General features: G+C 36.8%; 63 protein-coding genes and 15 pseudogenes (1 of these 78 only partly in view). 19 read left to right on the forward strand and 59 right to left on the reverse strand.

Annotated elements, in window-relative coordinates; genetic code table 11:
* From glaH to ACQKKK_RS16400, 5 genes and pseudogenes are all read right to left on the reverse strand, one after another.
* Nucleotides 1-157 carry the start of a glutarate dioxygenase GlaH gene (gene glaH, locus ACQKKK_RS16380; protein ID WP_427617330.1) on the reverse strand. 782 nt of this gene lie to the left of the window's left edge, so the window shows 157 of its 939 coding nt (coding positions 1-157); its start codon is at nucleotides 155-157; the stop codon falls past the left edge of the window.
* Nucleotides 158-485: 328 nt separating this feature from the next.
* Nucleotides 486-827, reverse strand: a complete 342-nt coding sequence (locus tag ACQKKK_RS16385; RefSeq protein ID WP_427617332.1) for a DUF3870 domain-containing protein — start codon at nucleotides 825-827, stop codon at nucleotides 486-488.
* 29 nt (nucleotides 828-856) lie between these two features.
* Nucleotides 857-2074 carry an L-2-hydroxyglutarate oxidase gene (gene lhgO / locus ACQKKK_RS16390; protein WP_427617334.1) on the reverse strand — a complete coding sequence of 406 codons (1218 nt, stop codon included), beginning with the start codon at nucleotides 2072-2074 and terminating at the stop codon, nucleotides 857-859.
* 14 nt (nucleotides 2075-2088) lie between these two features.
* On the reverse strand, nucleotides 2089-2763 hold the full coding sequence (locus ACQKKK_RS16395; protein WP_427617336.1) for a GntR family transcriptional regulator: 675 nt from the start codon (nucleotides 2761-2763) through the stop codon (nucleotides 2089-2091).
* A gap of 289 nt (nucleotides 2764-3052) precedes the next feature.
* Nucleotides 3053-3253: pseudogene (locus tag ACQKKK_RS16400) on the reverse strand (IS4 family transposase); the annotation flags it as partial.
* A 200-nt stretch (nucleotides 3254-3453) separates the two neighbouring features.
* On the opposite strand from ACQKKK_RS16400, the gene ACQKKK_RS16405 reads away from it, so the two are divergent.
* From ACQKKK_RS16405 to ACQKKK_RS16415, 3 genes are read left to right on the forward strand one after another with little or no spacing between them, the layout of a single operon-like run.
* Entirely contained in the window at nucleotides 3454-3837 is a 384-nt protein-coding gene (locus ACQKKK_RS16405; protein WP_427617338.1) for a GntR family transcriptional regulator, read from the forward strand.
* Complete coding sequence (locus ACQKKK_RS16410) at nucleotides 3834-4700, forward strand: ABC transporter ATP-binding protein (RefSeq protein ID WP_427617340.1); 867 nt, start codon at nucleotides 3834-3836, stop codon at nucleotides 4698-4700. The genes ACQKKK_RS16405 and ACQKKK_RS16410 overlap by 4 nt, the downstream gene beginning before the upstream one ends.
* Nucleotides 4690-5337: an ABC-2 transporter permease gene (locus ACQKKK_RS16415; protein WP_427617341.1), complete on the forward strand. Its 648-nt coding sequence runs from the start codon at nucleotides 4690-4692 to the stop codon at nucleotides 5335-5337. The genes ACQKKK_RS16410 and ACQKKK_RS16415 overlap by 11 nt, the downstream gene beginning before the upstream one ends.
* A 240-nt stretch (nucleotides 5338-5577) precedes the next feature.
* Here the strand turns inward: ACQKKK_RS16415 and ACQKKK_RS16420 are convergent, their stop codons facing one another.
* The 6 genes from ACQKKK_RS16420 to ytaF form a co-directional block, all read right to left on the reverse strand.
* The gene (locus ACQKKK_RS16420; RefSeq protein ID WP_427617343.1) at nucleotides 5578-5850 is read right to left on the reverse strand and encodes an FmdB family zinc ribbon protein; all 273 of its coding nucleotides are present in this window, start codon (nucleotides 5848-5850) and stop codon (nucleotides 5578-5580) included.
* Between the two features lie 28 nt (nucleotides 5851-5878).
* Complete coding sequence (gene fmdA, locus ACQKKK_RS16425; protein ID WP_427617344.1) at nucleotides 5879-7057, reverse strand: formamidase; 1179 nt, start codon at nucleotides 7055-7057, stop codon at nucleotides 5879-5881.
* A gap of 510 nt (nucleotides 7058-7567) precedes the next feature.
* On the reverse strand, nucleotides 7568-8173 hold the full coding sequence (locus ACQKKK_RS16430; RefSeq protein ID WP_427617346.1) for an undecaprenyl-diphosphatase: 606 nt from the start codon (nucleotides 8171-8173) through the stop codon (nucleotides 7568-7570).
* Between the two features lie 171 nt (nucleotides 8174-8344).
* Complete coding sequence (locus tag ACQKKK_RS16435; protein ID WP_427617348.1) at nucleotides 8345-9304, reverse strand: LCP family protein; 960 nt, start codon at nucleotides 9302-9304, stop codon at nucleotides 8345-8347.
* 39 nt (nucleotides 9305-9343) lie between these two features.
* Nucleotides 9344-9994 (reverse strand): helix-turn-helix domain-containing protein, encoded by a 651-nt coding sequence (locus ACQKKK_RS16440; protein ID WP_427617350.1) that lies wholly within the window; start codon nucleotides 9992-9994, stop codon nucleotides 9344-9346.
* A gap of 157 nt (nucleotides 9995-10151) precedes the next feature.
* The gene (gene ytaF / locus ACQKKK_RS16445) at nucleotides 10152-10781 is read right to left on the reverse strand and encodes a sporulation membrane protein YtaF (RefSeq protein WP_427617352.1); all 630 of its coding nucleotides are present in this window, start codon (nucleotides 10779-10781) and stop codon (nucleotides 10152-10154) included.
* A gap of 136 nt (nucleotides 10782-10917) precedes the next feature.
* Here ytaF and ACQKKK_RS16450 point away from each other — a divergent pair, with 136 nt between their 5' ends.
* A complete protein-coding gene (locus tag ACQKKK_RS16450) occupies nucleotides 10918-11136 on the forward strand; it encodes a hypothetical protein (RefSeq protein ID WP_427617354.1) in 219 nt (72 codons plus the stop codon).
* Between the two features lie 904 nt (nucleotides 11137-12040).
* Here ACQKKK_RS16450 and ACQKKK_RS16455 read toward each other — a convergent pair.
* Nucleotides 12041-12124: pseudogene (locus ACQKKK_RS16455) on the reverse strand (TetR/AcrR family transcriptional regulator); the annotation flags it as partial.
* A 598-nt stretch (nucleotides 12125-12722) separates the two neighbouring features.
* Nucleotides 12723-13019: pseudogene (locus ACQKKK_RS16460) on the reverse strand (recombinase family protein); the annotation flags it as partial.
* Between the two features lie 1073 nt (nucleotides 13020-14092).
* On the opposite strand from ACQKKK_RS16460, the gene ACQKKK_RS16465 reads away from it, so the two are divergent.
* Entirely contained in the window at nucleotides 14093-14530 is a 438-nt protein-coding gene (locus ACQKKK_RS16465; RefSeq protein ID WP_427617356.1) for an HIT family protein, read from the forward strand.
* 861 nt (nucleotides 14531-15391) lie between these two features.
* Here the strand turns inward: ACQKKK_RS16465 and ACQKKK_RS16470 are convergent.
* From ACQKKK_RS16470 to ACQKKK_RS16490, 5 genes and pseudogenes are all read right to left on the reverse strand, one after another.
* On the reverse strand, nucleotides 15392-15964 hold the full coding sequence (locus ACQKKK_RS16470) for a site-specific integrase (RefSeq protein WP_427617358.1): 573 nt from the start codon (nucleotides 15962-15964) through the stop codon (nucleotides 15392-15394).
* 488 nt (nucleotides 15965-16452) lie between these two features.
* Complete coding sequence (uvsE, locus tag ACQKKK_RS16475; RefSeq protein ID WP_427617359.1) at nucleotides 16453-17424, reverse strand: UV DNA damage repair endonuclease UvsE; 972 nt, start codon at nucleotides 17422-17424, stop codon at nucleotides 16453-16455.
* A gap of 1006 nt (nucleotides 17425-18430) precedes the next feature.
* Nucleotides 18431-18934 (reverse strand): PCYCGC motif-containing (lipo)protein, encoded by a 504-nt coding sequence (locus ACQKKK_RS16480; RefSeq protein WP_427617361.1) that lies wholly within the window; start codon nucleotides 18932-18934, stop codon nucleotides 18431-18433.
* 513 nt (nucleotides 18935-19447) lie between these two features.
* Nucleotides 19448-21439: pseudogene (pulA, locus tag ACQKKK_RS16485) on the reverse strand (type I pullulanase); the annotation flags it as partial.
* A 313-nt stretch (nucleotides 21440-21752) separates the two neighbouring features.
* Nucleotides 21753-23882, reverse strand: a complete 2130-nt coding sequence (locus tag ACQKKK_RS16490) for an ATP-dependent Clp protease ATP-binding subunit (protein ID WP_427617363.1) — start codon at nucleotides 23880-23882, stop codon at nucleotides 21753-21755.
* A gap of 613 nt (nucleotides 23883-24495) precedes the next feature.
* Between ACQKKK_RS16490 and ACQKKK_RS16495 the strand changes: the two are divergent.
* From ACQKKK_RS16495 to ACQKKK_RS16515, 5 genes and pseudogenes are all read left to right on the forward strand, one after another.
* Nucleotides 24496-24642, forward strand: a pseudogene (locus ACQKKK_RS16495) (transposase); the annotation flags it as partial.
* A 225-nt stretch (nucleotides 24643-24867) separates the two neighbouring features.
* On the forward strand, nucleotides 24868-25245 hold the full coding sequence (locus ACQKKK_RS16500) for a GntR family transcriptional regulator (protein WP_427617462.1): 378 nt from the start codon (nucleotides 24868-24870) through the stop codon (nucleotides 25243-25245).
* Complete coding sequence (locus ACQKKK_RS16505) at nucleotides 25242-26144, forward strand: ATP-binding cassette domain-containing protein (protein ID WP_427617365.1); 903 nt, start codon at nucleotides 25242-25244, stop codon at nucleotides 26142-26144. The genes ACQKKK_RS16500 and ACQKKK_RS16505 overlap by 4 nt, the downstream gene beginning before the upstream one ends.
* Nucleotides 26122-26865: a hypothetical protein gene (locus ACQKKK_RS16510; protein ID WP_427617367.1), complete on the forward strand. Its 744-nt coding sequence runs from the start codon at nucleotides 26122-26124 to the stop codon at nucleotides 26863-26865. Before ACQKKK_RS16505 ends, ACQKKK_RS16510 begins: the two co-directional genes overlap by 23 nt.
* Nucleotides 26862-27554 carry a hypothetical protein gene (locus ACQKKK_RS16515; protein WP_427617369.1) on the forward strand — a complete coding sequence of 231 codons (693 nt, stop codon included), beginning with the start codon at nucleotides 26862-26864 and terminating at the stop codon, nucleotides 27552-27554. The genes ACQKKK_RS16510 and ACQKKK_RS16515 overlap by 4 nt, the downstream gene beginning before the upstream one ends.
* Nucleotides 27555-27731: 177 nt before the next feature.
* On the opposite strand, the pseudogene ACQKKK_RS16520 reads toward ACQKKK_RS16515, so the two are convergent.
* From ACQKKK_RS16520 to ACQKKK_RS16535, 4 genes and pseudogenes are all read right to left on the reverse strand, one after another.
* Nucleotides 27732-28133: pseudogene (locus tag ACQKKK_RS16520) on the reverse strand (C40 family peptidase).
* A gap of 292 nt (nucleotides 28134-28425) precedes the next feature.
* A complete protein-coding gene (locus ACQKKK_RS16525; RefSeq protein WP_427617371.1) occupies nucleotides 28426-29052 on the reverse strand; it encodes a metal-dependent hydrolase in 627 nt (208 codons plus the stop codon).
* A gap of 554 nt (nucleotides 29053-29606) precedes the next feature.
* Entirely contained in the window at nucleotides 29607-30512 is a 906-nt protein-coding gene (locus ACQKKK_RS16530) for a hypothetical protein (protein ID WP_427617373.1), read from the reverse strand.
* A 244-nt stretch (nucleotides 30513-30756) separates the two neighbouring features.
* Complete coding sequence (locus ACQKKK_RS16535; RefSeq protein ID WP_427617375.1) at nucleotides 30757-31650, reverse strand: selenium metabolism-associated LysR family transcriptional regulator; 894 nt, start codon at nucleotides 31648-31650, stop codon at nucleotides 30757-30759.
* A gap of 133 nt (nucleotides 31651-31783) precedes the next feature.
* Between ACQKKK_RS16535 and ACQKKK_RS16540 the strand changes: the two genes are divergently transcribed.
* Entirely contained in the window at nucleotides 31784-32809 is a 1026-nt protein-coding gene (locus ACQKKK_RS16540) for a YeiH family protein (RefSeq protein ID WP_427617377.1), read from the forward strand.
* A gap of 659 nt (nucleotides 32810-33468) precedes the next feature.
* On the opposite strand, the gene ACQKKK_RS16545 is transcribed toward ACQKKK_RS16540, so the two are convergent.
* From ACQKKK_RS16545 to ACQKKK_RS16600, 12 genes and pseudogenes are all read right to left on the reverse strand, one after another.
* Nucleotides 33469-33597: a hypothetical protein gene (locus tag ACQKKK_RS16545; protein ID WP_427617379.1), complete on the reverse strand. Its 129-nt coding sequence runs from the start codon at nucleotides 33595-33597 to the stop codon at nucleotides 33469-33471.
* Between the two features lie 176 nt (nucleotides 33598-33773).
* Complete coding sequence (speD, locus tag ACQKKK_RS16550; RefSeq protein WP_427617381.1) at nucleotides 33774-34604, reverse strand: adenosylmethionine decarboxylase; 831 nt, start codon at nucleotides 34602-34604, stop codon at nucleotides 33774-33776.
* Nucleotides 34605-34787: 183 nt separating this feature from the next.
* Nucleotides 34788-35450, reverse strand: a complete 663-nt coding sequence (locus tag ACQKKK_RS16555; RefSeq protein WP_427617383.1) for an ABC transporter permease — start codon at nucleotides 35448-35450, stop codon at nucleotides 34788-34790.
* 17 nt (nucleotides 35451-35467) lie between these two features.
* Nucleotides 35468-36385, reverse strand: a complete 918-nt coding sequence (locus ACQKKK_RS16560; RefSeq protein WP_427617385.1) for an osmoprotectant ABC transporter substrate-binding protein — start codon at nucleotides 36383-36385, stop codon at nucleotides 35468-35470.
* A gap of 11 nt (nucleotides 36386-36396) precedes the next feature.
* Complete coding sequence (locus tag ACQKKK_RS16565; RefSeq protein WP_427617387.1) at nucleotides 36397-37050, reverse strand: ABC transporter permease; 654 nt, start codon at nucleotides 37048-37050, stop codon at nucleotides 36397-36399.
* A gap of 12 nt (nucleotides 37051-37062) precedes the next feature.
* Nucleotides 37063-38217, reverse strand: a complete 1155-nt coding sequence (locus tag ACQKKK_RS16570) for a betaine/proline/choline family ABC transporter ATP-binding protein (RefSeq protein WP_427617389.1) — start codon at nucleotides 38215-38217, stop codon at nucleotides 37063-37065.
* Between the two features lie 202 nt (nucleotides 38218-38419).
* Nucleotides 38420-39570: pseudogene (locus ACQKKK_RS16575) on the reverse strand (acyl-CoA dehydrogenase family protein).
* A 566-nt stretch (nucleotides 39571-40136) separates the two neighbouring features.
* Nucleotides 40137-41208: pseudogene (locus tag ACQKKK_RS16580) on the reverse strand (IS4 family transposase); the annotation flags it as partial.
* A gap of 216 nt (nucleotides 41209-41424) precedes the next feature.
* Nucleotides 41425-42855 (reverse strand): IS4 family transposase, encoded by a 1431-nt coding sequence (locus ACQKKK_RS16585; protein WP_427617391.1) that lies wholly within the window; start codon nucleotides 42853-42855, stop codon nucleotides 41425-41427.
* Nucleotides 42856-42962: 107 nt separating this feature from the next.
* The gene (locus ACQKKK_RS16590; protein WP_427617393.1) at nucleotides 42963-44330 is read right to left on the reverse strand and encodes an MFS transporter; all 1368 of its coding nucleotides are present in this window, start codon (nucleotides 44328-44330) and stop codon (nucleotides 42963-42965) included.
* 76 nt (nucleotides 44331-44406) lie between these two features.
* Nucleotides 44407-45303 carry a 3-hydroxyacyl-CoA dehydrogenase gene (locus ACQKKK_RS16595; protein ID WP_427617395.1) on the reverse strand — a complete coding sequence of 299 codons (897 nt, stop codon included), beginning with the start codon at nucleotides 45301-45303 and terminating at the stop codon, nucleotides 44407-44409.
* A 357-nt stretch (nucleotides 45304-45660) separates the two neighbouring features.
* Nucleotides 45661-46125, reverse strand: coding sequence for a 2,4'-dihydroxyacetophenone dioxygenase family protein (locus tag ACQKKK_RS16600; protein ID WP_427617397.1), 465 nt, complete (start codon nucleotides 46123-46125; stop codon nucleotides 45661-45663).
* Between the two features lie 523 nt (nucleotides 46126-46648).
* Here ACQKKK_RS16600 and ACQKKK_RS16605 point away from each other — a divergent pair.
* Nucleotides 46649-48064 carry a sigma-54 interaction domain-containing protein gene (locus ACQKKK_RS16605; protein ID WP_427617399.1) on the forward strand — a complete coding sequence of 472 codons (1416 nt, stop codon included), beginning with the start codon at nucleotides 46649-46651 and terminating at the stop codon, nucleotides 48062-48064.
* Nucleotides 48065-48439: 375 nt separating this feature from the next.
* On the opposite strand, the gene ACQKKK_RS16610 is transcribed toward ACQKKK_RS16605, so the two are convergent.
* The 6 genes from ACQKKK_RS16610 to ACQKKK_RS16635 form a co-directional block, all read right to left on the reverse strand.
* Nucleotides 48440-51610 (reverse strand): ATP-binding cassette domain-containing protein, encoded by a 3171-nt coding sequence (locus tag ACQKKK_RS16610; RefSeq protein WP_427617401.1) that lies wholly within the window; start codon nucleotides 51608-51610, stop codon nucleotides 48440-48442.
* 306 nt (nucleotides 51611-51916) lie between these two features.
* Nucleotides 51917-52315 (reverse strand): SRPBCC family protein, encoded by a 399-nt coding sequence (locus ACQKKK_RS16615; protein WP_427617464.1) that lies wholly within the window; start codon nucleotides 52313-52315, stop codon nucleotides 51917-51919.
* The gene (locus ACQKKK_RS16620; protein ID WP_427617403.1) at nucleotides 52316-52639 is read right to left on the reverse strand and encodes an ArsR/SmtB family transcription factor; all 324 of its coding nucleotides are present in this window, start codon (nucleotides 52637-52639) and stop codon (nucleotides 52316-52318) included.
* Nucleotides 52640-53168: 529 nt separating this feature from the next.
* Entirely contained in the window at nucleotides 53169-53942 is a 774-nt protein-coding gene (locus tag ACQKKK_RS16625; protein ID WP_427617405.1) for an SDR family oxidoreductase, read from the reverse strand.
* 497 nt (nucleotides 53943-54439) lie between these two features.
* Entirely contained in the window at nucleotides 54440-54994 is a 555-nt protein-coding gene (locus ACQKKK_RS16630) for a GNAT family N-acetyltransferase (protein ID WP_427617407.1), read from the reverse strand.
* A gap of 560 nt (nucleotides 54995-55554) precedes the next feature.
* Nucleotides 55555-56100 carry a helix-turn-helix domain-containing protein gene (locus ACQKKK_RS16635; protein WP_427617409.1) on the reverse strand — a complete coding sequence of 182 codons (546 nt, stop codon included), beginning with the start codon at nucleotides 56098-56100 and terminating at the stop codon, nucleotides 55555-55557.
* A 151-nt stretch (nucleotides 56101-56251) separates the two neighbouring features.
* Here ACQKKK_RS16635 and ACQKKK_RS16640 point away from each other — a divergent pair, with 151 nt between their 5' ends.
* Nucleotides 56252-57613: a D-serine ammonia-lyase gene (locus ACQKKK_RS16640; protein ID WP_427617411.1), complete on the forward strand. Its 1362-nt coding sequence runs from the start codon at nucleotides 56252-56254 to the stop codon at nucleotides 57611-57613.
* Nucleotides 57614-57750: 137 nt separating this feature from the next.
* Here ACQKKK_RS16640 and ACQKKK_RS16645 read toward each other — a convergent pair.
* The 7 genes and pseudogenes from ACQKKK_RS16645 to ACQKKK_RS16675 all read right to left on the reverse strand — a co-directional run.
* Nucleotides 57751-58332, reverse strand: a pseudogene (locus ACQKKK_RS16645) (transposase); the annotation flags it as partial.
* A 98-nt stretch (nucleotides 58333-58430) separates the two neighbouring features.
* Nucleotides 58431-58899 (reverse strand): annotated as a pseudogene (locus tag ACQKKK_RS16650) (Tn3 family transposase); the annotation flags it as partial.
* Nucleotides 58900-58920: 21 nt separating this feature from the next.
* Nucleotides 58921-59688 (reverse strand): ABC transporter permease, encoded by a 768-nt coding sequence (locus tag ACQKKK_RS16655; RefSeq protein ID WP_427617413.1) that lies wholly within the window; start codon nucleotides 59686-59688, stop codon nucleotides 58921-58923.
* A 5-nt stretch (nucleotides 59689-59693) separates the two neighbouring features.
* Nucleotides 59694-60611 carry an ATP-binding cassette domain-containing protein gene (locus tag ACQKKK_RS16660; RefSeq protein ID WP_427617415.1) on the reverse strand — a complete coding sequence of 306 codons (918 nt, stop codon included), beginning with the start codon at nucleotides 60609-60611 and terminating at the stop codon, nucleotides 59694-59696.
* A 13-nt stretch (nucleotides 60612-60624) separates the two neighbouring features.
* Nucleotides 60625-60939 carry a DUF1048 domain-containing protein gene (locus tag ACQKKK_RS16665; RefSeq protein ID WP_427617417.1) on the reverse strand — a complete coding sequence of 105 codons (315 nt, stop codon included), beginning with the start codon at nucleotides 60937-60939 and terminating at the stop codon, nucleotides 60625-60627.
* Nucleotides 60932-61261, reverse strand: a complete 330-nt coding sequence (locus ACQKKK_RS16670) for a PadR family transcriptional regulator (RefSeq protein WP_427617418.1) — start codon at nucleotides 61259-61261, stop codon at nucleotides 60932-60934. The genes ACQKKK_RS16665 and ACQKKK_RS16670 overlap by 8 nt, the downstream gene beginning before the upstream one ends.
* A gap of 729 nt (nucleotides 61262-61990) precedes the next feature.
* Nucleotides 61991-62166, reverse strand: a pseudogene (locus tag ACQKKK_RS16675) (hypothetical protein); the annotation flags it as partial.
* Here ACQKKK_RS16675 and ACQKKK_RS16680 point away from each other — a divergent pair.
* The 3 genes and pseudogenes from ACQKKK_RS16680 to ACQKKK_RS16690 form a co-directional block, all read left to right on the forward strand.
* Nucleotides 62123-62302 (forward strand): annotated as a pseudogene (locus tag ACQKKK_RS16680) (hypothetical protein); the annotation flags it as partial. The pseudogenes ACQKKK_RS16675 and ACQKKK_RS16680 sit on opposite strands and share 44 nt — an antisense overlap.
* A gap of 354 nt (nucleotides 62303-62656) precedes the next feature.
* A pseudogene (locus ACQKKK_RS16685) lies at nucleotides 62657-62979 on the forward strand (MFS transporter); the annotation flags it as partial.
* Between the two features lie 44 nt (nucleotides 62980-63023).
* The gene (locus tag ACQKKK_RS16690; protein WP_427617466.1) at nucleotides 63024-64256 is read left to right on the forward strand and encodes a cytochrome P450; all 1233 of its coding nucleotides are present in this window, start codon (nucleotides 63024-63026) and stop codon (nucleotides 64254-64256) included.
* 594 nt (nucleotides 64257-64850) lie between these two features.
* Here ACQKKK_RS16690 and meaB read toward each other — a convergent pair.
* From meaB to ACQKKK_RS16710, 4 genes are all read right to left on the reverse strand, one after another.
* A complete protein-coding gene (gene meaB, locus ACQKKK_RS16695) occupies nucleotides 64851-65978 on the reverse strand; it encodes a methylmalonyl Co-A mutase-associated GTPase MeaB (RefSeq protein ID WP_427617420.1) in 1128 nt (375 codons plus the stop codon).
* Complete coding sequence (scpA, locus tag ACQKKK_RS16700; protein ID WP_427617422.1) at nucleotides 65971-68163, reverse strand: methylmalonyl-CoA mutase; 2193 nt, start codon at nucleotides 68161-68163, stop codon at nucleotides 65971-65973. Before scpA ends, meaB begins: the two co-directional genes overlap by 8 nt.
* Nucleotides 68160-70289, reverse strand: a complete 2130-nt coding sequence (locus ACQKKK_RS16705; RefSeq protein ID WP_427617424.1) for a methylmalonyl-CoA mutase family protein — start codon at nucleotides 70287-70289, stop codon at nucleotides 68160-68162. The genes scpA and ACQKKK_RS16705 overlap by 4 nt, the downstream gene beginning before the upstream one ends.
* 324 nt (nucleotides 70290-70613) lie before the next feature.
* Nucleotides 70614-71267, reverse strand: a complete 654-nt coding sequence (locus ACQKKK_RS16710; protein ID WP_427617426.1) for a GntR family transcriptional regulator — start codon at nucleotides 71265-71267, stop codon at nucleotides 70614-70616.
* A gap of 369 nt (nucleotides 71268-71636) precedes the next feature.
* Between ACQKKK_RS16710 and ACQKKK_RS16715 the strand changes: the two genes are divergently transcribed.
* The 3 genes and pseudogenes from ACQKKK_RS16715 to ACQKKK_RS16725 all read left to right on the forward strand — a co-directional run bounded on the left by ACQKKK_RS16715 (nucleotide 71637) and on the right by ACQKKK_RS16725 (nucleotide 75003).
* Nucleotides 71637-72851, forward strand: a complete 1215-nt coding sequence (locus ACQKKK_RS16715; RefSeq protein WP_427617428.1) for a CaiB/BaiF CoA transferase family protein — start codon at nucleotides 71637-71639, stop codon at nucleotides 72849-72851.
* 272 nt (nucleotides 72852-73123) lie between these two features.
* Nucleotides 73124-73271 (forward strand): annotated as a pseudogene (locus ACQKKK_RS16720) (ketol-acid reductoisomerase); the annotation flags it as partial.
* A gap of 427 nt (nucleotides 73272-73698) precedes the next feature.
* Nucleotides 73699-75003, forward strand: a complete 1305-nt coding sequence (locus ACQKKK_RS16725; RefSeq protein ID WP_427617430.1) for an SLC13 family permease — start codon at nucleotides 73699-73701, stop codon at nucleotides 75001-75003.
* 433 nt (nucleotides 75004-75436) lie between these two features.
* Here the strand turns inward: ACQKKK_RS16725 and ACQKKK_RS16730 are convergent, their stop codons facing one another.
* From ACQKKK_RS16730 to ACQKKK_RS16765, 8 genes and pseudogenes are all read right to left on the reverse strand, one after another.
* Nucleotides 75437-75790: a DUF3147 family protein gene (locus ACQKKK_RS16730; protein ID WP_427617432.1), complete on the reverse strand. Its 354-nt coding sequence runs from the start codon at nucleotides 75788-75790 to the stop codon at nucleotides 75437-75439.
* Nucleotides 75781-76197: pseudogene (locus tag ACQKKK_RS16735) on the reverse strand (MarR family winged helix-turn-helix transcriptional regulator). The gene ACQKKK_RS16730 and the pseudogene ACQKKK_RS16735 overlap by 10 nt, the downstream one beginning before the upstream one ends.
* Before the next feature lie 698 nt (nucleotides 76198-76895).
* The gene (locus tag ACQKKK_RS16740; RefSeq protein ID WP_427617434.1) at nucleotides 76896-77360 is read right to left on the reverse strand and encodes a phage tail protein; all 465 of its coding nucleotides are present in this window, start codon (nucleotides 77358-77360) and stop codon (nucleotides 76896-76898) included.
* Nucleotides 77361-78018: 658 nt separating this feature from the next.
* Complete coding sequence (locus ACQKKK_RS16745) at nucleotides 78019-78150, reverse strand: DUF6254 family protein (RefSeq protein WP_427617436.1); 132 nt, start codon at nucleotides 78148-78150, stop codon at nucleotides 78019-78021.
* Between the two features lie 112 nt (nucleotides 78151-78262).
* Complete coding sequence (locus ACQKKK_RS16750; RefSeq protein ID WP_034310968.1) at nucleotides 78263-78445, reverse strand: hypothetical protein; 183 nt, start codon at nucleotides 78443-78445, stop codon at nucleotides 78263-78265.
* 309 nt (nucleotides 78446-78754) lie between these two features.
* The gene (locus tag ACQKKK_RS16755) at nucleotides 78755-79546 is read right to left on the reverse strand and encodes a phosphotransferase (RefSeq protein ID WP_427617437.1); all 792 of its coding nucleotides are present in this window, start codon (nucleotides 79544-79546) and stop codon (nucleotides 78755-78757) included.
* A gap of 267 nt (nucleotides 79547-79813) precedes the next feature.
* The gene (locus tag ACQKKK_RS16760) at nucleotides 79814-80743 is read right to left on the reverse strand and encodes an ornithine cyclodeaminase family protein (protein WP_427617439.1); all 930 of its coding nucleotides are present in this window, start codon (nucleotides 80741-80743) and stop codon (nucleotides 79814-79816) included.
* 229 nt (nucleotides 80744-80972) lie between these two features.
* Nucleotides 80973-81371 carry a DUF3888 domain-containing protein gene (locus tag ACQKKK_RS16765; RefSeq protein ID WP_427617441.1) on the reverse strand — a complete coding sequence of 133 codons (399 nt, stop codon included), beginning with the start codon at nucleotides 81369-81371 and terminating at the stop codon, nucleotides 80973-80975.
* Nucleotides 81372-81523: the final 152 nt, after the last annotated feature.

The following is an 81523-nucleotide window of genomic DNA, read 5'->3' on the forward strand; positions in this document are numbered from 1 at the left end:
CAGATTGATTATCCTTCAATGCCGTTTCTAATAAAGCTGCAATTGCCTCTTTAGAAATTTCAATATGATATAGTCGGCTGGTTTGAGGGTGGACTTTCACCTCATATTTTTCTGTTTTCCTTTCAAACTTAGCTCTCTTTTTTTCTGCAATGCTCATGAATAATTCCTCCTGTTATTTGTTATAGGGGTGAAAAAGTTAACTGGAAATATAAAAAGCCAGTCGCACATGATCCCTAAATAAAATAGGAATCCAACTGTACAACTGGCTTATATTCACTTCACTGCTCTATGCGAATAGAGTCACAGCGAATATGCAGTTTATGTATGATTTATTTTTCCTGCTACCAATCATTAAGATCTTTACACGATTCTGAAATGGTATTTTTCAAAAGGTGTTAATGTCATAATATTGGCTTAATTCCATTTAAACGTTTTTTAGTGAAATTGTCAACGCTTTTTACAAATTATTCTGATAAATCATATTGCTAACTTGGTAGTTTCGTTTTTTCTCCTGCTTTAATTTGCTGAAAATGGAGATCCAGGTCCTTTAAGGCAGCAATCAATGCATTAGCCGCTTTCCCCCGATAATAAGTTTGAATCGATTCTACCGCGTCATCAACACCATCATTTAGACTGATCCCTTTTAACAAACGCCCAATGAATTCCCGGCCATGCTCTGTTGCCAGTGTACAAGAAGCTTCCAGGACAACCCCGTATTTAGCATCGACTTCTGCAGTGATGGTCAATGTTTCAAAGACACTTTTCGCTGCCATTCCTTGAGGTAAACGTGCATGACCAGCAATGAAAATTGTTTTACCATTGAACATGAGACTTCTTCCTCTCTCTTTAACGAATTTTATTTTGTCAATACAGCTTCCAATAAGTGTGATTGTTCCGGAATACGATTAACAACCTCTTTTCCAATTTCAATGGAAGCTGTTGCAGCAGGTGACGGTGCATTACATACATGAATGGTGCGTTTTCCCATGATTATATGAAAATCATCCACCATATTACCATCATCCTGTAACGCCTGGGCCCTGACTCCAGCAGGTGCAGGGATTAAATCATCTTCTTGAATCTCAGGAATTAACTCCTGAAGACTTTTCGTGAATTGCTTCTTACTAAAAGAACGGACATATTCTTCCATCCCTTCCTTCATGAATTTACTAGCCAGCTTCCAAAAACCTTTATAGCGTAAAACTTCAGTTAAATCTTTCGCATTGAAGTCGGTTTTTTTATAACCTTCCCGTTTGAAACTTAGTACAGCATTTGGTCCAGCATCTACTTCCCCGCTAATCATCCGTGTGAAATGAACCCCTAAAAATGGGAATTTCGGGTTAGGTACCGGATAAATTAAATGATTGACAAGGAAGCGCTTTTCGGGCTTTAGTTTAAAATACTCACCCCGAAACGGGACTATTTTCATATCAGTTTTATACCCTGCAGCTGCTGCGATACGGTCACTGTGTAACCCTGCGCAATTAATGACCATCCTTGCCTTTATGGTACCATTGTTCGTTTCGATGATGACATCATCAAAATTCTCTTCAATCTTCTCCACCTTTGTATTCAGCTCGATTTCACCGCCGTTATCCCGGATGATATCCGCCATCTTTTCACTTACCTGACGATAATTGACGATGCCTGCTTGCGGGACGCGAATTGCACCAAGCCCATTGACATGTGGTTCGATTTCCTTTAACTCCTCCACACCGATTCTTTGTATAGCTAGCTCATTTTGCAAACCGCGTGAATATAAATCATCTAAAAGGGGCAATTCTTCTGGCTTTGTTGCAACAATGACCTTTCCGCAAATATCATGTTCAATTCCATGCATCCGGCAGAATTCCGTCATTGATTTGCTTCCTTGACGGGCAAACCGTGCCTTGAAACTGCCTGGTTTATAATATATTCCTGAATGGATGACGCCGCTGTTATGCCCCGTTTGATGATCTGCAACGACGGCCTCTTTTTCAATGACTACCACTTTAGCATTAGGAAAACGCTGATAAAGTGCCATTCCCGTCGATAATCCTACTATTCCCCCACCAACAATTGCGAAATCATACACAAATAACACTCCTTTTATTGATGATTTTTAGTATTCAGCAACTCCATATACGTAATTAAATTATTCTTAGTTCGTAAAATGTGAAATTCTACTGCTGCCCTTAGTTCTGCAGGATCCCCTCTTAGTGCCGCTTCATATATCATCCGGTGTTCCCTTTGCGTTTCTGGGTAATAATCAATCAGCAAATTCGGCGCAATGGGTGAGATACCCAGTGTTTCTACCATTTTTTGAACCCTTGGCCATGGGCACCCTTTGCGGAGGGTTTCATGGAAAGTCGCATTTAAAAGGATATAATGCTCATTGGTTTCATCAGATAACTGAATTCCTTCCATTTCAATCAAAATACCTTTTAATTTTTCCTTATCCACCTTTGTTAAATAAGGAAGCGATTTTTCCACGGCAAGGCCTTCAAGCAGGGACCTGGTATGATAAATTTCTTCAATATCATCCCGGGTAATAGGTGTGACGACTGCTCCTTTATGAGGAACCATTTCCACCAACCCTTCCATTTGAAGCTGTGTAAGGGCTTCACGAATGGGCATTCTGCTTACTTCCAGGCGATCGGCCCACTCCTCTTGGATGAGTCGCTCCCCCTTTTTCAACGTCCCATTCAAAATCGCATTCCTAAGGCTTTTTGTTACATTTTTAACGATAGTTGATTTATCTCGATCGGAATTAACATTATCCAATTAAGCGTCCACCTTTCAATATTGGATACAATTTCAACTATAACAACTATATAAAACGATTACAATACTGAAAATTAAATATATTGTATCCAATTTAAAAAACTCTGGATACAATACAATAGGTAAACATCTAATTCACATCTGAGTATTATTTGTGGCACCGTTTATATTTAACTATTTAAACAATTTTGCATGACCATTAAATTCACAAATTTCAAACAAGGAACTTATGACAAAACCAACTCCAAAATTACCCTTGCAGCAAAAGAAGCTGGTCATCTTTTTTGGGAGAAAGATTTTTAAAATACACGTTGATTCCACTCAACCATTTACTCCGTTCTTTGTAGGTTATACCTTTCTCTTTTTCTCTTTTGGTTTGTTCTTTCAACCGTTTCTCTGTTTGCTCCTTTTTTAATCGATGGACAATGACACGAGATGGTAATTTTTGATATTGGGCAATGTATGCTCCTGAAATCTCTATTGTTTGACCATCCTTTCTGTATATTTCCACAAAAGAATAGCGTTTTTTCGTTTTATGGATGTAAATTTATATGAGCTTGATAGCGATGTGGTGATTTTTGTAACAATATATCTTGTTTATCCATTTTTTATAATTTATAATATTCACTGTGTATAGTGTGTATACTGTGTATCATCTAACGTAACACTTATCGATTGAGAGGTTGTTTAATGAAAATAATCTTAAGTAATGTATCAAATCAGCCTTTATATCAGCAGATAAAGGAACAGGTTAAAGAATCAATATTTAACAATGAGTTGAAAGAAGGCGAACAATTGCCATCAATCCGCTTATTAGCTAACGATTTACATGTAAGTGTACTTACCATAAAAAGAGTCTATACAGAACTAGAAGCAGAAGGTTTTATTATTACTAGGATTGGCAAAGGTACCTATGTAGCACCTACAAACCTAGAATTGTTAATGGAATCTAAGCGCCGGATGGTGGAAGTCAAGCTCGCAGAAGTTTGTCAAATGGCTCGAAGTATTGGAATTCATGCAGATGATCTCCATTCGATACTGGACTTAATTTTAGAGGAGGAGAATGAAAAATGAATGCTGTGTTAGAAGTGAATAATTTAAATAAAACATACGACAATTTTTCATTAAAAGATGTTACTTTTTCACTTAACAAAGACTGTATAACAGGTTTTATTGGTACTAATGGTTCTGGGAAAACCACTACAATTAAAGCAATCCTTGGCCTCATCTTAAAAGATTCCGGAAAAATAAATTTTTTAGGAAAAGATATGGATAAAAATGAAAGAAAGTCCAAAAACAAAATTGGCATCGTGCTGGATGAGGGATATTTCTATGATGAATTAACCTTAAAAGAAATGAAAAATGTGATTGCCCCTTCCTATACTGATTGGGATGAACCGGTTTTCTTAGCTTATATTAAACAGTTTAGTTTAAATCTAGAACAGAAAATCTCTACCCTATCCAAAGGTATGCGGATGAAATTTGCAGTTGCATTGGCTCTATCCCACCACGCGGACCTATTAATAATGGATGAACCAACAAGTGGTTTGGATCCATTGGTACGGAGTGAATTGATGAATATTCTTCTGGATTTTATGAAGGAACCAGGGAAAAGTGTCTTTTTTTCTACTCATATTACCTCTGATTTAGATAAAGTTGCCGATATGATTATTTTAATCGATGATGGAAAAATTTTAGTTAATGAGGAAAAAGATGTGTTAGTGGAGACACATGCATTGGTAAAAGGAGACAATCAATTAATTAATGAACAAACCAAAAAACTTTTTTTAAATTTGTATCAATCTCCATACGGATTTGAGGGGATTACTCATAAAAAAGATGATGTGCGTCGACTCATGCCTGATGTATTGATGGAAAGACCAACGATAGAGAATATTATGCTTTCATATATCGGAGGTAATAATCATGTTAATTAACCTTGTAATGAAAGACTTTATGCTAGTTAGAAAATACTTCTTAATTCTACTCGTTTTTGCAGCTATCGCTCCTATTTATGTTTCTACACAAATACAGTTTAACGATGGCGGTCTTGTTGGCTTTCTTTTAACAGTGATATTGATGGAGCATATTTTGTTTGGTACGATATCCAAATTTGAGGATCAGTACAATGGAGCCGCTTTACTTTGTGCCACTCCATACACACGAAATGCATTTGTAAAAGCAAAGTATCTCTTTCTCTTTGTAATTTTCATTTGTGTCTCCATCATCCGTATTATTACATCAATTATCCTACCATCGGGTATAGAAAAACTCAGCGTAAACGCTCTTGGAATAACATTTTTAATTCTTAGTATATTATTTGGTATACTGCTTCCTATTCAATTTAAATTCGGGTATGACAAAACAAAAATTATATCATTTTTCACTGTCTTTTTAATACCTTTTGTCGCTCCTACTCTCATAAAGGAAGTTCAATCGAGTCACATTGATTTTACAATCACATTTCCATTTCCACAAATAATTCAAGAATGGATGCCTTGTTTCATTTCACTATTCATTAGTCTTATCTCAATGATTATATCTCTAAAGATATATGCAAAAAAGGATATATAAGTAAATCCAGAAGAGCTGCCAGAACTATTAGATAAGAGTAGGGAACAATAGAATACTCTTGTAGGGTTCAATCCCCATTGCTACCAATATATTGGTCTAGAAAATCACGACTATTTAACAAATCGCGGTAAAATCTTAGATGTTACCTTTTATCACTTTAAATAAAAACCAAAAGCACGAAAAGGAATTTGATCTTCCTTTTTGTGCTTTTTTAGTGTTTATAGGAGAAATTGTCTTTGCTTACTGCCCTACTTGCCATGGACGATTGACTTGTGGTTTCCTTTTACTTTGTTTTGGTCCTAATTCTTCTTTTGTCATTCTACGAGGCTCCATCCCCCGTTCAATGCGAGTGCGTATTTCCTTTGAATTAGAAAACAAATTGGGTGGTTGATAGACACGGGAAGCCCCTTGATGGCAGCCCGGACATTGCGCTGTTCCTTTATAGCCTGCCATTGACTTAAAGAATAGTGTGAACTCACCGCATTGACTGCAGTTAAAGGTGTAACTAGGCAAGGAAAGTCCCCCTTTATCGGTCTATTTATTACTTCGGATTAATATCTTTATCAAATATTTGGGTCGGAATGGCCACGGTACAACATGCATTTGGGATGTCGACGATTCCATTTATCCGGCCTTCAATAGGCGCTGTACTTAATATCATATATGCCTGCTCTCCTGTATAACCGAGTGTTTTCAAATATTCGATTGCATTCAGGCAAGCCCGGCGGTAAGCAATATGTGCATCCAAATAATGTTGATTTCCTGTAAACTCATCTATTGAAATGCCTTCAAACACTAAATAATCGGAATAATTTGGTTCAACCGGACCAGGTTTGAAGACAGGATTGTCTTTAATTTTATATTTCTCCATACCTCCCTTAATCACGTCGACACGAAGATCAATCCATCCCGCCATTTCAATCCCACCGCAGAATGTAATTTCGCCATCCCCTTGTGAAAAATGAAGGTCACCTACCGAAAGTTTTGCCCCGTCCACAAATACTGGGAAGAAAATTCTTGAACCTTTTGATAAATTTTTAATGTCACAGTTTCCTCCATTTTCCCTTGGAGGCACGGTCCTCGCTCCCTCTTTGACCACCCGATCAAATTCTGCCCCTTTTAACGTGCCTAGCACTGCATGCTCTGCTTGAGGAGAAGTTGCTAGTTCAGGTACACGGTCGGGATCAGTCATCTTCAATTCATTTTCTCGTTTATTCCACTCTTGCAGAAGCTCCATTGAAGGCGCCACACCAATTAACCCAGGATGGATAAGCCCGGCAAACTTAACACCTGGCACATGCCTTGAAGTCGTATAAATTCCTTCAAAGTCCCAGATAGATTTCGCTGCTTCCGGATAATGTTCCGTTAAAAAACTTCCTCCATTTTCCTTGGCGAAAATCCCATTAAAACCCCATTCAGACTCAGCAAACGCACCGATATCCAAAATATCAACAACTAATAAATCACCCGGTTCCACTCCATTTACATAAACCGGCCCGCTTAATACATGAACTCGCGGCAAAATAATATCCCTAATGTCACGAGGATCGTCATTGTTGCTAATTTGTCCATCCGTCCAATCTTTACACTCCATACGAAACGATTGGCCCAGCTCTACTGAAAAAGCAGCTGGAATATCCGGATGCCAACGATTATGCCCCGGGTGTGCTTGTTGCTCCATCGGTTTACTAAGATCCAGTTTAAACAAAGTTTTAGGCATGTTGCTCCTCCTTCAATCTATTAATCTATGAAGTTAAACTATGTATGCGTTCTCATATTAATGTTTTTAACAAATATAGTCAAATTATTAATATTATAACAGATGGGTGAGATGAACTTAATCTTAATGAAGTAAGTAAAGTAATTAGAACAACTCCCTCTTTTTTATATTTAGTTGAGTTGATAGTTTTTAGCTTTTAAAGGTGCACGCTCCATTTTGTTCTTTGTAGGGGTAGCACCATGGTAGGACCCCTTAATGGATGGTAAAGTCTTGATTTATGAGATTAATATTGTGTTAGGTACGGTTTTTGATGAGTCGGATGTCGACATATGTATAAAAATAGACCTTAGATCATCTTACTTTAAATATTTTTAATAAGTATATTTTCTTTGTTACATATATACTTTGTTTGAAACCAACAAACTAACGGACAATTCCTTTATATGCATATAAAGGAATTGTCCGTTAATAAACTATTTTAGTTTTGTTTCTTCACCATGTATGTTTCTATTATTTTGCTTTCCGTTTCAAAGGATTAATATTTTTTTCACTTTGACCATTTTTGGGAACTAACGGAATTTTATTATATATATGGATGACCATCCTAGGAATCGACTGCAAAAAGGGGCTGATCTTATAAATAAATATACTTACAACTGTCGCTACAACAATGCTGCCGAGTACATCAACTGGATAATGGTGACCCACATATACACGAGAGATACCGGTTAATAACGCAAGCAAGACCATTCCAAATCCGATTTTACGGTGGCGTAATAAGACCGCTAAAGACAATGCAAATGCACCTGTAGTATGGTCACTTGGAAAAGAGGCATCAGCGGCATGTGAAAGTAATAAATGAACATTATGTGTTACAAATGGACGGGGTTCAAAGTAAATAAGACCAATAACAAAGTTAAGAAATAAGCTCAATGCCCCCGTCATAGTAGCAAAGACGACTGTATGTTTATGGTTTTCTTTCCCAAAAACCCACATCGCAATTAACAATACCGCATAAATCAGTAATGCGTTTTGTGTAGCAAAGACCATTAGCTCGTCCAATAAAGGATGATGACCCGCAAGTTGATTAATTGATTGAAATAATTCGTAATTCATGAAAAATCCTCATTTCTGTAAAAATTACCTAGTTGTTTAATACTTTAACATCATTCTCATACTCTCGAAGAAAATGATGTTCAAATTAGTAAACATGCAAATAAGACCACGTACAAATAAGTCGTTTATATCATGAATAACTGCCCCATTGTAGTGGTCAGTGGCCCTGCCTCATTGCCTGATATTACTTTCATCTTCAGTTGATGCTAAAAAGGCTTTTAAAACTTGCTTGTTTTTATTGATATCAATTTTAAGCACAGCTCCCACGTTAACCGTTTCATTCTCATATGAATCTTTAACTGGTATCCGAATACTTTCAATGCTTTTTGATTTCCCAGCAATTAACCCTTTGCCAATTGAAAGAATGGTTGGAGTATCTACATTTGTATCAATGTAAGGGTCAGCCACTCCAAGGATCTTTGGTAGATTTACCAAACTATGAACACTGACTGCTTGTTCTTTGATCTTTGAGACTACTTCCTGCTGTCTTTCCACCCGGCCAAAATCACTTAGACGATCGTGGCGAAATCGAACATAGCCTAACAATTTATCACCATGTAATATTTGTTTACCTGGATGCAGTGTCATCCCAATTCCATAGGACATTTCGTATGGAATATCGACCTCGACTCCGTTAGGGGCAACGATGTCAACTATTTTTGAAAACCCTTCAAAATCGACAACGGCATAGTAATTAATATCAACATCAAAATTTTCCTTAATCGTTTTCCTTACTAATTCAGGCCCGCCAAATGCAAAAGCGGCATTTATTTTTTGCATACCATGACCAGGAATATCCACATACGTATCCCTCATAATCGAAGCGATTTTCATACTATGAGTGTTTTGGTTATAATGAGCGATCATTAACGTATCAGAACGTGCATGCTCCTCACCCCGTGAATCATTTCCAAATAATAAAATATTAATCTCTCCAAATTGAGGCTCAGTGCCTTGGAAGTCATCAAACGTTTTTTGATCGCTCTTATACTTACCATTACTCGCTTCAGACAATCCATTTTTATATTGATAAATACCATAAATGACTACCGTTACAAATAATAAAAGAACTGTGAAAAGGAGGTTTCTAAGCCATTTTCGTTTTTTGTTTATTCTAGCATTTTTTTTCATTTGTGATATCACCTGTCAGAATCGTTTTTATGTTTAGTTTCATGCTTTTGTTGATAATGAATTTAAAACAAGTTTTACTGCGATTGCATCGTCTAAATACCCAATTGGAAAAATGTAATCAGGGATAACATCTACCGAAATAATAAAATAAATGAGCGCACTGCCAATGATGGCAAGCTCAGCAGAAGTACCGTTTCTTAAGCGAAACCGCTCAAACATATCCTTAAACTGGCTAATAAACGGACCTATGCTGCCAACTTTCATAAGCTTTTTCTCAAAGCCATTTAGAATAGTCTCTTTTCCCTCTTCGGTGTATGAATATAGTTCATATTTTGTCAATTGCTGTTCAACACTCTCAATTGTGAACGTTTTATTATATAATTCAGAGGATTCGAGGATACTTTGAATACTGTCTATAGACGAATGAATATCTGAATACTGCTGTTCCTTTCTTTGGTCAATGGAGTAACCAGCTGCTATAAATAAATCAGCAATAGGAATATCAAGACAGTCGGCAAATTTTTGTAAATGTTCAGGATTTGCTCTTCGTTTACCATTAATAATCCGTGAAATGGTTGCTGTATCAATATTAGTTAACTCACTAAGTTTTCTCATTGATAATGACCGTTCCTTCAGTAATTCTTTTAACAGCAAACCAAGTTTACTAGTTTTTGGTTGATCATCTGGCATACTCTTCCCTCCCATATCGGACTTCGAAATTTATCTAGTTTTACAAATGAGATACGATTCTATTTAAACATTTTTAGAGAGTAATAAAGTAAGTGTACTTGTGGAATATACCTGAGTGTTGACGTTTTGTCAATGAAATGTGGTTATTTGGTAATTATTAAAAGAATGCTCTAATAGCAATTATTAAAATAATGATTCCGCTAATGATTGTTCCGAATTCACCTAGTGTAAAAGAGCCAATACGAACGGAAGCTAATTTATGGCCTAACTTAACTCCTGCCCAAACACTGATAATACTACCAATGGCAGCGGTTAGTGAAATAGCAAGTGGTGAAAACCCAAGTAAACCGGCACCTAAGCCATTAGTAAGGGCATTCGCTGATAAGGCTACCCCAAGAATCACAGCTTCCCCCCAGCCAATTTCTCCAGAGTTATCGACATCAGCAGCTTCAGGATCCTTAAGAACCCCTTTCATGCTTGGAGATGGGTTGCTATGCTCATGGCTTACGGCTAAAACCTTTTTACGTGGTGTAGCTAATAAAATAATTCTTATACCGATAATAATTAGAAAGAACGCTCCAATAATCACTGGGAACATACCTGGCAAAATCCTGGAAAGCCAAACTCCAAAGGAAATTCCCGCTATACTCATAAGAAAACAAATAAACCCAATCAATAAGTTGGCCCCTAAACCAATCCGTATTTTGCGGATTCCATAAGAAATACTTACTCCTAAATTATCGACACTGGATGAAACAGCAAAAGCCAAGATGATTAGCCAAGACACTGTAGATCACTCCTAATTTTTTTTACATTATATTGATCAAATTGACTAAAAGTGCTTATTTATTTCTAAAGTGTTGATAAAAAGTCAACAAACCCTGCCAGTTTAACTAGTAAACTAGGCGGGAGTATGTTAATTAATGAATGCCTTAGATGCTCTTGGGAAAAGAAAATTATCTAAAGATGCCCCACTGGATTTTTTACCGAAACGCTGGCGAAAACACGTTTATGATGATGAAGGCAATATTAATCGCTCTTATTACGAAATTACTGCTCTAAATGAGCTTAGAAATTATATCCGTTCAGGGGATGTATACGTTAGAGGGAGTCGTTTACATATGATTTTGATGAGTATTTAGCTTCGAGTGAAGAATGGAAAAAAGCGAAAGTGAATGGTCACCGTTTATCGATAAGTTTATCTGCAAAGGATTATTTAGATGAGAGATTGGAAGCTTTATAATAGCGTCTTACATGGGTTTAAAATAATTTGGATTCACTTGAGGGCATTAATATTAATAAATCTAAATTACATGTTGATCGGTTAGAAAAAGATACCCTGAAGATGCACGCTCATATAGCTTATCGCTTTATAATAGGTTACCTCGCATCAAACTTTCAGATTTACTGATAGAAGTGGCTAGATGGATAGGGTTTGATGAAGTTTTTGTTCATGCATCTACAAATCGTGCTCCATAAGGAATTGAAAAGTCCATTTCTTCTTAAAATGCTAAATCAACGACTATAGAAACATTCTAAAATCGATAGTTAATATGAAAATTGTTTTTGCTGAATAGAATCATGTTTAGAAAGAATCCTCATCACCTCAAGTTTTAATACTGCCATTCGGAAAGCGAGTGTCCTACGTTCTAATCAACGTTCCAATTGTACAAGCCATAAAAAAATGTAGGATAAATCAGGCATAGTAGTTACCATAATTATATTATGGTAACTACTTAATAAGTCCCTTTTATTCATATCTAAGATCAGCTGATTCATTAGTAGTTTAAAAAGGCTTAATGACATGGTTCTTGCTCTTAACCGCAAAGTAAATATGGAGAAATAATAAAATACTCTTTATTCGTTATTTCTCTCAGTTTTCTTTGATTTTTTGCCGGTGATTTACCGGCACCACGGCCATCAAAAGTAATCATCAATGGCACCATTGACTATATGTTTAAGTTGCTCATTTGGTGTCTCCAAGATAACTGCTTCTGCGATCACGTCAACCACTTCCTTGATTCTGGACTCGACCATTTCAGAAAGTAGCTCTTGTTTTCCTTTGTAATAATTATAGAGTAAGCCTTTCGAAATCCCTGCTTGTTTGGCTATATCGCTTATAGAAGTAGCGTAATATCCCTGTACGGACTATCGATAACGACTTGATATATTGGTGAATGAAGGGCAAGCTCTAGCATCTTCTGCACTTGCAAACTCAGCCAGAGTCTGATGAAGAGTTGATTAAATACAGTCATCTCCTTATCGAGGAAAACACTAAACAGTTTGAGTTGCAATTCAAAATATTTGAAATAATGGAAGAAAAGGAGCCGGGGAAACGATCGTTATATTTTTCATCTGTGCTCCAAGGTATTATGTTGATGATATCTACCTATCCACAGAAGTTTCCAATAGAAGAAATAAAGAAGCAAATTATAAGGGAGTTTTGTAACTAGTCCATCGTTTAATCGGGGCTTATCTTGAATAAAGTTTAAACAAGGTTCTTCAACAATCGAGCGCTTTTCTGGAGTGAAAAATGCGCTCTTTTCGGGGTAGTACCAGCGAAGCTGTCACTACCCGCAATAAGGAAGAAAATTAGAAATGTAAAGGATTTTCTATTTCTGGTTGCCTTTCCTCTATTGGAATTCGTTCCATCATATTCAATTTAAAGATGCCATAAGGATTTACATGACTTTTATATTAGCGGACTCAATGCCCTCAAGTCTTCAGGTGTCATCATATCCAGCCAAGACTCCTTTAAACTCTTTAAATTCGCCCCTTTTTGTGAAATGAGGTCTGTAATCTCAATCAGATCTTTCCTAGATCGAGATAAGCGAGTTAAATCCGTTACAACAACGGTGTCTTCTGAACGAAGAAACTCCAGCATACGGTTCAGTTCCGGACGATCCCCTTTAGTTCCTGTTACTTTCTCAAAAAAGATACGTTCACATCCAAATTCTTCAAGCTGCTTTTTTTGGCGATCCAAATTTTGATCAATGGTCGAAACGCGCATGTAACCATATTTCATTTACGTCCTCACCTTTCAGCATAATTGTACCAAAACTTTCAAATAATTAATATTGTTACAAAATATTTTGTTACATATTTTTGTTACACCCATTTATGCTAGATTGATAGTTAAAGTATTCCTTTTCACGATAGGTAACAGAAATGACCGTTTTTGTTACGATAATTGCAAAGAAAAGTCTACTTTATAAAAAGTAGCGATAACCTTTTGATATTAACTTTTATGATAATAAAATTTAAAAACTCCAGTCATCCTATTCAACAATCGGACCATATAATTAAATAACTCAGAAAGAAACTGGAAATTTATGTTATTCCTAGATGAGATTGTGAAGAAAAGGTACTTAAACTATAGGAGTTTAGTTGTGCGAAATGTTTCTTTCTTAAATTGAGAATGGTTACATTACTCAGGTAAATGCTAGACAGTTCCTTTCGGAACTGAAGGGATAATATCTAAGAATCAAATGATGGGGTAACGCTCTGAAGAGTTCACTCTTAGCATTCTTGGAGATCGTTATTTTTCGACTTTTTAGAAGATGGGGATTATTTGATGCTTACCCTGCACAATAGAAAATTCCATAAATTTATATTAAAGGTAAGAGCAACTAATTACATTCTTCTATCATTAGTAACTCCAATTTACACCCCGACATAAATTGCATCTCCGAATTCTCAGCCCTACCATTAATCCCAAATATGTTTTATATGTTTTTACCTTGCTTTTGGGCTTATCCATCCTAACCGCATTAGATAGTATTACCTACCTTTCAGGACTGTTACTTTCATAAAAATCATTTTATTATTTCTAATTGTACTTATCATTTTGTGGGAAAAAATTTAAGAGAAAATGGAGGCATTAACGATAATAATATATGTACACTGTATGTAAAAACTCCATATAAAGACTTGATTTACCAGTTGAATGATATAATTTATACTATGTATGATTTTTTACCCAAAATTTTAGGAGGATTTATAAATGAGTAAAACTGTTTTAGTAACAGGTGGAGCCGGGTTTATCAATTTAGAGTATTTTGTTAGTGTAATATATCATTATTTGAAAGGTATTTTTATATGAACGAGAATATCGAATGTTTAGGATGCAGATTAGCAAATAAAAAGGAACCAATATATTTGGTGTATGAAGATGATTTTGTTTGTTGCTTTTTAGACCATGAACCTTTTAATGATGGTCATGTTCTAATATTGCCAAAGCGACATTTCAAAGATGTAGACGAACTGGATATATATACTGCTAATGCAATTATGAAAACATCTATACTAATTACCAGGTCTCTTAAGAAATTATTTAAACCTGATGGTATTACTATATGTCAAAATGGTGGGGTATTTAATGAACTATCTCATTATCACATGCACGTTGTACCTAGATATAAAAATCAATCGTTTGCAGAGTTTTATTTAGAACAACCTTTTGATAAAAAAGATGAAAAAAATAAACTATTAGAGACAAAGATCAAGCTAATAGAAATCATTAAGACAATAATATAAATTTATATTTATAAAAGTATAAAAGCTTTTAGTTTAGCACCTTTTGTTTTTGCTAACTGCATTTTGAGCCACTCCAATCATCAAAAAGTAAGCCACTTGTCCTTTTGATACTGAAAAATCTGGGATGTCTTGACAAAGAGCCTCCATAGGTATGATTTTGCTCTATTCGAATGAGCAAATACAATGGCTTCTACAAAGATAGAAAACTACCATTTTTGATATCATAAAATACGTTGAATACGGTAGATATACAACTGTAGATAAGAGCCCGATTGTGGAATAAAACTTAGATTTTTAAACGACTTTATTGCTAAAGTATCCTTTAATATAAAATTTAACAACTTTATTTGCCCCCATCTAAAAAAGGACGGGGGTATGCATGTTTGAAGTATTAAAATTAAATAACTTATTGTAATCTTGACATTTCCTTATTGCGGGTGGTGACAGCTTCGCTGGTACTACCCCCATTCGGCATGGTATGATAAAATAATTTATCTTCAAAGTCCTTTCCAAATACGTACAAAATCTTTCATTTGTACGAAAAACACCGTCCAATTTATTACTTGATCAAAATTCTTGTAATTTTCAAAACTTTCAGTGAAGTCTTTTTTTCCTTGTAAAAGGCGTACCTCCATTTTACATCAACTAAATGGAAAAGTGTTTGTATTATACTCCCCACTCCGCTAGTTCTGGAACGGAGAAGCTCTTCCTCCTTCACCTCTCCGCATCAACGATACCAGTCTTCTCTAACCATCCAGTTATACCGAAATAATTTTTTGCGCTGAAAACCTCCCTATTATAGGAATGTGGTAACAATAAAAAACTGAGTAATACTGGTCGGCTATAAATCGTCCCGGTCAGTTAATAATAGAAATCCATCAATGTTTCGTCCATTAAATCCTGTGTGAGACCTATGTAAATCATCGTATCTTTTGGATTGGAGTGATTTAAGATTTGCTGCAGTAATGCGATATCCTTGAATTTTTGGTAATGTAAATAGCCGAAAGTTTTTCGAAGGGTATGTGTACCTACATCTGGAATGTCTGCCATTTCAGCTGCTTTGTTCAAGACCCGGTAGGCTTGTACCCTTGTGATCGGTCCATTCCCTTTTCGACTTGGAAATAAATATTGTTCATTATTCAGGCCCGTTTTCCGGACATACTTCTTCACTTCCTTACGAAGTTGAGGATTGACGATGAACCGTTTAATTTTATCTGTCTTTTGCTCCACAATGACTATATGCGTGCCTTCTAGGATATCTTTCACTCGCAATTGTAAAAGATCCCCTATACGCAAACCGATGTTTATCCCAATTGAAAACATCATATAATCCCTGTAGCTGCAATATTTTAATAGTGACTTTTTCATCTTTTCTATGTGATCGAGCCGGCGTATCGGCTGGACATTCTTGATTCTTTGAGAGGTCGCTTGCATGAATGACTCATTCCCCTTTCCCCTTCTTTCATTGTACGTGAACAGGCGAAAAAAAGGCAAGTTTTTTTAATTTTAATACCCTTATAAACCTTGATTTAACGCGATTTCGAATGTATCAATAGAGGTCCTTTGTTACATTCGGAATATTCTTGCGAAATCACCCGAGAAGCCCTTAAAATCTATCAATGCCCTTTATACGTCTGTATAGACCCATATAGCCTATTTAAGTCAGTTTGGATCAATGACTCTATGGATTTAAAACAACGGCTTTAAAAACTAAATATGAAGCTCGTTTTTTTGTCTTTTTTAATATTTTTGTAAGTTAATGTATACTTTTGAATATCTCTATCATTTAATCATATTTTTCATTTTTATAAAATCAATTAAATTTACCATAACTATGTTATGTAAACATTGATATAAATTATTATTTATTACATTTGATAAAGAGAGTCTTATGTACCTCTTTATGAAATCACCTCAATCGATTAATGAATATAAAAACTGGCATCATCAATAATCTCTATATCTTTGTAAACTTGCAGCTGATCCATCAACTGGAAAAGTGCTCCATCCTTTTGTTTTGCTTCAATCATGCAATCCAATTGTGGTAAACTTCCCTTAATTTGTTGCAAAAAATCCATGAAGATTCCTATATCCACAAAGTCTGCATGTGCTCGCAATTCTTTGTCGGACCTTGGACTTGAAATATGCATTTTAGGAGGTAGTTTGGAATTACTCCAGGTATTTAATATTCGATTCCAATGATCTTTCCAATTTTCACCTGGTAACTGATGTGCAAGGTAATGGTGATAATCAAAAACTATGGGAATCCCCAATTTCTCACATAAGTAAAGGGTTTCCGTCAAAGTAAAGGTAGTATCATCATTCTCGAGAATGACCATTCTTTGAATCGATTCAGGAATCAACCCCCAATTATGAATAAACTGCTCCAAAGCCTGTACATTTTCGCCATAACCGCCGCCAACATGCAGAACACAACGATGCTCGGGGTTTACCCCTATTTTTTCTAATAAAGTATAATGCATCCTTAATGTCCTTAATGATGTCTTCAGTATATCTATATTTGAACTATTCAAGATGACGTAATGATCTGGGTGAAAATCTATCCTTATTTTTGGGTGATTTATAATGAATGATTTTAATTTAGCAAGTTCCTCTGAAATAGGATCTATGTAATCCCACTCTGGGATTTCTGGATGATTGGCTAAAGGGATGAGTTTAGAAGAAAGCCTAAAGAACTGAATATTATTAGCTTCGTTATGTATCAGTAAACGCCAACAATTATGAAGATTGGAAATTGAAATGCGTTCAAGTTTCCTTATCGCCGCATCTTTGTCCTTAATTTTCGAAAACTGAGCAAAAGTCATTGTTTGCGATGGTGAACAATTTGGCACATGAGTACTCATGGCTACATAACCTAGACGGATTAATGTCAAATTGATATCTCCTTTAATTTTTTTTGTTTATTGGAAGTATCCCATTAAATCAATTAATAAATACATATGGGGAAAAATCCATCTCTACACGCAATAATACTCAAAATAAGTAATTCCAATTTCTTCAAAACCCGTGTCACGAGGATGATGTCCTTTCAGATTATCCTGCAAACAGAGATCTAATAAATCTAGTGCTTGTTCAAGATCTGCGATTAATTTTTCTGTTGGTAGGTGTGAGTTGCAAATGAATATCTTTTAGCGGTATTGGTTTTACACGTTTATTAGGAATAAAACAAATCTCTCCTGTCAAACTCCATCCGTATATCCAATAACTCTCATCTGAGCTATTAAAGTATGTCCTATCCTAAAAATTTATCCGAACTTAATTTTGAAAAAAGGTATACGATTCACAACCACTCTATTTTTTCATATACCCACCCACTCGTTCATAATATAAGAACATTTCCTTTCCGCTTTAAAACCTTTACTATTAAGGTCGTTTCTCTGCTCTTTCTTACTAATATCACAAATACCATCTTTTAAATAGAAAATGCCCTGGTGACTTAACCCAGAGCATTATTATAAATATATATTAAATTTTACTGTTAAAGGCTTTTTACACGAACGTTCGTAAAGTGATCTGTTCCTTTATCATTATAACTTGCATATCTGTATGGATTAGATGATTCCCATTATACCCGTTTGAGAAATCTCCCTAATCTTATTGATAATCAGCTACAACAACTCTGTTTTTATCTATTAGGGTTATTACATATCACTGCCATCGTTATGATAATAATAGAGAACTTCCTGTTTTATCTTTTGTTTCCAGTTGATTACGTTATAACTGTAGGTTTTTTCCTCGTCACATGTCAGGTTGCCGTCCAGAACATACGTATTTGCCTGACTTTTGAACTGAAATGCACCACTTTTTGTTAAGATGTCTGTCTGGTTCTGGAACCACTTCTATTCTAGAAAACCCTTAATTTTTTTACTTTTCATTTCCTTAAACCTCAGGGGTTGGTGTCGGTTTGGCATATCCACTTTTGTATTTTTCATCCACTTTATTCCGAATATCTTTGATGTTCATACCTTCATTCCAATCCAATATGGATTGTGCAGCTATTTCTAAGCAAACTCCACATCTTGTACCGTGGTCATCCCAAACCACTTCCCCATTTTTCTTATTCTCATGGATAAAACAATCGTAATTGTTTTTATGGTTAGCTGATTCCCCGCAACCACAGTAACAGGGTATTTTTTCTAGTAAATCTTTATTTTGAGCAACAGCTAAATAGATCGTTTTCATCTCTTCTGGTTTTTCTGATAAGAAATCCGGTGCTATGTCCTTGCTTCCTGTCTCTTCCTGAAGGTCACCGGATACTGTATGTGCTGAATGTCCTTCATGACTGCTTTCTTTTTGTACAACACTTTCTCCTTCACTCGAACAGCCTGAAAGTATTAAAGTACCACAGATCCCCAATGTCATGGTCATTATTTTAATCTTCATTTATTCACTCCTTGATTAATTTTGATACCCCCATTTTATGTCATGGGATGCACTTTCTACAAGATAATTCACAAAAGGTACATAAACCTCCTTTTATTAAAATGAAAAAGGGTCTTAGTATCATGATATGGTCTCATTAAAATAATAAAAGAGTTTTCAATTTATTTGCTTCTGTTTATTCCCTTTCGACAAAGTAAGCGGAATAAACTAGGATGATAACAAACATTCGGAATATCAATGGAGCTTTCTGTTGCATTTGTAAAACCGTTCGATTACCGTCCAGCCTGGCCTTCGGCACTATTGATTTTTATATGTACTTTATCTGGAAAAATAATCACTCCCCTCATAAAAAAACGATATAATTCAGTTTATTACTTTCTACCCCGACATTTTTTCTCAAACGTGAGAGTACATAATGGAAGATTTAATTCCACCAATCGATTTCCTATCGAATACTGAACTAAAGTCGAAGTGAGAAACAGCATTCACTCACTTCGACTTTAGTTCAGTTAATTACAAGTTTATTTTCAATACAAGCGAACTTAAAGGGGCAACGGTTGCCTGACTCCCTTTAATCCTTTCTATTCCTTCCAGGCCCGCCCGCTGTCCATTCACTAAAACGGTCCATTCCCCTTCATAGGGAAGTGTAATACTAATCGCGTCCCAATTTGCGTTATGAATCACTGCAATTTTGTAATCCTTATGTTTTAGAGTGAAGGCAACCGCATTTGGTGGAGCATCGATGAATTGTAAATGCTCCTCAATTTCTTCCTGTGTGCTTAACCTAAAAACAGAATGGTTTTTCCTGAGCAAAATCAGCCCTTTCAAATACTCCACTTCGCGATCTAATTCCGCTCTCCTTTTCCAATCCAACCTATTAATCCAATCAGAAGATTGATAGCTATTTTCATCCCCATCTTTTGTACGCATAAATTCTTGTCCAGCATGGATCATTGGAATTCCTTGTGCCAGTAAGATAATTGCTGAAGCCAGTTTATGCATCTGTTTACGTGTTTGTTCTGTCGCATCAGGATTAGTGATGAGAAGCTTATCCCATAAAGTATAATTATCATGTGCTTCAACATAATTGATCACTTGATCTGTTTTTTTGTATGTGGCGATATTCTCATCATATTTCAAACCACCAGCGATGCCCTTTTTTATAATATCTTCCATACCTGGTTTGCCATTAATGAATCCTTTATCATGTTCATTCATCACAAATCCTTTTAAACCATCGCGGATAGCATCATTAAAATGAGCGATGCCAGGCATTTTAAAAGCATTTTTTTGATTTGCTTTCTGCTCTTGGGCCAAGGGGGTGTTCATATCCCAGCCTTCGCCCAAAACAAAAAGGGTCGGATCAATTTCTGACAGCGCCTTTTTCACTTCATTCATCGTTTCCACATCATGGATTCCCATTAAGTCGAAACGAAAACCATCAAGGTTAAATTCTTTCGCCCAATAGGTTACGGATTCAACGATGAATTTCCGCATCATTTTATGTTCAGACGCGGTATCATTTCCTACACCAGTACCATTTGATAAGGTACCGTCGCCGTTATACCGAAAAAAGTAGGTGGGAACCAGTTTATTGAAGTTTGAATCATCCACGGAATAAACGTGATTATATACAACATCCATGATTACTCGTAATCCGTGATCATGTAAGCCTTGGATCATTTCCTTTAACTCCCGGATCCTGACTTTTGGTTGATACGGGTCAGTCGAATAAGAACCCTCGGGAGCATTATAATTTTTTGGGTCATATCCCCAATTATATTGTGGTTCATTCAATTTCATTTCATTGACAGTAGCAAAATCGAATATGGGGATAAATTGCACATGGGTTACACCTAAATCTTTTATATGATCAAGACCCGTTTTCACATCCTCTGGACCTTTTGTTCCGGTTTCAATTACTCCTAAAAATTTACCTTTATGATGGATTCCACTTTCAGGGTGAATCGACAAATCCCGTGTATGCAATTCATAAATGATTATGTCCTCAGCTTTGTTGAGCGGTGGTTTATCCCGTTTCCACTTTTCAGGGTTCGTGTCCGTTAAATCTATCACGACTCCTTTATTACCATTTACCGTGACTGCACGAACATAGGGATCCACGGCTTCACTCCAGATTTCTCCCACTTTCACTTTATATGTATAAATCAATTCATCCTGATCACCGGTAAGTTCAATAGTCCAGGTTCCCTTTTCCGAACGATCCATCTGAATCTCCACTCCATCTGAATCATCCCAATGATTATAAGTAACTAGTTTAGCTTCAGATGCAAGAGGTGCCCATAACCGGAATGCCGTTTTATCCTTAAGATAGGAATTCCCCAAATCTTTTCCGTCATAGTAATAAAATTCATCCAGTTCTGCCGGATTTACTGGATTAATATTTGCAATCGGTAGGGATTCCGACTGGTTTTCGGTTTCTATATCCGCGGGTTTTCGATTATTGGTATTTTCCTCTTCAAAATAAGAAAGCGAATCTTTAATAGGTCATTCCTCCATTGAAATCCCCATATTAGAACAGGAATTTGTAATATTTATAATCAAGGTGAATCTTCCCGTATGCTATTATTCCGCAGTTTTACCCCTCAAAACATCCGCACTGCAGATTACGTTGAAAATTCAGAAATCAATCAGCGGATTTTACAGTTTTAACAACCAAATGTTCCAAGTAATTCAAGTTTTTCGGACTGGGCTATTGCTATTCTTTTTAATGTCCATAATAAAAAGTAAAATCTAAAAAAGATAAAAAAATGCCTCCATAACAGTTTTACGGTCTTGGAGGCATTTCTAGTACTCTTTATGGTGTTTTAATAATTTTCACAGAAGTACCTTCCACAATTGCAGTGAAGTTCTTAACTTCAGGCTGCTCAAAGATAAAGTCAGTGATGCTGTCTTCAAGTTGTTCTTGAAGAACTCGGCGGAGTGGTCTCGCTCCGAAAGTTGGATGATAACCGAGTTCAATTAGCCTTTGTTTCGCTTCATGAGTTACATCTAAAGACAAACCATTTGCTGCAAGTGTTTCATCAAGCTCTTGAATCATGATATCAACGATTTGAAGAAGATCTTCTTTCTTCAAATCTGAGAATTCAATGATATTATCAAAACGGTTCAAGAATTCCGGTTTGAAGAAACTGCCTAATGATTGGAGGATTGAAGCTTCTTCTACAGCTGTACTTGTACCGAATCCCATTACTTTTTGTTTTTCACCGACTCCAGCGTTACTCGTCATGATAATCACGGTATCTTTAAAAGATACGGTCCTGCCTTGACTGTCCGTTAACCGGCCATCTTCCATGATTTGAAGGAACATATGCATTACATCTGGATGAGCCTTTTCTATTTCATCCAATAAGATAATACTGTAAGGTTTGCGGCGAACTTTTTCAGTCAATTGTCCCGCTTCTTCGTGACCAACGTATCCAGGAGGCGAACCGATTAATTTAGAAACACTATGTTTCTCCATGAATTCACTCATATCAAGACGGATCATCGCTTCCTTGTCCCCGAATAATTCCTCAGCAAGAGTTTTTGCCAATTCGGTTTTACCGACACCGGTTGGACCAACAAAAAGGAAAGAGCCGGTTGGACGTTTTTTGGATTTTAGCCCGGCACGACTTCTTCGGACGGCCTTAGAAACCTTTTTGACAGCCTCTTCCTGCCCAATAACTTTTTTCATAAGTTCCTCTTGAAGATTGACCATTCTTTCTTGCTCATCTTCTTGTAGCTTACCTACAGGGATACCAGTCTTTAGTTCGATGATATTTTGAATATCTTCAATGTTAACGGTTGGCTTAACTGCATTTTCTCCAGCCTGCAAAGATTTTTCCAGTTTTTCTTCTTCATCACGAAGAACGGCAGCTTTTTCGTAGGCTTCTTCTTTTAAGGCCTTTTCTTTTTCTTTAAAGATTTGCGCCAAGCGCTCTTTCGTATTTTCTACCTGGCCGTCTTCAATAGTCAAGTTCAACTTTGAACCTGCTTCATCCATCAAGTCAATTGCCTTGTCCGGCAAGAATCGATCTTGAATGTATCGGTTAGAGAGTTCCACAGCCGCTTTTAGCGCTTTCTCACTATATGTGACTCCATGGTAAGATTCATAACTTTCTTTTAAACCTTGTAAGATGACCAATGCCTCAGCTGTTGTCGGCTCATTAACCTGTACAGGCTGGAAGCGTCTCTCAAGGGCACCATCTTTTTCAATTTTCCTATATTCGGATAAAGTGGTGGCTCCGACAAGCTGAAGTTCTCCGCGTGCAAGTGCCGGTTTTAAGATATTTCCTGCATCCATGGATCCTTCGGCTGACCCCGCCCCCACAAGTTGGTGAATTTCATCAATGAATAATATGACATTTTTTCTTCCCTGTAATTCACTGATCAATTGCTTCATTCGTTCTTCGAATTGACCTCTAATTCCAGTATTCGAAACAAGTGACGCGACATCAAGCATATATACCAGCTTATTACGTAATTTACTAGGCACTGATCCTTCAACAATGGCTAAAGCCAGACCTTCAGCAATCGCTGTTTTACCTACTCCGGGTTCACCAATTAAAACTGGATTATTTTTATTGCGTCTATTAAGGACTTCGATGACACGTTTTATTTCTTCATTTCTTCCGATAACCGGATCAATCAGTCCTGCTCTAGCAACATCGGTCAGATTGCGGCCATACTCTTCAAGTAATCCTCCGCCATCATTGTGTTCAACGGAATCTGATTTAGGAACTTCATTATAATTAAATGGATTGAATGAATTTAGGGGTCCATTAAATTGGAAATTCGCTGTATCCATTCCCCCCATCGCTGCACCAAGTTTACTTCGCTCTTCTTTATAACAAGTGGAGCACAGTTCAACTTCATGCTCCTGACCATTCATATTAAGATGTACTTGAATATTAGCTTGGTTTACATGGCATTTTTCACAAAGCATGTAGTACTCCTCCTTTAATATTGGTAATTTCACAAAAAACTTTGACCTTCTTTGACTTTCTGTCTTTATTATACATTGACCTTCTTTGACTTTCAATAATTTTGTCTGGGAATTTTTTTGAAATAAATGAGAAACTCCCTCGAATTGGTTTGCTAAGCATATTAAACTATCCATTTCCAGTCAAATAAAAAGATTCTATGCCCCTAACAAATTCAATTAATTATTGATTCCCCACTTTAGGAAGCACCATATCTTAAACCTTAACAAAACCCTTTTTGCAGGAAAAACTTACGCTAAACAACCGATAATAATCATCTATCCCTTCCACTATTTAAAAAACAAAAAAGAGACTTCGTTAAGTTCTCTTGCAGACTGAAGACAAACTTGATAAATAATTGAGTTTGTCTCCAGTTTTTTTGAGGGGTTGTAAAATTTGAACGTTGAGCACTCGCTTTGCGCCTGCGGGGTGTCCCTGGGACGTGCTTTTCCAGCAGGAGTCTCGCACAGCCGTTCCAATCAACTTTGAGTATTATAACTTAAACATGATTCTATTCAGCGAGATCAACAGGTGCCAGCGAACCATTTAGTTCGTAAAACGCAGTACGACATTGAAGAGTTAGATAAGAACATGGCCTATCATTGGTTCTTAGGTTACGGCTTTCATGATAAAGTACCTCACTTCTCTACCTTTGGAAAAAACTACGACCGTCGCTTTAAAGATACAGACCTGTTTGAACAGATTTTCTACCGCATACTTAAACCTTCTACTTTAAAAACCTGAGTGGGCGTAGGGATTGGATAGAGTTTGAAGTCTTGGGCTTAAATGAATATTCACCTAAGAAATTAACGTGTTCCCATCCCAAAGGAGATATATGAGGAAGTAATTCCTCTTTAATACAAGGAAAAACAGGTATTGTAATATACCCCAAATTAATATATACTACATTACAACAGTAATGCACTATATCTGAAGGAGGCGGAAACAATTCTAAATACGGATAGTACTAAGCCTATTTATGTGCAAATTGCAGATTGGATTGAATCGGAAATTTTAAATGGACATTTTGAAAGTGACGAAAAGGTGTACTCACAATACCAAATAGCTGAAATGTATACGATCAATCCTGCAACTGCAGCAAAGGGCCTCAATCTTCTGGTGGACGAAAATATCCTGTATAAAAAGCGAGGACTTGGTATGTTTGTCGCTGGTGATGCAAAGGAAATCATCATCTATAAACGAAAAAACCAAACATTGAAGCGATTAGTACGGGAGTTGGTTTTAGAAGCTAATCGGTTACAAATAAGTGAAGTAGAATTAATCAAAATGATAAAAGTGGCAAATAATCAGGAGGCTGAACAATGAGGGTGATTGAATGTACGGATTTAACGAAAACTTATTTAAGGAAAAATATTTTAGATGAGCTCTCTTTTTCAATTGAAGAAAATAAAATAACGGGATTAATCGGTCGAAATGGAGTTGGAAAAACGACCTTGCTTAAAATTATTGCGGGGTTCATCAAAGAAACGTCAGGGCAGGTCAAGGTTTTTTCTGAAAGACCATATAACAGCCTGAACGTCTCTATAAACTCCATCTTTGTGGACGATCAAATGAGTTTTCCATCAGCCATACCACTTGGTGAAATATTAACAGTGGCGGGGAACTTCTATCCAAATTGGGATAGTAAATTAGCTAAGCGCTTGCTTGACTATTTTTCTTTTGATCCAAAATCTTATCACAATCGGCTTTCGAAAGGAAAAACAAGTACCTTTAATATGGTTATCGGCTTAGCATCCCGTTGTCCATTAACAATTTTTGATGAACCCACTACAGGAATGGATGCGGCAGTAAGAAAGGACTTTTATCGAGCAATGCTTAAGGATTATATCGCTTATCCCCGTACTATTATTCTATCTAGCCATCACTTGGATGAAATTGAGGATTTACTGGAAGATGTGTTACTCATTAAAGATGGGAAGAAACATTTCCGAATGTCAATCTCTGAGTTAAAGGAATGGGCAATCGGATTAAAAGGAACAACGGAAGAAGTACTTAATTTAACGAATGGAAAGGAAATCCTTTTTAAGGAATACTTAGGTGTGAATACGATGTATGCAGTTGTAAAAAATGATTTTTCTGAGTCCTTACTTAAAAAAGCTCGCATTGTAGGAGTGGAAATCTTAGCCGTTAAACCAAGTGATTTATGTGTTTACTTAACCAGTGAAACGAAAGGAGGAATTGATGATGTCTTTAACAAAAGTTAATTTGAAGGAAACAGTAAAAAAACAATACTTTTTTAAGCTAAAAGCAAATATAGATGCTTTTAGTTCACTCATAGGAATCCAGTTATTAGCGCTTCTCTTTTCAATTGGTGGTGTTGGCTCAGTTGGAATGGGAGGAAGCAACATTAATGTTAATATAAAATACTATTCTGCAGATTTAGTCATTGGTTTCACAATGATATGGGCTTTCGTTACAGCGATTACAATAACTACGAAACCATATAGAAATCATGATTTTACTTTCGTAACCAATCGCCTTAGTAGTAGTCTATCGAATATTCTCTTTTTATTAACGGCAAGTATCGTTGGGAGTATCACTGCCATTCTGGCTGGGGATTTGTTGAAAGTCTTAGCTTATATTTTGCTTGATGAGCAGATTTATAGCATTCATGCTGGACTACAAGAACTTGTTATGGGTATAGGTGTAACAATTTTTTATGTTTTCTTTGTTACCTCCATTGGCTACTTTATTGGGACACTAGTCCAAGTAAGTAAATTGTTTATCATTCTTATTTCTGTTTTGTTTTTTGGAACACTATTTCTTGAGGCCTCAATGCAAAAAGAGCCTTTTCTCGTAAATGTATTTACATTTTATACGATGGAATCGACGCTTTCTCTATTTATTATCAAAGTGATTGTAACGGTTGCTGTATTTTTTTCAGCTGCTATAAGCATCTTGAATCGAATGGAGGTAAGACGATGAACGTTATGACAGCAATATTGCCGATAGTCATTCTGATTCTTATATTTGGTGTTTTCATTTTTATGGTTAGGTTTGCCGGAAAATTTGCCACTCCCAAAGTAACTCACTGGCTTCTCTTCATCTATATAGGCGTACTACTTCTAAGCACGGCTTTTGTCCCTTTCATCATTGATGGTCCGATGAGTCAGAAAGGAATGGAAAAAGTGGTGGATACAGACCGAGAATTAAGTGATTTATATTCGAAACTTAATAAGGGAGAGATCGACCAGATTGATGCTAAGTATTTAATGAAAGAAAGTAACTTTAGTAATCACGAAAATCAAACAATAAAGGTCGAGTCTAGCAACGATGACGGTTCACAGATTTTTGTAGAAAGAAAAACAAATAACGATGACACGATTGAAGCTTTCATTTTTGGCAATGGATTAATAATAGACGGTTACGATTTTTCTAGCATATTGAAGCCTTATCATCTCGAGTTAATGGATGATACCCTTACCATTAATCTTCCTCAACAACAAGATATTAATCTTATAATAACTAAAGCTGATTTTCCAATACGACAATTTACAGGTGAATCGATCATAAATCCATCTTTCAGTACCGACCAAGGCGTTTATTTACGAATACCCAATAATCTTGAGTTAATAGCTGATGATCATGTTTTTCTTGAATTTATTGAGAAGTAAACGAATGATTGAAAAGACCTAAATAATGACCTCGTAAAGGTCAACTATTCTCTATTACGGCTTCAAATCCAATAAAAAAACAAAAAGGTTTCGGAATGAGAACATTCCGAAACCTTTTTGTTTACAAGAGACTTCATTAAGTCTCTTGGTATTTTATAAAAAGTTGATTTTCTTCTATTATATACGTTTGGCACCAATATACTTTGGCTTCCAATAACTATTATTGGTTTTAGCGTATGACACTCCTTTAGATGATGAAGAGTGAATGAATTCATTGTCTCCTATGTATATAGCTACATGTGTAGGTTTTCCGCTTTATTTGGAGCAAAAAACATTAAATCACCTTTTTGTAGGTTTTTAACTGTCTTTCCTTATATATATATCCGCGGCAGTCCTAGGTAAATTCTTACCAGCCTTTTGATATGAATATTTTACTAAGCCGGAGCAATCAAACCCCGATGTAGAAATACCACCCGTTTTATATTTTGTACCTAATTCACTTTTTGCCACTTTAATCGCTTTTGTATGATATGAAGCAGCTTCCACTTGGTCCTCAGCAAAGGATACTGTTCCAAGCATAATAGCCAATGAAAATCCTACGACAATTTTCTTAAACAATTAAATCCCCCCTGAGGTGATTTGCTAAACCTAATATACTTGAATAGGTATAACATTCGCATCAAAGGATCTTTACAATATTGTTACATTTAGTAGATATAGGAAGAATGACCATATAAAAGATAAAAATAAGTCGAATCAGGAATCCAACATTCACTCTTAGCGAAGTTTCATGCAATCTTTCACGAATGATTAACCTTTTTAATAGTTTAGCATTCTTATAAAAAAAGACAGTGGTACTAGAAAACCACTGTCAAAATTCTTTTGTTGAAAATGGAAGAAATAACTTTACCCCACGTTTATTAAAAGGTAAAAATTTCATATCTGCAATTAAATGACTTATGTATCCTAATATACAAGTAGTGAAAATTCCGTCAATCCCAATGGATGCTTCGAATTGAAAGGCAATAATGCAAAAGAAAGCGATCCCGGTAATCGAATGAGTGTAACTTCTATGTGGTGTAAAGGATGCTAGGATAATATAGGCGCCTAACAGCCACAACCAGTTTTCCTGCAAAGATAATCCCCCGCCTAAAACCGCTAATCCGGTAAGTGTCAGCATATGCCTTTGTGTAATGAATGATGAAATAATGATGATTCCGATTCCTGCCCCCACACCCAGCCACTTTTCCGTTTCAATGCCCTCCAAAACACTATAAATGATCATTAAAATCCCAATCGTTTGTGCTAGCGTTCGGATAAACTTATGTGAGAAGGTAATCCTATTACTTAACTTCCCATCAATATCCATATCGGGCATAAGGCCTGAAATCCCCCCGATGCCAACCAAGAATAAAGTGGTGGTTGGATCTGTTTGAAGTGTGTTTGCCGTTAAAAATCCAACTGTTGCCCCTATTGCCATGTGTGCTGTTCCGTTCACTGTCTCTCTCCTGTCCATCTAAGAAGTAATTTAGTTCCCGAGAAACGAATGTTTGTTCGAATCCCTACATACTAACTATACAATAATTTTGGTGAGATTTCTTTAATTCTTTTAAAAAAAACAGGAGTAGTCATTATTTACAACATAAAAAAAACTTATGCTTCTTAAGTTTCATAGGGCTCGTTTATTTTTAGATTGCTTTTATTTACTTTTTTCCTGAATTGAAATCATTTCTTCAATAATGTCTATAGTTGCATTGTTTAAGGAAATTTTCATCCTAAGTCCGCAAAATATTTTTCTTTAAATTAAGGTTTTCCGTGAAATTTTATCCATAATATGAATATACTAATCTATAAGGGGAGTGATTCAGATAGCTTTTTTAAATGCCTTCGATAATTTTAAAAAAGGGAAAAAGTCTAAGAAAATAAAGAACATGGATTTTCGGGAACAGAACGTAAATAAATCGTCTGAGCTCATTGGAAATAATGTAATTGTACAAAATATTATTAACAATCACCTTTCCAAAAAAAATAACCACTTGTAGGGTGGTTTTTTTATTTTTTATTGGAAGCGCCTACATTTTTCTCGCTCTCGCCATAAATATAGTTATACTGCAAATAGTAATCATATATGACATTTTGCAGAATCTTAAGTAGTGATTTATCAAATGTATCGAATTCAGTTTGATAACTATTTAAGACAGTGACAAATTTCCCGTCCATGTTTTCAAAATAATGGAGAAGAAAATTCTTGTAATATTCACTATCACTATTGCTTTTATTCGTTATGCACGGATCACCGGTTTGGATGGACTTATCAAGCATCGATTTGATGGATTTAGGCAGCTTCGCTTTCTTGAACTGGTTCAAGCTATAGATATCATAGGTAAAGGAAAGTCCTAACTGATTGGAATAAAAGTCCATAGCACTGTCCAATGTATAGATTAAGGGGGTTTTAAAGTCCTTGCTGTTGGCAATTTCCTCTGATATTTCCAATTGATATTCCTCAGATGTTAAATACGCAGCAAATTTCATTTTCGAACTGCTCACGCTGAATACCTCATATACAGCTGCATCTTGTTTTTCAATTTCAATTTCGATATTAAAAAACTTAAAGTGCTTTAAACGGTAAAAAGCAATCGGTGCTAATAGGAAAAGCAGTATCCAGACAAGGTAAAGAAATAACGTGTTAAAGATAATTTGATAAAATTCTGACGTTACTATCGGCTCGATGATTAATGTAATCAATGTATTTTCAAAGCCCTCAGAAATAGGGGGATTCTGTGTAATTACCGGATCAACAGCTTCCTGTGGCTTATTCCATGTTTGGATACCTAAATGAGACATCGCAACAAGCGTATAAACAAAAATTAAAATAGTTCCAATCACATATAATTTTGGCATGAACCCTATAATTCTGTCGAAAACAGAAATCCGCTTATCTTTCTGCTCTATAGCCAATGTGGTTGCTCCTTTTAAGATTAATAAATGCAGGAAAAGTCCTACAGGGACTGAGAAGTTCCTGGAGACTACCTATTTAATTTATATGTTTGTAATTATGTGAAAATACGTAAAAATTGTTTATTGATTGACATATGCCAAAATACTTTCGACGTTTTCATTAAAATCAAAAAAATTTCGTCATTCAATAAAAACCCATCCTCTTCATTCGTGGAATGTAAAGGATGGGCTAAAAGTTTAAGGTTTATTTAGGATGACCCTTTATCGCAAAGTCTTCTACCTTCCTTAAAAATAGATCCATGGCTTTTGATGCTTCAAAGTCTAACTTTTTCACGATTGAAAAAGGTCTTATAATAGGTTCATTTTTCAAATGGAAAGTTTTCAATTCATTGGATTTCAATTCTTTTTGTACAGTCAAACGGGATAACAAGGCAATGCCAAGTCCAGCCATCACCGCTTCTTTCACTCCTTGGATACTGGTGAAAATAAAGCTTTTCTTTATGGTTAGTTCCAGACCGCTCAGAAGTTTATCCGAATATGTACGGGTCCCCGATCCTTGCTCCCTAAGTACCCATGTTTGGTTTTGGAGCAATGTACCCTCTATGATATCCATCTGTGAAAGTGGATGAACGGGGGGGACGACGACAATCATCTCATCATTCATGAAGGGGCAGACATCTATATCCCTATATTCCGTTTCCCCTTCAATTAAACCTATATCAAGCTTATTCGAGCGTATTCCTTGAATGACTTCATTAGAATTCGATATGATGATTTGAATGTCCACCATCGGATATTGAGCAGAATATTCCGCCAAAACTTTTGGAAGGTAGTATTCCCCTATGGTGAAACTTGCACCTATTTTCATCGTCCCGCTAACCACGTTATTAAAATCATTTATTTCTCTTTTTGCTGTCTCATAATGATTAAGCATTTGCTTTGCATGTCTATATAAAATTTTTCCAGGCTCTGTTATTTGAACTTGTTTGGGAGAACGATAAATTAATTTTGTTCCTAACTCATTTTCCAGATTCCTTATATGGAGACTGACTCCTGGCTGTGACAGGTTTAGAATATCCCCAGCTCTAGAAAAGTTTTTCTGTTCTATCACGGTTACGAATACTTTTAAAGGATCCATGGTTACCTCCTTATTTACCTATGCATTTTATTTTATCATAAGTAGAAGTAATCATTGAAATAGCAAAAATATATTTCACTTATTTTTAATTAAGCTTTAAAGTAAAGGCATCAACAAAGATGGAGTGATCACATTGGAACGAACAAAGGTTGAAACTAGAAAACTTGGCTTTACAAAAGGAATAGCTTTAACTTTGCTAATTGCCATTGCAGCTAAATACTTAGCAGAACTTCCATTCCTTCATATAATGGGACAGCTAGTCATTGCGATATTGATTGGTGTTGTCTGGAAATCAATTATTGGCGTACCCGCTTACGCCGTCGCTGGGACAAATTATTCAAGTAAAGTCCTTTTGAGAATGGGCATTATCTTATTGGGGATGCGCTTGAACCTGAAGGATATTTTTAATGCCGGCCCGAAAACGTTTGCTGTTGGAGCCATTAGTTTAGTATTTGCTATATTGGTAGTTTATGGATTGGCCCGTCTATTTAAAGTTGAGAAAAAGCTAAGTTTACTAACAGCTTGTGGTACAGGAATTTGTGGAGCTGCTGCCGTCCTGGCAATTTCCACACAAGTTAAAGCAAAAGAAAAAGATACAGCAATCGCTGTAGCGACGGTTGCTGTTTTAGGTACAACCTTCACTTTCGGTTACACGATCCTTTACCCCTTATTGGGGTTATCAGATCCAGGTTACGGTATATTTTCGGGTGCGACACTACATGAAATTGCTCACGTCATCGCTGCTGCAGCACCAGGGGGAAATGAGGCAGTCGACTTGGCAGTCATGGTCAAATTGACTAGGGTGGCCCTGCTCATTCCCGTTGCCCTTTTAATTGGATTCATCATGAATTGGAAAGAGCGATCAACAGATAAGGGAAAGAGATTTTCCTGGAAGTCCATTCAGGTACCGTGGTTTATTTTGGGATTTCTATTAATGAGTTCCCTCTATTCTACAGGTGTAGTTCCTGACCTTATAGCCGATAAACTTGTTATGCTTTCCTATATCCTCATGGCCATGTCGATGGCAGGGCTTGGCTTGAACATAGACCTTTTGACCTTTAAAAGATATGGCGGGAAACCATTCGCGGCCGGCCTGATAGGCTCCATTTTATTATCGGTCCTCGGATTCGCATTAGTTCACCTTTTTCATTTGAATTAACAGGAACTAAACAAGCATCCCTTGAATGGGTACTTCGGCTTTTAACAAACTCATTGAGCTTGTCTACAATCCGAGCCGGATTCCACATTGGAATCCGGATTTTTTACATTAATTTTCTTCACGTTGCATGACCTGTTCCAGCCTCTATCCTAAAAGAAGTAATTTTTACTTCTATTTTTGATTTCATTTACTTAAAAAGCGAATATTTAATTATAGTCCGCAAATGAAACAAACGCATTAATTAGCCCTAACACGATATTTAAAATATTAAAAATTAAAATTATTGTACTGATACGATGCACTGTAAGAACCTCTACTTCTTTATCTTTATAGCGATCAAAACAATCCATAAAACAATTGCTCCTATAGATTAAATTAAAAGTTAAATATACAATTTTAAAAATAGCCAACTTTTCAAAATACCTTCCCTTCAATGCAGCTTTTTTTCATTATTTCTATTACTCTACAAATCCTTGCATTTGTTTCAAAAGCAAAGATTTCCAAAAATTAAATCAACGCAAATAGTGTTGCGAATATATTGCAGCAACACTATTTATCGCATGCTTCTTTAATTTCTGCCAAGCGTCTGTATATCCACTGTTAATCATTAATCACCATTCGCTATATCTCAATGTAATACTACCAGAAATACTAAGTTGTCAGGAACGAAAGGCATAAACTCCTGCATAGGATAGACGCCGAGAAAGATCCTGGACCGCCTCTGGATAAGCAAGTGCCAGCAGTGGAATGAAATCTTTAACGTACAAATCCTCCAATACTGTTGGCAATCCGAACCTTCATGCAGAGTGAAGTGAAATGAAACGGCGAAGTCCAAACCTCCAAAACCGAGAGGAATTGAAAAATTCCAGCTTCGTTTTAATGCTACGTGGAGTGTAGGAATAATAATACTAAAAAAATGTAGACAAACTCCATTATAGCGAGTTTGTCTACATTCAAGCATTCTTTAGACGCGATTTTTCTCTTTTGGATGGGGAACATTGGCACCATAAAAAATTTCGTCCATCTCCGTTTGAAGCCTTTCTATTATTACCTGCCTTTCTTCTGTATTCAGCTTTTCCTCTGTATAACCGAATAAGTAATTATTAATATCGAATCTTTTCAGCTTACATTTTGTATGGAATATATTTTCCTGGTATACATTCACATCAATCATGTCATATAAACCCTTTACTTCATCAGGAATATAGTTTTGAATGGAATTAATATCGTGATCAATGAACAATTTTCGTCCATCTTTATCTCTCGTAAACCCTCTTACACGGTAATCAATCGTGATAATATCGGTATCGAAGGAATGTATCAGATAATTAAGGGCTTTAAGCGGTGATATTTCTCCACAAGTAGAGACATCGATATCGGCCCTGAATGTGCTAATGCCTTCATTTGGATGGAATTCAGGGTATGTATGAACGGTGATATGGCTCTTATCCAGTTGCATGACCAAATTATCGGGTAAAGGCCCTGGTGATTCCTCATAAGTTCCAGTAGGTACTTCGACAACAGGACCTTCTGAAACAAGAATGGTTACACTGGCGCCTTGAGGGACATAATCCTGTTTGGCCGTATTTAAAACGTGTGCACCTATTAAATCAGAAACGTTGTGCAAGATTTTCGAAAGCCTTTCTGCATTATATTGTTCATCGATATAATCCAGGTAGGCCTCTCTCTCTTCCCTGGTTTTTGTGTAGCAAATATCATACATATTAAAACTTAGAGATTTCGTAAGATTATTAAAGCCGTGAAGTTCAATCCGCTGCTCTGGTGTAAGTTTCATGATTGATTCCCCTTATATTTTTTTACAACTATCCTTATAGTTACCCTTTTTCTGAAATAAAAAACTAAGCCGGTCAGTCTCTGCTTGCACCTTTTAATCGGCAATGGTTATGTTCTGGCTAAGAAACCTAAGAAAGAGCCATTGCAATAACATGCAATGGCTCTTTCTTTGTCCTGATTTGTTTTAGGCAGCATGAATTTTTTTCTTTTTTATCGGTGAAAGAATTCGTTCTAGCCATCCGAGTAAAAGATCTGAGAGAATGGCCATCAATGCCGTCGGGATTGCTCCTGCAAGTATAATGGCAGTTCCATTTGAAGCATTCGTTCCCCTGACAATGATATCCCCCAGTCCGCCTGCGCCTACGAATGTACCGACCGCGGTTACTCCAATTGCAACGACAAGCGCTGTACGTAAGCCAGCCATGATGACAGACAGAGATAATGGCAGTTCGACCATTCTTAGTAACTGGAGCTTCGTCATCCCCATTGCCTTGCCCGATTCTAAATAAGCATGATCGATACTTGTAATTCCGACATAAGTGTTCCTCAGGATTGGCAGTAAGGAATATAAAAACAATGATAAGATAACTGTATTTGTTCCTAACCCCATCACTAACATAAGGAGAGCAAGCATAGCCAATGCTGGTGTGGTTTGTATAACATTAGTTATGGAAAATACCCAATTACTCAATTTCTTATGTTTTGCGATGAAAATCCCCATCGGGATGGCTACAATTGCAGCAAATAAAACTCCATAAGCGGACATTAAAAAGTGGCGATAAAACTCAGTAAGTACATACATCCAATTTTGGGAATAATAAGTTCCCAGCTGTTGCAAGGTTTCCATTAGTGTGCACCTCCCATTTATTCAAAGTATTTATGTGCTTTAAGGAATTCCGATGCTACGACCGATGGTTCCTTCAAGTTCCCATCCACTTCATAGTTCAGTTCCTGCATGGTTTCAGTAGTGATTTCACCAATTAACTTGTTAAGCTCTTCTTCAATTTCAGGATATCGTTCCAATAATTCTTCGGTAACGACCGGTGAACAGTCATATGGAGGGAAATATTGTTTATCATCTTCCAAAAGCTTCAAATCATTAACCTTAATCCGTCCATCTGAGGAGTATGCAAGGACAATATCCATCTGACCATTTTTGACTGCATCGTATACCAAGCCAATCTGCATCGGATAAGTTTCCCCAAATTCCAATCCATATGTATCGACGAACCCTTTATAACCATCGCCTTTTCTTTTCAGCCAAGCACTGTCTACACCTAACCTTAAATTATCTGCATCCTTTTCCAAATCCGATATTTTCTGATACCCCTTTTCCTCTGCCAATTCATTTGAAATCGTAAAGGCATAGGTGTTATCGAATCCGTATGAATCAAAAAATTTGAAACCATATTGTTCTTTGAATTCCCTTTGAACAACTTCCATTGCCTTTACTGGATCCTTTTCAATTTCCTGTCCCAGGACACTCGTTAAATCCGTCCCTGTATATCGAGTTGCGGCTATATCTATATCACCGCTCTCCATCGCTTTTTGCTGAACGAAATTGGAACCTAGATTTTTAATGATTTTCGTATCAACTTCCGTATTCCTTTCAAGGAGTTGAGCAATCATGTTCGCCAAAATCTCGGATTCGGTCATACTTTGGGCACCGATCTTTACAGTAGTTTCAGAAGATGACCCCAATCCAGGTAAAGAACAGCCACTAATGAATAATGAACAAACTAAAAGGGTCATGAAAATTGTACGTCTCATTTTTTTATACATGGTATTCCTCCTCAAGCAACTTCCTTCATACCTTTTAATCCTTTTGGTACGACTTTTCGTTCAATGATCGAGAATACATAATCCACCAGGATAGCCATAATAATTACAGGAACTGCACCTGCGACGATATATTCTGTTTGGTATAAATTCAATCCGATAAAAATGTAATCTCCAAGACCTCCTCCTCCAATAAAGGAAGCTAAGGTTGCCCAACCAATTAAATAAACGGAAGCTGTACGGATACCAGCCATAATGACGGAAAGTGCAAGCGGGAATTCAACCAGACGAATCCTCTCCCAGCTTGTCATCCCGATGCCGCGACCGGATTCCAGCAGATTTTCATTTACGCCTTTAATACCTGTGTATGTATTCCTAAGTATAGGTAAAACAGAATAGAAAAATAACGCAATAATTGCGGGTGTTTTCCCTACGCCGAGGAAAGGAATGAAAAAGGCTAGGACTGCCAGGCTCGGCAATGTCTGCATAATGTTTGCAATTCCGATTATTATGGATGCGCTCCTTTTCATTCGGGTCAACAAAATGCCTAGTGGTACGGCGACTATTATTCCAAGGAAAACAGCGATCATGGATATATATAAGTGCTCCCATGCCTTATAAATAAATTCTTGCCAGTTCGTTTGTAAAAAATCGAGCAATGTTGCCATCACATACACCTCCTAAAACATTTCTGCCATTTCTGCCACTTGATTTTCTTCCTCTCCCCATATACTGTCATATACGATGTCTACCAATGTCGCCCTAGTGACAATTCCGACCAAATGTTTATTCTGGTCAACAACAGGCACATATTTGAATCCCCGTTTTAATATCTTCTGAACGGAATCACGGATTAAAGAATCCTGCTTCACTGAATAGACTTCGGTATTGATGACTTCGCTGATAAATTTTGCTTTTTTTCGGTATTCACTGATCGTTTCAATATCTACGTACCCTTTCAAAACATTTTGCTCATCGACCACAAGTAAAGAATCGACCCTTTTCTTGCGCATTATCGTAATAGCATCCGTAAGGGATTTTTCCTCAGTAATGGATATGGGATTACGGCTCATGATTTGTTCTACCAACTCAACATTAGGTCTTGTTTGAAGCAATCGATCTTTACCGATGAATTCTTCCACGAACTCATTGGCTGGGTATCTGAGGATTTCATCCGGTGTTCCCACTTGGACGATTTCACCAGCCTTTAAGATGACGATCCTGTCGGCTAGCTTAATGGCTTCATCCATATCATGGGTAACAAAAACGATTGTTTTATCAAGGGTGCGCTGCAGATTTTTAAATTCCTCCTGAAGGGCATCGCGTGTAATTGGATCTAGTGCTCCAAAAGGTTCATCCATTAAAATGAGTGGGGGATTTGAAGCAAGAGCTCTGAGAACGCCTATCCTTTGTTGCTGCCCGCCGCTCAATTCGTATGGATACCTTTCTAAATACTCGGGTCCCATATCGACAAGCTGAAGCAATTCCAGTGCACGTTCTTTTTTCTCCTGGTCATTCCACTTAAGAAGTTTTGGAACGAGGGTGATATTTTCAAGAATCGTCATGTGAGGGAAAAGTCCGATTTGCTGGATTACGTAACCGATCTGTCTTCTTAACTCGACTGGATCTTTATCCATTATATTTTCCCCATTAATAAGTATTTTACCTTCAGATGGTTCGATTAGGCGGTTAATCATTTTCATTGTCGTTGTTTTACCACATCCACTTGGACCAATGAAGCAAATGAACTCTCCTTTTTTTATATCCAATGATATATTCTTTACAGCTTTCTTTCCTCCCTTATAGATTTTCGATACATTTTCAATTTTTAACACAATAAAGCACCTCCATCATTCGCATGCAATTACAAATTTTACAAATATGTTACTTTTTTATATGCACAGTCTCTTATACCCAAAAATAAACTGCATAAACCATTTTAACAAAAAAAACTGGTGCATTGTAATTATATTGAATAAATAGAAAAAAACTACCTCGTTTTAAGGTAGTTAATAGATTTAAGTTATTAAAAATGAATTAAAACCCAATATTTCTAGCAATAAGGTTTTTCAGGTTTTCATCTGACCCTGTATAGAATGTTGTCACAGGAATGTCCCGATGACGCCGGGCAATTTTATAGTCACCCATATTTCCGTATCCATCATGTAACTGCATGCACTTTTCAGATATTCGCTTAGACATCTCCGTGATCCAATATTTAGCCATCGATACTTCCGTTATGATCTTCTCCCCTTTCATATGTTTACAGATCAGACCATCAACAAACGTTCTTCCCATCTGAATATCGGTCGCTATTTCAACGATAGTAAACTGTGCATTTTTAAATTCACTTATTTTCTTACCAAATGCTTTTCGTTCTTTAATAAAATTCACAGTTAAGTCGAGCATGTCTTTAGCTGCCATTAAAGACCCAATCGCACACATAAGCCTTTCCTGCTGCAGTTTTTGCATTATATATGAAAGACCTTTACCTTCCTCCCCAAGGAGGTTCCTAACAGGAACAGATACATCATCAAAAAATAGTTCGGCTGTTTCTGAACTTTCCTGGCCTTCTTTTTCAAGTTTTCTTCCTCGTGAAAACCCTGGAGTATCTTTATCAATGAGCAACAAACTGATTCCGTCATGGGAAGGAACAGCATCTAGATCAGTTTTGCATGCTACTATAAAGAAGTCAGCTTTAAAGCCATTTGTAATAAACGATTTGGCTCCATTGACAATATAATATCCATCTTTCTTGATGGCTGTGGTTAGAATATTCGCTAATTCCGTACCCAGCCCTGCCTCTGTTACTGCAAAGGCAGAAATCATTTCTCCTGTAATGAACTTGGGTAAATATCTATGTTTTTGATCTATTGTGCCGAATGAAGCAATATAAGGGGCCACAATATCAGAGTGAATTGATATTCCTCCTAAGGATGATCCAACCGTTTCCAGTTCCTCTGCCAGTACAACTGAATATCCAAAATCTACTCCTGCCCCACCGAATTCCACATCAAGCCATGGACATAAAAAACCGTTATCCCCAATCTTTTTCCAAAATGAGCGAGGTATCCCCCCTCTTTTTCCCACTGATCATAATAGGGGACAGCCTCCTTGTTAAGAAATTCACGAATTGATTGTTTAAATAATAAGTGTTTTTCAGTGAGGAAGGAACGTGAGTCATCCATATTGATCGCCATCGAGCTAACCATGGGTTAACCTCCATTCGCTAATGATTTTGTTGATACAATCCATTACCATGAACTAGATAAATATGTCAATTACCCCGATGTGATCGATTACAATAAAAAATTATCAAACCGTTAAAATGGCCTACAATATTCATGTTCAACAAAAATAATGAATTCCCTTTTAAAAATCTATTATTAACAAGTGGAATTATTTTTTTGATTATTGATTATGGATGCTTAACTGCTAAAGTATGGGTTTATCTTATATTCTGACGAGGTTATTTTTGAAATATCACTTGTCTTAATTTAAGATTTTATAGTTGTAGCGTCACATCACCATCAAGTTAAGAAATTGGTTGTTCCTCAAAACGAAAAAAATGAGCTGAATTCTTATAAATAACTGTAAAATAAGAAAATTTTTGTTTTGGGGACACTTCAAAATACTAGATTGATGACAATGTGGCGGGACTCCTAAAATAAGATTACAATCAGCATTGCTTTTAATAATGTGACAATGGTTATTGTCACATTGCCATTTCGGGTGCGATTTAGTTTGTTATTTAGAATGACTTCCATGTTTTAAATAAACTCTTAATCTGCCAACGCAGGGAATAGAGGGAATCGACATAATCAGTGGGAACTTCTTCTGGCGATGAATTCGTGAAATAGACATTCATCCCCATCAAGTGCTTACTTTTCTCCTTCATGACAATGCCTTTCTTCTTTTCTCGTATTACTTGGTTTATAAGGCGTGTTTGCGTTTGATCATCGGTTAAACGATGGATAATAACACGTGCTGGAAGCTTCTGATTTTGGCCAATGTATGCTTCGGGGATTCCATCGTTTCACCTGAAGTTAGACCGGACATTATTTGTGCCATATCAAGCTTGATGTATTCTGTTTGCTTTTTTATCGTGCCATTGTTGAAGAATTCCGGCTTAGGGTTCTTGATATAAATACGTGTATTAAGCTTTAATCTCGAGATATAGTAAGCATCTTTATCATGAATGGCTTGTAAGTCTCCTAAATCAAAGTAGCCAAGATCACGTAAGCATAAATCGCCTTTCTCAACAGTTTCAAGGCAAATTGTATCGCATGTTTTATCATTGTTCTTTCCAGGTCCTGTTTTACGTTTAAAAATTGGCCACTTAATAAATTGTATTCCAATTTGATTTTCACCCCTGCAGTATTACTACTCCCTCCAGAGCCTTGATAATTTGTAGCAAAGGAATCAGGTAGCTGAAATACAGTCGCATCTAAAATCCGAATACGTTTGAAAGTAGAAATCATGTCTGAAGAAAGTGATTGATTTAAACAGAGTTTTTGTGTTAACAGCGAAGTAAAGACTTCTCGAAGGAATGTGACAACTGCTGGATTAAAGCGTAGATTCAGCCCTTCTGGGCTCATTAGTACAACCGTCGAAGCCTCTAAACGACTACATAATTGTGTAAGTGATGTACTAGCGACTTCTTGGCTGAGCCAAACGCAAAGGGCGATGAGTTCAGCTGCATGATACTTACTAGATCGCTGTACAAAGCCCAACTGTTTGGCAGTTTCTTGTAGGACTAATGGAGATAGAAAGCGTTGTAATTCTTTCGCAAAAAGTGTCAGTTCACTATAGGTGATAGGATTCATAAAAAAACCATCCTTTCTCGTAAACTTCTTACGATAAGCATAGCGTTTTTTCGTTATTGAAGGTATTGTTTTTACTAGCTTGATGGGCATGTGGTAGGACCCATGCCCATCAAGCTAAGAACGGAAATTACTAGATATAAATGTTCCTTGTTTCAAAATTAGACAGAAATGGAAAGGTAGGCATGGCAAAGAAACCTATTAAAATGCAATTTTTTGCTATGCAGCTTGTCTATCCTTCACCGCCGTTTCATACACAACCCCAAGAATATCAAAGACAGTCATCTTCTTATACCGATGACATTTACGACCGTTCTTTTTGAGCAACTGATAAAGGCGATGCAAAATTTTCAAAAGTTTTTCTGTACCAACTGCTATCGCTTGAAACAGTAACGGAAAGTAATCTTTAATCATGTAAATCGCTTTGTATTCACTCAATTCCTTCTTTTTCTTCTCTAGAAGTAACTGTCGCATTTGAAACATGGTAGAAGAACAGAAGAGAATGCTGATGAGCTGGCCATATAAATGGCACTCAAGGCGTTCCTTTTTAATTGTTTTGCACTCATCGATTTCAAAGAATGACTTCCATGTTTTAAATAAAATCTCAATTTGCCACCGCAGGGAGTAGAGGGAGTGGACATAATTAGTGGGAACTTCTTCTGGCGATGTATTCGTGATATAGACATTCATGCCCATCAAGTGCTTACTTTTCTCCTTCATAACAACGCCTTTCTTCTTTTCTCGTATCGTTTGGTTTTTAAGGCGTGTTTGCGTTTGATCGTCGGTTAAACGATGGATAATGACACGTGCTGGAAGCTTCTGATTTTGTCCTATGTATGCCTCTGGAATGTCCATCGTTTTACCGGGAGTTAGACCAGACATTATTTGTACCATATCAAGCTGGGTGTATTCTGTCTGCTTTTTTAACGTGCCATTGTTGAAGAATTCTGGCTCAGGATTCTTGATATAGATGCGGGTATTTAGCTTCAACCGCGAGATATAATAAGCCTCTTTATCATGAATGGTTTGTAAGTCTCCTAAATCGAAGTAACCAAGATCACGCAAACATAAATCACCTGCCTCTACAGTTTCAAGGCAGATAGTACCGTATGTTTTATCATTATTCTTTCCTGGTCCAAGTTGCACGTTTAAAAATTGTCCACTCAGTAAATCGTATTCCAATTGGATTTTCACTCCTGCAGTATTACTACTCCCTCCAGAGCCTTGATAATCAGTGGCAAAATGATCAGGTAGCTGAAACACAGTTGCATCTAAAATCCGAATACGTTCGAAAGCAGAAATCATGTGTGAAGAAAGCGATTGATTTAAACAGAGTTTTTTTGTTAGGAGTGAGGTAAAGACTTCTCGGAGGAATGCGGCAGCTGCAGGATTAAAGCGTTGATTGAGCCCCTCTTGGCTCATTAATACACCCGTCGAAGCCTCCAAACAACTACATAGTTGCGTAAGTGATGTACTAGCGACTTCTTGGCTGAGCCAAACACAAAGGGCGATGAGTTCATCTGCTTGATACTTACTAGATCGCTGTACAAAACCCACTTGTTTGGCGATTTCTTGTAGGATTATAGGAGATAGAAAACGTTGTAATTCTTGTGCAAAAAGTGTCAGTTCACTAGAGATAATAGGATTCATAAAAAAACACCATCTTTTCTCGTAAACTTCTTACGATAAGCATAGCTTATTTTCATTTTCAGAGGTAATGTTTTAACTTAGCTTGATGGGCATGCGGCTTTACCCCTTTATAAAGATTTGGATTTTCTTTTATGAAGTTCCGCTAATATCGTTGAATATTGTTTATCAAGATTAAATAATAGCAGAAGCAGGATCGTAATAATGGCTAATCCTATTGGAACATATATGTTTAGGGCTATTATCATTTGAAGTGCTAATGACGTCTGTACACTTGCCCCTCCAACATATCCTCCATATCCCAATAACCAACCAATTAATGCAAGACCAAGTCCTGATCCGACTTTTATTCCAAAACTTAAACCACTGTTTACTAAACCAATTGTTCTTTGCCCCGATTTATATTCTCCGTATTCAACTGTGTCGTTAGTCATTGCGAATAATAACGCAGAGGTTGGCGCGAAACCAAGACCTGTGACGATATTACCGATTAAAAATGTTGTTAGATCGTATGGGTTAATCATTTTAACCAACAAACTAATAATTAAAAGAATATTACCAATCAGAACTGTATTCCTCTTCCCTAATCTAGATACTAACCTACCAACTATGAAAACACCCAATAGCATTGGTCCCATCAAAGAAAAGGCAAGGAGTGGAAAAAGGTCACCATCCTTTAAAATCCAAGTCGCATAATATAAAGCAACACCAATAATAACTCCATGCATGGCATAGTAAGTAAAACCATATGCGGTGATAATAACCCAATACTTATTTTTAAATAATGATTTCACTCCTGCTGATATCGATACCTTTTCTTCTTGAGATGTAGTCGATCCTACCCTTTCCTTTGTTGAACGGAAAGTACCATAGATGGTAACCATTGATAATAATGCATAAATGGAAACAAGAGCTGGCCAACCTATGGCTTTTGATATTGGTTGGGTTAAAATAACTACGAAGAGTGTTCCAGCTAGAGTTAGAATGGATGAATAAACGTTTGATAAAGAACGACTATGTTGGTGTTGAGTCATCAGTCCTAATAATGTTTTATATGGGATGGAAACAGCAGTATAAGCAATTACAAACAACATATAAGTTACATAGGCATAAATGATCTTTCCTTCCATCCCGATATCAGGAACACTAAACAAAAATACGGTCGAAATCCCAAATGGAAAGGCCATCCAAAGTAACCAAGGACGGGCTTTTCCATGTTTTGAATTCGTTTTATCAACAATTACGCCCATTCCTATATCGGTTACCCCATCAAAAATTCGCGTGACTAACATGAGTGTTCCTACTACAACCCCGGTCAATCCAACAATTTCTGTGTAGTAAAATGTTAAAAATGTACCAATTAGCGTCCAGATAGAAAAAATACCATAGGCAGCCAGGCCATACGCCCACATTTCTTTTATTCTTGGTTTTTCTAATTCTAAATTCAATGGTTGCTCTCTTTCTTCTTGTGTTAACATAACCATCTCTCCTTATAAAAATTTTATCATTCTATCCAAGAAGACTGGCTAGTCAGTATACAAATGACTTTCCTATTTAATTTTTTAAAAAATCTGGTTCCATGTAATGAGGATGGGGATATTTGTAGAATCCTTCTCCTGATTCTCTTCCAAGTTTTCCTTTATCGATAAACTCTGTTTTTAACCACTTAGCAACTTTAACAGTTTCTTTATCACCAGTCTTTGCTTTTTCAATAAGGGCATTGTATGGAGTCGTAAAACCAATAACATCATAAGCGCCAAACGGACCTATCGGAGCCCCAGTCGCTGCCATCCAAGTCTTATCAACTGTTTCTGGATCAGAAATCCCTTTCATTACCAAATAAGTAGCAGCGGCCAAAAACGGACCTAATAAAGTATTTAGAATATATCCTGGTTGTTCTTTATATAGAGGAATGGCCACCATCCCAATCGCTTTTGCAAATTCAATCACTTCATTAAACACTTTCATGTCGGTTTGCTGGTGTTTCATGATTTCTGCTGTATTGTTTTTCCGAATTTCATTTGCAAAATGTAAAGCTAAAAATTTTTCTGGACGGCCTGTCGCTTCCGCAAATTGGCTTGGTAATAATGTAGAAGAGTTTGTCGCAAAAATAGTTTTTTCAGGTGCTACTTTCCCTAACTCCTTATAAAAATCAGTTTTAATTTGAACGACTTCAGGAATGGCTTCAATCAATAGGTCAGCATGGGACACTGCTTTTGATAAATCATAGAAAAAAGAAATGCGATTATAGGCTGAATTGACTTCTTCCTCTGAAGCTCCTAAATCTTCTTGATAACGCTGCGTTAAATTTATAATTCTATCCTGTGCACGCTCTAAAGCTTCTTCATTAATGTCGTATACGGTTACATTGAATCCCTTAAACGCCGTTTGATAGGCAATCTGACTTCCTAAAACACCACTACCAGCAACTGTTATATTCGTATATTTCATTTTTTTCAATCTCCTTTTCATCTCCTACTTATGTTCTTTCACTTGTTCTGAAAGATTTTGAAGATTTACAGGTGGAACCTATTAACCAAATGACTAAAGTAGTGTATTCTCATCCATATGCATGGTTGTATTTTGTCACGATTTTTGAAGGCACGATATTTATGCCTTCAAAAATCTGTATTGTTGTGTGGTTTAAATTTAATATAAATCTTGCAGATAAAATGATCAGTCTTCCCGAATAGAGAACTTAAGGAGACCAACCTTTGCTCTTTTTGATTTAGAGAGAAATACCCCTTCTAAAGCGATTGTCCCATGAGATGAAGACTCTAGTATCATAAGTAATGAAAATGGATTGAATTAAAATCTTGTTACATCGACCGGTTCGATACCTTTTTTCGCACAATATTCGTGATATTTCTCTAATGTAGTTTGCCAATTGCTAGTAAATAAGGTGTTGCCGTCTTCATCTTTGAATTCAAGTGCACCATCAATGATAGTGAATGTTATTACCTCTTCATCTTGAGATATAGCCACTGGTCTATGCAGTGAACCAGATGGTTCAAATACCACGTCCCCTGGTCCTGATACCCATTCATCTTCAACATACTTCCATTTACCTTGAATAGTATAGACAATAACAGTGCCATGATGAAGGTGGGCAGGTACGTTTTGGTCACCTCCAGGGCTTTTGGTGAGCACAATATATTGACCTGTTATGGGATTTACCTTACATAATTTTGTTTCCATACCACCTAATCCAGTAGGAACCCAAGGCAACTTCTTCGAGTCAATATAATTAGACGCTAGTACGTGGTTTGTCATTCTCATGATTATTCCCCTCTTTCCATTTATATTTGGCTATCTCTCTCAAGATTGATTTGCCTTCAGCTACTGCCAATAATTGCGTATGGCAAGAGCGTAGCCTCAATTATCAAAGCCCCGTATTAGACGAACCCTTCACAATTGTTTTACTCCACTCCAATGTTTACTTTATTAAAGTCTATCCACTGTCCGTTTTTTTCAGATTCCCAGCAAGAATAACTTCTTAGCATGATTTTCTTGTTTCTTGTTTCTTGTTTTCTTATGCATCTTATTTCCTCCTTTACCGTTTGTACAAATTTGTTAATGCAAGTTTTATGCCAAGAAAAAGATCTTTTTACAATGAACAAAAGGCCGGAATGAGTTGTTTTTAGTGTGAATTTTCTGAATTACTAGGGTATAATTTTTATAAATTCGATTCAAATGAATCGTTTTTGAATCAGCTTTGCTCAAGTAATGATGGACCTTGAATCATTTTCGATGCAAAAAAATTGGATCCATACGCCATCTAAAGGAGAGATAAGTAATGAAGCAAGATATATTGACCATCGAACCGGAATATTTCTGCAAAATCATGAACTATCTGAATAAACCTATTTACATAACCGATAAGAACGGAACGACTCTTTTTGTCAGCGATATGAGCTGCAAGCTGTTTGGGAAAAAGAAAGGGGAGTTAATCGGAAGAAGCGTCTTTGAATTGGAAAAAGAGGGGGTCTTCAAGCCGTCTGTGACAAAAATGGTGTTGGATAAGAAACAAAATGTAAACGTTATCCAAGATGTCGGAGACGGAAAAGGAGTGGCAGCAGGACATCTTATTTTGGATGAGAATGGTGAACTAAAATATGCAATCGCATTTGGTTATGACATTCCGGATTTCGACTATTACAGTTCCAAAATTAAAATTGAAGAATTGGAATCTACTCTCCGGTTTTATTTACACGAATTGCAAAAGCTCAAAACAAAACTTGTAAGAACCAAAGAAGTCCCTTCTTTTATCGGACAAAGTAAGGTCCATGACATACTCAAGGAAACGATTGAAAAAGTGGCAGGCGTGAAAACGACCGTTATCATTACAGGTGAGACAGGCGTTGGAAAAACACTTATAGCTGAACGTATTCATGATTTAAGTGAACAGAAAGACCGTCCGTTTATCCATCTTAATTGTGCGGCGATTCCGGAATCACTTCTAGAATCCGAACTATTCGGCTACAAAAAAGGGGCGTTTACAGGAGCAAATGCAAACGGAAAAGCTGGACTTGTCAAGCTTGCGGAGAATGGCACCCTTTTCTTGGACGAGATCGGCGACCTCCCCCTTCATTTACAACCAAAACTCCTTCAATTGCTACAAAATAAAACGTACATGCCCATTGGAGCTTCCGATATGGTAAAAGCCGATGTGCGTATCATCACCGCTACTAATTGCAATTTGGAGAATATGGTCAAAGAAGGGAAATTCCGGGCTGATTTATATTATCGACTCCATATTTTACCGATTCATGTTCCCCCGCTTCGCGAGCGAAAGGAAGACATCTTTTATCTCCTTCAACATAATTTGGAGAGATTTAATTTCTTACATAACCATAAACGAACATTTTCCACGAAATTGGTTGAAATGCTGCAAAATTATCATTTGCCCGGGAATGTACGTGAATTGGAAAACATAGTTGAGCAGCTTGTCATTATGGCCAAAGGGGATGTGATTTCCATTGATGATTTACCAAAACGCTTGGTCGTTTCAGCCTTTGAACAAGAGATTCCCATCTCTCCAAATGAAGGAAATTCTTTACATGAGGTTTTGGAAAGAGTCGAAACAAGAATGATCACACATGCATTCCATCATTATAAAACAACCCGTGATGCAGCAAAAGCACTAGGCGTTTCCCAGTCATTATTCATGCGCAGGCTGGCGAAATATGCGATCAAGAAAGAAGGGAACTAGGCGGGGACGAAAATTGAGCAGGGGTGCCCTGCCCCATCGCCATCAAGTTAAAAAAATAATTATTTTTTTCCAAAACAAAAAATTGAGCTGAATTCACATAAATAACTGTAGAAAGATAAAAATTTCGTTTTGGGGGTACTTCAAAATATTAGCTTGATGGGCATGGGGTAGTGTCAGGAAAATGCGGATTTACAACGTAAAGGAAATTACACTATTAAAAAGCCCAATTTCTCAGTATTAAAATTGAGAAATTGGACTTTTTTCGTTACTCCAGAAAAGCGCCGATAGTTGAAGATCTTAATATTTAATGATTGTTCAAATTCTTTTATACCCAATCCCGGAATTTACGCCGCAGAACTATAATGCCAGTATATTTTAATCATTATGCTCAAGATATTGATAAACCGCCATCATATCTCGTTTGTTCAATTCACGAATCCGTGCGAAAATCCGAATATCGGCAACGGCCTCGGTATGTTCACTTTCAGCCACGGCATCTTTTACTTCCCCTGTTAACCAGGTTTGCACGTCGATGCCCTCGACGATTGCTTTACGCCCTTCACCATCGATGCCACTGGCATGACAACTTACACAGGGTATCGTTAATTTATACACACCGTCATGGATGTTATCTTCTGAAATGACTTTCTTCCCATTACAGAATGGGCATTTATGACTTGCTTTAATTTTATTGATTTGGGTAACAATTTTTTTGTAGCCAAATGCTTCATAGACATAGGTTAGTTTTTTGTATTTGCCATTGGTGAAATATTTATCAATAATGGTTTCTCTTGTTTCGTTAATATTGGCAAAGTCACAGATGGTGATCTGATTTTTGCTGCTGATTGCTTCGATATTGCCTTTAATGCTGTCCCAGAATGGTAAGGTGTTTTGTAAAACCACTTCATAGCCAACGAAGCTAGCTAGTTCCAGTTCGAGCATTTTCAACGCTGCTTTTGTTTCCCGAGGAAGGAATGAGACATCATCAGTGAGTGCGATATCGCCGCCCACAATCGCTTTTAGTTTTTCCAGCTCTGGCAGCTTCCCTACTATTTCGATAACTTGATCAATTGGCTTTTGAATGATCTCACGAATATCTGTGTCACCAAATGTTAGTTTTTTATGATGGTGTAGGACAGTTCCTTGACAGACTGGACAGGTAATCATCTCTTTTGATGCTTTCATCTGCTCTTTAATGATCGATTTTGATATGGACATATAACGCCCGATGATGAAATTGAATCCTTCCCATGTTCTTGATGCCTTGCCTGCTTTATCATAAAAGGACTTTTCCCAATACCCATATAAGAAGGTCTGCTTTTCGGCATCTGTCATCTCATTATAGCTTTTACTAATGTCGTGACCGAGTTCATTCTTGATCTCATCAAACAGGAATTGCAGTTTTGGGTATTGATAATATTTTAATACTTCCATCACGTCTGGATGTAATAAGCCATCCCAGAATGGCACGTTTTTGTCTTGAATGACGACATCAAAGTCAAATTTTTCAATGACCCGGCGGCCTGAACAGCTTGGACAATGATTTTCTGCAGAATAGAAATCAAAGCTTCTTGTATCTTTATTGGTCGGATGTGCTGCCACAAGATGGTTGATCATTCCGCCCACTTCATAAAGAAATGTATATTGACTGTACAAGTGCCGTTCAAGATCGATGGCGATCACAGGTGCAATCGTGTCTGACTCGTATTCACCATAAATCACACGGGCAATTGGTGATAAGCTTTTTAAAATGCCGCCTTTATAGACATTCTCTGCCTTTTTAAAGTAATCCAGATGATTTTCATCTAAGTAATTGATGCCATTTTTTGACCGGAGTGTGGAAGAGATATGCAATGGTTCCACTCGATCCTCATTGTTTTTGTGGCGATAGTGATCATCATGACTGACAACGTCAAGATGTTTGACAGGTGCAAGCTGTCTTTTACCAAAATCAACGATAAAATCCGAGCTTTCCAGCATATAACCATTATGTTCAATCATGATGATTGAGACCGATTCATCCTCAAGAATGACTCTAATACTATCGATGAATTGGTTTAAAATATTTTGCGATAATCCTTTTGAAGGCTCGTCAAAAATAAACAGCGTGTGCGGGTTTCTTGTCTTCGCGAACAGCTCAGAAACTAAATGGACACATTGAAATTCACCTGTCGATAGTGTTTGTGTTTTTCTTTCTAACGTCAAATAACCAAGCCCAAGTTTGACCAATAAGCTCAAGCGTTTATGAGCGATGTCTTCAGTTGGCATTTCTTCGATGATATCTTCTATCGAACGCTGAAAAATATCATCAATTTCATCACTATATTTGGTGAGTTTCTTTTTAATATCAAGAAACGTCGCAACAGTTGATCGACTGGTAATCGATTTGTTTCGGTCCTGCCCAACCATGACCAGCTTATCCTTTGGATATCGCTCCTGAAAATCCTTGGAAATACATTCATTGACAAGTGTAGATTTACCGCAACCTGACTCACCCGTAAAGGTAACGAGTCTATTCTTTGGAATCCGGATTTCCTCCATTTGAATATTACGACAGTAAAGATCATGAAATTGATAGTATTCCGTAGGCGTTGCTTCATTTCGTTCCCAGCTGATTGGCTTGGGACGTGGTGATTCCTCAACAATTTCCCCGCCATATTTCCCGCTGCCAGGTCCAAAGAATAATTGTTCATTTGTGCTATCTAACACCGTGTCTGAGTGATCAATGAGCCAAATTTGATTTTTATAGCCTAATTGTTTAATCTGTTCCAAAATTTTTAAAAGTGTTTGATGATCAAGACCGACGGAGATTTCATCAATGATGATCACGGTATTTTCACTCGTTGCCATAAATTCGGCCAAGTAAAGCCGTGTTAATTCTCCCCCTGATACCGTCCCCATAATACGGTTTATACTTAAATAACCAATATTCATATTGAGTATATTTTGAAGAATATGTTGTTTCGCTTCACTAATATGTAATGTGTTCGCAAGTGAAAGAATCGTTTCGATGCTTAAGTTGTTGATATCGGAAATACTATGTGGTTTATCCAATAATTCTATCTTATATTGCTCAACTTCTGGGTTATAGCGCCTGCCTTCACACTTTTCACATTCGACATTTTTGGTAGTACCGCGCCCTTTACACTTAGGACACCAGCCTAATGCATTATTAAATGAAAAAACTTCTGGAGAAAGATTGAATTTTTCAGCAAGTCTCTCACGAATCTCTTTAAAAACACCCGTATGGGTGCCAATCGTTGAACGCGGATTGGAAGAAATCGATGATTTCCCTAGAAAAAGAACTAAAGGCATTTCTTCCATCTTGATGGCACTAAAATTCGTTTCCATTATATTAGAAAACAAATACTGATATTCAGCCTTAGGCAATAAGGAAACGAGACGCTTCTTGGATTCTTCACCAATGGTTTGACAAAACGTGGTTTTACCAGATCCGGACAAGCCAGCAATTCCTAACGATTGATCTTCCGGCAAGACGGCATCTAAACGCTTAATATTGTTGGCCATTAATTGATTTATTTTCATCGGATATCCTCTCCATTCTCTAAATTTAGTATGGCCTTGTTAGTACAGCTTCAAATGAATTTGTTGTGTTTTTTTCGAATCGACAAATTCATTCCTTGTAGACGAAATCTTAATAGGTGTAGCCTTTTTCATTATGAAACAACTCCTTATTTCGGTATATTTCATTAATCAAAATTGGACCTGAATTGTAATGTGTTTTATATACTAATTGTACTAAAAAAGCAAACGGCTCAGTCCTATACCGAGCCGTTTGCTTTTTCCTATTCGTTAGCTTAATACTAAAAAAACAGGTTCAGAGGTTTGGTCTTACATTTCCTCTAACACTTTTTCGAACTCGCCGAACCAGTTAGTCCAGCCATACTTAGCGCCTTCGGCTGCCTGAGCATTTGAGATTCCGGTTTGTTCGAGATGAAGGTTAACTTTTCCGTCCCCTAAATCCTGTAGCGTCCAGGTGACGGTATGCTCCTCTCCGCTGATCCAAGTATAGGACAACCGGTTTGGTGCGTCCACGATAAGCACTTCGCCGTCAATAATTCCACTCCACCATTCGGTCGGCTGAGTGCGAAACTGGAAACGGTGCCCTACGACTGGTTTAAAATCATTTTCCATTATCCATTTTGCAAGAGTATCCGAATCTGTTAATGCGTTCCACACCTTATTGATTGAACTTGTAAACTGAAAATCCAATGACAATTCTGCCATTATTTATTCCTCCTCTAATAATTTTTTTAAAAGCACCACTTTTTCCTTCCAAAATTTCTCGTAAAAGGCTACCCAATCCTTAATTTCTCTTAATGGAGCCGCATTTAGCCGATACCTTGTTTCTCTACCAACCTTTCGGTCAGCAACTAGACCAACTTCTTTAAGAATGGCCAAATGTTTAGAAACAGCGGTACGACCCATTTGAAATTGAACAGTTAATTCGTGAAGAGGTAACTCTTCTGCATCTGCCAACAAGCGTAGCAATTTACGTCTGGTTGGGTCAGCAATGGCTACATAAACATCACGCTCTTGATTTTTCTCGTTCAAAATCACCCTCCCTTATAAATTGGACACCAATTGGTGTCTTTATTATAAGACACCAATTGGTGTCCAGTCAATTTTTATTTTTGACATAATGACATTAGGCGCTCTATACAGACGGACAGCCGAGCGAAAAGGAAGAAAAAGAGCTGGAATTGTCGTTGCCCACGTCATGTTAAGAATTTCTTATTATCTTTAAACTAGAAAAGAAATGTATGTAGACTTAGGTGAAGATTATTTTGATAAACAAAAACAGACTTCCATTGTACGAAATTCGGTCCGAAGGTTAGAAAACTTAGGATATACCGTAAATATATCAGAAGCATCCTAACCACCGATTTATTTGGAGAACTTTAATAGGGCGCTGCTCTTTTTCAAAAAATTGAAGTTTGCGTTTTATTTAATATGGTCTTTTTACTGATTATTAGTGTTTAATTTTCATGTTAGTTTAAGTACATTTTTTCACAAATTGATATTTATCCTAGAATTCAATACAACAAAAAGGTTCTAGAACTAAAGCCTTTTTTCGTTTAATTTACCTTTTAAATCCACCTTCTGAATGAATAATCTGACCTGTAATCCAATCTGCTTCATCGCTCACTAGAAATTTAATAGTTTTTGCAACATCTCTCGGTTTTCCTATTCTACCGAAAGGAAACATCGGTTTTAATTCATTTTTTATTTCCTCTGTCATCCACCCTGTATCAGTTGGACCTGGATTTAATGCATTAACCGTTATTCCCAAAGGGGCTAGCTCAGCCGACAATGTAATAGTTAGAGCATCAACTGCTCCTTTTGTTGTTGCATATGCTAATTCGCCAGGCATTGGTCCCTGAAACTGACCTGAAGTAATATTGACTATTCTTCCACCTGATTTCTTATCAAAGCTTTGAGCAAATTTACTACTTAATAGTGTCGTTGCACGAACATTTACCATGTAATGTTTATCTAATTCTTCGGCAGTTAAATTAGAAAAATCGTTGTTAGTTGAGTATGCTGCGTTATTAATCAAGATATCAGGATAACCAAGTTGTTCAGAAACTCTATTTATAAGTTGTTCAGGTGCATCATATTGAGTTAAATCCAACTCCATACATGATACCTTGATACCCTTTTTTATTAATTCTTCTTTTAATTTCATGGGCTCATCTAATTCAATGCTCCAAGGCATTTTTTTATCATATTCCGTCCAATAAGTAAAAAATATATGATAACCCGATTCAGCTAACTCCTTACAAATAGCAGCTCCAATCCCTTTAAGACGGCTTACACCCGTAATAATTGCAATTTTCCCTTTTAATTGGTCCATTTTAAATTCCTCCATTTCAAAAGTAAATTTAAGTCTTAATGCTTCACTAACCTGCTCCGAAAGTTGCATAAAGAAAGAGCTACCTTAAAGACAGCTCCGATCTTAAACTAACGAACCCGTTAGCCATTCATGAAGGGCACAAATCAGTGCTTCACCACAGAGAATGAAAATTGGCCTCTATGTCGATAATGTTTTAATGGCTGGCGAAGAAGGTCGTTGAACTATGGTGCCTTTGAATCATCCGTAAGTCTGACTCCGACGACCACTGTGTACCACCGACTGTCGCGCTAGCCTCTACTTAATTTGCTAAGGTTTTTGTTTAGCGATTTACCAAACTCAATCAGATCACTCATAATGCTCAGCCTTTTAAAAAAAAGCGTTTTTACTGGGTCTATCTAGATATTGTGCTTTTTTAATTTTCATGGGAGTTCATTAAGCAAAAAGGCCACTAAATCAGCCCCGGATCTCAACTACCGAAACTGGTAGTGAAGAATTTTCTATTTCGAATTTATGTAATAAACCAGATTATCAGTCCATTCTCCAAATTCAAAAATAAATCCTTTTCTTATGCATTCATATTCCATTCCTACATTCTCTGCTAAATTATAAGAAGGTGTGTTGTCTATGTTTATATGAGCCTCAATTCGGTGGAAATTCAAGTCTTTAAAGGCGATATTTAGGGCTTCTTTTACTGCCTCTTTACAATAACCATTTCTCCAATATTGATTATGAATAGTGTAACCTATCCTACCCCATTGAAAGTCATTTCTCGCTAAGGTGGAGAAATCTATCGTTCCAAGATGTGTACCGTCTTCTTTCCTAAAGACACCAAAAACATATGCTATATCATTCACTGCTAATTCTTGATGTTTTTCCACTAAGTTGGTAAACCATTCCACTGTACATTCACTCATATCAATCTTCCCTTGATCATATCTGTGTTGAGATGGAAGTCTATTTAAAAATTCGCTAAGCCAATTTTTAAAATCATCTTCTTTTAATGGTCTTATTACTAATCTTTCCGTTTCTGAAATACAGTCAAATTTGTTCAAATAGAACAACCTTTCTAATTACGTCTTTTCTTAACTCTTAAAATCTCTTCCTTTCAAAACAAATCCAATTATTTAACTATTCGCCTTAACAGTAATAATCCCTTTTTGCAACTTATTCCTTCTTCAACTAAATCGCCCCGTTAGCCATTCATGAAGGGCACAAATCAGTGCTTCACCACAGAGAATGAAAATTGGCCTCTATGTCGTTAATGTTTTAATGGCTGGCGAAGAAGGTCATTGAACTATGGTGCCTTTGAATCATCCGTAAGTCTGACTCCGACGACCACTGTGTACCACCGACTGTCACGCCCCTTATGGGTAGTATTTTGGTCATGGCGCTAGCCTCTACTTAATTTGCTATAATTGAAGTTTTTTGTTTAGCGATTTACCAAACTCAATCAGATCACTCATAATGCTCAGTTTTTTTTAAAAAAGCGTTTTTACTGGGTCTATCTAGATATTGTGCTTTTTTAATTTTCATGGGAGTTCATTAAGAAAAGCGATCCTTCATCAAGAATCGCTCCCGTTTGTAGAAAAATATTACATTTAACATTTTTACATTAAAACGCAGGTGGAGTTACTGAAAATAATACAACTGCATTTTGACTAAAATTATTTTCCCATTTATGTTTCAAATTTGCTGGTATTTTCACACTATCACCAGCTTCTAAAAGAAATTCTTCTTCGCCTAAATACAGCTTAATTTTCCCATCCAAAATAAATGCTACTTCCTCTCCTTTATGTTCTAGAAGCTTTTCTGACGAAGAAATATTCGAAGGAACTTTCATAATCGCTGTTGCTAAATTACCCGTAAAATCAGGTGACAATAACTCATAAGATAAATTATCAATGATCATTTTCTTACGTTTACTGGACCTAACGATCAAATCCTCCGTAATTATTTCTTCAAGTAAAAAACTAAAAGTTGGAACATTCAGGGTTTTAGCTAAAACCTTTAGGGTTTGAATAGAAGGATTCGCCAAACCTCGTTCAATTTGGCTTAACATTGAAGGTGTAATTTCAGCTAGTTTTGCTAACTCTCTACTACTCAAGCCTTTAGCTTTTCTATATTTTTCAACTTTCTTACCAATATCTATATTTTCCATAATCGATACTCCTTAACAAGTTGTTAAATTTCATTTCAAAAAAGTAAATATAAATTAACACAGAGATGATTGTGTGTTAAACTGTATTAAATTTTATTTAATTATAATTTATAAAACAACGTGTTACAAGAAAATTAGGAGGATCAAACAAATGAAAGAGATTGAAAGCAAAGAAATACAAACATGGAAAGACCAATATCCTTTACTAAACAAGCTCATTTCGATGGATGAAGTATTTTGGCTGAATCCAAATGTCGAAAAATTTCAAACGGGAATTAAAAAATCCCCCCTTACTCAAGAAGATGTAAAAGATGCAGAGGATAGGTTGGAACGTTTTGCTCCCTATATCGCAAAGGTTTTCCCTGAAACAAAAGAAACGAATGGTATCATAGAATCTCCTTTAGTGAGAGTTCCTTCTATGAAACAATCCTTGGAACAGCATTATCAACAACCTATATTAGGAGAATTATTACTGAAATGCGATAGTCACCTTCCTATATCAGGATCCATTAAAGCAAGAGGCGGGATTTATGAAATTCTCAAACATGCGGAAGAACTAGCTTTCCAACATCAATTGTTAACCATTCAAGATGATTATTCGATTTTAGATAGTGATAGGTTCCGAACCCTTTTCTCAAAATATTCAATCGCAGTAGGCTCGACTGGAAATTTAGGACTTAGTATTGGCATCATCAGTGCAAAGTTAGGTTTTAATGTTTCTGTTCATATGTCAGCTGATGCAAAGCAGTGGAAAAAAGATTTGCTTAGAAGCAAAAATGTCACTGTCATTGAATATGAAGCTGATTATAGTAAAGCTGTAGAGGAAGGCCGAACCCAAGCAGATAGTGACCCAACATGTTATTTTGTGGATGATGAAAATTCCCACGACCTATTTTTAGGATATGCAGTGGCTGCATCTCGTTTGAAGAAACAATTAGAAGAGCTAGAGATAATTGTAGATGAAAATCATCCTTTGTTTGTTTACCTTCCATGTGGAGTAGGTGGTGGTCCTGGAGGCGTAGCTTTTGGTTTGAAATTATTGTATCAAGACCATATTCACTGTTTCTTTGCAGAACCTACCCACTCACCATGCATGCTACTCGGTTTAATGACTGGACTACATGATAAAGTTTCTGTACAAGATGTTGGTATCGATAATGTAACAGACGCGGATGGACTTGCTGTAGGAAAGCCATCAGGGTTTGTGGGTAAAACTATTGAACCTTTTTTAAGTGGTAATTATACGGTTAGCGATGAACAGTTGTATAAGTTGCTAAAAGAACTAGTCGATACAGAGGGGATCCATTTAGAACCTTCTGCACTAGCAGGCATGATAGGACCAAGTAAATTATGTAAAGAAGGCATCGATTATTTACAGAAGCATAGTTTAACAGACAAGATGAGTGAAGCTACACATATTATTTGGGGGACTGGTGGAAGCATGGTTCCTGAAGAAATGATGACGCAATATTATCAAAAAGGGTTGAAATTAGCGTTAGAGAAACAGAAGTAATTTAACATGGGGTTGTTTAACCCAGTGCCTTTTTGATTTTTCATTTGGATTTGAAGCTGTTATAAGAATAGTTGACCTCTCCAGGTCATTATTTAGACCTTTTCTGGCCCTTGCCAAGTCCAGTTGGCCATCTTCTTTTAATTCATGGCAGCGAAACTAAGCATCACCTGCATCGACAATTTTTTAAGTCCCCTTACCGTTGTCCAACGCATGCCATGCATTTCATTTGCCCGGCAAAGATAACAGTCAAAGGATTCTTTCGTAAACATATTCATGTTTGAAAGAATCCTTCTTTTTTCATGGTCGTGTATATGGTAAAGCAGGTGTAACCTCCTGTTCAAATAATTAATCGCAGGTGTTTTATAAGCTGCATCTGCGGCAACCGCTTCGGGTTTTCCAACTCTTCTAATCACGTTTCCCACTATTGGCTCTAAGATATTACTATCATGTGTGTTACCTGGTGTTACAATCGTGCCGACTACAAAACCGTTTCGATCTGAGGCAGCATGGAATGAATAGGTAAACTGTTTGGTGCGTTCGTCCTTGACGTAGTATTCACTCTCTGGATCGGTTGTATGTTCTTTCATTTCTTTCTCTTCTTCCTTATCTAACTTTTCTGGAGAGAATGGTTTTTTTCGTGACGGTCATGGTAAATCTCATTTTGAAGACGTTCTCGATAAGCACGTAGTTTCTTTCCGAACGATTTTCTTTTCAAATTTGGGGGCCCGCCAACCAAATGCCATAAAACCTACGCTATGACATTTTTCGGAAGAAAAAAGCCGATTTTCCCACGTTAAGGGATTTCGGCTTTTATATTTTACTTTCGGAGTGGTCTTAACGATTCTATAGTAGTGGATTGCTTAAATTTAAATTTGTATTCACCAAGGAAGTTAATATGTTCCCATCCTAATGGAGAAATATGATGTAATAATTTTTATATTCTATTGCTTTGGTCAAATATACGGTATTCCATATACTAATGGCATTAATAATAATAATATTTAATGAACTAGCTCTTTGAAGTTGATCCTGCAGCGCACGTTCACGCAACTCTCCACGTTTGCCGAAAAAGATAGATCTAGCCAAAGAGTTAATTGCTTCACCTTTATTTTATCCACGATGAATTTTTCTCCTTAATGTTTCACTTGAATGTAATCTAGGATGAAAATTATTTTTTCAATCCCTCCCATCTCGCGAAGTGCTGTAGCCAAACTATTTTGCCCAGCGTAAGAACCAAGCTTTCCCATAATAAGAGAAGCAGATACAATACCCTTCCAAATAGAATACTTTTTCACATCAACAACTATTTAAACTCTTCTATAAACCTTCAATCCAAAAATATATGAAATTAATATTATTAACACCATCCAACCGAACGACACCCACAGATCATTTCCAACAGGCTGCGAGTCTAACAGGTTTCTAATAGTTTGAATAATCGGTGTCATTGGCTGATTTTCCGCAAAGATTCGGATGATCTTCGGCATTCCTTCGACAGAAACAAATGCAGAACTGACAAAAAGCAGCATTATTAAGATATATGAAAAAGAACTTGCTCCTTCAATACCTTTAGCAGCCAATCCAAATGGCACTGAAATCCACGTTAATGTTAGCGAAAAGAGAGTGATCAATAGTGCCACAAGTAGCCATTCAGCAAATGTTGCATCACTTCTAAATCCAGCTATAAATCCTACTATTAATACGACCATTATTGAAACTAACATAAAAATAACTGAAGCTATTACCTGACCCCCTAGTACAGATGATTTGGCTATGGGCATTGACTTAAATCTGTCAAACATCCCTGAAGTTTTGTCTAAATTTATCCGTAACGAGGTGTAAGCAGATCCTGTAGCAATCGTCATTAACAGAATTCCGGGAAGAATATAATTAATATACTCATCTTCAGACACCCCAGCAATTTGAATGGCACCACCAAATATGAAAACCATACCCAATAACATCATAACCGGCATCGCAACAACCGTAAGAAGCGTGTCGATACTACGTATATTATGTTTAATGATCCGATTTGCAAGCGTTAATGTATCACTTATATCTTGAAAAACATTCATAATTTTCATCCTTTCGAAAGTGTCATAAATACATCATCAAGGGTTGGGGTAGTCATTTTGAAGGTTTTGAGGTCAATTTTTTCAGTTGTGAGGGCATTCAACACGTTTAAAGTCGTTGTGATGTCCTCTATTAAATCAATAGAAATCTCACAATCGTCATTTTTTTCAGGAGAATAGGATTCTAAGAGTTTTAAAGCTATCTCGGTGTCTTCATTACGATTAAATACAAGAAGTAATTTATCAGCTCCAGCAATCCGTTTCATTTCATCAGGGGTTCCACTGGCAACAATTTTTCCTTCACGTAAAAAGCCTATCTGATCAGCTAAATAATCTGCTTCTTCTAAATATTGAGTCGTTAAAAAGATGGTTTTCCCTTGGGACTTCATTTCTTTAATCGTATTCCAAAGCCCCTGCCTGCTATTCGGATCCAATCCAGTAGTAGGTTCATCCAGAAAAATGATTTCTGGATTCCCAACTAAACTCATGGCTAAGTCGAGACGACGACGCATTCCTCCTGAATAATTTGAAACAGCTTTATCTTTGGCATCAGTCAGATCAAACTTTTCTAACAAACTTTCGGCAACTTTTCTCGAGTTGCGTTCGTGTCGTAATTTAGCAATTAAATAAAGGTTTTCGTATCCAGTGAGTACTCCGTCAACAGTGGTATTCTGGGAACTAAAACTAAAAAGCTTTTGTGCTGCCACAGGATTGTCAGCAATATTAATATCTTGAATTGTTACCTTTCCACCATCGCTATTAAGTAACCCTGTAACAATTTTTAATAGGGTACTTTTCCCAGCCCCGTTCGCCCCTAATAAGGCATAAACGGAACCTTGCTTCAAAGTGATATTGACATCTTTTAAAACCTCATTCCCTTTAAAGCTCTTTTTCACATTTTTGATATTAAGGACCGTTGAATTCATGGCTCTCTCTCCTTTACTCAATTGAATCCCTAAGTTTTTTCTTCATTTTATCCATCCATGTTTCTTCTGGAAATTCAGCTAATAATGAGTCGGCAAATTCTGCAATATCATCTCCTACTACATCTCGTACGCATATGCCATCCGTAGCACTATTCTCAAACATCTCTAAAATATTTTTCAAAATCTCAAACATGCCTGATCCCTTTGCAAAATTCCACATGTATTTTTCAATTGCTTTCATCGCCTTTCTGTATTCTTCTGGTAATTGATTCACGCGTTTTTTATAGGCACGATATTCTCTTTTTTCTTGCATCATTTTTTTAAACATTTATTTGCCCCTTTATTTCATTCATTTTTTCTTCTAAGAATGTCCAACGCTCCCAAAATTCCTTTAACTCTTGTTCTCCTTTAGCGTTTAGCGTGTAAAATTTTCTCGCAGGTCCAAGCTCTGACTTTTTCTTCTCAATCTCGACGAGCCCTTTTTTCTCGATTCGAACAAGAATGGTATAGACAGTTCCTTCCACAATATCGCCAAAGCCTAAATCGTTTAGGTACTTAGTTATTTCATAGCCGTAAGTTTCTCCAGCATGAATCTTTTGAAGCACCACCCCTTCAAGAACACCTTTAAGCATTTCAGTTAAATCTTTCATATATCCTCCTAACAAACTACTTAGTATTACCGAGTACTACTATATAGTATTACAAAGTAGCTGTTGTGTGCAACTCATTTTTTATTTTTATTTACTTCTTTTATAGTTATGTAGTAAAACCGAACATTCTTCCCTCACGAAAGAGGAGGGAAAAAACATCTGACTGATTTCAAAGATGTGGCGGTAAAAACAGGAAATTACATGAACAAATCTTTATCAAAAGTCCCAGCCCATATACTATGTCCCCACAAAAAAATTCCGTTCCACACTGGAAAGAAACAAAACGAAAACGGAGAGTCCACCTGGGTCGAAGTGAGGAAAAGCACTGAAATGGATACGATTTAATGGCATGAGGGAACCAACTGGAAAAAACAATGAACCGTCAGAACCCTAACGGGGCAAGAGTTGGAGGAGAACAGCCTTTAGAAAAACGATTGGATCAAGATTGAATTTGATTGGACTTATATTAATTTACGTTTGGATTTTTTCCGATATTCTAAGGAAGGGAACTTTTTTATATAGAGACAAAACATCGCGACTTTATTTCAAATCTACAAAAATACATCAGATTGAGTAAATTTATAAAATGAAAAAAACAAGATTACTCATTTAATCAAATTTAAAGAGAAAATGGGAATGAAAATTGGCAAATGAACAATTAAGTAATAGCACAATTTTCCGTTGGGACAAAAAGTTGAAGCAAACTTTATCGGTGATGCATACTTACAAATGATATTTACTGAAATTCGGCGGAATATTCACCACATCAATCGTTTTAAGTAATTGAGCTGATTTTCCTTCTTCCTGATATCAACCTTCTCCACCAGTACTAATAAAACTTGCCCATCTTTGTGTGAATGCCAGCTATTGCGAGCTTCTGGAGCAAAGGTTACATTTCCAACTGATGTGTTGATTGGGGTTGGAATGAAACATTGGCATGGTGCCACCAAAGACAGTTGGATTGTACACTTAGCAATGGCACCGGGTGAAACGGATTGGTTAGAACCCGTAACTGATGAGGAATATAATGATCTAAAATAACAGAACGATAAAAAGCAGGATGACTAGCAGTCGGACTGTCATTCAGCTTTTGCTTTAATAAGTGTAACAAAATTGAATTATTATAATTAATTAAACACTTACCTTTATCTTATAAAGGGAATCAATGAAAACGTGTTCTGCACTATTGGACTGTCATATCTAATCACCTTTCCCATTAATTGGAGATTTACAATTATCTAAGTACTGTCTATTATCTTCGGTTTTATCAACATAAATCGAAAGAAGCGATAACTAATATACAGTTATTAGGGAATTGTCTGTTGTCAAAAAACCTTTAATAATGTAATTTATATAGTGTGAATTATTCAACACTTTGCAAAAAAGGACATATTAATGTTCATTATGATTTTAGGTACTTTTCATGCAACATTAAACCAAACAATCATGAATGTCGCTACTCCTGAACTTATGGTTGAATTTTAAGACCTCGGCTAAACAGCCCAGTGGTTAACATCCGGTTACATACTAAAAACAGCGTCTTGATTACTATTACCTCCTATTTGATGCAACGGTTTACCACACGTGAACTCTTTCAAGCTTCCATGTTTATATTTCTAGCTGTAACCATTGTTTCAGCTGTCGCAACAGAATTTCCTGTCTTGTTAACCGGACGTATGATTCAGGCAGCCAGTGCAGGAATCATCATGCCTTTGCTTATTATAGAGTGATTTATACAATTTTTATTTTAGGAGGAATATCAGTGAATAAAGAAGTCATTGCAATTACAGAAATCCCTAATTTCCAGACACGTACTGAAGAGTTTTTCCCTTTAAAGTGGTATAAAGAAATGCTTCACAATCATCCTGTTTATTTTCACGAAGAAACGAATACATGGAATGTGTTTAAGTATGAAGATGTTAAACAGGTGTTAACCAATTATGAAGTCTTTTCAAGTCAAGGGCCTAGAAGCGGTCTTTTTGTGGGCGATAATAAAAAGCAAAAAAACACTTCACCAATAACCACGATTACGTTTCTTGATCCTCCTGATCATCGAAAAGTGCGTTCCTTATTGGCAGCAGCTTTCTCTCCCCGCAGTTTAAAAGAGTGGGAACCTCGTATTCAACAGATTGCAACGGAGCTTGTAGAAAATATACAAGAAAATTCTACGATTAATATTGTGGAAGCTTTGGCTTCCCCTTTACCTGCTCTAGTAATAGCCGATTTATTTGGCGTACCTACACAAGGTCAAGGGCAGTTTAAAGAATGGGTTGATATTTTGTTCCACCCATACGACAAAGAAAGGTTAGAAGACATTGAACAACAAAAACAAAAGGCAGCGAAAGAATATTTTGATTACCTTTATCCTATTGTAGTTCAAAAACGTTCGAACCTTTGTGATGATATTATCTCTGATTTGATTCAAGCTGAAGTAGATGGGGAAAAATTTACGGATGAGGAAATTGTTCAGGCAACCATGTTACTTTTAGGGGCAGGTCTTGAAACAACTAGTCACGCGATAGCCAATACGTTCTATTCATTGCTATATGATGACAAGTCATTATATGGAACACTAAGAAATGATATAGGCTTAGTCCCAAAAGCCGTTGAAGAAATGCTTCGATATCGTTTTCATATTTCAAAAAGAGATCGTACGGTCAAACAAGATAATAATCTATTAGGGGTTGAGTTAAAAAAAGGTGACGTAGTCATTGCTTGGATGAGTGCATCCAATATGGATGAAAACATGTATAGCGATCCTTTCTCGATAGACATTCATCGTTCAAACAATAAAAAGCACCTGACTTTCGGAAGTGGTCCACATTTTTGTTTAGGTGCACCTCTTGCACGATTAGAAATGAAAATTGCATTAGAGGCATTCTTACAAAAGTTTTCTTGTATCGAATCAGTAGATGGGTTTAAATTAGAAAAAAACTTAACCGCTTCCGCTACGGGACAGTCCTTGACTTATCTACCAATGAAAGTTTATAAATAAGAACCGAAAAAAGAATTCACATCAGCTTGGGCTACCAAACCCAATTTTTATCAATATACAATTTAAATAATAATACAGAAAAATAATGATAAAAAATGAGAATTATAAATCAAAAAGTAAAAAAAGATGCGAAGAATAAAAATACTCTTCGTCCATCGGCTCGTTCGGTATGGCGGCGTTAGCTGTTTAGAAAGTGGTTATCAGTCCTTTTAGTGCAGAAGTGACACATACGGAATGACAGAAAGAAGTTTTTTCTTTCTGATCATTCCGAAGTGCTACCACCCGATCAGGAACATAATATAGTAGCTAGACGGACAGATTTTGGTTATCGGGTCATTTAGACACTTACTAAATAAACAGGAAAGCCCTTTCCCCTCCTAAAAAGTAAACGAAGCCTTAATACAGATTAAGAAGCACATACTATCACTAAGTGGAAAAAAAGGCTTGTCATTAACCCTTTAGAAGTTCCTGTATTTCTAATTGCTTGACTTCATTAAATCTGGACCAATAATTATGACCTTTCCCACTCCTATTACAGTAATTTGTATACCGTCATAATGACTAAAACGTTTAGATTGCCTTTCAAGAGTCCATTTAATATTCAACATTTTTTAACAATTCCTTCGCTGCCATCGTGGCAGATAACGTCCCCTCAACAACTGCCTGTTCAATCTGCGGTAGGTCCTTAGTTATTTTTGGATGAATATAGAATTTCACTCGCAGATACTCTTCAACCATATAATGTAGCCAATCTAAGGTTTGTTTTTGACGTCTTTTATTAAAGATTCCTGATTCGTTCGTTTTTTTATGGAATAATTCAATGATTGACCATATTTCATCCAGACCTGCTCCCGTTAAAGCAGATACAGCAAACGCCTTTGTTTCCCATCCTTCCGTTGCAGGCTGTAAGAAATGGAGGAGTCGGTTGTATTCCACCTTTACATTCAAAGCAGCCTGCCTGTTTTCACCATCTGCTTTATTGATGAAAATGGCATCGGCTAATTCCATTACACCTTTTTTCATTCCTTGCAATTCATCACCAGCACCAGTCAGCATAATAACAAGGAAAAAATCGACCATAGAACGAACAGCTATTTCACTTTGACCGACTCCTATGGTTTCAACTACAATCACGTCATAACCAGCTGCCTCAAAAATAAGAAGGGTTTCACGACTTTTTCTAGTGACTCCACCCAGCGTCCCACTTGAAGGGGATGGACGAACATATGCGTGGGGGTGGCGAGAAAGCTGTTCCATTCTAGTTTTGTCACCTAAGATGCTTCCTTTCGAAACACTGCTCGAAGGATCAACGGCTAGTACAGCTACACGGTGATTTTTTTCACAGAGGATCATACCAAATGATTCAATGAGTGTACTCTTACCAGCCCCAGGAACTCCTGTGAATCCAACCCGAATTGAATTTCCTGTATATGGAATGAGTTGTTTCAGCACTTGTTGTGCCATTTCTATATGTTTTGGTAAATTGCTTTCCACTAATGTTATCGCTTGAGCAATAATTGCACGATCTCCATTTATCACACCTTGCACATAATCATCAATAGCAAGCTGTTTTCTTCTAAGAATAGGATTCTGTTTATTCGATTGTACATTTTCGCTCACAATCATCCCATCATGCTCTTTTTTCATGTTGTGTGTAAAGTATGGGCTAACTGACAAGTTACCGGACCATTCTGGACGTATTTTATCTTTACCGTTACTCATTTTCTTCCTCGTCGTACCCTAGTCGACGCTTTACTTCCTCTAACACTTTTTGTGCAGCAACTGGGATAACCGTTCCTGGTCCGAATATTGCAGCTGCCCCATTTTCTTTTAAGTAATCGTAATCTTGAGCTGGAATAACACCGCCAATCACGACGGAAATATCTTCACGACCTAAGCGCTTCAGCTCTTCCACGACTTGAGGAAGTAACGTTTTGTGTCCAGCAGCAAGCGAGCTCATCCCTAGTACGTGTACATCATTTTCAACAGCTTGTAATGCTGCTTCCAAAGGGGTCTGGAATAAAGGACCAATATCAACATCAAAACCAAGGTCTGCAAATGCCGTCGCAATCACCTTGGCACCACGGTCATGTCCGTCCTGGCCCATTTTCGCGACCATAATTCGAGGGCGGCGTCCTTCAACTTCTTCAAATTGATCTGCCATTTCGCGGACAGCCTTCACTTGCTCCACTTCACCGAACTCTGCACTGTACACTCCACTAATTGAACGAATGCTTGCTTTATGTCTCCCTACTACTTTTTCGTATGCTTCCGAAATTTCCCCTAAGCTTGCTCTGGCACGAGCTGCGTGAATTGCTAGCTCTAAAAGGTTTCCTTCTCCAGTTTCAGCTGCTTTTGTGATCTCTTGTAGTGCAGCTTCTACCTTTGCATCATCTCTTTCGGCACGAAGTTTCTCTAAACGTCGAATTTGTGCATCACGTACTGCAGTATTATCGATATCCAAAATCTCAAGCGGATCCTCTTTTTCTAAACGGTATTTATTCACACCAATAATTGATTCTTTACCAGAATCAATATGTGCTTGTCTTCTGGCAGCCGCTTCTTCAATTCTCATCTTTGGCAGACCCGTTTCAATGGCTTTTGCCATTCCACCAAGTGCCTCAATTTCTTCAATATGTGCCCAAGCTTTTTCAAGTAGTTTAGCAGTTAATGACTCCACATAATAAGAGCCACCCCAAGGGTCTAATACATTGGTTATACCTGTTTCATCTTGAAGGTATAATTGTGTATTCCGAGCAATTCGAGCAGAGAAATCAGTCGGTAAAGCAATTGCCTCATCCAAAGCGTTTGTATGAAGGGATTGCGTATGACCTAAGGCAGCGGCCATAGCTTCAATACACGTGCGTGTCACATTATTAAATGGGTCTTGCTCTGTTAAGCTCCATCCAGATGTTTGTGAATGTGTTCGAAGTGCTAGCGACTTTTCATTTTTAGGATTAAATCTCTTCATTAATTTCGCCCAAATTAATCGACCAGCACGCATTTTAGCAACTTCCATGTAGTAATTCATTCCGATTGCCCAGAAAAAAGAAAGGCGTGGAGCAAATCGATCAACATCAATACCTGATTTCAAGCCCGTTTTGACATATTCTAACCCATCTGCCAGTGTATAGCCCAACTCTATATCAGCTGTAGCACCAGCTTCTTGCATATGATAACCGGAGATACTAATAGAGTTAAATTTCGGCATATGTTGGGACGTATATTCAAAGATATCTGCGATTATTTTCATTGACGGTGCCGGTGGATAAATGTACGTATTTCGTACCATATATTCTTTTAAAATATCATTTTGAATTGTTCCAGAAAGTTTCTCTTGGGGTACTCCTTGTTCTTCAGCTGCTACGATGTAAAATGCCATAATCGGCAAAACGGCTCCGTTCATCGTCATTGAAACAGACATTTGGTCTAATGGGATTTCATCAAATAACACCTTCATGTCAAAGATGGAATCAACTGCAACACCAGCTTTCCCCACATCCCCAACGACTCTAGGGTGATCCGAATCATACCCACGATGTGTAGCCAAGTCAAACGCTATAGAAAGGCCCTTTTGTCCTGCAGCTAAGTTTCGACGGTAAAACGCATTACTTTCTTCCGCTGTTGAAAAGCCTGCATATTGACGAACTGTCCAAGGTTGTGTTTTATACATAGCCGGGTATGGACCTCGAAAGAATGGTGCAATGCCTGCCACATAATCTAAATGCTTCATTTCTTTTGTATCGTTATTTGTGTAGAGAGGCTTTACATCAATTTTTTCATACGTCGGAACTGTTAATTCTTCAAAGGACTTTCCAGAAAGTTTTTCTGCTTGTTTTCGCCACTCTCTAAATTTTGCTATTCTTTCATCCTTATATTCTACTTGGCTGAAATCTGGTTTTGTCATAATGCAGCAACTCCTTTCTTATCTAGAAGTTGACTTAACACGTCATAGCAATTTGAGCCAACGTGAATAAACTCAGATATTCCAGCCTCTTTAAAGCTGACTTCGTACTCTTCGCTAGGCTTTCCTACTAATAAAACAATTGCTTGTTCTGCTGCATTTTTAATCGTCTTTGCAAGAGGAATCGCTGTTTGTTGATAGTCTTCATCTTTTCCACAAATGATGACAATACCGGCGTTTGAAGCAATAGCTGCATCTGCTGCTTCTTTTGCAAAAGCAAATCCATTGTTTTGAATAACATCGAAGCCACCAACTCCAAAAAATCCAGTCGCAAAATCAGCTCGCGCTTTATAAGCTGAAATAGGTCCTAAGTTTGCTAGAAAAACTTTCGGACGATTACCTGCCTTTTCTGCATTTTCATTGATGGTTTGACGGAGTTCTTCAAACTGAATGGTACCTCTCGTAGGACGGATTGCTTTAACGCTAACTACAGCTTCCAACCTTCTACCTGTTGCCTGTGCAATTTCACCTAACGATGCTCCTTGTTTCGCTGCCTGAATCGATGCTTCTGTTTTATTGGGAATTGCAGCTAAGCTTTCAACCGGTCTATGTGCTCGACCTTTAACCTTATTGATATGATCATCAATTTGAACCGTCTCATCAACAGCTAACCAATCTATGCCTTTTTCTTCAATATTCACATACATATTTGTCCCAACAAATATATCCTTTCGACTCGCAATGTTCCCTATTCGCTTTGAAGCCGTTTGTTCAACCACTTTTTGTGGAAATTCTTCTTTTAAAGCTTCCACAATACCACCTTTAGCTTCTGTTTCTTGGAAAAGCTCCCATGCCTTTTTCGCCACCTCATCTGTCAGTACTTCCACGTACCAAGAACCACCTGCAGGATCATTTGTCCTCGCAATATAAGCTTCTTCTTTTAAGATAATCGAGGTATTTCGTGCAATTCGTCTTGAAAAAGCGGAGGACTTTTGAATCGCTTCATCAAAGCAACTAACATGAATGCTGTCTGCCCCACCTACTGCAGCTGAAAATGCTTCAGTTGTTGCACGTAACATATTTACATAAGGATCAAAAATCGTTTTTGTCCATGCAGATGTTCGCGCTTGCATCGTCATCTTCTGAGCTTCTTCATTCCCCCCAAACGTTTCCACAATTCTAGCCCATATTGTTCTTGCTGCCCGTAGTTTTGCAATCTCTATAAAATAATCAGAGCCTACCGAGAACGAAAAAAGAATTTTACCTGCGGCTTTATTTATATCCACTCCATGAGTGGTTAGCGCATGTAAATATTCAACTCCTGTTGATAATGCAAATACCAATTCTTCAACCGCACTGCTTCCGCCATCATGATAGACGTTTCCATGAATGAGAACAGTTTGTAAATTAGGGGTATTCTCAATCGCCCAATTTGTAACATCCGCCATCAGTGTATAACATTCTTCCAATTCGTAAACTAATGTTCCATTTGTAATCAATTCCGCAATAGGATCCATGCCTATACATCCATGTAATTCTTGCACTGGTCGTTTTTCCTGCTCTAAATGGGCAATAAATAAAGCAAGTAGCGGAATTGAATTTGCCCCCGTGTTAACATGAATTGGGACATTTGCAAGGTCAATATCTTTTAGAACATCAGTTACATCGGTTACCCCTGAAATCGATAGTCCTGTTTTTCCGACCTCTGAAGTAGCATCACTCGCATTTATTCCACGTTTAGTTGGTGTGTCAATGACGATATTTAACGAGGTTTGCCCTCGGCCAAGGTCAACCCGTGCAACTTCATTAAAAGCAGAAGGCGTCCCTAGATCTAATTCCTGATTGATTTCCCATCCATCTGAAAGCGTTTGAGTTCCTCGAGTAAAAGGAGCCTTACCTGGCAAAGAATTATGATAAGGAAGATTATCCGCATCCTCCTTTCTATACATCGGCTGAAGTGAAATTCCTTCATATGTCTCTGTGACAAGCTTTTTTTCAAATGAAGCTCCTTTCAAAGACTCCTCTACCATTTGTTTCCACTGCTGATATTTTGGAATAGGAAACTCATTGAATAAACCAGTTTGCTTGTCTATTATTTTTTGACCTTCTTTTTGAAGTTCATATACCATTGTGATTTTCTCCTTCCCGATATCTTTCACTGAAGTTCAATTAATCTAACAGTTATTTGTCTAAGCAGTCGAAAATATACTTGTTTTTCACTTGTTTGCATATCAGTTCTCCTTTTGATTTTAAGGAAAATTCAAAATATAATCATCAAATTTAGTCGATTGTCGACATTATACACATACATAAATGCTAAATATTTCTTCTGAAATCTAAATCTCAAACATGTTCTGATATAAATTTATATTATAAACCAAGAGATATCACCTCCTTGTAGAATAAAATTATGTTAGCAACGTCGATTGTCGACTACTCATTAAAACTAAAAGTCAATCCTTGAGTGATCCTTCAATTCGTGGAAATACAGCCTCATTATGGGAATTCAATATTGATTTCGCTTTCTCTATCTCACCTAAAGAAAGATAGTTTACAAATTCCTTGTGTTCCCTTAATGAATTTTTCACCACATCATCTTCTCCCCTTAAAGAGAATGTTTGTAATGAGATTAACGGAGATCCTAATCTAGAATAAATATTCCGAAAAGTCTCACTCCCGCTTGCTAAGATTAACTGAAAATGAAATTCATAATTCAGTTGTGCATACTCCCTTATTTCAATTTCTTTTTTTTCCATCTCTAAAATGATTTCACTCATCTCATGAGTACAATTTTCTCTTGCCTTTAAAGTTAATTTATCAATGGCTAATTGCTCTAAGAAGTTTCTGATTTTTAATATATCTGACATCTCTTCTCGTGAAAAGCCTTTAACTATTGTTCCCTTTCTTGGGATCTTTTTCACAATTCCTTCTATTGTTAAAAGATAGAATGCTTCTCGTACAGGAGCTCTACTAGTACCAAAAAGCTGAGAATACTCTGCTTCTACCAATTTATCTCCAGCTACAATTTTCCCACTCATGATATCTTCTATTATACTTTCTTTTATTATTTTGGGAAGAGCATTATCAACCGTTCTCTTTTCAACCATACAATCGACTCCTTTGAAAAATTTGGTTTATTTAATGATTTTCTTATTTATTATTATTTTACTGTTTATTATAACTCACTTGTATGAGTCTCCGAAACCTTAAAAGTTTGTTTAGAAGAAAAAATGCAATAAAAAAGAACTAAATTAGGAGTACTTTTTTTAAAAAGTTATTGACAGAAAATTCTTATTCATTTAGAATTCACCTTATGTCGACAATCGACATTTTAAAGTTTTTTCTATGCAGCTCTTTTTCAAATCATTTGACGAATATGTTGTATAAAAAACAAAGATTAAACGGTCAAGTATTAGAATATTATGTGACTCTCTGTATGAATTTAGGATTACTATTAAATCAAGGAGGTTAAAGTAATGAAACCACTTCAAGGCATAAAGGTGCTAGATTTATCACGTATATTGAGCGGTCCTTATTGTACGATGATTCTTGCTGATATGGGAGCTGAAGTCATTAAAATTGAAGCGCCTCAAGGTGATGATACCCGTACTTGGGGTCCCCCTTTTATTGGAACTGAAAGTTGTTATTTTCTTAGTGTGAACCGAAATAAAAAAAGCTTGGTTCTAAACCTAAAAACCCCAGAAGGCAAAGCAATTTTTTTAGACCTTGTAAAGTCAGCCGATATTGTAGTAGAAAACTTTCGTCCAGGTACACTAGATAAATTAGGGATAAGCTATAATGTGTTGAAAGAGATTAACGAGAAAATTATCCTTGCATCTATTTCCGGTTTCGGGCAGACAGGACCTTATGCTAAACGTCCTGGGTATGATGTAATTGCTCAGGGAATGGGGGGATTGATGAGTGTTACAGGTGAACCCGGCGGACCTCCTATGAAAGCCGGTTTTTCATTTGCTGACTTAGGATCTGGAATGTGGGCATTAATCGGTATACTGATGGCATTGCAAGCAAGAAATCATACCAGAAAAGGACAATGGGTTGACGCATCTCTTTTAGATACAATGATTTCTTGGCAAACTTATTTAGCAACTGGTTTCTTTGCAACCGGAAGAAATCCCCAACCTATGGGAAATGCTCATCCTAGTATTTGTCCCTATCAAGTTTTCCAAGCAAACGATGGCTACTTTAATGTTGGTGTTGGTAATGAATCTCAATGGAAAAAGTTTTGTCAAATTATGAAGCTAAATATAGCTAATGATCCACGTTTTTTAACAAATTCAAAGCGAGTAGAGAATCGTGATCAATTGATTCCAATTCTAGAAAATCTCTTTAAGGAAGAATCATTTAATTATTGGGTTAAAATTCTAGATGAAGTCGGCATCCCAGCCGGTCCTGTCTATCAACTGTCTGATTTATATGCTGACCCCCATGTGTCAGAGCGAGAGATGTTACTTTCACTACAGCATCCAACAATTGGTGAGATTAAACAAGTGGGCATACCTATTAAGCTTTCTGATACGCCTGGAGAGTTAAAAACTCCTCCACCTTTATTAGGAGAACATTCCTATGAAATTTTAGAAGAGCTTGGATATAGTAAAGAGGATATTATTAAATTTTATAATAATGGAGTTTCTGGCGGAAAAAATACAATTTTTCAAAATGCAAAAAAATAAATTGCTACCATGGTCGATAAAAGATGCAGCAGGTTAAGATTTTTTTGATAATTTTCCGTAATATATTATTTGACTTTTCAGAAAAATACTTGTTATAATTTAATTGTCGACAATCGACTTATAATGAAAGTAATGAACAAGACTGGATTAAAGGGGGATTCCAAACTAAAAAATGAAATAAAAAAGTATAAAAATTTATTTTGAAAGCGTTTTTACAGCGGGTATATGCCAGCAGGAACTACTTAAATCTTTTACTTTATTACTTCAAAAATGAGGGTGGCATGGCAAAGATGCGTTATTCTGTGTCTGATTTGGTGACTGCCTTGCTGGCCCTCGTATTTTACTCAAGGAACAAAGAAAAAAATGAGGAAAGTATTAGAAGCAATCCAACGTGGTGAATTTGCAAAGAAATGGATTCTTAGCGTTCACCATAAAATTACATGAACATTTCCGACACTGCAAGTCTCACCAATAATATATAAAGGAAATGAGAAATAGTGCTACGCTGTCCGGGTATATCAAGGAAATTGCGAAATTCCCTATAATATGCAGAATTATTTAACAGTATGACCACTATGGAATTGAGGTGAAGTTTATTGTTTGATAAGAATTTTTTAGGGATCGATTGGGGTTTTTGGTATCAGAGTGGCCAAGTCTATATGAAGGTAGATTCGTATAATCAAAATAATTATAAGACCCTGGCTCGGGTTCTCCAGCCGGGATGGCCTAACGCGGCGCCAGCGACTATATTTTGTAGCAGGTCGGTATGTGAACAGGTCTCTGTCTTCGAAACATGGTTTTACCCCCAGACCTTGAGCAGACTTTCAAAACTTAGGAGGAGGAGTCTATGAGCATAGAAATCGTTGCTATTATTGTACTTTTACTCATGTTTATCATTGGAGCCATTTTTCCAATAAACATCGGCATTATTGGTTTTGTTGCTGCTTTTATCATGGGTGTGGTAGTTAGCGGGTTGAGCGTTGACGACATCTTCAGTGCTTTTCCTGCAGATTTATTCATTCTACTTGCAGGAGTCACATTCTTATTCGCGATTGTCCAAAAAAATGGAACCATCGACTTGATTAGTAAATGGGGACTCCTCTTGGTTAGAGGTAACACCGGCTTGATTCCATGGGTTATGTTCGCACTGGGAGCCCTTTTGACAAGCATCGGTACATCTGCAATTGCTGCTGCCTCTATCTTAATTCCAATTGCATTACGGATTGCTTTCCAATACAAGATTAATCCTCTTATGATGGGCTTAATGCTCCTAATAGGGGTGACTGCGGGTGGCTTCTCGCCTCTTCATCTTTTTGGTGTGGTTGTGAACGGTATGATGGATTCCCAAAATATCCCGCATTCACCAGGCTTGCTTTTCTTAAACACATTTATCTTATGTGTAATCGTTGCGATTATAGTATTCATTCTTTTTAGCGGACTTCGTAAGTTTATTAGGAAAGATTCTGTTAAACAGTATACAGCGGCCACAACTGAAACAATCGATATAAATGTAAATCAGGAAGAAAGTTCAGAAGAAAGGTCAGAAGAACGTTTGACTTGGTATAAAGGATTTACACTTCTTGGAATAGTTCTTCTAATCATACTAGCTCTTGGTTACAATGTGAACATGGGCTTTGCCGCGTTCGGAGTAGGATTGGTACTATCCTTGATGGCTCCAAAAAGACAAGAAGGCGTCTTACAAAGTATACCTTGGCCAATTATCCTTATGGTAACAGGGATTGTAACATATGTAGGGGTACTAGAACAAATCGGTGTTATAGAATATATGACTCATCTTATAGCCGGCATGAATAATCCTATAATGGCAACGCTTACAGCATCTTATATTGGGGGAATTATCTCATCTTTCGCCTCAACAACAGGTTTTTTGGCAGCCATTATCCCGCTCTCCATTCCGATTCTCAAGGATCCACATGTTTCATCCATAGGTGTTATATCATCCATCTCGTTTGCATCGAGCATTGTGGATATAAGTCCCTTCTCGACAAATGGGGCTATGTTGCTTGCAAATGCACAAGGTATGAACCAAAATGAATTTTTCAGAAAACTCTTAATTGCATCCGTATGCTTTATTGCTCTCGGACCTGGACTCGCTTGGGTTATATTTGTGGTAATTGGAACACCATGGTAATAGTTAGAAAAATACAAATTCCAGCTTTCAAAGGCAGGTAAAGAGCTAAAAGAATTTGTAAAATAAGTATTAATTAAAAAGCGCTAAGAGAGCTTTTATGTTCTCTCTTAGCGTTCTTTTCCCTTATTTTCTCACTATATTTCATTTGTACCTTTTTCTTTATATCGTTTAATTTCATATTGCAGGTAGACTCTCCATACGGTTTTGATTGATCTAAAAATACCTGAACTTGGCTCCCTCCCTTTGCCCATCCAGACTAACTCCTCGATTCATCGTTTTTTCCTCCTCTACTTACTAACCAGCACCCCTAGTCCTCCATGTAGTGTCATAGCTTCGCTTGTTATACGGGATCAACGTCCCAACCAGCCTCAAACATGTTTCTACAAGTAGGGGGCGGACAGTTTAGTTCACGGAATCAAGTCCCGCGCACCAGTTAGTTGAAGAAAAGAACTCTGACGTATTTTAAAACAAGATCTTGAACCAATAAAAATATCAACCAGCCACATACTCCTAAACCAATGGATATAAATAATTGAACGGAGTTTTGTAAGGCTATATAAACGATTACTAACAAAACAGCAGTTGCAGGAAATCCCCAAAGTACCCCTAATGCAAACTTGCTTAACGTTGCCGTTTGTTCCCCTTGGACATACAGCCATATAATGCTAAGTAAACTAACTAAAGGAAGAGCAGCTATTATTCCTCCATATGAAGGAAATCTTCTTGAAATCTCCGTAACAACACCAATAACGATTGCTGAAGCAATAATTTTCGTTATCACATACATTGTTTTGCTCTCTCACTTAAGGTTTTTAGGGCTTGTTCTAATAAATTCTTTTCATTGTCATCTAGTTGATTCAATACTTGTTCTAATTTTTCTTCATCTAGACTCGTATTTCTATGTAAAACTTCTTTACCAAAATCCGTTAGACAAAGAATTACTTTTCTTTCATCAAGAGGATCTCTCCCCTTTATTAAATAGTTCTTTTCAATCATTCTTTTAACGTGTTCCGAGGCAGTATTATGAGAAACTTGTATTTATGAAGCAATCTCATTTACTCCTATCTGTTCCTGTTTATCTACAAGTTGAAGAATACGGACCACTTGATGAGAGATCTTTTCTTTATGGAGATAATGTAAATGAAAATAAATATCCGTCCAATATTGGTTTAATAGTGAAACTTTACTGTTCACAAATACCACTCCTTTATATCGTTAATTACGATTATATCGTATTATAAGATATAAAATAAAAAGTTTGTTTTTGGACTTACAAATTGTGATCTCTTATTATGCTAATCTGCCCCCGTTTGTGCCATAAGAAAAAGGCTGCCTCAACAACCTTCCTTATTAAAAGAGAAAACTAATTGTATTTGTAACAAGGAATTATTCACTCAACCTCGAGTTAGTTGTAAGGTTATAAGGGCCCAAAATCTAAATACGCAAAATAATATTTAATGGCCCAGGTTAAGCTAACCTGAACCATTAAAAAGCTGCCTAAATACAAGACAGCTTCAATCTTTAGCTAACCCACGTTGAATGGCTATTCAATAATAATTCGGAACGGTTCGCAACCAGGTGCCCTATAGTTTTGACAAAGCTCGAGCAGAACTTGAAAATATGTTCAAAACGAAAGAATAAGAGCGTCTACAAGAAAAGGTAAAACTCATTTACACAAAATTATTGACGTTACCTATTCTTGCATCTGTATTACATTGTAAAAGACATTAATTACTTTTACAGTTGATTTAAAATCAATTTCAATACATTCTTCTGTGACATATCATTGATAATATTGTTTCTCCATCCACGCATCCATATAGGCCTGATCCCAGCGTAGGGTGAGACAGACCGCAATGGCTGGATTCCTCCACTTGCGCTTTTTGCTTACTTTAGTATTCTCCTTTAATTACAAAAAACGAGCCCCGAATTGTTCCAGCAAGTTTAGACTTCTGCCTAGCAAACTTAAACTTCCCTTCTAACTCCTTTGGTACCTCCATCCCCTCAGAAAGCTTAAAACCAACGGCCCGCTTCTTAGGATCATCAATCGTATACATGACATTGACCTCAAGACCATCCTCATAAAAGACGTAGGCAAATTGGATATTTTCCAATTGAAAACGCGACGTTTCTAAAGGTTTGGCCGCAAACTCAATATCACGTTCTTCTTTCAAAATTCGTTTCACATAATCAAGGCTCTCCGGACTTTCGCTAGCTGCTACAACCGTAAATTCATGCTTGTATTTGTTCATAAAATAACGGGCTTCATTAGCGCGTAAACCAGCAAGCGCTTCTACTACAGGTGAAGACTCTAAACCAACCGTAGACACATTTTTAAAATCAACGATATGGGACATTTACATCTCTCCTTTTCTCTCTTTATTCCTACAACAGGAATCCACATTTCACCAAAAACTAAGGCATTCTTCAAAAATTATTTCTCTTAACTATCAAATATTATACCAAAAATGATTCAAGAGAAAATAAGTTACATTTCAATCTGCACGCCTCCGCATGACATTTCACGATATACTATGCACATTTTTCAAATCTAACTAACGTTTTATAGGGCATTTCAATCCAGTCAATATCAAAGTTATTGATTTGGAGGGTTATCTCACCATCTCGCTTATCAGCTTTTTCTCCTAACCAACAACTATAAGGTTCAAAAAAATTACCTTTCTCGAGGTAACTGTCCATAATTTCACATAATTCTATTAGCTTCTTTTTGGATTCGGCACATGTTTTTGGGTTCATATATTCTTAAATCTCAAATCCCCAATGACTGATCTTTCTTTGCCTTTAGCAAGTCAAACTCACCGGCAAAACAACCGCCAATAAAAAAAATTCATCTGAATATTCATCATCATTCATCGGTTTTTCTTTATTAATAATTATCAACTCCCGATAATTATTACCTTTTAGGGAACAACAAAGAGAGGGTATCCCAAGGAAGTGACCTCACTATTAAGTGAGGCTTTGACCCTTTAGATAGCCTCTCATTCTTAAACAGTTTTACTTAGTTTCAGGTTCATTTTTGCCCATATCTTCAGCTAATTGTTCAAATGATCTGACCTTACCATGTGGATTCTGCGATTGTTTACGATCTTTCCATTGGCGTTCTTGTTGTTGCTTAGATTGAGTCATCTAAATAAGCTCCTTTACATAAAGTTCAGTAAACAGTTTGAAGCATGATAAGCCTCCACCCTTTGTACTCGGTGCAGGCATCACTTATCAGATCGAGTCTGGCAAGTATTAATTAATGCATGCCTTTCCACTCACCTTGATTTTTAGATGCTTTTTCTTTTTTTGCTTTATTTTTATGTGCTTGATTAGCGTTTGCACTGCCAAATTCTTTAGAGAATTCTGAATCAGTTTTGCTTGAATCAAATCCTTGTTTGTTCTTTTGGTCTGCATCATTTTTCTTTGTTCGTTTTGCCATGGATACCCCTCCTTCTTATCTTTAGTATGAGATCAGAAAGAAGAAATATACCTCGAATTAAAACCGATAGTAACAAGAATCTGTTATGTAATTCGGGTAAAAAACAAGGTGAATAATAAGTTCCAGTTCGGATATTTTATAAGATATACCTACAATGTTACCGTTTTTACATAAGATGTTTGAAATTAAACTTAACACCATAATCTCTTGAATTGGATTTTTAAGAAACAATGGACACCCTAATACACGAGATGGTTCACTTGTATAATCGGATCCATGATGTTCAAGACGTTCAACAAAAACCCACACTTAAATCCACTCTTTTCCATTTTCATGAATGAATTTAATATCGTTTTGATAATGTTCAAGATGCCCTTCATCTATCATCATTTGAAAAGCAATGTCCCCTTCACTGGCTTTTCTTGTAATTGTATTACATAACCCTTCCAAGCGCAGCAATACCATTTCCAAATAATCTTCTTCTATTCCCACACCGTAAGATTCAAAAAACAATCTAACTCGTTGTTTTATACGGTTAGCGTGCTGTAATGAATTATAATAAACTTTCTCACTTGTTTCAGAAAGATAAAACCTACTTAATGGGACGCAATTATAAAGAGTATAAGCTATGTCCCAAAGTCTTGGACCAGGTCCAGCAACATCGAAATCAATAATACCTATTGGTCTTTCATGTTTAAAAATAATGTTGTATATCGCAAAATCATTATGGCATAGTACCTCAAATTGTTGGGGGGTGTTATCTATCGATTGCCAGCTATCATCAAATGAAAAATCACTCACTGAATCATGATAAAGACGGAGCATTTTCGCTATTTCTATTAAGACATCATCAGACCACATGTATTCTTTTAAAGGATAATTACCAGCTTCTCCTTCAATAAATGATAATATCTCTCTTCCTTTTGCATCAATACCTAACAACTTTGGGGCATAACTGAAACCTTTGTTCTCCAAATGCTTTAATAGCTTATGAATTTTAGGACTATCTGGCTTTAATTCTCGTCGCACAGTATCTCCCGAACGATACACCCTAGAGACATTCCCTCCTGTTAGCATTTCTTCGTTCTCATGGTTTGACATCTAAATATCCCTCCTTAATTTTATCTTCACTTATTTGAACTCCCATTAAACAATCATTCCTTTTGACATTTTACCACCAAAATCCATTATTCTTGTTGAACTATCCTGCCCCGTTAGTGCCATAAGAAAAAAGGCTGCCGCAGCAACCCCTGTTAATGAACTAAAGCACCCGTTAGTTCATTAAGAAAAGCGATTCTTGTTAAAGAATTACGCCCATTATGAAAGATTCCTCAAACTACATAGGTTTGTGACATTTCAAATCCTCGCTTACTTTTCAGCCATTTTCATAATCTCATGCGCAACAACCACTTCAGTTCCAGAAAGTCCCACGGAACAAAACAATGTAACATCATTGATTGAAGTTCTGCCCGGTGTTTTTCCAGTTATGATATCCGAAAGTTGTACAATATTCTGTTCATAAGGAGTATTGGCTAAGAAGTGAGGTGGTGAATACGCACATAACTGTTCAAGTGAGTCTGTAGTAATTACGGAGCTTTTACCAGCTACTTCTATGGGTAGCTCATGTCCCTTCACCGATTTTGGTCCAACAGTATTAATATGTACACCCGGTTTTAACCAATCCGCATCAATCACTGGTGAACGACTATTTGTAGCACAGATGATGATATCTGCCTTCTCCACACACTTTTTGGGTGAATCCATAGGAATTACATCCAAATCAAGTTTTTCAGACATTTCTTCGGCAAACTTCTTTCGATTTATTTCATTACGACTGTAAACCAGAACCCTTTTAATATTACGAATAGCTATAGCTGCTTCTAACTGAGTACGAGCTTGTATACCTGTTCCAATTATCGCTAGCTGTTCAGCATCTGAACGAGACATGGCTTTAATGGCAGCTCCCCCAATTGCGCCCGTGCGAAGGGCACCAAGTAAATTGCCAATAATAACGCCTTTGAATACACCTGTCACGGAATCAAACACAGATACCAGTTGTTCGTGACCCGAATGATCATTTGAATAGGAATCGTAAACTCGAAAGCCTATAACTTTTTCAGTCTCCGTTGCGGCGCCAGCAGTGAAAACTAAGTTTCCATTCTCCGTCTCCAATTGAAATCGAGGTGGTGAAACAAGGGTTGCGTTTACTTGCTCACGAAAAACGCTAATTGCCTCAATGACGGGTTTCATTATAGTGAACCTCAAAACGTCAGATTCTGTTAGAACTTGATATGACATGTCTTATATGCCCACAGAAACCTAGTTTAAAACGCTATAAAATTACATTTTTTACCTTCATTAACTATTCATACCTTCTTTTTAGTTTAACATAAAACAACCATTTCTTTACTCAACAATCTGACCCAATTGTTGAACAAAGATTAGACAGTACTCTTCAACTTTCCTGCCTCTTTATTCCATAAGAAAAAGCGATCCTCCTTAATGAAGACCATCCGTTAGTTGAAGTTCAAGGATATGTTTTTATGTGCTTATAATTTATTAACTCACCCCTTGTATCTACAACAACCTCATCTATTCCATAACTATTATGAGCATCATAATAAGGGTGGACTTTTAGAGTTATCTCATATCCTCCACCAACTCCGTACAGTTGCTTAATTTTGAGTATTTCTGTGTCATACGAAGCCCAAGTAAGATTACTTGGTGCATTTTTATCATCTTTATAAATTTCATCAATTGCTTTATCTACTGGTTGTCTAAGCCTATTTATAAGTGCATATTTAAGTGTTTCACATAGTTCCGTATCAGCTTCATTTATTGTTTTTGAATAAACTGGCGTATTAGAGCTTATTAAGAATATTGCTATCAAAAGGATTACCGCGAAATTTTTCATTTTATCACCCATTTTATTTTCCTAAGAACTGAAAAGTTTTATTCAATTATTTTTCCCCAGAGAGTGAATAATCGAGTAGGGGGAAAATAAGTTATTTTCGCCCCTCTCACAACACCGTACGTACGGTTCGCGTATACGGCGTTTCAATTTATATCACAGTGTGT

Source organism: Peribacillus sp. NPDC006672, assembly GCF_050274955.1.
GTDB lineage: Bacteria > Bacillota > Bacilli > Bacillales > DSM-1321 > Peribacillus.

What these genes read in the sequence shown, in the direction of transcription:
- ACQKKK_RS16385 (WP_427617332.1), bottom strand. Translation starts at nt 827, where the DNA reads ATGTTCAATGGTAAAACAATTTTCATTGCTGGTCATGCACGTTTACCT.
- ACQKKK_RS16405 (WP_427617338.1), top strand. Translation starts at nt 3,454, where the DNA reads ATGAAAATAATCTTAAGTAATGTATCAAATCAGCCTTTATATCAGCAG.
- ACQKKK_RS16410 (WP_427617340.1), top strand. Translation starts at nt 3,834, where the DNA reads ATGAATGCTGTGTTAGAAGTGAATAATTTAAATAAAACATACGACAAT.
- ACQKKK_RS16415 (WP_427617341.1), top strand. Translation starts at nt 4,690, where the DNA reads ATGTTAATTAACCTTGTAATGAAAGACTTTATGCTAGTTAGAAAATAC.
- fmdA (WP_427617344.1), bottom strand. Translation starts at nt 7,057, where the DNA reads ATGCCTAAAACTTTGTTTAAACTGGATCTTAGTAAACCGATGGAGCAA.
- ACQKKK_RS16430 (WP_427617346.1), bottom strand. Translation starts at nt 8,173, where the DNA reads ATGAATTACGAATTATTTCAATCAATTAATCAACTTGCGGGTCATCAT.
- ACQKKK_RS16435 (WP_427617348.1), bottom strand. Translation starts at nt 9,304, where the DNA reads ATGAAAAAAAATGCTAGAATAAACAAAAAACGAAAATGGCTTAGAAAC.
- ACQKKK_RS16440 (WP_427617350.1), bottom strand. Translation starts at nt 9,994, where the DNA reads ATGCCAGATGATCAACCAAAAACTAGTAAACTTGGTTTGCTGTTAAAA.
- ACQKKK_RS16450 (WP_427617354.1), top strand. Translation starts at nt 10,918, where the DNA reads ATGAATGCCTTAGATGCTCTTGGGAAAAGAAAATTATCTAAAGATGCC.
- ACQKKK_RS16465 (WP_427617356.1), top strand. Translation starts at nt 14,093, where the DNA reads ATGAACGAGAATATCGAATGTTTAGGATGCAGATTAGCAAATAAAAAG.
- ACQKKK_RS16470 (WP_427617358.1), bottom strand. Translation starts at nt 15,964, where the DNA reads ATGCAAGCGACCTCTCAAAGAATCAAGAATGTCCAGCCGATACGCCGG.
- ACQKKK_RS16480 (WP_427617361.1), bottom strand. Translation starts at nt 18,934, where the DNA reads ATGAAGATTAAAATAATGACCATGACATTGGGGATCTGTGGTACTTTA.
- ACQKKK_RS16490 (WP_427617363.1), bottom strand. Translation starts at nt 23,882, where the DNA reads ATGCTTTGTGAAAAATGCCATGTAAACCAAGCTAATATTCAAGTACAT.
- ACQKKK_RS16505 (WP_427617365.1), top strand. Translation starts at nt 25,242, where the DNA reads ATGAGGGTGATTGAATGTACGGATTTAACGAAAACTTATTTAAGGAAA.
- ACQKKK_RS16510 (WP_427617367.1), top strand. Translation starts at nt 26,122, where the DNA reads ATGATGTCTTTAACAAAAGTTAATTTGAAGGAAACAGTAAAAAAACAA.
- ACQKKK_RS16515 (WP_427617369.1), top strand. Translation starts at nt 26,862, where the DNA reads ATGAACGTTATGACAGCAATATTGCCGATAGTCATTCTGATTCTTATA.
- ACQKKK_RS16535 (WP_427617375.1), bottom strand. Translation starts at nt 31,650, where the DNA reads ATGGATCCTTTAAAAGTATTCGTAACCGTGATAGAACAGAAAAACTTT.
- speD (WP_427617381.1), bottom strand. Translation starts at nt 34,604, where the DNA reads ATGAAACTTACACCAGAGCAGCGGATTGAACTTCACGGCTTTAATAAT.
- ACQKKK_RS16555 (WP_427617383.1), bottom strand. Translation starts at nt 35,450, where the DNA reads ATGGAAACCTTGCAACAGCTGGGAACTTATTATTCCCAAAATTGGATG.
- ACQKKK_RS16560 (WP_427617385.1), bottom strand. Translation starts at nt 36,385, where the DNA reads ATGTATAAAAAAATGAGACGTACAATTTTCATGACCCTTTTAGTTTGT.
- ACQKKK_RS16565 (WP_427617387.1), bottom strand. Translation starts at nt 37,050, where the DNA reads ATGGCAACATTGCTCGATTTTTTACAAACGAACTGGCAAGAATTTATT.
- ACQKKK_RS16585 (WP_427617391.1), bottom strand. Translation starts at nt 42,855, where the DNA reads ATGAATCCTATTATCTCTAGTGAACTGACACTTTTTGCACAAGAATTA.
- ACQKKK_RS16590 (WP_427617393.1), bottom strand. Translation starts at nt 44,330, where the DNA reads ATGTTAACACAAGAAGAAAGAGAGCAACCATTGAATTTAGAATTAGAA.
- ACQKKK_RS16595 (WP_427617395.1), bottom strand. Translation starts at nt 45,303, where the DNA reads ATGAAATATACGAATATAACAGTTGCTGGTAGTGGTGTTTTAGGAAGT.
- ACQKKK_RS16600 (WP_427617397.1), bottom strand. Translation starts at nt 46,125, where the DNA reads ATGACAAACCACGTACTAGCGTCTAATTATATTGACTCGAAGAAGTTG.
- ACQKKK_RS16605 (WP_427617399.1), top strand. Translation starts at nt 46,649, where the DNA reads ATGAAGCAAGATATATTGACCATCGAACCGGAATATTTCTGCAAAATC.
- ACQKKK_RS16610 (WP_427617401.1), bottom strand. Translation starts at nt 51,610, where the DNA reads ATGAAAATAAATCAATTAATGGCCAACAATATTAAGCGTTTAGATGCC.
- ACQKKK_RS16625 (WP_427617405.1), bottom strand. Translation starts at nt 53,942, where the DNA reads ATGGACCAATTAAAAGGGAAAATTGCAATTATTACGGGTGTAAGCCGT.
- ACQKKK_RS16635 (WP_427617409.1), bottom strand. Translation starts at nt 56,100, where the DNA reads ATGGAAAATATAGATATTGGTAAGAAAGTTGAAAAATATAGAAAAGCT.
- ACQKKK_RS16640 (WP_427617411.1), top strand. Translation starts at nt 56,252, where the DNA reads ATGAAAGAGATTGAAAGCAAAGAAATACAAACATGGAAAGACCAATAT.
- ACQKKK_RS16655 (WP_427617413.1), bottom strand. Translation starts at nt 59,688, where the DNA reads ATGAATGTTTTTCAAGATATAAGTGATACATTAACGCTTGCAAATCGG.
- ACQKKK_RS16660 (WP_427617415.1), bottom strand. Translation starts at nt 60,611, where the DNA reads ATGAATTCAACGGTCCTTAATATCAAAAATGTGAAAAAGAGCTTTAAA.
- ACQKKK_RS16665 (WP_427617417.1), bottom strand. Translation starts at nt 60,939, where the DNA reads ATGTTTAAAAAAATGATGCAAGAAAAAAGAGAATATCGTGCCTATAAA.
- ACQKKK_RS16670 (WP_427617418.1), bottom strand. Translation starts at nt 61,261, where the DNA reads ATGAAAGATTTAACTGAAATGCTTAAAGGTGTTCTTGAAGGGGTGGTG.
- meaB (WP_427617420.1), bottom strand. Translation starts at nt 65,978, where the DNA reads ATGAGTAACGGTAAAGATAAAATACGTCCAGAATGGTCCGGTAACTTG.
- scpA (WP_427617422.1), bottom strand. Translation starts at nt 68,163, where the DNA reads ATGACAAAACCAGATTTCAGCCAAGTAGAATATAAGGATGAAAGAATA.
- ACQKKK_RS16705 (WP_427617424.1), bottom strand. Translation starts at nt 70,289, where the DNA reads ATGGTATATGAACTTCAAAAAGAAGGTCAAAAAATAATAGACAAGCAA.
- ACQKKK_RS16710 (WP_427617426.1), bottom strand. Translation starts at nt 71,267, where the DNA reads ATGGTTGAAAAGAGAACGGTTGATAATGCTCTTCCCAAAATAATAAAA.
- ACQKKK_RS16715 (WP_427617428.1), top strand. Translation starts at nt 71,637, where the DNA reads ATGAAACCACTTCAAGGCATAAAGGTGCTAGATTTATCACGTATATTG.
- ACQKKK_RS16725 (WP_427617430.1), top strand. Translation starts at nt 73,699, where the DNA reads ATGAGCATAGAAATCGTTGCTATTATTGTACTTTTACTCATGTTTATC.
- ACQKKK_RS16730 (WP_427617432.1), bottom strand. Translation starts at nt 75,790, where the DNA reads ATGTATGTGATAACGAAAATTATTGCTTCAGCAATCGTTATTGGTGTT.
- ACQKKK_RS16740 (WP_427617434.1), bottom strand. Translation starts at nt 77,360, where the DNA reads ATGTCCCATATCGTTGATTTTAAAAATGTGTCTACGGTTGGTTTAGAG.
- ACQKKK_RS16745 (WP_427617436.1), bottom strand. Translation starts at nt 78,150, where the DNA reads ATGACTCAATCTAAGCAACAACAAGAACGCCAATGGAAAGATCGTAAA.
- ACQKKK_RS16750 (WP_034310968.1), bottom strand. Translation starts at nt 78,445, where the DNA reads ATGGCAAAACGAACAAAGAAAAATGATGCAGACCAAAAGAACAAACAA.
- ACQKKK_RS16755 (WP_427617437.1), bottom strand. Translation starts at nt 79,546, where the DNA reads ATGTCAAACCATGAGAACGAAGAAATGCTAACAGGAGGGAATGTCTCT.
- ACQKKK_RS16760 (WP_427617439.1), bottom strand. Translation starts at nt 80,743, where the DNA reads ATGTCATATCAAGTTCTAACAGAATCTGACGTTTTGAGGTTCACTATA.
- ACQKKK_RS16765 (WP_427617441.1), bottom strand. Translation starts at nt 81,371, where the DNA reads ATGGGTGATAAAATGAAAAATTTCGCGGTAATCCTTTTGATAGCAATA.